Source organism: Streptomyces sp. NPDC088354 (genome assembly GCF_044753585.1).
Lineage (GTDB): Bacteria > Actinomycetota > Actinomycetes > Streptomycetales > Streptomycetaceae > Actinacidiphila.
In genome coordinates this window covers 138,554-250,483 of the sequence record NZ_JBIVNJ010000003.1, presented here as the reverse complement: position 1 = coordinate 250,483, position 111,930 = coordinate 138,554, and the positions used below count along the sequence as shown (strand labels likewise).

Genomic DNA, 111,930 nt, shown 5'->3' with positions numbered 1-111,930 from the left:
TTCACCCTCACCGGCCGGCTGATGACCTGGCAGAAGTGGCGTTTCCGCATCGACTTCAACGGCCGCGAGGGCCTGGTCCTGCACCAGATCGGCTACGAGGACGGCGACCGGGTCCGCCCCGTTCTGCACCGCGCCTCGCTCGCCGAGATGGCCGTCGCCTACGCCGAGCCGGGCGAGGACCGCAACTGGGTCGCCTTCCTCGACGCGGGCGAGTACTCGCTCGGGCGCAACGCCAACGCCCTGAAGCTGGGCTGCGACTGCCTCGGTGAGATCGCCTACCTCGACGCCGTGCTCAGCGACGACCTCGGCAACCCCGAGACGCTGCCGAACGCGATCTGCATCCACGAGGAGGACTACGGCCTCCTGTGGAAGCACACCGACATCTTCAACGGCATGACGGCCGACAGCCGCCGCTCCCGCCGCCTGGTCGTCTCCTACATCACCACCGTGGGCAACTACGACTACGGCTTCTACTGGTACTTCTACCAGGACGGCACGATCGGCTTCGAGGCCAAGTCCACCGGCATCGTGCAGACCTCCGCCGTCGAGCCCGGCACCGCCGACGCGGTCGGCACCGAGGTCGCGCCGGGCCTGCTGGCCCCGTTCCACCAGCACATGTTCTGCGTGCGGCTGGACGCGGCGGTCGACGGGCACGCCAACACCGTCGAGGAAGTGGACGTCGTCCCCGTCCCGCACGGCACCGACAACCCCAACGGCAACGTCTTCACCACCCGGGTCACCCCCCTCGCGGACAGTGCGGAGGGCGGACGCCTCGCCGACCCGCTCGCCGGGCGACGCTGGCGGATCACCAACCCCGGCTCACTCAACCGCATGGGCAAGCCGGTCGCGTACACCCTCGTCCCGCAGCCCGGTCCGGTCGTCCTGGCCCAGCCCGACTCGGCCGTGGCCCGGCGCGCGGCCTACGGCACCAAGCACCTGTGGGTGACCCGCCACCGCCCCGAACGCCGCTTCCCCGCGGGCGACTACCCCAACCAGAACGCCGGCGGCGGCGGGCTGCCCCGCTGGACCGAGCCCGGCGAGAGCCTGGAGAACACCGAGCTGACCGTCTGGCACACCTTCGGTCCCACCCACCTGCCGCGGCTGGAGGAGTGGCCCGTCATGCCGGTCGACCACAGCGGCTTCACGCTCAAGCCCACCGGTTTCTTCGACCGCAACCCCTCGCTCGACCTCCCCAAGGAGACCCCGCGGGGCGAAGGGGCGCACTGCCGCACCGAGTAGCACGGGGCGCGGCCCCGCGGTCCGTGCGGACCGCGGGGCCGCGGCGTTCCGGGACGTCGACCGGTCAGGGGCGGCGGACCGGGACGTTGTCGTGGACCCGCTTGGGGTCGGTGACGGCGACCGGCTCGAGGATCTCCTCGATGCGCGCCATCAGCTCCTTCTCCAGGACGACACCCGAGGCCTTGGCGTTCTCCGCGACCTGCTCGGGGCGGGAGGCGCCGACGATGGCCGCCGAGACGTTGGAGTTCTGCAGCACCCATGCCACCGCCAGCTGGGCCAGGGAGAGCCCGGCCTCGGCGGCCAGCGGCTCGAGCCGCGCGACGGCGTCCAGCACCTCGTCGCCCATCCAGCGCGCGATCATGTTGGCGCCGCCCTTGTCGTCGGTGGCCCGCGAGCCCTCCGGCGGCTGCTGACCGCGCTTGTACTTGCCGGTCAGCACACCCTGCGCGATCGGCGAGAAGACCACCTGGCCGATGCCCAGCTCCACGCAGGTGGGGACGACCTCGCCCTCGATGACCCGCCACAGGGCGTTGTACTGCGGCTGGTTCGACACCAGGGAGATGCGCAGCTCGCGCGCGAGCGCGTGGGCGCGGCGGATCTGCTCCGCGGGCCACTCGGAGACGCCGATGTAGAGGGCCTTGCCGGAGTGGACGACGTCGGCGAACGCCTCCATCGTCTCCTCCAGCGGGGTCTCCACGTCGTAGCGGTGCGCCTGGTAGAGGTCCACGTAGTCGGTCTGCAGGCGGCGCAGCGAGCCGGCGATCGACTCCATGATGTGCTTGCGCGACAGGCCGCGGTCGTTGCGGCCGGAACCGGTCGGCCAGTAGACCTTGGTGAGGATCTCGAGCCCTTCGCGGCGCTCGCCCTTCAGCGCCTCGCCGAGCACCGACTCGGCCCGCGTGCCGGCGTAGACGTCCGCGGTGTCGAAGGTGGTGATGCCGGTCTCCAGCGCGGCACGCACGCACGCCGTGGCGGCGTCCGCCTCCACCTGCGAACCGTGGGTGAGCCAGTTCCCGTAAGCGATCTCGCTGATGAGCAGACCGCTGCGGCCGAGATGGCGGTATTCCATGGGAGCGAAGCCTCCGTTGGCGTGTACAAGGCAGGGTGCCGGACCGGCCCGGTACGGACGCACCGCGGCCCGCCGGCGGCGCGGCGCCCGGGTGGGCGCCGGCTGCGGAATAGATGGTCAGGGCACTGTTCCCAGTGTTCTCCGATCATTACATGCCCGCTGCCGGCGCCCGGGACCGGTCCAGGCCATCGCGCTGCTTCGCCCGGGAGGGCGGCCCGGCGCCCTTCAGTGGAAGTCCGAGGTCCACAGCCGCACCGCGGAGAACTCCGCCCCGGGACGGGTGCGGGAGTACGCCGTGGTGCCGTCCGGATCCAGGAAGTCGACCGTGGGGCCGCCTCCGGCGCGTGGGCCGGACACGTGGCCGCGGGCGCGGATCCGGGTGCCGGTGGGCTGGCTGAGGTAGGCGCGGACGTCGTCGGCGCCGTCCACCTGCCGGTACTTGCGGGTCTCGGTGTCGAGCCGGTAGGCGCCGTTGGTGTCGGTGAACCACAGCGACCCCGGTTCGCCGTACACCGGTTGCAGATCGACGCCCTGCCCCTCGAAGTGGATCACGCTGTGCTCGGTCAGCATCGTGGCCGGGCCCCTGCCGGACAGCGCGTACCGCACCAGCCGCTCCTCGCCGATCGCCCACAGCGCGGCGCGCTCCGGGTCGTAGAGCACGCCGTGCGCCCTGGGCAGCGGGATGGTGAGGAACGGGCCGGACTGCTCGGTGTCGGCGTACAGCCGCAACCGGCCGGGCGCCGCGGAGGCCACCGCGATCACCCCGCCCGGGATGCGCTCGATGGCGCGCGGGGTGTCGGCCGGCGTGATCGTCTGCCAGACGATCGCCCCCGTGTCCTCGCGGACCATCGCCGCCCGGCCGCCGAGGGCGGTGACCAGCACGACCCGCCCGTACGCGTGGGTCCTGCGCAGGCGGACGTCCGACAGGTGCTGCCAGCTGGTGCCCGTCCCGCCGGGCGCCTTCCAGCGCCAGGCGACCGCGGCGTCCTGCGACCAGTCGGCGGCACCGGGGTCGAAGACGAGCACGTCGTTCCCGGTCTGCTCCGCGATGGCGATGGGATGACTCGTGCGCGCGGCGTACCGCGTCATGTCCTGCCCCCGTGTCGTTGTGAAGCCAACGAATAACCGGAGGATAGCCACGCGACGCCCTGCCACGATGGGCCCTGTGACCGTACCGCGACAGAACATCCACGCTTCGCCCGTATGGGAGATCTCGCCGCTCGCCGTTGACGACCCGCTGTCGAGGGACCTGCTGTGGCGCTACTACGACGACATCGTCAGCCGCTACTACGGCAGGCCGATGACCCGGCAGGAGATCGACGACCTGCTCACCGAGGACACCAGTGACGACCTGGCCGGCCCCACCGGCCGGTTCCTCGTCGGCCACTACGGAGGAGTCCCCTCCGGCTGCGCGGGGGTACGGCTGCTCGCCCCCGGCGTCGCCGAACTGCGCCGCGTCTGGGTCGTCCCCGCCGCCCGCCGCACCGGCGGAGCCGCGTTGCTGGTCAGTGCGGCCGAGCGCGCGGCGGTGGAACACCTGGGCGCCGGCGTCGTGCGCCTGGACACCCGGGCCGACCTGGTCGAGGCGCGGTCGCTGTACGCCAAGCTCGGCTACCGCGAGATCGACGACTACAACGGCGACCGCTACGCCGGCCACTGGTTCGAGAAGACCCTGCCCCAGGACTCCGGCGCGGCTTCGCCCCCAGGCTCGCGGCGCGGCGGCCGGGCTCCGCAATAATGCAGCGGTAGTCCAGCCAGAAAGCAGGTCGCACATCGTGACGACAACGGTCTCGGTCGAGCGCAGGATCGCCGAGGAGCTCGGCGTACGGGAAGGGCAGGTCCACGCGGCCGTCGAACTCCTCGACGGCGGTGCGACCGTGCCGTTCGTGGCCCGGTACCGCAAGGAGGCGACCGGCGCGCTCGACGACGCACAGCTGCGCACGCTCGAGGAGCGGCTGCGCTACCTGCGGGAGCTCGACGAGCGGCGGGCCGCGATCCTGGAGTCCATCGAGTCCCAGGGCAAGCTCGACGACGCGCTCAAGGCGCAGATCCTCGCCGCCGACTCCAAGGCGCGCCTGGAGGACATCTACCTGCCGTTCAAGCCCAAGCGCCGCACCAAGGCGCAGATCGCCCGCGAGGCGGGTCTCGAACCGCTCGCGGACCGGCTGCTGGAGAACCCCGCCCTCGACCCGCAGGACGAGGCGGCCGGCTTCGTCGACACCGACAAGGGCGTGGCGGACACCGCGGCGGCCCTGGAAGGCGCCCGCGCCATCCTGACCGAGCGCTTCTCCGAGGACGCCGACCTCGTCGGCGAACTGCGCACCCGGATGTGGGAGCGCGGCCGTCTGGTCTCCAAGGTGCGTGAGGGCAAGGAGGAGGCGGGCGCGAAGTTCGCCGACTACTTCGACTTCGCCGAGCCGTTCGGCAAGCTTCCCTCGCACCGCGTGCTCGCGATGTTCCGCGGCGAGAAGGAGGAAGTCCTCGACCTCACCCTGGAGCCCGAGGAGCCGGTCGAGGACGGCCCGTCCAGCTTCGAGCGCAAGATCGCCCACCACTTCGGCGTCACCGACCGCGGCCGCCCGGCCGACAAGTGGCTCGCCGACACGGTGCGCTGGGCCTGGCGCACCCGCTTCCTCGTCCGGCTCGGTCTCGACCTGCGCGTCCAGCTGCGCCAGGACGCCGAGGACGAGGCGGTGCGGGTCTTCGCCGCCAACCTGCGCGACCTGCTGCTCGCCGCCCCCGCGGGCACCCGCGCCACGATGGGTCTCGACCCCGGCTTCCGCACCGGCGTCAAGGTCGCCGTCGTGGACGCCACCGGCAAGGTCGTGGCCACCGACACGATCTACCCGCACGTGCCCCGCAACCAGTGGGACGCGTCCATCGCCACGCTCGCCCGGCTCGCGGCGGCCCATCACGTCGACCTCGTCGCGATCGGCAACGGCACCGCGTCGCGCGAGACCGACAAGCTCGCCGCCGACCTCATCAAGCGGCACCCCGAGCTGAAGCTGACCAAGGCCGTCGTCTCCGAGGCCGGCGCCTCGGTCTACTCCGCCTCGGTCTACGCCTCCGCCGAACTGCCGGACATGGACGTCTCGCTGCGCGGCGCCGTCTCCATCGCCCGCCGCCTGCAGGACCCGCTGGCGGAGCTGGTGAAGATCGACCCCAAGTCGATCGGCGTCGGCCAGTACCAGCACGACCTGTCCGAGCTGAAGCTTTCGCGCTCGCTCGACGCCGTCGTCGAGGACTGCGTGAACGGCGTCGGCGTCGACGTCAACACCGCCTCGGTGCCGCTGCTGCGCCGCGTCTCCGGCATCACCGAGGGCCTGGCCGGCAACATCGTCGCCCACCGCGACGCCAACGGCCCCTTCCGCACCCGCACGGCGCTGAAGGAAGTGGCCCGGCTCGGCCCGAAGGCGTACGAGCAGTGCGCGGGCTTCCTGCGCATCCCCGGAGGCGACGACCCGCTCGACGCCTCCAGCGTGCACCCGGAGTCGTACCCGGTGGTCCGCCGCATGAGCACCGCCGCCGGCATCGGCATCGGCGCGCTGATCGGCAACGGCTCGGTCCTGCGCGGGCTCAAGGCGGACGCTTTCGTCGACGACACCTTCGGTCTGCCGACCGTCACCGACATCCTCGCCGAACTGGAGAAGCCGGGCCGCGACCCGCGACCGGCCTTCAAGACCGCCGAGTTCAAGGAGGGCGTCGAGGAACTCAAGCACCTCGAGCCCGGGATGCTGCTGGAGGGCGTCGTCACCAATGTCGCCGCCTTCGGCGCCTTCGTGGACGTCGGCGTCCACCAGGACGGCCTGGTCCACGTCTCCGCGATGTCCAAGACCTTCGTCAGCGACCCGCGCGACGTGGTCAAGCCCGGGGACATCGTCCGGGTCAAGGTCCTCGACGTGGACATCCCGCGCAAGCGCATCTCACTGACGCTGCGCCTCGACGACGAGGCGGGCGCGGCGGCGGGTGCCGGGGCCGGGAACGCCAAGGGCAACGGCGGCGGTGGACGCCCCGAGCGGGGTCCCCGTCCCGAGCGGCGCGGCGGCGGCACGCCCCGCCAGTCGCGCGGTGGCGGCGACAACCGCCCGGCGCCCTCCGGTGCCATGGCGGACGCGCTGCGCCGGGCGGGCCTGGACAAGGGGCTGGGCGGCGGCGGAGGCGGCCGGCGCGGCTGACATCGGCCGACGACCGCGTGAACGCGCGCCGGGGAGGACGGGACGACGCCCGCCCTCCCCGGCGCGCGGCGTACGGGACACGGGTCAGCGGCAGACCGTGCCCGCCGGCGGGAGGGTGCCGTGCAGGAGGAAGCGGTCGACGGCGCTGTCGACGCAGACGTTGCCCCGGTGGTAGCCGGTGTGGCCGTCGCCGACGCGCGTGAGCAGCCGCCCGGAGTCCAACTGCCGCGCCAGCGCGACGGACTGCGGGTACGGGGTGGCCGGGTCGCGGGTGGTGCCGATCACGAGGATCGGGGCGGCACCCCGGGCGTGGACGGGGCGTGCGGGCTGCTGGGACGGGACCGGCCAGTGCGTGCACATCACCAGCGTGTCGGCGAAGGCCCGGCCGAACTGGGGGGACGCGCTCAGGAACCGGGGCAGCGCAGCCGCCGCGCGGACGGCACTGAGCCGCGGGCCGATCGTGGAGCTCAGGCAACTGACCGCGAGCTGCGCCTGGTCGCCCTCCTTGGACGTCTCCTGGCCATCGGCGATGATCTCCTGGAGGTCGTGGGCGTCGCCCGTGCGCACTCCGCGCAGGGCGTCGCGGAGCCGGTCCCACGCGGGGAAGCGGAGGCCGTCCACGACCGCGGCGGTCAGGTCGTCGCCCGTGACCTCGTCGTCCTTGCCCTGCCGGAGCGGCGACCGGTCGAGCACGGCCCGCAGGGTGTCCAGCGTGCGGGCGGCCCCCGGCAGGCTGCGGCCGACCGGGCAGTCGGGGCGGGTCGCGCAGTCGGCGGCGAACGCCTCCCACGCGACCTGGTAGCCGCGGGCCTGGTGGAGCGTGGTGTCGAGCGCGCCGAGGGAGGGGTCGAGGGCGCCGTCCAGCACCACGTGGCCCACCCGTGAGGGGAACAGTTCGGCGTAGGTCGCGCCCAGGTAGGTGCCGTAGGAGAAACCGGCGTAGTGCAGTCGCCTGTCGCCGAGGAGCGAGCGCAGCATGTCCATGTCCCGGGCGGCGTCGGGTGTCCCGACGTACGGGAGCAGCCCCGCGACGTGCCGCTCGCACTCGCCGGCGGTCTTCCGGTACATGGTGTCCCACGCGTCGATCTCCGCCTCGTCGGGCGTGGGGGGCACGGGCGACTGCATGAAGGCGACCGGCCGGCCCGTGCCGCAGTCGACCAGGGTGCTGTGGCCGACGCCCCTGGGGTCCATCGCGACGAGGTCGTAGGCGCCGCGCACCGAGGAGGAGTACGCCGTGGCGGCCTTCCACAGGTAGTCCATCGCGGAGGCGCCGGGACCGCCGGGGTTGAGCTGGAGGGAGCCGAGCCGCGCGCCGCCGGTGGACCTCTTGCGGGTGGCCGAGACCAGGATGTCGCCGGCCTCGGGATGGGCGTAGTCCAAGGGCACGCGCATGGTGGTGCACTGGAATCCGTCGGCCCGGTCGCAGGGCCGCCACGCCAGAGTCTGCCCGTAGTAGGCGCGCAACCGCGATGCCGCGGCGGCCCCGCCGTCCGTCGCCGGGGCGCTGCCGGACGGTGCGGGGCGCGGTGCGGGAGAGGCCAGCGGCGGGGCGGCGCAGGCGGTGAGCAGCAGGGCGCAGGCGCCCAGTGCGACGAGGGTGCGCCGGGGGGTGCGGCCGGACACGGCGCCGGAGGGAGGGCTGGAGGAGGGGCCGGACGTGAGGCCGGTGGTGCGGGCAGCGATCATTGCCGGCGTTCCTTTCGCGCCCCGCCGAGCCGCGGGGCCAGTCGGGATTCGGCTGCGGTCCCCGGGGCGTGTGCCACCCGTCGCGCCGTGGCCGGGTCCGCTGCGAGGGGTGGCCCTGCGGTCCACCCGTCGACCCGGCTGCGTGACCAGCTCATCACGTGGCGTGTTCGGCGGACAGTTCGGCTACGCCGAACGCGTGAACGGGGCCGTGTGCCACGGCTGTCCCGCGCGGGCTCCGCGCGCCGCCCCCGGTGGGGGAGCCCCTTGGCAAAGCCCCTGTTGCGAAACGGAGTTGGCCGGGAATCCGCTGTTGGCATGACACTGCCAAGCGTTAGCGTCCGCGAGTGCCCTCCCTGCCGTGCGTCCCCCGTGTCCGTGTCCATGCGATGTGCGTCGTCGCGGCCGTCGTCGCCGCTCTCGCCGCCGTACTCCTCCCGGCGACGTCCGCGTACGCCGCCTCGGGCGGCACCGTCCGTGACGGCCTCAGCCGGCCCGACTACTCGTACGCCGACGCCATCCGCGAGGCGGTGTGGGTCGACACGGGACGCGACAGCGACGGCGACGGCCGGACCGACCGGGTGGCCGCCGACATCGTGCGTCCGAGGGAGGCCGCCGCCGCGGGCCGCAAGGTGCCGGTGATCATGGACGCGAGCCCGTACTACTCCTGCTGCGGGCGCGGCAACGAGAGCCAGACCAAGACCTACGACGCCCAAGGGCGCATGGTCCAGGCGCCGTTGTTCTACGACAACTACTTCGTGCCGCGCGGGTACGCGGTGGTCCTGGTCGACCTCGCAGGGACGAACCGCTCCGACGGCTGCGTCGACGTCGGCGGACCCTCGGACATCGGCTCCGCCAAGGCCGTCGTCGAATGGCTGGGCGGCCGCGCCACCGCGTACACCTCGCGCACCGGCACCCGGACCGCCGCGGCGGGCTGGTCGACCGGCGACGTCGGCATGATCGGCAAGAGCTGGGACGGCACCATCGCCAACGGCGTCGCGGCGACCGGGGTGAAGGGGCTGCGGACGATCGTCCCGATCAGCGCGATCAGCTCCTGGTACGACTACTACTTCCAGCAGGGCGCGGCCCTGTACGACTCCGGCCCCGACTGGCTCTCCGACTACGTCGAGAGCACCGGCGCCCGCACCCGCTGCGCCGCCGTGCAGGAGGCGATCGTCAACGGCGCCCCCCGCAGCGGCGACTGGACCTCCTTTTGGAGCGAGCGCGACTACACCCGGCACGCCGGCAAGGTCCGCGCCAGCGTCCTCGCGGTGCACGGCATGCAGGACCTCAACGTCCGCACCAAGCACTTCGGGCAGTGGTGGCAGGCGCTCGCGGCCCACGGCGTGGAGCGGAAGGTGTGGCTGTCGCAGACCGGCCACGTCGACCCCTTCGACTACCGCCGCGACGCCTGGGTTGCGACCCTGCACCGCTGGTTCGACCACTACCTGCTGGGCGTGCGCAACGGCATCGAGATCGAGCCCGCCGCCGACATCGAACGCGCCCCGGACCAGTGGAGCACCGACCGTGCCTGGCCGCCGTCCGGCACCGAGCCCACCCGGCTGAGCCTGCGCCCCGGATCGACACCCGGCCTCGGGGTCCTCGGCCGCACGCCCGCCGCGCCCGGCAGCACCGAGGCCTTCACCGACGCCCCGCAGCGCGGCGAGGAGGACTGGGCCGCCGCCGCGGACACCGCGGGCCCGGACAAGACGGTCTTCAGCACCGGAACCCTCACCGGCGCGTTGCGCCTGTCCGGCAGCGGCACGGTCACGGTCACCGCCTCCGCGTCCACCACGAGCGCCCACCTGTCGGCGGTCGTGGTCGACCTCGGCCCCGCCACGATCCGGAACTTCCTCGGCGCCAAGGAAGGCATCACCGACCTCGCCACCCGTTCCTGCTGGGGCGCGAGCGCCCCCGGCGACAGCGCCTGCTTCCGTGACACGTCCGCGGACACCGCCGACGTGACCCGCACCGTGGTCAGCCGCGGCTGGGCCGACCTCGGGCACGCCGCCTCCGCCCGGCACGGCCGGCCCCTCGTCCCCGGGCGCGCGTACACCGCGACCATCACCCTGGCCGCCACCGACCACGTCGTCCCGGCCGGGCACCGGCTCGCGCTGATCGTCGCGGGGACCGACGCCGGCCTCCTGGAGCCGCCCGGCAGCACCCCGGCCGTGACGATCGACCTCGCCCGCTCGTCCGCCTTGCTCCCGCTGTCCGGAAGCCTGCCCGGGGCAGCGCATTCCGGGCGGTGACAGGGGCGGGTAGGGTCGGCGGGTCAGCGATAGTTGTACAAGGAAGCAAAAGGCCCCGTGGACAGCACCAAGAACACCGCCGCCACCCCGATAGAGGACGCGGCCCGCGCCGCCGACGACGAACCCTGTGAACCCGAGCGCCGCAACGGCATGCGGCGCTGGCTCATGGACACCCGGCCCCTGCGGCACCCCGCCTACCGCCGCCTGTGGACCTCGACCACCGTGACCGCCGTGGGCAGTCAGCTCACGGCGGTCGCCGTTCCCAAGCAGATCTACGACATCACCGGCTCGTCCGCGTGGGTCGGCTACTCCAGCATCGCCGGCCTCGTCCCGCTGGTCGTCTTCGCCCTGTGGGGCGGCGCCGTCGCCGACAGCGTGGACCGCCGCAAGCTGATGCTCGTCACCAACATCGGCGTCGCCGTCACCTCACTGCTGTTCTGGGTGCAGGCCTTTCTCGGCGCCGGCTCGGTGTGGCTGCTCATGGTCCTGCTCGCCGCCCAGCAGGCCTGCGCCGGCATGAACGCGCCCGCGCGCAGCGCCGCCGTCGCGCGGCTCGTACCCCCGCAGGAACTGCCCGCGGCCGTGGCCCTCGGCTCGACCGTCATGCAGACCGGACTCGTGGTGGGCCCGCTGCTCGCCGGCGCCCTCATCCCCGTCCTCGGCCTGCCGACCCTCTACCTCCTGGACGCCATCGCGCTGACCGCGACCGTCTGGGCGGTCTTCCGGCTGCCCGCCCTGCCCCCGCTGGACAAGAGCGGTGCCGCGGTGTCCCGGCGCGGCGGCTGGCGCGAGGTCGGGGCCGGCTTCCGCTACATCACCGCGCAGCGCATCCTGCTCCTGTCGTTCGTGGCCGACATCCTCGCGATGGTCTTCGGCATGCCGCGCGCCCTGTTCCCGCAGCTCGCCGCGACCACCTACGCCCCCTGGGGCGAAGGGCTCTCCCTCGGCCTGCTCTTCGCGGCGATCCCCATCGGCGCGGTCGTGGGCGGTCTGTTCTCCGGCACCTTCTCCCGGGCCAAGCGGCACGGCCTCATGGTCGTCATCGCCGTGGCGGGCTGGGGCGTGGCCATCGCGGGCCTCGGACTCAGCGGCAGCCTGTGGTGGGCGACCGCGTTCCTGGCGCTCGCCGGCTTCGCCGACATGGTCTCGATGGTGTTCCGCAGCGCGATCCTGCAGTCGGTGGCCACCGACGACATGCGCGGCCGCATGCAGGGCGTCTTCACCGTCGTCGTGGCGGGCGGGCCGCGCGTCGCGGACCTGCTGCACGGCACGGCCGGTTCGGCACTCGGGTCACGGACGGCGGTCACCGCGGGCGGGGTGCTGGTCGTGGTGGCGATGCTGGGACTCGCGGCGGCGTTCCCGGTCTTCACCCGCTACCGGGGGGCGTGAGACCCGGAGTTGCCGAGTGCCCCGGTCCCGCTGTGGCGGACCCCGGCGGCGACCCGGCGACCCGCCCCGTCCGGGTCAGGACCAAGGGGGCGGTGCACCACTGCGAGCGTGGTCGGCAGCGTGCCGAGCCCGAGGTTACCGGGTGTGCCGCGCGATCCCCGCGGCAGGGGCGGGCGCGGCACCCGGATGGCGGCGGGAACCGTCAACCGGAGAACTCCCCCCGTACGGCCTCCGTGTGAGCGCCGAGGGCCGGCACTTCCCGCATCGGGCTCTCCCGGCCCGCGACCCCGACCGGTGGCAGCAGTCCGTGCAGCGGTCCGGCGGGAGAGCCGAACCGCCGCCAGCGCGAGCGCGCCGCGAGCTGCGGATGGTCGGCGAACTCCGGGACGGTGCGCAGCCGGGCGTTGGCGATCCCGGCCCGGTCCAGCAGGGCCATCGCGCCGTCGGCGGTGTGCCCGGCCAGGCACGCCTCCAGCTCCGCGGTGAGTTCGCCGTCGTGCGCGCGGCGCAGCGGGTTGTCGGCGAAGCGCGGGTCGCGGGTCAGCTCCGGGCGGCGCAGGACCTGTTCGCACAGTGCCACCCACTCCCGGTCGCTCTGCACGCTGAGGAAGACCACCGCGCCGTCGCCGCAGCGGTAGGGCCCGTACGGCGAGATCGACGGATGCCGGGCGCCGCTGCGCGCGACCGGCTCGCCGCCGTAGGCCTGCGAGTACAAGGGGTGGCCCATCCATTCGGCGAGCGCGTCGAACAAGGAGACCTCCAGGGCCGTGCCCTCGCCCGTCCGCTCCCGTTCGTACAGGGCGGTCAGGATCCCGGCGTACGCGTACATGCCGCCCGCGATGTCGGCGACGGAGATGCCTGGCCGCGCGGGGGCCTCCGGGCCGCCGGTGATCGACAGCAGCCCTGCCTCGCACTGGACGAGCAGGTCGTACGCCTTCTTGTCGCGGTAAGGGCCGTCCGGCCCGTAGCCGGAGATGTCGCAGGTGATCAGCCGGGGGTCGCGGGCGCGCAGCGCCTCCGCGGCGAGCCCGAGCCGCCCGGCCGCGCCCGGCGCGAGGTTCTGCACGAAGACGTCGGCGCGGGCGACGATCCGGTCCAGCAGCGCGCGGTCCTCCGGCTGCTTGAGATCGAGCACCACGCTCTCCTTGCCCCGGTTGCACCACACGAAGTACGCGGACATCCCGCGGACCGTGCGGTCGTAGTCGCGCGCGAAGTCCCCGCCGGGCCGCTCCACCTTGATGACACGGGCCCCGAGGTCGGCCAATTGCCGGGTCGCGTACGGCGCGGCGACGGCCTGCTCCAGGGCGACGACCGTGATGCCCTCCAGAGGCTGCATGCGCGGTTCCTTCCGCGGGCGTTGGGTCGGCAGGGTGAACGCGTGCGTCGATCAGCCTAGTGAGCTGCGGGGTTGCGCGCCCGGCCCGGTAAGGAGGGAGGAGTACGCATCCGGAGGAGCAGCGCATGCCGCACATCGCAGGGCGACCTCCTGGCCGGTTCCGGCCCGCGGGCCGTCCGGTGCTCTTCGTGGCGCTGGCGTGCCTGCTGCACGCGCTGTGCGGCCTGTGGGGACCGGTGCCCGTGGTGCCGCCCGAGCGGACGGCGGCCGTGGCCGCCGTCACCGACGGGGCGGGCACGGAGACGCACCACCACCCGGCGCATGTCGCGCGCCGCGCCGCCCCGCACGCGGGTCCCCAGCACCGCGGTGCCGCTCCCCAGAACCACGCCTCGGCCGCCGCCAGGGGCGCGGCCGCCCCGGACCCCGTGGCCTCCGCCCTGTCGGGTCCGGCCCGGCACACCTCTCCGGCCGGACCCCCCGGCCACTTGCACGCCGTCCTGCGCTGCTGACAGCGCCCGGCCGCCGCACCGCACCGCACCGCACCGTTCCGCACTGCGCCGCGCGGCCTGCCGCCATGCCCCGCACCAGGACGAACACCGCAGGAGAAGCACCATGCCCGTGGACATCTACGCCGCCCTGGGCGCGCTCGTGCGCGCCGAGGCCACCCGCGACCAGGAACGCAGGCCCGAGGCCCCCGACTCTGCCCCGGCCCCCGCCGCCGGGGACGCGCCGGACGGCCCGCGGACGGCCGACGCGGGAGCGCCGAAGGCCCAGGAAGACCCCGGGGCGGGCGAGGACTGACCCCGCTCCGGCCGGGAACCGCCACGGCGCGCGCCGCGTTCACCCATGTGAGCGCGGCGCGCTGCCGCGGACGGAGGCGGGGAAGATGTCCAATCGCGCGAAGTACGTCGTCGGCGGCCTGGCGGTCGGCCTGGTGGCGTTCTGGGTCCTTGCGGCGTTCCTCCCCAACTGGATCGCCCTGCTGATCGTCCTCGGCGTCCCCACGGCCGCCTACCTCACCCTCGACCCCTCCCAACGCCGCCGCCTGCGCCGTGCCGGCCGCAAGCAGATTGGCCGTTAGGCAGGCGTCCTACCGGACACGCGCCCGGTGAAGGGACGGAATGCGAGCCGGAGACCACATCGGGTGGCGCAGGGACTTCCCGGTCACCCATCTACTGGTCCGCGAGGACGAGGACGGCGTCGAGCGCCTGTGGGGGCGGTGCGCCGGAGTCGACGGGTTCTTCGCCGACCGGGTGCCGCCGCCGCGGGAGATCCTGACGTTGCGGGGGTGCCGCCCCGAGGGTGCGCTGCGTGAAGCGCTCGACGATCTGGACGGCGGCGGTGGCGCCGGCCGGCTGTTCCGCGATCTGCTGGTCGAGGTCTGGGACGAGCAGCGGCCGGTGCAGTGGCTGACCCTGACCGACGCCGTGATCATCGCGCGTCTGCCCGGGCGGACCGACCCTGCGCTGGTGGATGTCGTGGTCGGGGCCTCGGTCGAACAGGACCCCGCGGAGAGCCGCGAGGTACCCAAGGCCCCGCGTTTCGAGTTGCACGCCAACGGTCCCGTGGGGACCTGCCTCAGCGCGGACGGCCTGTTCGACGACCGTGACGGTCCGCCGAGCGTGCCGATGGAACTCCTCGGTTGCGAGCCCGCCGAGCCCCTGCTCGCCGCCCTGCGTCGACCGTGTCGATCGCAGGGGACGTGGGGGGAACTGTGGGCCCTGGACCGCGTCGGCCGCAGGATGTACCACCATCCCCTGGTGCTGGACATCGCCCGGTCACGGCCGTCGGTTCTCGGCGGCACCCTCGTCGACATCACGCTGGCCGACGGCGGCCAGGACCGCCCTCCACTGCTCGCGCGTCCGGTCTGGGAGACCTGGTACCGAGGAGTGCCGGCGATCCCCAACCAATGGGCCCGCTACGGCAATGAGGGCAGGAACGCGTGGCTGCGGCTGGCCCTCGGCGGTTACGTCGGCGGGGAACCGGACCGGTCGGGCGGAGTCCATCACCTGGACGGGCGGCATGTGACCGACGTTCCGGGGCTGCACTGCGCGATGGCCGAGGCGATCGTCGGGCCGGGCGGCTACTACGGCTGGGGAGGCGATGCCCTCGACGACTGCCTGACCGGCGGGTTCGGCGTGACGCCGCCCTTCACGTTGATCTGGCACGACGCCGCCGTCGCCCGCGAGGCGCTGGCGGACGTCGTGTCCGGCCCGGCCGGAGAACTCGGCTACTTCGAGGACATCGTGCACCTCCTGAGGAAGCGCGGGGTGACCGTCGTCCTCGACTGACTCCCGCGCGTCAGGTCACGGAGCCCGCCGCGGCTCCCGTCGCGAGGTCGGGGCCCCAGCGGTCGAGGGCGGCCTGGAGGTCGAGGGGGAGGGGGCCGGCGGCTTCCTGGGCGGCGGGCCAGTCCTCGCGGGGGACGCGCCACATGATCTCGAACTCGTTGCCGTCCGGGTCCTTGGCGTACAGGGACTTGGACACCACGTGGTCGCTGGCGCCGACGAGCGCGCCGCGTCCGGTCAGCGCGCGGGCGGTGTCGGCGAGTTCGCCGAGGGTGCCCACCTCCCAGGCGAGGTGGTAGAGCCCGACCCGGCCCTGCTCGGGGCCCGGCGCGTCCGGGCCGATCGCGAACAGCCCCAGGTCGTGGTCGTTGAGGGTGTCCCGAGCGCTCAGGAAGGCGGCGCGGCCGGGGATCTCCACGTCGACCTCGAAGCCGAACACGTCGGTGTAGAACTCGACGGACCGGGCGACGTCACGGATGTAGAGCACGGCGTGGTTGAGACGGCGAACAGGCATGAAGCCAGCGTAGGTGCATTTCCTTGAAGTCTCAATAAATAAGGAGGCTAGGCTGATCCAGTAGCCCGGACGAAGGGAGCGCGTCCCGTGACCGTCACCGCCACCGGCACTGTCGTCGCCGTCAGCCGCGACGAGGGACACCACTTCAGCAAGCCGACGCGCGAGAGCATCCGCCTGCTGGCCGGGCTCGGGGTCGAGGGCGACGCGCACCTCGGGGTGACGGTGCAGCACCGCTCCAGGGTGGCCCGGGACCCGACGCAGCCGAACCTGCGTCAGGTCCACCTGATCCACGGCGAACTGCACGACGAACTGCGCGCGGCGGGGTACGAGGTCGCCCCCGGCGAGCTCGGCGAGAACGTCACGACCCGCGGCGTCGACCTGCTCGGCCTGCCCGTCGGCACCCGCCTGCGGCTGGGCGGCGAGGCGGTCGTCGAGGTCACCGGACTGCGCAACCCGTGCCTGCAGATCGACGGGTTCCGCAGCGGGCTGCTGAGCCAGGTCGTCGGCCGTGACGAGCGGGGCAGGGTCGTCCGCAAGGGCGGCATCATGGGCGTCGTGCTGACCGGCGGCGAGGTGCGGCCCGGTGACCGGGTCGGCGTCGAGCTGCCCGAGGGGCCGCACCGCCGGCTGGAGCGGGTCTGATCAGCCCAGCGCGCAGGAGTTGACCACGTCGCCGCCCGCCGGACGCGGGACCGTCCGGTCACCGGGCGGGGTGCGCCCGTGTTCCACCCAGGCCGTCAGCGCGCCCAGGGCCTCGCGGTAGCAGGGCAGGACCGGCCGCAGCCGGTCCGGATGGCTGTCGTACAGGCCGTCCACGTGGTTGCCGTCCGCCACCCGGTAGTAGCGGTGCAGACGGCCGCGTCCGGCGCCGTCGATCATGCGGTCGTACACGTCGGAGTCCGCGGCGATCGGCAGGAGCGTGTCCAGGGTGCCGTGGAGGGTGATCATCGGTTTGCCGATCCGGCCCGTGAGCGCGACCCGGGCGACGGCGCGGTGCACGGCCGCCGGCCGCGCGGCGTAGTCGTAGTCCGCGTCCGAGGCGCAGGGCGCCAGGATCTCGGGGACGGTCGCTCCGGCGCTCGCCCCCGGGCATGCGGGGTCGTAGGAGGGGTCGAACTCGGCCCGGTACGTCTTCTGCGTAATGCCCCAGTACGCCTGCTGGTGGTACGGCCACAGGAATTCCGAGCCCGGCGCGAAGCCCGCCGCGAGCAGGTCCGCGTCGCCCGCCCGGCCCTGCGCGCGGGCCACCGTCACCGGCAGCGACGTCAGCAGGTTGGGCCCGTCCGCGGTCCAGAGCGTGCCCTCCCAGTCCACGCCGCCGTCGTACAGCGCCGGATGGTTCTCCAGCTGCCAGCGGGTGAGGTAGCCGCCGTTGGAGATGCCGGTCATGTACGTGCGCCGCGGCGCGTGGCCGTACCGGCCGGCGACGGCGGCCTTGGCCGCCACGGTGAGCTGGGTCGTGCGCCGGTTCCACTCGGCGATCGCGTCGCCCGGACGACGGCCGTCGGTGTAGAAGTCCGGGCCGCTGTTGCCCTTGTCGGTCGCGGCGAATGCGTAGCCCTGCGCGACCGCCCAGTCGGAGATGAGCACGTCGAGCGAGTACTGCTTGCGGGTGCCCGGCGCGCCCGTGACGATCAGGCCGCCGTTCCAGCGGTCGGGCATCCGGAGCACGAACTGCGCGTCGTGGTTCCAGCCGTGCGTGGTGTTGAAGTGCGAGCTGTCCGGGAAGTAGCCGTCGACCTGGACGCCCGGTACGCCCGAGGGGCGCACGGTGCCCGCGGCGGACAGCCCCGCCTGGTCGGCGGTGTCGGTGTACGGGGTGCCGGCCAGGCCGGTGGTCGTCAGGTCCGGAAGGCACGCGCGCTGCGCGAGGGCGGCGCCGGGAACCACCACCCGGTCCAGCCGTGCGCAGTGGCCGGCGGTCGCGGTCCGCGCTTCCGCGGGCACCGCCGCGGTGCCCAGCAGGAGGGTCGCGGCGGCCAGCAGGGGAACGCTCTTCGGGACACCTCTGGTGAGGCCTCTCCAGGGGCGCATGGTGCCTCCAGGGCACGTCGGGGTCGGTTGCCGCCACATCGTGTCCGCCGCCGCGCGCCCGGACCATGGCGTCGCCCCACGTGCGCGGGACCCCGGTCATGGGTGCGGGTGACACGGGTCACGGAGCGTCGTCACGCGGAGCAGTACTCTTGGCCCATGCTTCTGCTCGTGCGCCGCCGACACGTGGACTTCGTCCGCGTCACGAGCATGTCCTGTCGCCGCAGCGGCTGAGCCCCGCCACCCGTCTCCCTCCCTTCCACCCGGCCCCGCGCCACCGCCCCGAAAGGGCCCCGCGCGGAGCGTTCGGCCACCGCCGTCGCTGCCGGGCCACACCCTGCGGAAAGACACATGACGCTCCAGCTCCCCGTGATCGACCTGTCGGCCGCCGACCGCGGCCCCGAGGCCCGCGCCCGGCTCCACCGCGACCTGCACGCCGCCGCCCACGACGTCGGCTTCTTCCAGCTGACCGGCCACGGCGTCACCGCCGAGGAGACAGCCGCCCTGATGCGCGTGATCCGCGCGTTCTTCGCCCTCCCCGAGGCGGACCGGCTCGCCCTCGGCAACCTCAACTCCCCGCACTTCCGCGGCTACACCCGTATCGGCGACGAGCGCACCGGCGGCAGCCGGGACTGGCGCGACCAGCTCGACGTCGGCGCCGAGCGGCCCCGGCACGTCCCCGCACCTGGCGAACCGCCGTACTGGTGGCTCGAAGGCCCCAACCAGTGGCCCGCCGGTCTTCCCGAACTGCGCGAGCGCTCCCTGCGCTGGATCGACCGGCTCAGCGGCGTCGCGCACCGCCTGCTGCGCGAACTGCTGGCCTCCATCGGTGCCCCCGAGGACTTCTACGACGACGCCTTCGCCGACGAACCGCACCTGCACCTGAAGCTGGTCCGCTACCCCGGCACCGCTCCCACCGGCGACGGCCAGGGCGTCGGCGCGCACAAGGACTACGGTTTTCTGACCCTGCTGCTGCAGGACGAGGTCGGCGGCCTCCAGGTGGAGCGTGCCGACGGCCGCTTCCACGACGTCCCGCCGTTGCCCGGCGCCTTCGTCGTCAACCTCGGCGAGCTCCTGGAAGTCGCCACCGACGGCTGGCTCAAGGCCACCAACCACCGCGTCGTCAGCCCGCCCGGAGCGCGCGAGCGCTTCTCCGTCCCCTTCTTCTACAACCCGCGGCTCGACGCGCGGATCGCCCCGCTGCCCTTCGCGCACGCCCACCACGCCCCGGGCGCCACCCAGGACCCGGCCAATCCGCTGTTCGCCGAGTACGGACGCAACGAGCTCAAGGGGTGGCTGCGCGCCCACCCGGAGGTCGCGCGGCGTCACCACCCGGACCTCGTCGCGGCCGAGGCGGCGGCCGCCCACTGACCCGGCGGGCGCGGCCGTCCGCGGTTACCGTGCCTGTATGGGGAAGGTTCCCGCGGAGGACGGCACGCCGCAGATCGCCACGCTGCAGATCACCACGCCGCCCCAGTGGTTGCGGCTGCTGCCGGTCGTCCTGCTGGCCGCGCTGATCGTGGCGCAGGGCGTCACTCCGGGCCACGTGGAACTGGACGCGTACTACGCGGCGGTCTCCCCGCTGGCCGCCCTCACCTACGGGGTGCTGGGCACGGCCGTCACCGCGGTCGCTGTGGTCGTGGTGATGGCGCTCCCGGTCGTCGGCTCGGGCACGCTCTTCGGCGCCGAACAGGGCGCCATCGTGCTGATCGGTGTCCTCAGCGTGGTGATCGCGGGGGTGGGCCGCCGCTTCCGGGGGCGGTTGGTGGAGGTGGGCTCGGTCGCCGAGGCCGCCCAGAACGCCGTACTGGCACCCGTGCCGCCCCAGGTCGGTGCGGTGCGCTGCGCGGCGCTGTACCGGGCGGCGCAGCGCGGCACCCTGGTGGGCGGCGACCTGTTCGACGTGCGGGACGGACCCCACGGTGTGCGGGCGCTGATCGCCGATGTGCAGGGCCACGGACTCGCCGCGGTGTCGACGGTCGCCTCCCTTCTCGGCGCCTTCCGCGAGGCGGCGCTCGACCAGCCGGACCTGAGGAGCGTCGCCGGGCGCCTGGAGCGGCGTCTGCTGCTGGACGCCGACGCGAACGGCGAGCTGTTCGCGACCGCGTTGCTGCTGGAGTTCCCCGCCGGCGGAGCGGCGGTGCGGCTCGCCTGCCACGGGCACCCGCCCGCCCTGCTGCTGCGCGACGGCGCGGTGGAGGAGCTGAGGGCCGATCCCGCGCCGCCCCTGGGCACCGGACTGCCGGGCCTGCCGCGGCCCGTGACGGTGGAGGTGGAACTGCGGCCGGGTGACATGATCCTGGCCTACACCGACGGTGTGACGGAGGCCAGGAACGCGTCCGGGGTCTTCTACCCGCTCGCCGGCCGGCTCGCCGCGCGCCTGGCCCTGGGAGCCCACCCCTCGCCGCGCGACGTGGTCGACGCGGTCTGGGAGGATCTGACCGGCTACGCGGGTGTGGTCGGCGACGACGTCGCGCTGCTGGCGCTCACCTCCGCGCGGCTCCAGTCGTAGTACCGGGTCAGCCCTTGCGCGCCAGCGGCCGGCCCTGCAGCCGGGCCGCCTCGGCCCGGATCGCCGGAAGGGCGGCGTACAGGGCGTTGCCGGGGCAGTCGGTCATGAAGGCGTCCCGGTGACCGGCGATGACGTGGAAGACCGCGCGCTTCCCCTTGTGGAAGCGGCTCTTGTCGTTGCTGGACACCAAGGTGACCTTGGAACGGGGGTCGATGCCGGAGATCCCGAGCTTCCAGGCCGCGAGCCGGGCGATGCCGTCGGTCAGCGCGTGCGTCACGCTGCCGGGGGCGTCGAAGGTGCCGACCGCCGCGACACCGATGGTGTCCTGGTTGAAGCCGACCGCGTGCGCGCCGGTCACCGGCTTGCCCAGGCCGCCGGCCCGGCCCTCGTAGATCGTGCCGCACTTGTCGACGAAGAAGTTGTAGGCCACGTCGTCCCAGTGCTTGCCGCGCACATGGCCGGTGTAGATGTTCCGGATGATGCGGGGCACGTCCTTGCAGGCGTAGCCGTTGCCGCTGTCCGTGTGGTGCAGGAAGACCGCTTCCACCGCGTGGCCGTAGTGGGGCGCCTCGTGGCGCAGCGACTCGTCCGCCCCCCAGGAGGCCCGGGTGACGATGCGCGGTTCCGCGGCGGGGTAGGCCGGGACCCGGTGCATCGTGACGCGGTCGGTGAGATTGGGGAACGGCTGTACCTGCGGGGTCGGGGCCGGGCGGGCGTACAGGACGGGCGGCGAGGGGGAGTGGACGACGGCACGGTGCACGCCCCACGCCGTCAGGGCGACGAAACCCATCGCTCCGGTACCGGCGACCAGGACGGTCGTCGTGCGGCGGGACCGGCGCACGGCCCGGTGCGCGCCCTTGATGTGGCGCTGCGGCCCGTCCGACCCCTGGCGCGACCCGCGGGTTCCGTGGTGCGAGCCCGTGGCCGCATGCCTTGACTGCATAAAGGAACATCAGCCCATATGCGCGAACGGGCCGGAGAGGACACGCCGCGTACCGCCGCCGCCTCACCCGGATGCCCGCCGGGAGGCCGCGGGGCGCACGGGCGCCCCCCGCCCCCGCAGTCAGTAGTAACGGCGCATCAACTCCCCGGCCCATGCCGGTTCCACGACCTCGCCCCGCGGTGCGAACCCGGTCATCCACGGCTTGATGTCGAGCACCGGCGTGCCGTCCACGGCGTCGAGCCCCCGCACGTGGACGTCCAGTCCCTCGACGCGCAGCAGCTCGCAGCGCGAGACGCCCAGCCGGTTGGGCCGGTCCTTGCCGCGCTGGGCGAAGATGCCCGTGCGGGGCCACGCGGTGTTGCCGCGGGGGTGGCGCGCCCCGGTCTGCTCCCGCTCCGGCGGCACACGGTCGAAGCGGTAGACGACCTCCAGGTGCGAGAAGGCGTCGAGCCCGAACAGCGCCTCGGGCCCGAATCGCCCGGCGTCCAGCCGGATCACCGCCTCCACCCCGCCCCAGTCGTCGTCCTCGACGGCGGCGCGCCCGCCGCTCACCCGGCCGACGGAACGGACCTCGATCACGGACATGCCCGCTCCCCTTTCGCTCACTATGCGAGACACGGGTATCACTTGGTGGACGATCCTGTCTAGTGTGAGGTCATGCCGAGGGAATGGGACGCGACCACCTACGACGCACTTCCGCTGCCGCACGAGCAGTGGGGAAAGCGGACGCTCGGCCGGCTCGCCGCGTCCGGCCCCCGCCGTGAAGCCCGCGTGCTCGACCTGGGCTGCGGGACAGGCCGCGACACCGCCGCGCTGCTGGACCTCCTCCCGGACGGGTACGTCGTGGCCGTCGACGGTTCGCTGCGCATGCTCGACCGGCTGCGGCAGCGCCTGGCCGGCCGCATGGACCGGGTCGAGGCCGTCCACGCGGACATCACGCACGGGTTGCCGCTGCGCGAGCCCGTGGACGCCGTCGTCAGCGTCGCCACCCTGCACTGGATCCCCGACCACGCCGCGCTCTTCGGTGAGATCGCCCGCGTCCTGCGCCCCGGCGGCACCTTCGTCGCCGAATGCGGTGGCCCGGGCAACATCGCCCACGTCTCCGCGGCTGTCGACGACGTCCTCGGGACGCGGCCCGCCGTCTGGCACTTCGCCGGCGTGGCCGAGACCGAACAGCGGCTGCGCGACGCCGGGTTCACCGACATCGACGTCGCCCTCGCGCCCGACCCCGCGCGCCTGGCGGCCGGGGACCAACTCCTGTCCTACCTGGCCGTCGTCGTTCTGGGCGGGCAACTGGAGCGCCTTCACGAGGACGAGCACGAGGCCTTCGTCCGGGCCGTGGCGGAGCGCCTCCCGGAACCGGTCGTGGACTACGTGCGGCTCACGATCACCGCGACACGCGGCCGTTCCGGCGCGCCGGGGGTGTAATTCGCTTGCGGTGCCGGGGGACGACGGGAACCATCGCCCCTGCGCCGCCCGGCACCGGCGCCCCCGCGACCGTGGACGACGACCGCCAGGGACGGGGACCCAGGAGAACTCCCGAGGAGAAGTCCCCGCTCTGTACACGCACTTCGACCACCTTCCTTTCCCGGCCCGGATACGGGCCGTCGCGGAACACGCCCGGTCCCTCGACGAGGACGGCTATCGCGCCGCCCGTGCCGCTCTCGCGGACGGGGACCCCGACGAGCGGCACTTCGCGCTCTTCCTGGCCGTCGTCCGGCGCGACGTCGACGCCGTGGCCGCCGCGCTCGAAGACCCCCGGCTGCGACGCCGCGCCCTGGCGGCGGCCATCCGGCTGCCCGTTCCCGACGCCGCGTTGGCGCGGATCGCGCTGAGCGACATCCGCGGTGTACGTCGGGACGCCTACCGTGTCCTGCGGCTGTCCCGGCGCCGTGAACTCGCCGCACGACTGCTCCCGGAGGTCCGCGAGCGGTACGGGGACGCCGAGGCGGCGCAACTGCTGCCGGCCTGTCCGCCGTCCACGGTGGGGGAGTGGCTGCCCCGGCTCGACGCGCCCGCCGGCGTGCTGTCGTCGCTCGCCCGCACCGCGCCCCGAGCGGTCGCAGAACACCTGGTCCGGGCAGCGGCGCAGGCCGAGGGCGCCACCCTCGCGCGGTACCGGTTCGTCCAACGCCACCTGCACCTCGCGGAGTCCGTGGCCCGACGCGACCCCGGAGCCGCGCTGATCCTCGCCGAGAAGGCGCCGCACGTCATGACCGGCGAGGCCGTGGTCGCCGCCCTGCGCCGGCCCCGGGACCTGCTCGCCGCCGTCCGCCGAGCGGGCCTCACGCACCTGCCTCTCGCCGACGGACCGTTGCCCAGGAGCGTCCGCCGCGCACTGCGCGGACTGGCTCCGGAGGACCTGGCCGCCCTCGCCGCGGTGTGCCGCATCCAGGATGACGAGCACCGGGACCTGACGGAGCCCGTCACCGCCGACCCCCTGCTGGCGCTCGTCCCATCGGACGCGCGCCTGCGGCTGGTGCGCGAACGCGTGCCCCACGGAAACCGGCACAGGGTGCCGGTCAGCGCGGTCGCCGCGCTGGACCCCGAGGATCGCGCCGAGTTCGTCCGGGACCTGCGGGTGGGTCCGGGGCGCGGGCGTGACAACCGGCTGCGCCTCGGCGTCCTCCTTCCGCCGGCCGAGGCCGAATCCCTCTACCGGGGTCTGGCCGACGACTTCGACTTCCACCAGAGGAGTTCCGCCTGGCCGGGACTCCTCGCCGCCGCGGCCCAGCACGGCGACCCCGCCGGGTACGCCCGCGTCTTCACCATGTGTGAACGCGCCTGGCACGACATGTACGTCGTACGCCAGGCGGCCCTGGAACAGGCGGCCAACGCCCCCGCCCGGCTGCTGGCGGCCGTCCCGTACGCGGCCTTGCGGGACGCGGCCCGGACCACCGTCCAGTCCCACGACTCGACGCCCTACACGCTCCGGGCCGCCGAACGGCTCCTGCGGCGGGCGGCAGTGGCGGCCGCGACGCGGCACGACCACGAACGCGCTGCGGCTGTCGCACTGCTGCTCGCCCAGATCGTCGCGGACACCCGGTTCCCGGGCCACGGGACGCCACTGGACGTCGACCGGTCCGCCGCCCGGGCGATCTGGGCCGCGGGCCACCAGAGCGGCGGCACCCGGAACGCCCTCGGCATCGCCGCCCTCCTGGAGCGCCATATCGCCGCGTTGCCCGGCTGCGACGACTTCCTCGCCCGTACGGCTCTGGAGAGCGACGATCCCGCCGTCGCCGCCCGCGCCGCCGGCGTCTGGCTCGCCGACCCCGCGACACGGGAAGCACGTGCCGCGGAACTCCTGCGATCCGGCAAGCGGTTCTCCGCGGTCCCGCGCCTGGAGGAGACGGTGACACGCCGCCGCACCGACCTGCTGGAGAGCCTGCCGGCGGCCGCCGCCGTGCCGCCGTGGCTGCCCAGGACGCCCTGGACCGCCGAAGGACGCTGGCTGCCCCCACAGCGGGCGCTGATCGCACAGCACTTGGAGCGCGTGGCCGCCGACGACGACCTGCCGCTCAGGCAACGCACCCGCGCGGCCTCCCAGTTGCGCGACGCCACAGTCCTCGGGCGGCTGGCCGAGGGGGAGGTTCCCCAGCCCGTGGCGGCCGCCGCCCTGGCCTCACTCGGCCGTATGGCCGACCGCGCCGCGCTCGCCCCGCTGCTGGAGTACGCCGGCACCGGCGGCGTGCGCGGCAGGGCCGCGATGGCGGCGCTGCGCCGGCTCCTCGACGGAATTCCCGACGCCGAGGCGGTCGAGTGGCTCGGCGGGATCGCCCGCGACCCGCGGGCACCCGTCGGCTCGCGGAAGGAGGCGGCACGGGCCCTGGGCGAACGCCCCGGTGAGCAGGCGTTCGGCGCCCTGCTGGCCGCCTGGGACGTGCCCGGCCAGCACCACGACGTGCTCGCCGTGCTGGCCGTTCCGCTCAGTGCCGCCCTGGAGCGGCCCGGGATCGCCGCCCGGCTGCGGTCCCGGATGGGGCACGCGGCGGTGCGGCAGGCCGTCATCGGCGGCCGCCGGGACGCCGTCCCGGCGGCGGAGGCCCACACGCACTTCCTGGCGGCCCTGGTGAGAGAGGGAGGCGACCCGGACGTCGTGGAGGCCGCCTGCGGCGCACTCAACACGGTCGTCCGCGAGCACCGCGCGGACGAGGTCGTCGCCGGAGCGCTCGCCGCCGCGCTGTGCGACCCGGCGCGGCTCCCTGACGAGCGGTACAACGCCGGGTACGCGCTCTCCGGGGCGGCGGCGCGTTCGGGGACGGCCGCCGCCGCGCTGCGCGACGCGCTCGGCGCTCTGGCGGGCGGCCGGGCGGAATTGCGCCTCCTCGACCGTCTCGCGGCCAATCGCCACCACCCGCGCACCGCGGTGGTGGACGGCGTGTACGCGGACGCACTGGAACGGGCGGGACTGGGCCGCGCCGCCGCCCGCGCGGCTTTCGACGCCGCGATCGCGGCGTTGCGTGAGGGGGACACCGGCCCGGATCGGTGGGACCGCTGCCTGCGACTGGTCGAGCGGCACCCGTACGCCCTGTCCCTCGACGACCGGCGTCCGATGACGCTCGGCGCCGACGACGGCTCCACCCTCCGAGCCGTCCTCGAAGTGGCCCGCGCCCTGGGTGAGCGTCCCGGCACACCGGCCGGACTGGCCGCGGTGCTCCTGGTCCGCTCGGGCGGGGAGGCCACCGGGTGGACGGGACCGTGGCGGGACCAACTTGACGCCCTCAAGGCGCACGCCGACCCGGACGTCGCGCAGGCGGCACTTGTCGCGGAGCTGAGGCGCCCGGCCGGGTGACGGGCGCCTCGGAAAGCGGGCCTAGTCCGGCGGCAGGGGCACCGCCGGCGCCTGCGGCGACTGCAGAAGCACGTTGTGCACGTAGTCCTCGACCGCGGCGTCCAGTCCGACGTCGCCCTGGGCCCGCTCCGACATGAACCAGCGGTGCTCCAGCAGCTCGTGGTAGACCTGCGCGGTGTCCATGCCGCGGCGCAGCTCGCGCGGGACGGCGCGGACGGTCGGGCGGAAGACGTCGCGGACCCAGCGGTGGGCCAGCACCTCGGGACGGGCGCCGAGCGGGTCGCCGGGGGCGTAGTCGTCCTGGGTGGCCATCCAGGTCTCCAGGTCGTTGAGGAGGCTGCGGGCCTGGTTCTCCTCGGCGTCCAGGCCGGTCAGGCGGAGCAACTGGCGCTGGTGGTGGCCGGCGTCCACGACCTTGGGCAGGAAGGTGACGTGGTCGCCGTCCGGCGACTTCTGGATCTGCATCTCGGCCACGTCGAAGCCGAGTTCGTTGAGGCGGCGGATGCGCCGGTCGATGTAGTGCCGCTTGGTCACCGGGTAGACCGACTCGCGGGTGAGCTCGTGCCACAGTTCGTCGTACCGGTCGGCGATGGCCTGGCCGAAGGTCACCGGGTCCACGGACGGGTGCAGGGAACCGCCCGCCTCCAGGTCCATCAGCTCGCCCGCGATGTTGACCCGGGCCACCTCGATGTCGTACTCGCGCTGGCCGCGCGAGAGGTTGGCCTGGATCTGGCCGGTCTCGGCGTCCACCAGGTACGCCGCGTACGCGCCCGCGTCGCGCCGGAACAGGGTGTTGGACAGCGAGCAGTCACCCCAGGCGAAGCCCGCCAGGTGCAGCCGGACCAGCAGGACGGCGAGCGCGTCGAGCAGGCGGTTGACGGTGCCCGGCCGCATCGTCGTCTCGAACATCGAGCGGTACGGCTGGGAGCCGCCCAGGTGCCGGGTGATCAGGACGGGCTCCAGCGGAGCGCCGCGGTCGTCCGTGCGGCCGGTGACCACGGCCAGCGGGTCCACCGCGGGGATCCCGATCCGGTCCAGGTCGCGCAGCAGCCCGTACTCGCGCACGGCGGCCCACTCGCCGACCTCCTTGACCGCCACCACCTCGTCCCCGGCGAGCGCGAAGCGCACCACGTGCCGGGAGATGCCGCGGGGCAGGGCCACCAGGTACTCCTCGGGCCACTCCTCCAGCGGCACGTTCCACGGCAGGTCGAGGAGGGTGGCCGGGTGCTCCGGGGAGGTCGCGGTGATCTGGAGGTCCATGACGCACAAGTGTGCGGCACAGGGGTGGCCGCGCACGATACCGGGGGCGTGCGCATACGCTGCCGTCATGACGGAACGGCTGGTGGTCATCGGGGGCGACGCGGCGGGCATGTCGGCGGCGTCCCAGGCACGCCGACGGAGGGGCCCGGGCGACCTGGAGATCATCGCCTTCGAACGCGGCCGCCGTACCTCGTACTCGGCGTGCGGCATTCCCTACTGGATCGCGGGGGACACCGACGGGCCCGACGAGCTGATCGCCCGCTCGCCCGAGGAGCACCGGGCCCGCGGCATCGACGTGCGGCTCGGCACCGAGGTGCTCGGCATCGACATGGACGCGCGCCGGGTGCGCACCCGCGACACGTCCGGCCACGAGGGCTGGACCGGTTTCGACCAGCTCGTCATCGCCACCGGGGCCGTCCCCAAGCGGCCCGACATCCCGGGGATCGACGCCGACGGAGTGCACGGGGTGCAGATCCTCGACGACGGCGAGGAGATCCTCGGCTCGCTCGACGACGCCCCTGCGCGGCACGCGGTCGTGGTCGGCGGCGGGTACATCGGCGTCGAGATGGCCGAGGCCATGCTGCGGCACGGACTGCGCGTCACCCTGCTCGAACGGGCCGAGGAGCCCATGTCCACCCTCGACCCGGACATGGGGCACCTGGTGCGCAAGGCCCTGGAGGGGCTCGGCATCACCGTGGTCACCGGCTCCGCCGTGCGCGAGGTGCTGACCGGCGCCGGAGGGCGGGTCCGGGCGGTGGCGACCGACCGGGGCGAGTACCCGGCCGACGTCGTCGTGCTCGGGCTCGGTGTGGCGCCCAACACCGCTCTCGCGCGGGAGGCCGGACTGCGCCTCGGGGAGCACGGCGGGCTGCTCACCGACCGCGCGATGCGGGTGCGGGGCGCCGACGGCGTCTGGGCGGCGGGTGACTGCGTGGAGGTGGTCAACCTGGTGTCCGGGGGGATGCAGCACATTCCGCTCGGTACCCACGCGAACAAGCAGGGCCGGGTCGTCGGCACGAACATCGGTGGCGGCTACGCCACCTTCCCCGGTGTCGTCGGCACGGCGGTCAGCAAGGTCTGCGACCTGGAGATCGCCCGCACCGGGCTCAAGGCGTCGCAGGCCGACGCGGCCGGCCTGCAGTACGTCACCGCCGTGGTGGAGTCCACCAGCAGGGCCCGCTACTACCCGGGTTCGGCGCCGATGACCGTCAAGGCCATCGCCGAGCGCGGCACCGGGCGGCTGCTGGGGCTCCAGATCGTCGGGCGCGAGGGCGCTGCCAAGCGGGTCGACATCGGCGCGGTGGCCCTGACCGCGGGCATGACGGCCGAGCAGGTGACCGCGCTCGACCTCGGCTACGCCCCGCCGTTCTCGCCGGTGTGGGACCCGGTGCTGGTGGCGGCGCGCAAGGTCGCGGGCAAGGTGCACGACGATCCGCGCGAGGGCCCGCGGGCGGGCTGAGCCGGGCCCGGGCGCCGACGGGCTCAGCTGGGGCGGACGGCCAGCTTGTCCAGGGCCTCCAGCAGCTTCGGCAGTTCCGGTCCGCGGCCGACCGGGAGCACCTCGCCCGGCTCCTCGTCGAGCAGCACGAAGGCGACGTCGTCGGTGCGTGCCACCAGGCTCCAGTCCGTCCCGTCCACGCGCAGTGTCCGGACTCCCTCCCCGGCCGCGGTCGACCGTATGCGGCCGGGCGGCGGCGGGGCGTTCACGTACTCCGCGGCGGCGGTCAGAGCCCGGCGTACGCCGGGATGGAGGCCGCCGCCCGTGGGCGGGCCCGGCTCCGCCCCCTGATCCTCTGTGGCCTGCTCGCCGCCCGTCCCACCGGTTCCGGCGGGGTCGCCCAGCTGCTCACGCCAGGTGCGCCACTGCAGCGCGATCTCGTCGGCGCCCATGCGCCGCTGCGCCGGCCCCCAGTGGTCGCTGTCCGGCGGCGAGAGGGGGCGTCCCGCCTCCTTCTCGTCGGGGTCGTGGGGTGCGGCGACCCCCGGTGCGGCGACGGCCACCGGCAGCGGCCAGCCGGGCAGGGCGGCGATCACCGAGTGCTCGTCGGGGGACAGGTCGTACTCGAGCCCGCAGTCCCATGCGGCCAGGGCGCAGGCCACGAGAGCGGTGTCGTCGACGGCCACGGTCCACCGGGCGCCGGTCCCGTCCTGCCCGAAGATCAGGCCGTAGCCGTCGGCGACCGCTTCGAGGCCGAGCTCGGCGCACGCCGCCGGGTAGTCGTCGGCCAGGACGCTCGGGAACTGCGCGGGCGTCAGCATCGCCGCCGTGAGAACGAACAGCGCGTCGTCGTCCGTCGCGGACACGGGCATCCCCTTCCGAGTGGTTCTCCGTGGTGGGCGCACCCTAACCAGCCGGTGAGACCCGCGTCGAGAGCGGGGTCGCGCCTGTGGAAAACCCTTCACCGGCCGGGACACGGGCCGCCGCCCCGCCACCGCGGCCAACTTCCGCACCCTGTACGGCGGCTGCCTGCACGGACGCGGTACCGGCGCTTCCGCTTCGCGGGTGCGCCCTGCCGTCCGGGGTTCGGGCCTAGCCTGCGCCGAGCTCCGCGAGCGTGCCGCGCAGCCACGTCAGCTCCGCCTTCGTGGTCGCCCGGGCGATGGTCAGTACGCCGCGCCGGAACGGGTCCTCGACCTCCTCTGCGCGCAGCGGCCGGTCGCCCTCGTAGAAGAACCCGGAGGGCTCCTCGAGGAACGCCATGCGGCGCCGCAGCACCGCGGCCTGGGCGGCCCGGTCGTCCAGGTGCCGGAGGAAGGCGAGCACGGTGAACCAGCGGTTCTCGTCCGAGATGTCGAGGCCGGAGGGTTCGGCGAGCCGGCGGCGGAGTTCGGCGCGGCCCTGGTCGGTGAGCGTGAGTTCGTGACGGGGGGCGGCGACCGCGCCCGGACGGGTCTCCCGTTGCAGCAGGCCGGCCTTCTCCATCCGTTTGATGGCCGGGTAGAGCGTGCTCTCCGCGACGGGTTTGACGTGCCCGGTCAGCGCGGCGATGCGCTTGCGCAGTTCGTAGCCGTGCAAGGCGTCGTCGAACAGGAATCCCAGGATCGCGAGCTCCAGCATGCGGTCATTCTCCACCATCCACGGGGTACATCGCGTTGGTAATACATCGGTGGCGATGTATGGTCTCCGTCATGCAGCAGACACGGTTCACCGAGGGCGGCGCGCACATACGCTGGACGGAGTCGGCAGGCGAGGGCCCCGCGCGGGTCTTTCTGCACGGCCTCGGAGCGGCATCCGCCGTCTACTTCGCGCACATTGCCGGGCACCCCGCGCTGGCGCGGCACCGCTCGCTCCTGGTCGACCTGCCCGGCTTCGGCATCAGCGACCGCCCGGCGGACTTCGGTTACCGGCTGGAGGACCACGCGGACGCGGTCGCCGCCGCCCTCGACGCCGCCGGTGTGACCGGTGCGGAAGTGGTCGGCCACAGCATGGGCGGGGCCGTCGCCATTGTGCTGGCCGCACGCCGGCCGGACCTGGTCGCGAGCCTGGTACTGGCGGAGGCGAATCTGGACCCCCGCCCGCCGGAGACGGCCGGCAGCAGCGGCATCGCCGCCTTCACGGAGGAGGAGTTCGTGCACGGCGGGGCCTTCGAGCGTGTCCTGGAACGCGTCGGACCGAAGTGGGGCGCCACGATGCGGCTCGCGGATCCCGTGGCGCTGCACCGCAGTGCCGCCGGTCTGATGCGGGGAACCGAACCCACGATGCGCGCGATGTTGCTCGCCCTGACCGTTCCGCGCACCTACCTGATCGGAGAGCACAGCGGGGAACTCGCCGGGCACCAGGGGCTGGTGGCGGCCGGGGTGTCGGTGGTGACCGTCCCCGGCGCCGGTCACAACATCATGTTCGACAACGCCTACGCCTTCGTCGAGGCCATCGCCAGGAATTGGTCGTCGCAGTCCGTGTAGCCGGTCATGGTCCAGCCGGACCCGTCGAGCAGGGGCCGCAGGTTGGGCTCGGCGCGCAGGTCGTCGGGTGTGAGCCGGCGGCCCTGCCGGGCGGCGAGGGCCGCCCGGCCGATGGGGTGGAAGAGGGCCAGCCGCCCTCCGGGCCGGGTGACTCGGGCCAGTTCACGCAGGCACGCACCGGGGTCCGGCAGGTGGCCGATGAGCCCGGCCGCGAAGACGGCGTCCAGGACCCCGCCGCGCAGCGGCAGGCGTGCGCAGTCGGCCTGTACGAGGGCGCCGTCCGCCCCGCGCCCCGCGCGGACCGCGGCGGTGAGCATCTCGGGGGTCAGGTCGGCGCCGACGACCGTCCCCGACGGGCCCACCGCGCGCCGCAGGAACGGCAGCGCGCGTCCCGTGCCGCATCCGGCGTCGAGCACGGTCTGCCCGGGGCGCAGACCGAGTCGCGTCACCGCCGCCTCGTACGCGGGACCGTCGTCGGGGAAGCGGGTGTCCCAGCCGGCGGCCCGGGCGGCGAAGAACTCACGCACATGGGCGGGGTCGGAATGCATGTCGGACACCTCTGGTGGGAGCCGCGGACGGGGCAGCGCAATGGGCGGGGCATCATGGTCGCATGCTCACGCTGCGTTCCGTCGTCCTCTTCATACTTGCCGCGCTCCTCGAGATCGGAGGCGCTTGGCTGGTGTGGCAGGGCCTGCGCGAACACCGCGGCTGGGCCTGGATCGGCACCGGGGTGATCGCGCTCGGCCTGTACGGATGCGTCGCGACCTTGCAGCCGGATGCCGAATTCGGCCGCATTCTGGCTGCCTATGGCGGCGTGTTCATCGTGGGCTCGCTCGCCTGGGCGATGGTCGCGGACGGTTACCGGCCGGACCGCTTCGACGTCGTCGGGGCGCTGGTGTGCCTCGTGGGCGTGGGGGTCATCATGTACGCACCGCGCGGCTCCTGAAACACCTCCCCTCTGTGCAGGTTCGGCCGCTGGGCGATCGTTCGGGACCGCGCGGGGAAAGCACCCTGTCAATTAACGCAGGGTTCCGTCATGGCCGAGGGCCGGTGCCGCCCCCGCACTAGCGTCCGGTGGCCATGGGACACATGGACCACGCCGCCTTCGGCTGGCTGACGCCGCTGCTCTCGTACGCCATGGCGTGCGTCGGCGCGGCCCTCGGACTGCGCTGCACCGGCCGCGCCCTGGCGGCGACCGGCCGCTCCCGCCGCAACTGGCTTCTCACGGCCACCAGCGCGCTCGCCACCGGCATCTGGACGATGCACTTCGTGGCCATGCTCGGCTTCCGCGTCAGCGGCACGGAGATCCGCTACAACGTGCCGCTCACTGTGCTGAGCCTGGTGGTCGCCCTCCTGGTCGTCGGCCTGGGCGTGTTCGCCGTCGGCTACGGCAAGGGGCGTCCCGTGGCCCTGGCGGTCGGCGGGCTCACCACCGGCCTGGGCGTCGCGAGCATGCACTACCTGGGGATGGCGGCGATGCGCCTGCACGGCGGGGTCTCCTACGACCCGTGGACGGTGGCCCTGTCCGTGTCCATCGCGGTGGCCGCCGCGACCGCCGCCCTGTGGGCGGTGCTCACCGTGCACCGGCCCGTGATCGTCGCGGGGGCGTCGCTCGTCATGGGCGCCGCGGTGAGCAGCATGCACTACACGGGGATGCTCGCCGTGCGGGTGGACGTGCGCCCGTCCGCCGCCGAGTTGGGCGGGGCCGGGGCAACCGCCTTCCTCTTCCCGCTCATCGTCGGTCTCGGCTCGTACCTCTTCCTCACCTCGGCCTTCGTCGCGCTCTCCCCGACCGCGAGGGAACGCGGGGCCTCTGCGGCCGCCACGCGATTCGGGGAGGGCGCCGCATGACCCCTCAGCGCGGCCGCCGTGCGCACGCCGGTCTTCCCGCCGACGAGCGGCCGCAGCGGACCTCCCTGCCGGGCCTGCGGCCCAGAACAGTCCGCGCGAAGATCGTCTGCCTCCTGATGGTGCCCGTCGTCTCCCTGATGGCGCTGTGGGCCTTCGCGGCCGTCACCACGGCGCAGGACATATCCCGTCAGTTCCGCGCACAGCGCGTTGCAGAAACGATCCGCGAACCGGTCATCGCCACCATCACCGCATTGGAGGCCGAACGTCGTGCCGCGGGGCACTACATGGCCGATCCGAGGGACGCGACCGCGGCCGAGCTGAAGCGCCGCTCCTCGGAGACCGGTCACGCCGTCGGCAGGCTACGGCTCGGCAAGGATCACACCGTGGCCGACGGGACCGGTCTGCCCGGTCAGGTCGCCGACCGCGTACGCGCCTTTGTGGGCGCCGTGGACGGGCTCGACGCGCTGCGCCCCGGCGACACCGCGCCGCGCGCCGACTGGGGCAGGGTCTACCAGGCCTACACGGACGCGATCGCGGACGCTTTCGCCATCGCCGCCGCCATCGCCGACTCGCCGCAGTCCCGCGTCGCCCTGGACATCGGCCGGGCAGCGGAACAACTGGCCTGCGAGGACGCCCTGCTGTCCACCGCCGCCCTCGACCACGACCTGCCCCTCGCGCGCTACGGGGACGTCAGCGGGTCCATCCGGGCCCGCCGGTTCCTCCTCGCCACCGCCGTTCCCGGGTTGACCGGCGAGACCCGGCGCGCCTGGGACCGGCTCAGCGGTTCGGAGGAGTACGCGGACCTGGCGGTGGTAGAGGACGCCGTCCTGGCGGCCGGCCCCGGCAAAGCGGCGGCCGACGCGGCTCCGGCCGCCGTCTGGAACCGGGCCGCCGGGCGGGTGTCCGGCGGTCTGGCGGCGATCGCGGTGGGCACGGCTCCCTCGCAGGAGCCCGTCCTGCACAGCCTCCTCAGCCGGTCGGGCGTGGCCGTGCTGCTCGGACTGATCGCCGTCGTCGCCTCGCTGCTCATCTCCGTGCGCATCGGCCGCGGCTTGGTCGTCGAACTCGTCGGACTGCGCAATACCGCCTTCGACCTGGCCAGGCGCAAACTGCCGCGTGCCATGCGGCGGCTGCGCGCAGGGGAGCCGATCGACCTGGAGGCCGAGGCCCCGCTCGGGAGCCATGGCAGTGACGAGATCGGGCAGGTCGCCGAGGCCCTGGCCACCGTGCAGCGCTCGGCGCTGCGGGCCGCCGCCGAGCGCGCGGAACTCCTGAGCGGCGTCTCCGGGGTCTTCGTCAACCTCGCCCGCCGCAGCCAGGTGCTGGTGCACCGCCAGCTCGCCCTGCTCGACACCATGGAGCGGCGCACCGAGGACCCGGCGGAACTGGAGGACCTGTTCCGGCTCGACCACCTCAGTACCCGGATGCGGCGCCACGCGGAGGGCCTGATCATCCTCTCCGGGGCGGCGCCCGGCCGCGCCTGGCGCAAGCCGGTACCGCTCGCCAATGTAGTGCGTGCCGCGGTCGCCGAGGTCGAGGACTACGCACGCGTCGAGGTCCGGCGGCTGCCCCGGACGACCGTGGTCGGGGCGGCGGTCGCCGACCTCACCCACCTGGTGGCCGAACTGGTCGAGAACGCCACCCAGTTCTCGCCGCCGCACACCAAGGTGCGCGTGTACGGCGAGCAGGTGGGCAACGGCTTCGTCCTGGAGGTGGAGGACCGCGGGCTCGGCATGGGCGCGGAGGCCATGGCCGAGGCCAACCGCCGCATCGGGCAGTCACAGGCGCTCGACCTCTTCGACAGCGACCGGCTCGGCCTGTTCGTCGTGAGCAGGCTCGCCGCCCGGCACGACGTCAAGGTCGCGCTGCGCCCCTCGCCGTACGGGGGAACCACCGCCGTCGTCCTGCTGCCCAGCGCCCTGCTGGAGACCGGCGCACAGGAAGCCGACGCCTTCAAGGCGCTGGGGACGAGGAGAGCGGCACCGACGGTCCACGGGAACGGCATCTTGGCCGAGGAGCGGGCGCCCGCGGTGGCGGCGTCGTCGCGTGGCAGCGACGACGCACCGCCGCGCGGCGTCGTGCCCCACCCGGTGCCGGAACGCGAACCGGCTCCCGAGCCGACGGCCCCGACCGCCCCTGCCCCCGTCGCGCCTGTCCCCGTCGCGGCCGCCCCCGCCCCCGCCCCCGCGTCGGCCCCCGCCACGGCCGAGTCGACGGCCGCCGGGGACGGCGCCCTCCCGCGCCGGGTGCGGCGGGCCAGCCTCGCCCCGCAACTGCTGGAGCGGCCCGCTGGGGAGGACGCCTCGGCCCCGGGGCCGAAGCGGGAGGCGCGCGAGCGCTCGCCCGAGCAGGCACGCGCGACTCTGGCGGCCTATCGCAGCGGCTGGATCCGCGGTGGGGGCACCCTGCCGCGCGAGGACGGAACCGACGCGGAGAGGGCCGAGCGGCGTCCCCTGCGGGCCGCTCCGCCGCCCGGGCACGGTCCCGACCGCGGTCGCGGCCACGGCGGCCCGCGTACGGCCCCGGAGAACGGCGACACCGACACCGGCCGTACCCCCGGCAGGGCATCCCGCGAAGGAGAACACGGATGATCGACGCATCGAACCGGTCCGGTGAGCTGGACTGGCTCCTGGACGACCTCACCGACCAGGTCACCGAGGTCCGGCATGCCGTGGTGCTGTCCGGTGACGGACTGGCGGTGGGCGCCTCACGCGGCCTCAGCCGCGAGGACGCCGAGCACCTGGCCGCCGTCGCCTCGGGCTTCCACAGCCTCGCCAAGGGCGCCGGCCGGCACTTCGACGCCGGGCAGGTCCGGCAGACCATGGTCGAATTCGACCACGGCTTCCTGTTCGTGGCCGCCGCGGGCGAGGGATCCTGCCTCGCGGTGTTCACCACGGCCGGTGCCGACGTCGGCATGATCGCCTATGAGATGGCCAGGCTCGTCAAACGCGTCGGCGAGCACCTGCACACACCGCCGCGCCTCGGTGCCGCCGGCCCGGTCGCCGGCTGACCGGGCCGACGGGTGATGAACGGCGGGTACTCACGTCGTCCCGGCGACCACTGGTACGACGACGAAGCCGGGCCCATGGTGCGGCCGTACGCCCTGACCGGCGGGCGGACCCGGCCCGGTACGGCCGGCGCGGGACTGGACCTGATCGCCCAGGTGATCGCCGAGCCCGGTGCGGCCGACGACCCGTCGCTCACCCCGGAGCACACCGCCATGCTCGCGCTGTGCCGGCGCAGCGCCCAGTCGGTCGCGGAACTCGCGGCCGAGTCCGACCTGCCGGTGGGCGTCGTGCGCGTCCTGCTCGGCGACCTGCTGGCGCTCGGCTGCGTACGGGTCCGCGGCCCGGTGCCGCCGGCGCAACTTCCTGACGTGAGCATTCTGCGAGAGGTGATCAATGGACTCCGGGCACTCTGACACGGCGCCCATGGCGCTGAAGATCCTCATCGCCGGTGGCTTCGGGGTCGGCAAGACCACACTGGTGGGGGCCGTCAGCGAGATCCGGCCGCTGCGCACCGAGGAACAGCTCACCGAGGCCGGCCGGGGTGTCGACGACACGGGTGGGGTCGAGCGCAAGACCACCACCACGGTGGCGATGGACTTCGGCCGCATCACCATCCGGGCGGGCCTGTCGCTGTACCTGTTCGGCACGCCGGGGCAGGACCGCTTCTGGTTCCTCTGGGACGAGCTCGCGCAGGGTGCGCTCGGCGCGGTCGTGCTGGCGGACACCCGCCGCCTGGAGGACTGCTTCCCCGCGGTGGACTTCTTCGAGCACCGGCGCATCCCCTTCGCGGTGGCCGTCAACCGCTTCCCCGGAACACGCGACCACGGCCCCAAGGACATCGCCCGGGCCCTCGACCTGGAGGACGGCACCCCTGTGCTGATGTGCGACGCGCGGGAGCGGGCGTCGAGCAGGGACGTGCTCGTCGCGCTCGTGGAGCACGCGGGGCGGATGCACGCCGCACGTCTGCTGGACTCCGTGAGCTGACGGCCCGTCGGCGGGCGGGCACCCTAGCAGACCGGTGCGGTGGAAAAATGGATAACGCCGTGCATTGAGAGGCTTCTGAGCGGGGTGCGTACGAGTGGGCAGGCGGGGCGCACGGCCCCCGAGCCTCTATCGCGCTAGGAGTTCAGATGCACAAGCGGATCGGTGCCGCGGTCGCCGGAACGGCCGCTGGCCTTCTCCTCGTCACCGCCTGCGGCAGCGGGTCGTCGTCCGGTTACGGCCAGGCGAGCAACGTGGCCCCCGCGGCCCAGCAGCAGAACGTGGCCCAGTCGGCCCAGCCGGGTGCCTCCACCACGGGCGGGTACGGCTACGACGACCCGTCGGCCGCGAGTCCTTCCGCGAGCTCGGACGACGGTTACGGCTACGGCGACGACAACAACGGCTCCGGGGACGACGCGGAAGAGGCCTCGGACAAGAAGTGGCCGGTTCTGTCGGTCGTCAACGACGCGAAGCTGGGCGACATCCTGGTCGACTTCAAGGGACGGACCCTCTACCGCTTCGACAAGGACACCGACTGGCCGATGGTGTCGAACTGCACGGGCGACTGCCTGAAGAAGTGGCCGCCGGCCAAGGCCGTCTCCAAGGCGGAGGCCGAGGCCGCGGGCCTCAACCCCAAGCTCGTGAGCACCTACACGCGGCCGGACGGCACCAAGCAGCTGTCGTACAACTGCTGGCCGGTGTACTGGTACAGCGGCGACACCAAGGCCGGCGACATCAACGGTCACGGTGTCGGCGGCACTTGGTGGGCGGTCGCCGCGAACGGCAAGAAGGCCAACGGCGGCAAGCCGGTCAGCTGAACCGGCGTGGCCGGCCCGCCCCTGGCGTCAGCCGGCCACGTCGGCCTCGGCGAGCACCTTGTCGATCCGCACCCGCACGAGCAGCTCGCCGGGCACACCGTTGCGCTTCCCGTACTCCACCGCCCGCTCTTCCCCCATGTAGCGGGCCGCGATCCGGGTGGCCCACTCCAGCAGCGGGCCGGGTTCCTCGCTCACCTCGGCACGACCCTCCAGAACCACGTACGAGAACGGCGGCCGGTCGTCGTCCACGCAGAGGGCGATCCGGCCGTCGCGCGTGATGTTCCGTCCTTTGGCGGTTCCCGCACCGGTGTTGAAGAACAGATCGTCTCCGTCCAGCAAGAACCAGATGGGGGCGATGTGCGGCCGCCCGTCCGCGCGAACCGTCGCCAGCTTGCCCGTCCGCGTCCCGGCGGACACGAAGGCCCGCCACTCTTCCTCGGTCATCCTGTGTCCCATGGCCCCATCCTGCCCCGGCAGGGCGCCGAAGGGGCGTTCAGGAACCGCTGGACGGGTGCGCTGCCACCGCCTCCTCGTAGAGCGGCCCGTCGGTGCGTCCCCGGCGCAGCAGGCGGCGCCAGTGCACGGGGTCGTACTCCTGGGGCGACGTCGTCGCGAGGAAGTCCTCCAGCACGGAGACGAAGCGCTCCGGCTCGTCGTGGTGCGGGAAGTGCCCGGCGTCATCGAACAGCTCCAGGCGGCTGCCGGGCATCGCCGCGTGCGCCTTGACGGCGTGACGCACCGGGATGACCCTGTCGTGCTTCCCCCACACGATGAGGGTGGGCAGCCCGGCCGTCAGGTAGCTGCGGTCCATCATGGTGATGACCTGGCCCCGCAGGTCGACTCCCGCGCGCAGGGTGCGCAGGAACGCCTGACGGGCCTCGCCGCTGTCCAGGGCGAGGCAGCGTTCCAGGACGTAGTCGAAGTCGTGCCGGCCCAGCCCGAGGCCGCCGGTGCGCCGCAGGACGGGCGCGACGAGTCGCAGGGCGCGGCGGACCGGCGGTGAGGTGGCCAGCGGCAGGGCCACTTCCGATCCGGGTCCCGCGGCGAGTCGCAGCAAGGGGTGCACCTCGGGCCCGAGGCCTCCTCCGCCGACGATCACCAGCCGCTCGCAGCGCTCGGGGAATTGATAGGCGAACTGCATGGCGACGCCCGCCCCCAGCGAGTGGCCGACGACCGAGACCCTGTCCACTTCGAGCACACCGAGCAGGTCCCGCATGCCGCAGGCGTAGGCGGCGACCGCGTAGTCCGCGCGGGGGCGCTCGCTCTCCCCGTGACCCAGGAGGTCGGGCGCGATGACCGTGTGGTGCCGGCCCAGCCGGTGCAGGATGTGCGACCACGTCTCCGAGGTGTCGCCGAGCCCGTGGATCAGCAGCAGCGGGGGCCCGCTGCCGCCCACCCGGAAGGCGCGGCGGTAGCCGTGGATGTCGCGGTGGACCAAGGGGATGTTCCCCGCACCGTCCTCCGCCTCGGGGACGGGACCGATGACGCGCCGCACCGCGTGTCCCCGTTCCATCCGTCCAGGGTGCGGCGCGGGCGTTTCCGCGGCAATGCCGGATCGTTAGCGTGGCGTGAACACGCATCCGGCCGATTCGACGGGATTCGACGGCGGGCGGCCGCCCCGGGCTGTGACATGTCACAGTCGCCGCCTGTCAGGGGGCCTCCTTCGGCGAGACTGTGCCCTTCCGTATCGAACCCATGGTCGACCGAGGACCTGACGCATGCGCCTGCGCCCCCGCACCATCCGCACGCAACTCGTGGCACTGCTCCTGGTGCCGCTCCTGTCGCTGGCGGGTCTGTGGACGTACAGCACCTACACCTCGGTACGCGGAGCCTTCGCCCTCATCGGGATCGCCGAGACCTACCGCTACTACGGCACCCCGGCCGACGATCTGGCCCGCGCGCTGCAGGTGGAACGACGCCTCGCCGTCACCTATGTCGCCTCCGACGGCGCACAGGGCGGCACGGAGCTCGCCCGGAGCGAGAGGGACACCGACCGGCTGCTCGCCGTCGTCCGCGAGCATGCGCGCGAGCACGCCCGCGGCGCGCCGCTGGACCGGGTGCAGAAGCAGCGGCTGACCGAACTCGTGACCGCCGCGGAGGATCTGCGGCCGCTGCGTGCCGAGGTGCGGCAACGCGGGTTCGGCTGGTCCATGGCACTGCACCGGTACTCGGCTGTGATCGACCCCACCTTCCGGTTGCGCGGCGCTCTGGGCGCCCTGCAGAGCGGTGAGGTGGCCCACCAGGGCGGCCTGGTCATCGAACTCGTGCGCGCGAGGGAGTTGCTGTCCCGCGAGGACGCCATGATCAGCGCCGTCCTGGCGGGGCAGCGCATGTCCGTCAGCCAGTACCGCGAGTTCATCAGCACCGTGGACGGCCGCAAGCTGCTGCATTCGATCGTCGACCCGGAACTGACCAAGGCGGCCAAGGAGCGTCTCGACCAGTTCGGCGGCGGCAGCGTCGCCTGGTCGCTCGACTCCATGGAGACCGCTGTGCGCTCCGCGGGCGCCGCGGACGTCGGGAACGTCGTCGGGCTCGACCGCTGGCGCGTCAACGCCGACCGCGCCCTTGCCGAGCTCAGCACCATCAATCTGGAGGCCGCCCGGGAGATCGGCGACCAGGCGCGCGACGACGGCATGAGCGTCCTCCTCAGGACCGGAGCGGTCAGCCTCGCCGGCCTGCTGGCGGTCGTCCTGTCGCTTGTCGTCTCCCTCCTGATCGGCCGTGGCATCGCCCGCCGGCTCACCCTGCTGCGCAACGAGGCGCTGGAGCTTTCGGGGACCCGGCTCCCCGAGGTACTGCACCGCCTGCGCTCCGGAGAGGAGCTCGACGAGGGAGCCGTGGCCCGCGCCGCCCCCGAACTGCGCCTGGGTGCCGACGAGATCGGTCAGGTGGGAAGGGCCTTCAACACCGCGCAGCGCGCCGCGGTGCAGGCGGCCGTCGACCAGGAGCGGATGCGCCGCGGGGTGTCGGCGGTCTTCACCAACCTGGCCCGTCGCAGCCAGGTGCTGCTGCACCGTCAGCTCACCCTGCTCGACAGCATGGAACGCCGCTCGCAGGACCCGGCCGAGCTCGACGACCTCTTCCGTGTCGACCACATCGCCGTCCGCATGCGGCGGCACGCCGAGGGCCTGCTGATCCTCTCCGGCAACGCCCCGGGCCGCGCCTGGCGGCGCCCGGTGCGGCTCGCGGAGGTGGCCAGGGCGGCGGTCGGCGAGGTGGAGGACTACCAGCGCGTGGTCGTACGGCGCATGCCCAGGGTGGCGCTCGTCGGCTCCGCCGTCGCGGACGTGCTCCACCTGCTCGCCGAACTCATCGACAACGCCACCGCGTTCTCCCCGCCCGAGAGCAGGGTCGAGGTGCGGGGCGAGGTGGTCGGCGGCGGCTACGTCCTGGAGATCGAGGACCGGGGCCTCGGCATGAGCGCCGAACGCCTGGCCGAGGCCAACAGTGCGATGGGCGAGGCCGCCGCAGGCACGGACCTGCCGGAGACGGACCGCCTCGGGCTGTTCACGGTCGGACGGCTCGCGGCCCGCCAAGGGGTGCGGGTCGCGTTGCGCCGCGGCCGGTACGACGGCACCGTGGCCGTGGTGATGATCCCGCAGGCCGTACTGGTCGACGGTTCGTCGGACGACGCCGAGACCGGGGAGCACGTGCTGCGGCCCCGGTCGGTGGCGGAGCCACCCGGTGGCGACCGCGCCGACAAGTCGCCGCGCACACCGCGGCCCCGCCGCGGGCCCTCGAGGCCCAAGGAGGACGGGCGCACCGGGGCGGGCTTGCCGAAGCGGGTGCGGCAGGCCAGTCTCGTAGCGCAACTCAGGGAGGACTCCGTGCACGACAGCCCGGCAGAGCCGCCGGCGGGCGGAACGCAAAGGGAACGATCTCCGGAAGAGGCTCGTTCCACCATGACGGCGTTCACGCGCGGCCTCGCCCGCGGCCGTGACGCCGCGACACCGCACGGGACTGCGGAGAACGGGGGCAACGGGGGATGACCGTGAGCAGTGGACTCACCTGGCTGATGGACGACCTGACGGAACGCGTGCCGCACGTCCGGCACGCGCTCGTGCTCTCCAGCGACGGTCTGGTGACCGGCGCGAGCACCAGCCTGGACCGCCCGACGGCCGAGCACCTGGCCGCCGTCTCGTCCGGGTTCCACAGCCTCGCCAAGGGCGCCGGCCGGCACTTCGAGGCGGGCGGCGTGCGGCAGACGATGGTCGAGTTCGACGACGGCTTCCTCTTCGTCACGGCCGCGGGCGAGGGCAGTTGCCTGTCGGTGCTGAGCGGGGTCCAGGCGGACGTCGGCCAGATCGCCTACGAGATGACCCTCATGGTTCACCGGGTCGGTGAGCACCTCGGTGTTGCACCGCGCCGGCACGACGCGGCGGCTCCCGGGGAGTGATGACGCATGACGCCGAGCCCGCCGGAGGACGAGGGCGCGCTCTGGTATGACGACGAGGCCGGTCCGATGGTGCGCGCCTACACCATCACCGGTGGCCGCACCCGGCCGGACTCGGACGGCGACGTCGACCTGATCGCCGTCATGGTCGCTGCCGGAACCACGCGTCCGGGCCATGCCGTCCATACCGCCGCTGCCACCGTGTCCGAGGACGGCCTCGACGACGAGCACCTCACGCTGCTCGACCTGTGCCGCGACGGCCCGCTCTCGGTCGCCGACCTCGCGTCGGAGGCCGATTTGGCCGTCGGCGTGGTCCGGGTGCTCCTCGGCGACCTGCTGCGCGAGGGTCACCTGCGGGCGATCCGCCCCGTGCCGCCGGCCGAACTGCCGGACGTCGGGGTGCTGCAGGACGTCATCAACGGGCTGCGGGCCCTGTGAGGCGGCCGTCCGCGGCGGGATGTCGGTGCCCGGACGTACCGTGACGTCATGTCCGAGATCACGTATGTCCGGGGCGACGCCACCGACCCGGTGGGCGAGGGCGTGAAGCTGATCGCCCATGTCTGCAACGACGTCGGTGGATGGGGGAAGGGCTTCGTGCTCGCGGTGTCGGCCCGTTGGCCGGAGCCGGAGGCGGCCTACCGCCGCTGGTACCGCGAACGCGCCGCGAACGACTTCGCGTTGGGCGCCGTCCAGTTCGTCGGCGTCGGACCACGGCTCTGGGTCGCCAACATGATCGGCCAGCACGGGGTCCGGCGGGGCGGCGAGGGCGTGCCGGTCCGGTACGAGGCGATCGACGCGGGCTTGGCGGCGGTGGCGGACCGGGCCGCCGGGCTCGCGGCGTCCGTGCACATGCCGCGGATCGGCTGCGGTCTCGCGGGCGGGAGTTGGGCCCGCGTGGAGCCGATGATCGTGGAGCGGCTGGTGCGCCGCGGGACAGCTGTGACCGTTTACGACCACGGAGCGTGACAGAGTTATCCACAGGCCCGAGCGGGCCGTCGGCCTCCTGTTCTATCGTGGTGACTGTCAGTGACGAACGGTCACGCAAGGACGGGGGATCGACATGGGTGTGCAGGAGCTTGTCGTCGCGGAAGCACTCGGCGTGCGACGCGCGCGGGAGGAACTGGGCCTGGACCCGGCCGAATTCGAGGTCGCGCTGCAGGTCGGAGGGATCCGCACGACGTCCGCGGCCGGCGGCCGGCGGCGTGTGGTGCGCAAGGACGTGGAACGGCTGCGGTCCGAGGAGGGTTTCCCGGAGACGCTCAGGGAGCGGCTGCGACTGGTCGGCAGCGTGGAGGGCGGTGAGCTCATCGGCATCACGCGCGACCGGTTCACCAGACTCGCCAAGGGCGGTCTCATCCGCCCCGTGCGGTGGTACGTGAACCGCTACCGGGCCGTCGTCTGGCTCTATCTGGCCGAAGAGGTGCGGCAATTGGCGGTCGCCCGGCCTTCCCTCCTCGCGGGCCGTCTGCCGGCCGCACTGCGGGACGCGCTGGACGAGGGTGAGGACCACCGCCCCCGCGGCTGGCGGGCACGGAGGGTGGAGGAGATGGTGCGGGATGCCACCGACGCCTGGGGCGAGGCGGCCGCCTGGGCCGCCTTGCTGGGCCCGGAGGCGGCGGCGCGGGCGGTGCCCGATCCGCACGAGCGGGCGTATCTGCGCCGCCTGCGGCCGGGCATTCCGCCAGGGAACACCGGCACCCACGTGGCGCGCGAGATGATCGACGCCATCGTCGTGGCGGACCGTCCCGACGAGGTCGCCTTCGCACAGGTCTCGCTGTCCGACGCTCTGCTCCGGGCGCGCGCCGCCCGGCCGGCACCCCGGCCGGGGAACGAACAGGAGCCCGCCCTGGCGGCCTTGGTGGCGCCGCCGGATCCGGCAGCGCCACCCGGTCCCACCGGGCCGCCTCAGCCGCCCCCGCGGGCCACTAGGAGCCGTTGGCGCCGGCTGCTGGGGCTGGGGGCGGCCTGAGCGGCTCGTCGCCGGCGGTGGGACAACCCGGCCGTCACACCTGGCGGTTCTCGGCGCTGATCATCCAGGCGTGCTCTTCGAGGGTGTCGATGATCGAGTGGAGGAGGTCCGCGGTGGACGGGTCCTCCGCGTCGATGCCGTCGTGCAGGCGCCGCATGGTCGCCGTCGCCGCGTGCAGGCGTGTCGTGATGAAGTCCACCACGGCCGCCACGCTCAGCTCCCCCTCGGGGAACCTGGGCAGGGTGGTGGTGGCCGCGACGGTGTCGGAGCGCCCGTCCGGGACGGCATGGAGGGCCCTCATCCGCTCGGCTATCGTGTCGCTGGCCTCGCGGGCGTCGTCCACGATGTCGTCCAGCTGTTTGTGCAGGTCCCGGAAGTTGTGGCCGACCAGGTTCCAGTGGGCCTGCTTGCCCTGCAGGTGCAGTTCGACCAGCTCGACGAGGATCGCCTGAAGGGCCTCCGACATCTGCCGGGACGCCGTGAACCCTACGGCCGCTTCGTGCTCGGAGAGACGCGCAGTCGGTGGGACAGTGTGCGACGTCATGTCTCTGCTCCTTGGGTAGAAATGCCTTCCCCGGACATCGAGCACAGAGGAAACGTGCGGGTGCCCTGAACGATGTGCCGGCGAGCGGGCGAGCGGCTGCTCGGCGCCGGTGCCCACACACGCGAAGTGACGGACGATCTTCCTCACTGCCCCCGGACAGGCGCCCCTGCCCTTCCTACGGCAGATGCCCCTGGGAGGAGGCAGAACTCGGCATCGCCCTCACGCCACCATGATGTGCACGGCACCCGGGGATACGCCATTCGGAGGAGGAACGGCCCCGAGGTCAGTCCGTGTGCCTCCGGAACAGCCCTTCCTGGACCACCGAGACCAGCAGCCTGCCCTCGCGGTCGTAGATGCGTCCACGGGCCAGCCCCCGGGCGCCGGTGGCGACCGGGGACTCCTGGTCGTACAGGAACCACTCGTCGGTCCTGAACGGCCGGTGGAACCACATGGCGTGGTCCAGCGAGGCCATGTCGAAGCCGCGCGGCCCCCACAACGGCTCGATCGGCACCCGTACGGCGTCCAGCAGCATCATGTCGCTGGCGTACGCGAGGGCGCAGGTGTGCACGAGCGGATCGTCGCCGAGCGGGCCCACGGCGCGCATCCAGACCGCGCTGCGCGGCTCGGCGCCCTCGATCTCCTCGGGGGTCCAGCGCAGCCGCTCCACGTAGCGGATGTCGAACGGCTGCCGGCGGGCCATGCGCTCCAACTGCTCGGGCAGGCCGCCCAGATGCTCCCGGATCTCGTCGCCGAGGGTCGGCAGGGTCTCCGGGTCCGGGACCTCCCGCATCGGCAGCTGGTGCTCGAAGCCGGGCTCCGGCAGATGGAAGGAGGCGGTCAGAGTGAAGATCGTCCTGCCCTGCTGCACCGCGACCACCCGGCGGGTGGTGAACGACTTGCCGTCGCGCACCCGCTCCACCTCGTACACGATCGGCACACCCGGGCGGCCCGGGCGCAGGAAGTACGCGTGGAGGGAGTGCACGGGCCGGGTGCCGTCCGTCGTGCGGCCGGCGGCGACCAGCGCCTGGCCCGCGACCTGCCCGCCGAAGACCCGCTGGATCCGTTCGTCGGGGCTCTGCCCGCGGAAGATGTTCTCCTCGATCTTCTCGAGGTTCAGCAGGTCCACCAGCCGCTCGGCCGGGTTGGTCATCGGGCGTGCTCCTTATGTGCCTTATGTGCCTTATGCGCCTTCGGGGTCGAGGCGCGGGTTGGCGCGGTGGTGCGTATCGCCGGTGCCGCAGGCTCCGCGGTCACAGCGTGCCCACCGCCGTCACCTTGACCACCGCGCGGCCCTCCTCGTCGGAGGCGGTCAGGTCGACGTCCGCCGAGATGCCCCAGTCGTGGTCGCCGGAGGGGTCCGCGAAGGTCTGCCGCACCTTCCACAGGGCCTCCTCGGGGCGCTCCTCGATCTGCAGCAGCTTCGGGCCGCGCGCGTCCGGCCCGGTCCCCAGATCCTCGTACTCGTCCCAGTAGGCGTCCATGGCGTCCGCCCACGCGTCCGCGTCCCAGCCGGACTCGGCGTCGAGTTCTGCCAGTTCGGTGTAGTGCTCCAGGGCGGCCAGCTCCACCCGGCGGAACATCGCGTTGCGCACCAGCACGCGGAAGGCCCGGGCGTTGGCCGTGACCGGTTTGACCTGGTCGGCGCGCTCCTGCGCCTCCTCGGCGGTCATCTCGGCGGGGTTGGCGAGCTGCTCCCACTCGTCGAGCAGGCTGGAGTCGACCTGGCGGACCAGCTCACCCAGCCAGGCGATGAGGTCCTGCAGGTCCTCGGACTTCAGGTCGTCGGGGACGGTGTGCTCCAGCGCCTTGTAGGCGCTCGCCAGGTAGCGCAGCACGATGCCCTCGGTCCGGGCCAGCTCGTAGTACGAGACGAACTCGGTGAAGGTCATGGCGCGTTCGTACATGTCGCGCACGACGGACTTCGGCGAGAGCGGGTGGTCGCCGACCCACGGGTGGCTCTTGCGGTAGACGCCGTAGGCGTGCGAGAGCACCTCCTCCAGCGGCTTGGCGTAGGAGATCTCCTGCAGACGCTCCATCCGCTCCTCGTACTCGATCCCGTCGGCCTTCATCGCGGCCACCGCCGCGCCACGTGCCTTGTTCTCCTGGGCGGCCAGGATCTGGCGGGGGTCGTCGAGGGTCGACTCGACGACCGACACCATGTCGAGCGCGTAGGAGGGCGATTCGGGTTCCAGCAGTTCGAAGGCGGCGAGCGCGAAGGTGGACAGCGGCTGGTTGAGTGCGAAGTGCTGCTGCAGGTCCACCGTCAGCCGGACGATGCGGCCCTCGTCGTCCGGCTCCTCCAGGCGCTCCACCACTCCGCCGGCCAGCAGCGAACGGTAGATCGCGATGGCCCGCCGGATGTGGCGCAACTGGGACCTGCGGTCCTCGTGGTTGTCCTCCAGGAGCCGGCGCATGGCCTCGAAGGCGTTGCCGGGGCGCGCGATCACCGACAGCAGCATCGCGTGGGTCACCCGGAAGCGGGAGGTCAGCGGCTCCGGATCGGACGCGATCAGCTTCTCGAAGGTGGTCTCGGACCAGCCGACGAAGCCCTCGGGCGCCTTCTTGCGGACGACCTTGCGGCGCTTCTTCGGGTCGTCCCCGGCCTTGGCGAGCGACTTCTCGTTCTCGATGACGTGCTCGGGGGCCTGGGCCACCACCAGCCCCGCGGTGTCGAAGCCGGCCCGGCCGGCCCGCCCGGCGATCTGGTGGAACTCGCGGGAGCGCAGCACCCGCACCCGGTTGCCGTCGTACTTGGTGAGCGCGGTGAACAGCACCGTGCGGATCGGCACGTTGACCCCGACACCGAGGGTGTCGGTGCCGCAGATGACCTTCAGCAGTCCGGCCTGGGCGAGCTTCTCCACCAGGCGCCGGTACTTGGGCAGCATGCCCGCGTGGTGCACACCGATCCCGTGCCGGACGTAACGGGAGAGATTGCGGCCGAACTTGGTGGTGAAGCGGAAGTTCCCGATGAGCTCGGCGATGGCGTCCTTCTCGGCCCTCGTGCACATGTTGATGCTCATGAGCGCCTGCGCCCGCTCCACGGCGGCCGCCTGCGTGAAGTGCACGATGTACACCGGAGCCTGCCGGGTCTCCAGCAGCTCCGTGAGCGTCTCGGTGAGCGGGGTCAGCCGGTACTCGTACGACAGGGGCACCGGACGGGTCGCCGAGCGCACGACCGACGTGGGCCGGCCGGTGCGGCGGGTGAGGTCCTTCTCGAAGCGGCTGACGTCACCGAGCGTCGCCGACATCAGCAGGAACTGTGCCTGGGGCAGCTCCAGCAGCGGGATCTGCCACGCCCAGCCGCGGTCGGGCTCGGCGTAGAAGTGGAACTCGTCCATGACGACCTGGCCGATGTCCGCGTCCTTGCCGTCGCGCAGCGCTATCGACGCCAGCACCTCGGCCGTGCAGCAGATGACGGGGGCGTCCGGGTTGACGGAGGCGTCACCCGTGAGCATGCCGACGTTCTCCGTGCCGAAGAGCTTGCAGAGGTCGAAGAACTTCTCCGACACCAGCGCCTTGATCGGCGCGGTGTAGAAGGTGACCTCGTCGCGCGCCAGGGCGGCGAAGTGCGCACCGGTCGCGACCAGGCTCTTTCCGGAGCCGGTGGGCGTCGACAGGATGACGTTCGCCCCGGAGACCACCTCGATCAGCGCCTCCTCCTGGGCGGGATAGAGCGAGATGCCCCGGCCCTCCGCCCAGGTGGCGAAAGCTTCGAAAAGGGCGTCGGGGTCGGCCTCGGCAGGGAGCTGATCGATAAGGGTCACACCCCCATCTTGCCTGCCGCGGGGTCCGGGGGATGAACCGGCGGTACGAGCGAAGATCGCCCGACGGTATGGTGTGCCGTCGATTGGACGTCAACTCCGCTTCAGGGCGGGTCGAAAGGGGCGGGACACGCCATGATGGGACCGGCACATTCTGTCTCCGGAGCGGCAGCTTGGCTGGCAGTGGGTGCGGTCGCCGCGGGGCTCAATCATCCGATGCCCTGGCCGACCCTCGTGGTCGGTGCGCTGATCTGTGCCGGTGCGGCTCTCGCTCCTGATCTGGATCACAAGGCGGCCACGATTTCCCGGGCATTCGGCCCGATCTCCCGATGGCTGTGCGAGGTCATCGACAAGCTGTCCTACGCCGCGTACCGCAAGACCCGCAAGCCCGGTGACCCGATACGGCAGGGCGGCCACCGCACCCTGACCCACACATGGCTCTGGGCGGTCGGGATGGGTGCCGCCGCCTCCGGCCTGGCATGGGTCGGCGGCCGGTGGGCCGTGGTCTTCATCCTCTTCGTGCACGCCGTCCTGGCGGTCGAAGGGCTGCTGTGGCGGCAGGCCCGGATGTCCAGCGACATCCTGGTCTGGCTGCTCGGTGCCACCAGCGCGTGGGTGCTCGCCGACACCCTGGACAGCACCCAGAGCGGCAAGGGCTGGCTGCTGACCGAGCCCGGTCAGCAGTACCTGTGGATCGGCATCCCGATCGTGCTCGGCTCCATCGTGCACTGCCTCGGCGACGCCCTGACCGTCTCGGGCTGCCCGGTCCTGTGGCCCATCCCCATTGGGCGCCGCCGCTGGTACCCGCTGGGCACCCCCAAGCCCATGCGGTTCCGTGCGGGCAGCAAGGTCGAGATCAAGGTGCTGACCCCGGTCTTCTTCGTGATCGGCGGCGTGGGCGCGGTGGGGGCACTGGTCTTCGGCGCCTGAGCACCCCCACCGTGGGAATCGGCGCGCGGCGCCGTGGCGGCCGGCTATCCGTGCCAGGACCGCCACAGCGCCGCGTAGGCGCCGTCCGCCTCCACCAGCTGCTGGTGGCTGCCCAGCTCGCTGATCCGGCCGCCCTCGACGACCGCGATCAGGTCCGCGTCGTGCGCCGTGTGCAGACGGTGCGCGATGGCCACCACCGTACGGCCGTCCAGGACACGGGCCAGCGATCGCTCCAGGTGCCGTGCCGCCCGGGGGTCGAGCAGCGAGGTGGCCTCGTCCAGCACCAGGGTGTGCGGGTCGGCCAGGACCAGGCGGGCGAGCGCCACCTGCTGCGCCTGGGCCGGGGTGAGCGCGGCCCCGCCGGAGCCCACCTCGGTGTCCAGTCCCGCTTCCAGTCCCCGTGCCCAGCCCTCGGCGTCCACCGCGGTCAGGGCCGCCCACAGCTCGGTGTCCTCCGCCCCCGCGCGCGCGAGCAGCAGATTGTCGCGCAGCGTCCCGACGAAGACGTGGTGCTCCTGGTTGACCAGGGCCACGTGCTCACGGACCCGCTCCGCGGGCATCCGGGCCAGTTGGGCGCCGCCGAGCGTGATCTCCCCGGTACGAGGGGCGTAGATCCCCGCCAGCAGCCGGCCCAGCGTCGACTTCCCGGCGCCGGAGGGGCCCACCAGGGCCACCCGGGTGCCGGGGCGCACCCGGAGGGTCACGCCGTGCAGCACGTCGCTCCCCGCGCGGTAGCCGAAGCGCACCTCGTCGGCGTGGACGTCACGGCCGTCCGGCGTCACCTCGGTGTCACCGGCGCCCGGCTCGATCTCCCGCACGCCCACCAGACGGGCCAGGGAGACCTGGGCCACCTGCAGTTCGTCGTACCAGCGCAGGATGAGATTGATCGGGTCGACCAGCATCTGCGCGTACAGCGCGCCCGTGGTCAGTTCGCCGACCGAGACCCAGCCGTGCAGGACCAGGGTCCCGCCGATGAGCAGCACGGCCGCCAGGATCAGCGTGTACGTCGCGTTGATCACCGGGAAGAGCACGCTGCGCAGCCACATCGTGTAGCGCTCCCAGGCCACCCACTGCCGGATGCGCAGCCGGGACAGCTCCTCGCGCCGCTCCTCCAGCCGGTGGGCCTCGATGGTGCGTCCGGCGTCGACCGACTCGGCGAGCACGGCCGAGACGGCCGCGTAACCGGCCGCCTCGGACCGGTAGCCCTGCGGCGCGCGGCGGAAGTACCAGCGGCAGCCCAGCAGCAGCACGGGCAGCGCGACGAGCACGGCGAGCGCCAGCGGGGGTGAGGTGACCGCCAGGGCGCCGAGCAGCAGTCCGCCCCAGACCACGGCGATCGCCAGCTGGGGCACCGCCTCGCGCATCGCGTTGGCCAGCCGGTCGATGTCCGTGGTGATCCGGGACAGCAGGTCGCCGGTGCCGGCCCGCTCCAGCACGCCCGGTGGCAGCGCGACCGACCGTACGAGGAAGTCCTCGCGCAGGTCGGCGAGCATCCGCTCGCCCAGGATCGCGCCGCGCAGCCGCACCTCGCGCACGAAGACCGTCTGGACGGCGAGGGCGGTGGCGAAGAACGCCATCGTGCGGCCGAGGTGCAGATCCCTGTCGCCCACCGACAGGCTCTCGACCAGGTGTCCCAGCAGGTAGGGGCCGACCATCGAGGCGACGACGGCCACCGCGTTCAGCGCGATGAGGGCGACGAAGGCGCGCCGGTGCCGGCCGACCAGTTCCCTGACGTAAGCGCGCACCGTGGCGGGCGAGCCGACCGGCAGGGTACTGGCCTGCTGCGGCGCGGCCGGATCGTAGTCCGGCGGTGGCACGCCGATCATGCGGGTTCCTCGGCTTTCCGTAGTGACTCGAAAGGATGGAGTCCGGGTTCGGGTTCGGGTTCGGTCTCCCGGGTGACCACGGCGCGGTAGGCGGGGTCGGCGACGAGCAGTTCGCGGTGCGTCCCCGAGCCGCGCACCGAGCCCTCCTCGACGAAGACGACCCGGTCGGCCAGGTCCAGCAGCAGCGGACTGGAGGTGAACACCACCGTGGTCCGCTCCGCGCGCAGCGACCGCAGACCGTGCGCGATCCGGGCCTCGGTGTGCGTGTCGACGGCGCTCGTCGGTTCGTCGAGCACCAGCACCTCCGGGTCGGCCGTCAGGGATCGGGCCAGCGCCAGGCGCTGCCGCTGTCCGCCCGACAGGGACCGCCCGCGCTCGGTGATCCTGGTGCGCATCGGGTCGCCCGAGTCGTCCACGGAGGCCTGGGCCAGCGCCTCCAGCACGTCGTCGCACTGGGCCGCTGCCAGGGCGTCATCGGCGGCGACGGCGCCGGAGCGGGGCACGTCCAGCAGCTCCGCGAGCGTCCCCGACAGCAGCACCGGGTCCTTGTCCTGCACGAGCACGACCGCCCGTGCCGCGGACAACGGGATCTCGTCCAGCGCCGTGTCGCCCAGCAGCACCGAGGGGTCCTCCTCGGCCCGTTCCGGGCTGTGCCCGCCGAGACGGTCGGCCAGCGCGCCCGCCGCGTCCGGATCGCCGCACACGACGGCGGTCAGCTTCCCCGCGGGCGCCAGCAGGCCCGTCGCGGGGTCGTACAGATCCCGCGACGACCCTGACGCCCCCGGGCGCGGGGCCCGGACGGTACCGGCGTCCGTCCGCCCGGCCGTGTCACGTCGCAGCGACAGCACCCGCGCCGCGCGTTTGGCCGAGGGCTTGGAGAAGGAGTACGCCATCGCGATCTCCTCGAAGCCCCGCAGCGGGAAGAGCAGGAAGACCACGGCGCCGTAGACGGTGACCAGTTCGCCGACCGAGATCCGGCCGTCCAGGGCCAGCTGTGCCCCGCGCCAGGTCACCGCGAGCAGCAGCAGTCCCGGCAGAGCCACCTGGAGCGCGCTGATCAGCGACCACATCCGGGCGCTGCGCACCGCGGCCTGCCGGACCTCCTGGGAGGCGCGCCGGTAACGGGCGAGGAACAGTTCCTCGCCGCCGATGCCGCGCAGTACGCGCAGTCCCGCCACCGTGTCGGAGGCGAGTTCGGTGGCCTTGCCGGCCTTGGTGCGCTGCTCGTCCGCCCGTCGGGCCGCGTGCGGCAGCAGCGGCAGCACCGCGAGCACCAGCACGGGGACGCAGGCCGCCACGATCAGACCCAGTTCGGGCCGGTAGACGACGAGGGCGACCGTCACGCCGACGGTCGCCAGGAGGGAGGACGCGAAGCGGGCGAGCGCTTCCACGAACCAGCCGATCTTCTCGACGTCACCGGTGCTGACGGCCACGACCTCTCCGGCCGCCACCCGCCGGGTGAGTACCGAGCCGAGTTCGGCCGTCTTGCGGGCCAGCAGCTGCTGCACGCGGGCCGCGGCGGTGATCCAATTGGTGACGGCGACGCGGTGCAGCATGGTGTCGCCCACCGCCGAGACCAGTCCCAGAGCGAGGATCAGGCCACCCGCGAGCGCGAGCCTGCCTCCCGAGCGGTCGACGACCGCCTGGACGGCCAGGCCGACCGCCGCGGGCATGCCCGCGAACGCCGCCATGTTGAGGGTGCCCCAGAACGTGGCCGTCGCCTGGGCGCGGATCTGGCACTTCTCGAGCCAGAGCAGAAATCGGAAACCGGACCGGGTGTCGGGGACACCCGGATCGGCGTGGGGGAGAGAACGAAGCGACATGGCGTCCCGGCATCGGAGATGGGGGTGAGTGAAGACGTGCCAGGGTCGCGTTGCGGACAGGGTGAATTCAACCGGTTTTTTCCCTCGGTACGGGGAACGCGTCATGGTCGTGGCCTCATTGCCGAGGGAATGCGGGAAAGGGAACCGATGCGTAGGACGTGGACGGAACGGGCGGTGCGCACGGGGGCAGCGGTGGCGGTGGCCGCGGCGTTCGTGCTGCCGGCGGGGTGCGCCGGTCATGACCGCCCGGCGCGCACCGGCGGGAACGGGCCGCCGTCGTCGGCTCCCGCGCCGGCCAGGGGGGTACCAGGTGTGGGCGGTGCGCTGAACTCCCGCGTCCCGTCCGACTCCCGTCAGGTGCTGGCCGTCTACGGGAAGGGCGCCCGGTCGGCGGAGTCCACCGCGGTCCTGTACGCACGGAGCGCCGGGGGCTGGCAGCGGGAGCGGTCCTGGGCGGCGCACAACGGCCGGCACGGCTGGACGACCGACCACCACGAGGACGACGGCAAGAGCCCGGTGGGCGTCTTCACCCTCTCCGACGCGGGCGGCGTCCTGCCCGATCCGGGGACCGGGCTGCCGTACCACCGTTCCGCCGCCTTCTCCGCGCCCCGCTCCTGGCCGCGCTCGTACCGGCGCGACTTCGACCTCGTCATCGCCATCGACTACAACCGGGTGAAGGGCAGGTCGCCTCTCGACCCGGACCGCCCGCGGGGCCGGTCCAGGGGCGGCGGCATCTGGCTCCACGTGGACCACGGGAGCGGCACCGCCGCGTGTGTCACGCAGTCCCGCGTGGACATGGAGTACCTGCTGCGCACGCTCGATCCGGCGCTGCACCCGGTGGTGGTGATGGGGGACCGGGACGCCCTGTCGGCCTGAACGCGGCGCCGCGAACAGGGCCATGGTGACATGCACGACGCCGATGACCCCTCAGCAGCCCTGTGCAGCGGCGTCATTGCGTTGTCCGGACCGCAACGCAGGTTGTTTCCGCAAGACGTCGAAAGTTTTTCCACGCGACGTATTGACGGTCTCCGCCCGCGGGGCCAATCTCCTGTCCGGAGTCCCCACGGGCGGGAACTCCGCCCCCCACCCGATGGCCCCGGCGCGTGGCTGTCTTCGGGGCACCTTTGTGCCCGACAACGAAGGAGCCGCACCATGAGATCGCGTTTCGTGCGCGCGGGACTGGCGGCGCTGCTCGCCACGGCCGGCCTCGCCGTCGTGTCGCAGGAGCCGGCGCAGGCCGCACCGCCCGGGAGCAAGGACGTCACCGCGACGCTCTTCGAATGGAAGTTCGCCTCCGTCGCCAAGGAGTGCACCAGCACCCTCGGCCCCGCGGGCTACGGCTACGTGGAGGTCTCTCCGCCCCAGGAGCACATCCAGGGCGCGCAGTGGTGGACCTCGTACCAGCCCGTCAGCTACCGCATCGCCGGCCGGCTGGGGGACAGCACGGCCTTCAGGAACATGGTGGACACCTGCCACGCGGCGGGCGTCAAGGTGATCGCGGACGCGGTTGTCAACCACATGAGCGCGGGTTCGGGAACGGGCACCGGCGGGACGTCCTACTCGAAGTACAACTACCCGGGCTACTACCAGGACCAGGACTTCCACTCGTGCCGGTCCAGCATCGGCGACTACACCAACCGCGACAATGTGCAGAACTGCGAACTCGTCGGGCTCGCGGACCTGAACACCGGCAGCGACTACGTGCGCTCCACCATCGCGGCCTACCTGAACAGCCTGATCTCCCTGGGCGTCGACGGATTCCGGATCGACGCGGCCAAGCACATCGCCTCGGGCGATCTGGCGGCGATCAAGGCCAAGCTCGGCAATCCCTCGGTCTTCTGGGCGCAGGAGGTCATCTACGGCGCCGGTGAGGCCGTCCAGCCGGGCGAGTACACGGGCACGGGCGACGTCGACGCCTTCCAGGGCGCCTACGACCTCAAGCGCATCTTCGGCAGCGAGAAGCTGGCCTACCTGAGCGACTGGGGTGCCTCCTGGGGTGCCGGGTACCTGCCGAGCGGCCAGGCGCGCACCTTTGTCGACAACTGGGACACCGAGCGGAACGGATCGACCCTCAACTACAAGGCGGGCGCGACCTACACGCTGGCCAACGTCTACATGCTCGCATGGCCCTACGGCTCGCCCAATGTGTACTCGGGCTACGAGTTCTCCGACAACGACTCGGGCCCGCCCAACGGCGGCACCGTCAACGCCTGCTACAGCGACGGCTGGAAGTGCCAGCACGCCTGGCCGCAGATCGCGGGCATGGTCGGCTTCCGCAACGCGGTCGCCGGGACGGCCGTGACCAACTGGTGGTCCAACGGCGGCAACGCCATCGCCTTCGGGCGCGGCAGCAAGGGCTTCGTGGCGATCAACCACGAGAGCGGATCCCTCAGCCGGACCTTCACCACCTCGCTGCCCGCCGGCACCTACTGCGACGTCCAGCACAGCGGCGCGACCTACACCGTCGCCGCGAACGGCACCTTCACCGCCACCATCGGCGCCAACGACGCGGTCGCGCTCTATACGGGCGCTCCCTGCGGCGGCGGTGGCACGGCCCCGGCGAGCGGCGCCTCCTTCTCGGTGAACGCCACCACGGTGTGGGGCCAGAACGTCTACGTCGTCGGCAGCAACGCGGCGCTCGGCAACTGGAACACCGCGGCGGCGCCGCTGCTGTCCTCGGCCGCCTACCCGGTGTGGAAGCTGGACGTCTCCATGGGGGCGGGCACGTCCTTCGAGTACAAGTACATCAAGAAGGACGCGAACGGGACTGTCACCTGGGAGTCCGGCGCCAACCGCACGGCGACGGTCCCCGCCGGTGGCAAGGTGACGCTCGGCGACACCTGGCGCGCCTGATCGCCGGACTGCGCAGCCCCGCGCCGTGCGGGCGCGCACGGCCCTGACAGGACCGGCGACTCAGCAGTGGCCCGGCGCGGTGTCCAGGACGGTGAGCAACGCCGTCAGGGCGTCGCGCTGGGCCGCGTCCAGTGGCGCGAGCATCTCCTCCGCGGCCGCCCGCCGGGCCTGCCGCAGCCGCCTCAGGGCGCCCTCGCCCTCCGCCGTCATCTCGATGCGCACCACACGGCGGTTGGCGGGGTCCGGCACGCGGCGCACGAAACCCCGTTCCTCCAGGGCGTCGGTGAGCGTGGTCACCGCGCGCGGCACGACCTCCAGACGCTGTGCCAGATCGGCCATCCGCGGCGCCTCCTCGCTGTGCGCGACGCTGCGCAGCATGCGGGACTGGGCCGGAGTGATGCCGAGCGGCTCCAGGTGACGTTTTTGGACGCGGTGCAGCCGGCGGGTCAGCCGCAGCAACTGCTCCGCGAGGCTGCTCGACCCGTCGGTGTCCGCGGCGGAGGTACGCGATTCCATGCCCCGAGGCTATCAGGATGCAATTCATTGTGAGTATAGGTAACAATGAACTACACTCTCATCGTCCTGCCGTACCCCCGCCCTCGGAGGCCCTTTGCACCCCGATGACTCCCCGCAGTGGACCCCACCGCCCAAGAAACCCGCCCAGCGCACCGAAGTACGACGCGTCCTGGGCCTGTTCCGCCCCTACCGCGGCCGCCTCGCCCTCGTCGGGCTTCTCGTCGGCGCCGCCTCCCTCGTCTCGGTCGCCTCGCCCTTCCTGTTGCGCGCGATCCTCGACACCGCGATCCCGCAGGGCCGCACCGGGCTGCTGAGCCTGCTGGCCCTCGGCATGATCGCCACCGCTGTCCTCAACAGCGTCTTCGGCGTCCTGCAGACACTCATATCCACCACCGTCGGTCAGCGCGTCATGCACGACCTGCGCACCGCCGTCTACGAGCGGCTGCAGCGCATGTCGCTCGCCTTCTTCACCCGGACCCGCACGGGTGAGGTGCAGTCCCGCATCGCCAACGACATCGGCGGCATGCAGGCGACCGTCACCTCCACGGCGACCTCGCTGGTCTCCAACCTCACCAGCGTCGTCGCGAGCGTCGTCGCCATGCTCGCCCTGGACTGGCGTCTCACGCTCGTCTCCCTGGTGATGCTCCCGGTCTTCGTCTGGATCAGCCGCCGGGTGGGCACGGAACGCAAGAAGATCACCACCCAGCGGCAGCGGCAGATGGCCGCGATGTCCGCCATCGTGACCGAGTCCCTGTCGGTCAGTGGCATCCTGCTCGGCCGTACCATGGGGCGCTCCGCGTCGCTGACCCGCTCCTTCGCGGAGGAGTCCGACCGCCTGGTCGACCTCGAGGTGCGCTCCAACATGGCCGGACGGTGGCGCATGTCCACCATCGGTATCGTCATGGCCGCCATGCCCGCCCTGATCTACTGGGCCGCCGGCGTCCTCGTCCACGGCGCGGGCACCCTGGTGTCCATCGGCACCCTGGTCGCCTTCGTCTCGCTGCAACAGGGCCTGTTCCGGCCCACGGTGAGCCTGCTGGCGACCGGCGTGCAGGTGCAGACCTCGCTCGCGCTCTTCCAGCGCATCTTCGAGTACCTCGACCTGCCGGTCGACATCACCGAGCGGCCCGACCCGGTCCGGCTCGAACGCGCCCGCGGCGACGTGCGGTTCGAGGGCGTGGGCTTCTCCTACGACCCCGCCGCGCCCGAGCGCACCCTGGACGGCATCGACCTGGAGGTTCCGGCCGGCACGAGCCTCGCGGTCGTCGGCGCCACCGGCTCCGGCAAGAGCACGCTGAGCTACCTCGTGCCCCGCCTGTACGACGTCACCGAGGGCCGCGTCACGCTCGACGGCACCGACGTGCGCGACCTCGCCTTCGACACTCTCGCCGCGTCCGTCGGCGTGGTCTCGCAGGAGACCTACCTCTTCCACGCCTCCGTCGCGGAGAACCTGCGCTTCGCCAAGCCGGACGCCACCGACGAGGAGATCGTCGGCGCCGCGCGCGCCGCCCAGATCCACGACCACATCGCCGGGTTGCCCGACGGGTACGACACCGTCGTCGGCGAACGCGGCTACCGCTTCTCCGGCGGCGAGAAGCAGCGCCTTGCCATAGCCCGCACCATTCTGCGCGATCCGCCGGTCCTCATCCTCGACGAGGCCACCAGCGCACTGGACACCCGCACCGAGCACGCCGTCCAGGAGGCCATCGACGCCCTCTCGGCGGGCCGGACGACCATCACCATCGCCCACCGCCTGTCCACGGTCCGCGACGCCGACCAGATCGTCGTGCTCGACCACGGGCGGATCACCGAACGCGGCACGCACGACCAACTGCTCGCTCTCGACGGCCGGTACGCGGCCCTGGTGCGCCGCGACGCGCAACTCGCCCCTACGGCATGATCATGCCCATGGGACCCCTCGACGGCGCGGACCTGCCGGGATACCGGCAGGTCGCCGAGCACGCCTGGACCGATGACCACGGCGACGTGATCAGCCTGCACTTCTTCGACCTGCCGCCGGACATACCGGCGCCCCTGGAGGAGCCCGTCCCGCTGCGACAGGCGCTCGCCCAGGTCACGGCCGACGCGGGCGGCGGCCTCATCGAGGCCGACGTCGTCCAGGTGGCCGGCCTGCCGTCGCTGCGCCAGGTGCTCAAGGTGCCGCTGCCGGACCGGCCGAGCGGTCAGGCCTTCCTCGGCAGCTACACCCTGCCGCGCGCGGCCTGCAGCGCGGTGGCCAAGGTGCAGGCCTTCGAAGCAGGACCCACCGGGATGCGCGAGGCCCTGGTGCTCGCCGAACTCGGGCCCGAACAGTACTTCCTGGCGCATCCCTACGCGCCCGGGCTGCGCGGTGGGCTGCCCTTCCACCGGGCCGACGCCCCGGAGTACGACGCGCGCTTCCCCGGCCACCCGCTCACCCGGGTACGGACGGTGCTCGCCCACCTGTCCCGGAGCCTGCGTGCCGACCCGGACTTCGCGCAGCTCCCGCCCTTCACGGGCCCGGCCGGCCGCCGGACCCGACTCCTGGGACGGGTGAGCAAGCGCACACGCCGGCAGAGGTGATCCGCCGCGCGGACCCGGCGGCCGCCGCTAACGTGAGCCGCGGCGCCGGCATCCGCAGCAGGAGGGTCCGATGGCAGAACACCTTCCCGGTCGTTCCGACCGTTCCGCCGGGCTGCTCGCCCGGCTGCTGGCCACCGCGGGCACCGCGCACTTCGTGGTGCCCGGACCCTTCGACGCGATCGTGCCGAAGATCCTGCCCGGCAACCCCCGCGCCTGGACGTACGCCAGCGGTGCCGTGGAGCTCGCGCTCGCCGCCGGCATCGCGCTGCCGCGCACCCGACGTGCCGGGGCGCTGCTGGCGGCGGGCTTCTTCGCCGGGGTGTTCCCGGCGAACGTGAAAATGGCCCGCGACTGGCGCGACCGTCCCGCGCCGCTGCGCAAGGCCGCCTGCGCGCGGCTGCCGCTGCAGGTGCCGCTCGTGCTGTGGGCGCTGAAGGTGAGCCGCGACGCCGACCGCTGAGGGCCGTCCCGGCGCGTTGTCGCGTTGTCAGTCCCCCGCCCTACGCTCGGAGTGTGACCTCGCCGAGGAGCCTGTCCGTCGCCGTCGTCGCCGATCCACTGGGGACCGGCGGACGGCTCCAGGCGCTGCGCGAGGACGGAACCCCGGCGGGCCCGCAGGAGAGCGTCCCCGACCTCGCCGCGGCCGTCGCCGACCGCGAGAGGCACCAGGCGCCCCGCTGGGTCTGGGCCGCTACGGACGACATCTATCCCGCACTGCTCGAACGGCTGCCGCTGCGTCCGGCACGCTGCCACGACCTCAAGCTCGTCGAGGCCCTGCTGCTCGGCTCGGAGGAACGCTTCGGGCTGCCACGCTCCCTGGGTGCGGCCTGGGCCCGACTGCGCGGGCTGCCCGTGCCCGCGGACGCTCCCGAGGGCGGGCCCGACGACCAGCCGGTGCTCTTCGCCGCCGACCGCCACCACCTGCCGCCGGGCACCGACCCGCTGGAGGCCGTGGTCGCCGTCCACGCCGAACAGCAGCGGCGCATCGCCCTGTCGGAACACCCCGACCGCATGCGCCTGCTGTGCGCCGCCGAGTCCGCCGGGGCGCTCGCCGCGGCGGAGATGACCCACGACGGGGTGCCCTGGAGCGCCGCCGCGCACGACGAGGTGCTGATCGGGCTGCTGGGCCCGCGCCCGGCCGGGGGAGTCCGGCCGAAGGTGCTCAGTGAACTGGCCACCGCCCTCCAGGAGGCGCTGGGCCGCCCGGTCAACCCGGACTCGCCCGCCCAGCTGCTGCCCGCCTTCGAGCGGGTCGGCGTGCACATCACCTCCACGCGCTCCCACGTCCTGCGCGAGCTGGCGCACCCCGCCGCCGCCCTTCTGCTGCGCTACAAGGAGCTGTCCCGCATCCACAGCGCCCACGGCTGGGCCTGGCGTGAACAGTGGGCGCCCGCCGGGAGGTTCCGCCCCGAGTACGTCGTCGGCGGTGTCGTCTCCGGACGCTGGGCCACCCGCGGCGGCGGCGCGCTGCAGATCCCCCGGCAGCTGCGGGCCGCCGTGGTCGCCGACCCCGGGCACCGTCTTGTCGTCGCCGACGCCGGGCAGCTGGAGCCGCGGGTGCTGGCCGCCCTGTCCGGTGATCCCGGGCTGGCGGCCGCCGCGGCCGAGGGCGACCTCTACGCTGCCCTGGCCCGCACCGCCTTCGGCGGCGACCGCGCACGGGCAAAACTCGGCCTGCTGGGCGCCATGTACGGGCAGACCACCGGCGAGGTGGGACCCCTGCTGGAGGTCCTGCGGCGCCGCTTCCCGGACGCCATGCGGCTGGTGGAGTCCGCCGCGCGGACCGGGGAGGCGGGGGGCGTCGTCCGCTCCCACCTGGGCCGCACGTCGCCGCCCGCGGCCGACCGTCAGGACCTCAGCGACGCCCAGGCGCGCGCCTGGGGCCGCTTCACCCGCAACTTCGTCATCCAGGCCACCGCCGCCGAATGGGCGCTGGCCGTGCTGGCGTCGCTGCGCCGGCGCCTGGCCGCGCTCGACGGCCCCCGGCTGGTGTTCTTCCTGCACGACGAGGTCATCGTGCACACCCCCGAGGAACTGGCCGCCGAGGCCGGCAAGGCCGTCGCTGAGGCGGCCGACGAGGCCCGCCGCCTGCTGTTCGGGCCGACGCCGGTGTCCTTCCCGCTGGAGACCCATGTCGTACGTTCCTACGCGGAGGCCAAGTGAGCCCGCGCGCGGGACCGCAGGACGGTCAGGCCGTGACGAGCACGACCTCCAGGGTGCGCGGGCCGTGCACGCCCTCCACCCGGTCCAGCTCGATGTCGCTCGTCGCCGAGGGCCCCGAGATCCAGGTCAGCGGACGCGCCGGGTCCAGCCGCTCCAGGGCCTGCGGCACCGAGTCGACGACCTGCTCCGGTACGCGCACGACCACCACGTGGTGGTCGGGCACGAGCGTGATCCTGCGCCGCCCCTGGTCCGGCCCGGCGTCCAGCACGATGGTTCCCGTCTCGGCGATCGCCACGGCGCAGCCGGTGACGACGCTGTCGACGGCGTCGAGCTCGTAGGGCGTCGACGTCGCGGTGTCCGCGACCCGTTCGACGTCCTTCGCCTCGGCGAGCCAGCCCTCGGGCAGCCCGGCCGGCACGACCACGCTGCGCGTGCCCCGGGCGGCCAGCAGCGCCGCGAGACGCAGCGGGAGCTCTTCTGCGGTCGTGCGGTGCACGATCGCGCGGTAGTCGGCGAGGTTCCCGGCGAGCAGATCCGCGCTCTGCCCGGGGTTCCGTTCGCCGTGCACGCGCAGATAGCCGTGTCCGGCGGGCCCGCCGCCCGGCGCCTCCTCGCGAGGGACGTCGGCCAGCGCGCGGCGGATGCGGCCCAGAATCTGTTCGCGGGTGCTCACTTGGTGCCCTCCGAGCCCTCGGTGCCCCGGGTGCGCCGCCACCAGTCGCGGAAGGACTCCGCCGGGACGGCCGGGATGTCACGTGTGTCCGTCCATGCGCGGCCGGGACCGGGCAGCCTGCGCGGGTGCAGACCGCGGGTGCGCGAGGCCAGCCGCTGTCCGGCGCGCAGCGCCCCGGGGTGGTCGAGGGTCCATCGCGCGGCGCGCATCGCGGCGCGCTCGGCCGCGTGCCCCTTCGCGGGCTTCAGCACGGCCCTGCTGCCGCCGCGCGTCACTTCGCCGCCCTGGACGACCCGCTCGCGCAGATGGACCAGCACCTCGGGGATGTCGATGGCGACCGGGCACACCTCGTAGCAGGCACCGCAGAGGGACGAGGCGTAGGGGAGCGAGGCGTCCAGGGCGGTGTCCGTGCCGCGCAACTGCGGGGTGAGGATGGCCCCGATCGGGCCGGGATAGGCCGAGCCGTAGGCGTGGCCGCCGGCCCGCTCGTACACCGGGCACACATTGAGGCAGGCCGAGCAGCGGATGCAGCGCAGCGCCTGGCGGCCCACCTCGTCGGCCAGGGTGTCGGTGCGCCCGTTGTCCACCAGCACCAGGTGGAAGGTGCGGGGGCCGTCCTCGTCCGTCGTACCCGTCCAAGTGCTGGTGTACGGGTTCATGCGCTCCGCCGTGGAGGAGCGGGGCAGCAGCTGGAGGAAGACCTCCAGGTCCTGCCAGGCCGGCAGCACTTTCTCGATGCCGACCACCGAGATCAGTGTCTCGGGCAGCGTCAGGCACATCCGGCCGTTGCCCTCGGACTCCACCACGACCAGCGTCCCGGTCTCGGCGATCATGAAGTTGGCGCCCGAGATGCCGACCTTGGCGCGCAGGAACTTCTCCCTGAGGTGCAGCCGCGCCGCCTCGGCAAGTTCGGCCGGGGTGTCGGTCAGGCCCTCGGGCGCGGGGCGGCCCCACTCCGCCATCGCGCCGTTGAAGATGTCGCGGATCTCGGTGCGGTTGCGGTGGATCGCCGGCACCAGGATGTGGCTGGGCCGGTCGTCGCCGAGCTGCACGATGAGTTCGGCCAGATCCGTCTCGTAGGCGGCGATCCCGGCCTCGGCGAGCGCCTCGTTGAGCCCGATTTCCTGCGTGGCCATGGACTTGACCTTGACGACCTCGGTCTCTCCGGTGGCCCTGACCAGCTCCGTCACGATCCGGTTGGCCTCGTCGGCGTCGGCGGCCCAGTGCACGACGCCCCCGGCGGCGGTGACCGTCTCCTCCAGGCGCTCCAGGTAGTGGTCGAGGTGGCGCAGGACGTCGTCCTTGATGCGCTTGCCCGCCGTGCGCAGCTGCTGCCAGTCGGACAGCTCGGCCACCGCCTTGGCGCGTTTGTCGCGGATCGTGTGCGTGGCGTGCCGCAGGTTGCCGCGCAGCGTCTCGTTGCGCACGGCTTCCTCGGCGGCCACGGGGAAGGCGGGCATGCCCAGATAGGTGCCGCTCATCGGATGCCTCCGTAGGGACGGTCCTCGGTGGAGGCGAGGATCTCGGCGAGGTGGACCGGCCGCACCTCGGAGCCGAGCCGCGCCAGGGTGCCGCCGATGTGCATCAGGCACGAGTTGTCGACGGTGCACACGGCCGAGGCGCCGGTGCCGGTGATGTTCCGTGCCTTGTCGGCGCCCATGGCGGCGGAGACGGCGGCGTTCTTCACGGCGAAGGTGCCGCCGAAGCCGCAGCACTCGTCGGCGCCCGGGAGTTCGGCGAGTTCCAGGCCCTTGACGTGGCTCAGCAGCTCAAGCGGCCGACGGCCGAGGCCGAGCATGCGCAGGCCGTGACAGGTCGGATGATAGGTGACCTTGTGCGGGAAGTAGGCCCCCACATCGGTCACCTTGAGCACATCGGTGAGGAATTCGGTGAGTTCGTACGTGCGCGGCACGACCGACTCGGCGAGGGCGGCCAGTTCGCCGCCGCGTCCCTCGGCGCGGGCCCGGTCGCCCATGCGCGGGTAGTTGTCCCGCACCATGGCCGCGCAGGAGCCGGAGGGGGTGACGATGTGGTCGTACCCTTCGAAGGTGCGTGCGTAGCGCCTCATCAGCGGCTCGGTCTCGTGCCGGTAGCCGGTGTTGAACTGCGGCTGGCCGCAGCAGGTCTGGGCGGCGGGGAAGTCCACGGTCACCCCCAGCCGCTCCAGCAGCGTGACGACCGCCTTGCCCGTCTCCGGGTACAGCGTGTCGTTCACACAGGTCACGAAGAGCGCTACGCGCATCTGGCCTCCTCCCGGTACGTGCGGCGGCCCGCAGGCCCCTCATACTGCCGCAGCCGTCGAGCGCTGTGAAGCAGAGATCGGATGTCTGCGCACGGTGGCACAGCGCATTGACGAGCCATGTCGGGGTGTCCTAACGTCCCTGGCATCTCATTGAAACCTTTCATATCAGATTCGGGAAGGCCGGGACCGAGCGTGGAGCGCGTCTGTTTTCTCTTGAGGGTCCGGGCGGACCGGCTGGCGGAGTACAAGGAGCGGCACGCCTCCGTGTGGCCCGAGATGCGCGCGGCGCTGTCCGCCTCCGGCTGGCACAACTACTCCCTCTTCCTCCGGGAGGACGGCCTGCTCGTGGGCTACCTGGAGACGGAGGACTTCGCGGCCGCGCAGGCGGCCATGGCCCGGACGGACGTCAACGCCCGCTGGCAGGCCGAGATGGGGGACTTCTTCGAGGCGCTGGACGGTGCCCGGCCCGACGAGGTGATGCGGCCCCTGACGGAGATCTTCCACCTGGTGTGAGGCGGCGGCGGGGCACCGGTCCGCAGGCCCCCGGGAACAGCGTCCGGACACGGCCGGGTCGGCGGCGCGTAACCCGCGCGACAGGTGTGCGACCACGGTGGGCGCCGATGTCGTCACCTATGCGTAGCATGAACCCGCGACCCGTGGCGGGTCGCGGAAGGCGGTAGGGCGGAACCCGTGACACGCATGGTGGGGATCAAGGATGTCGCTCGGCAGGCGGGCGTCTCGGTCGGCACGGTGTCGAACGTCATCAACCGGCCCGACATGGTCTCCGAGGACACGCGGGCACGGGTGCTGTCGGTCATCGAGCAACTCGGCTACGTCCGCAGTGAGTCCGCCCGCCAGCTGCGGGCCGGCCACAGCCGCATCATCGCCCTGCTCGTGCTGGACATGGCCAACCCCTTCTTCGTGGACGTCGCCTCGGGCGCGGAGCGCGCCGCGCGGGAGACAGGGCTCGGGGTGATGCTCTGCAACAGCGCGGAGAGCCCGGCGGAGGAATCCGAGTACCTGGGGCTGTTCGCGGAACAGCGGGTCCGCGGGGTGCTCGTGACGCCCGCGGACACCAGCGGCCGCAACATCGAGTCGTTCCGGCGGCACGGCATCCCCTTCGTGTTCGTGGACCGCGTGGTGCCGAGCGCGGAGGCGTGCTCGGTGTCCGTCGACGACATCGAGGGCGGCCGGCTGGCCGTCGACCACCTCATCGAGCGCGGCCACCAGCGCATCGTCTACGTGAGCGGCCCGATGCACCTGGCCCAGTGCCAGGACCGGCGCACGGGCGCCCTGGCGGCGCTCACCGCGGCGGGACTGCCGGCGGACGCGCTCGCGCACATCGAGGCCGACCGGCTCGACGTCGCCTCCGGGCGGGACGCGGGCGCGCGGCTGCTGGGCATGGCCAAGCGGCCCACGGCCGTCTTCTGCGCCAACGACCTGCTGGCGCTCGGCGTCCTCCAGTCGCTGTACGCGGCCGGGATCAGCGTGCCCGAGGAGATCGCGCTCGTCGGGTACGACGACATCGAGTTCGCCGCGGCGGCCGCGGTGCCCCTGACCTCCGTGCGGCAGCCCGCCTACCGGATGGGCCGGGCCGCCGCCGATCTGCTCATAGAGGAGACCGGCGACCTCGCGGAAGAGCACGAGCACCGGCGCATCGTCTTCCAGCCGGAGCTGGTCGTCCGGGGCTCCACGCTCGGCAAGGGGCGCGCGGGGCGCTGACCCGGCAGGGGTCAGCCGGCGACGGCCACCCCGGTCGCGGCGCCGGCGCGCAGAAACGTCCGGATCTCCCGGACGGCGCTGCGGCCCGCGCGATTGGCACCGATGGTGCTGGCGGAGGGGCCGTAGCCGATGAGGTGGACGCGGGGGTCGAGCGCCGCCTGGGTGAGCCCCTGGAGGCGGATGCCGCCGCCCGGCTCGCGCAGCCTCAGGGGCGCCAGGTGGTCGAGGGCCGCCCGGAAGCCGGTGGCCCACAAGATGGCGTCGGCCCGCACATGGTGTCCGTCGGCCCAGGTGACGCCGTCCGGGGTGACCCGCTCGAACATGGGGTGCCGCACGAGGATGCCGCGCTCCTCGGCGCGTTGCATGGCCTCCGTCATGGGCAGCCCGGTGACGCTGACGACGCTCTGCGGCGGCAGGCCCTTCTTGACGCGCTCCTCGACGAGCGCGACGGCCGCGCGGCCGTGCTCCTCGCCGAAGGGGCCGGTGCGGTAGACCGGCGGCCGCCGGGTCACCCAGGTCGTGGCGGCCGCGCCGCCCGGCTCGTGCAGTTCCATCAGCAGTTGCACCGCCGAGGTGCCGCCGCCGACCACGATCACGTGCTGTCCGGCGAACTCCTCGCGGCCGCGGTAGCCGGCGGTGTGCAGCTGGCGCCCGCGGAAGGTGTCCTGGCCCGGGTAGTGGGGCACGAAGGGCCGGTCCCAGGTGCCGGTGGCGTTGATCAGGGCGCGGGTGGACCAGGTGCCGGCGTCGGTCTCGACCAGCAGTCGCCCGTCGCCCGCCTCCCGCACCGCCGAGACGTCGACCGGGCGGTGGACTCGCAGGCCGAAGGTGCGCTCGTAGCGGTCGAAGTACTCCGCGACGACCTCCGATGAGGGCCGCTGGGGATCGGCGCCCTCCAGTTCCATCCCGGGCAGCGAGTGCACGCCGTGCGCCCTGCCGTAGGTGAGGGTCGGCCAGCGGAACTGCCAGGCGCCGCCCGGTCCGGGGGAGTGGTCCAGGACCACGAAGTCCTCGTCCGGGCGCATGCCGGAGCGGTGCAGGAAGTACGCCCCCGAGAGCCCGGCCTGCCCCGCTCCGATGACGACAACCTCTGCGGCGGTGGTGCCGGCGACGTCCGTGTGGTTCACGTTTCCACCAACTACGAGGGCGCCGGGAAGCTTCCCGGCGCCGTCTCGCGCCGCAGCCGCGCGATCCGCGCCGCCGCCTCCTCCAGCCGGGACAGCGGCAGGTCCCCGTCGGCCACGGCCCGTGCCGCGGCGGTGCGGATGGCGTCCTGGACGCCCGCGTCGCAGCCCGGGCCGAGCTGGAGCAGGTCGACCCCGGAGAGCCAGGCCAGTACGGCGGCGCCCGGCACGCCCCAGCCCTCGACGACCTCGGCGGTGTCCAGCTGCTCGCTGATCACGACGGCGCCGTGCCCGGTCTCGTCGCGGAGCAGCTCCGTCACGGCGGGCCCGCCGCTCAGCGCCGCCGGGACGCCGATGGTGACCGCGCCCGCGCGCTCCAGGCCGCGCCGGAGCCACTCCGGCGGTCGCCGGGTGCGTGGGACAGGCAGCAGGCAGGCGTCGACGAGGGCGGCGACGCGGCGCGGTGCGTACACGTGGGTTCCCCTTCGGCGCACGGATGGGCAACGGGACACTATCCCGGTTCGGGGAAGTGGTCCAGACCAATAGGTTACGGCCGGCCGGCGGGGAGCCGTACCCGGGCACCTCCGCCGGCGCTCCCGCCCGGGGGATTCGCGGGCGGTTCCACCGGCGGCCCGGGTACGGCGAGTTCGGACATCACGCCCTCCCCGAGCCGCCGCGGCCCTTGCGGGTGCGGGTGGCCGGGCGAGCGGGGCGAGTGCAGGATCTCGCCGATCGCCCGCACCGTCCCGGCGAAGGCGGTCGGCCCGGAGCCCGGCTCACCAGCACGGTGCCCGCGGTGAGCAGCGCCGCCCGGCTGCGGCCCTCGGCCATGCGGGTCGGCGGGATCTGCGGCGGCGCGACGAGCAGGACGAGCAGCCGGTCGAGGCCGATGAGCAGGCGGCCGCCCACGGATACGGCGAGATCTCGAGCCCGTCGTGCGGGCCGCCGTGCACAAAGGGCGCGGAAACGCGGCGAACGGCGAAGAAGGACGTCGATGCCCCGGCTTCGGCCCGACCGGCGTCGGAGGCCGCCTGCGACGGATCGTCGTGACCGCTTGGGTGAAGTGGAACGGGGCGCGGCGGCACCGCGGCCCACCGGAACGCACATCCGTGGTGCCTGCGTCACCATGGACGCATGGCCGACGCTTTTACCACCCGCCTCGTCGACGTGACCACCGGTGGCACCGAGACCGTCCACGATCTGACCGCCGCCTGCGCCCACTTCCTCCGCGACGTGGCACGCGGCCGGGACGGACTGCTCAACGTCTTCGTCCCGCACGCGACCGCCGGTGTCGCCGTCATCGAGACCGGCTCCGGCAGCGACGACGACCTGCTCGCCGTACTCCACGACCTCCTTCCGGCCGACGACCGCTGGCGGCACCGCCACGGCAGCCCGGGCCACGGCCGCGACCATGTGCTGCCCGCCCTCGTCCCGCCGCACGCGACCCTCCCGGTGATCGGCGGCTCGCTGGAACTCGGCACCTGGCAGTCCGTCGTCCTGGTGGACACCAACAGGGACAACCCCTACCGCCAGGTGCGGCTGAGCTTCCTGGGCTGAGCGGGACGTCCTGGGGGCAGGGCCCGAAGCGCCGTGCGCCCCTTGCGCATCGCCGACACCGCCCGGGCGCGGGTGCGTTGACGTGCTCCCGGCCGTCGCCGCACCGTCAGCCGGGCACGCCGAACGGGGTGATCGTGACGTGCCCCCGGCAGGGGGAGATGTCGAGTGGTGTGACGGTCAGCGGCGAGGAATCGCCGGGAACGAAGACGTGGGCGCCGCGGGGGGATGTAGAAGTCCTCGCCGGTGCAGACCGTATCGGTGGCCGACTTCCAGACGGGGCCGAACATCGTGCTCTGCCCGGGTCCGAGGTCGACCGCGGTGGGCCGGGCGGGCCCGTAGCGTGTCACCGACAGCGGGCGCGGTGACACCGGGTGACGGTTCCGCGGCAGCATGTCGATCGCCACTTCACCGGGTTTGCCCAGGACGGCCTTGCGCGTCGTGTTCTCGGAGAGCGCCAGATCACCCGCGGCACAGTCCGGTCCGGTGTGCGCTCCGCTGCCACCGCTCCGGGCTCGCACGGGCGAAGCGAGCGCGCGCGGCCGTGCGGGCACGGGAGGGGGCGCGTGTCGCGCCTGCCTGCTCGGGGACGTGCCCGCGGTGGCGGCGTACGGCCGGGGCGCCGACACGGGGTCGGTGTCGGGCGGGGTGACCGTGCAGCCGACGGCGACCACCGCGAGCAGCAAGCCGGCGACGAGGGCCGCGGTGCCGCCCCTGGGATCTCTCACCGCGATCACGACAGGGCCGCAGGCCTGCGATTCGCCCCGTCACGGGACGCGAGCGGACGATCTTCACCGAGCGTTCACCGTCCCGCTCAGGCGCGCACCCCGTCGCACTCGATCCGCAGATGGCGCGGCCCGCGCAGGACCGGGCTGGGCCGGTACGGCGGCGGGTCCTCGGCCAGGCGCGGGTTGTCCAGCCGGCGGATCATCGCACTGAGCGCGATCTGCGTCTCCAGACGGGCCAGCGGCGCGCCGAAGCAGCTGTGGATGCCGCTGCCGAAACCGAAGTGCTGGTTGTCGGCGCGGGCCGGGTCGAAGTGGTCGGGGTCGGCGAAACGGCCCGGGTCCCGGCTGCCCGCGGCGAGGACGAGGATCAGCGGCGAGCCCTTGGGCACGGTGACTCCGGCGATCTCGATGTCGGTGAGGGGGGTGCGCTGCGGCAGCATGTGCACCGGCGGCTCGAAGCGCAGCAGCTCCTCGACGGCCGAGGGCATCAACTCCGGCTCCCGGCGCAGCCGTTCCATCGCCTCCGGGTAGCGCAGCAGGGTGAGCATCCCGTTGGTGATGAGGTTGACGGTGGTCTCGTGTCCGGCGATGAACAGCAGCACCATGCTGCCGATCAGTTCCATCGGCGCCATCTGCCCGTCCGGGCCGTTGCCGTGGACCAGGCCGGACATCAGGTCCTCGGTGGGGCTCGCGCGGCGCTCCTCCAGCAACCCCGCCATGTAGACGCCCATCTCGGTGATGGCTTCCTTGCGGGCCTGTTCGTCGTCCTCGCTGAAGGTGCTGCCGCGGGTGCGCACACCGGTGGAGGACACGATGCGGTCCGCCCAGGCGCGGAACCGGTGCTCGTCCTCGCGCGGCACGCCCAGCAGACGGCAGATGACGCTCACGGGCAGCGGGTAGGCGAAGTCCTCGACGACGTCGATGCGGCTCTGCCCCTCCATGGAGTTGACCAGCCCCTCGGTGACCCGCGCGATCTCGTCGTGCAGGCGCGCGATCCGGTCCGGGGTGTGCGGCGGCCCGAACGGCCGCATGGCCTGGCGGCGCACCCGGTCGTGGTCCGGCGGGTCCATCCGGATGAAGGACGGCGGCTGCCCCTCGGCCTGGGCGGCCTGCGGGTCGCCCGGCAGACGGTGGCTCAGGTCGGAGCTGATCCGCGGGTCGTGCAGCAGGGCCTTGATCTCGCGGTACGTGCTGACCAGGTACGCGCCGTCCTCCTGGCGTGCCACGGGGGTGCTCCGCAGCTCTGCGTAGAGCGGGTACGGATCGTGACGGTTGGCGAAGTCGTTGATCCGCTGCAGCATCGTCTCGTTGGTCATGCGCGGGCCTCCAGGACGGTCGGGGGGACGCGGACCACGCGGCGCTCGTCGGGCAGGTGCCCGGTGACCGCGACCGTGGGGCCGTGCGAGAGCTGGGACGGGTCGGGCACGTCGGCGGCCTGCACCAGGACCTCCGCCGGCCGGTCGAAGGTGCCGGGGTCGGGCGGGAAGGGGGCTGCGGCCTCGATCAGCGTGCGGTAGTAGTCCAGCCAGCGGCTCTGGTTGAAGGAGACCGCGGCGGTGAGACGGCCCCGGTAGCCGTAGACGGCGACAAAGGAGCGCTGGTCCACCGACCCCTGGACGATCGCGACCTCGTCGGAGAACGACGGCACCCCGACCGACTTGATGTTCACCCCGAACTGGCTGGACCAGAAGGCGGGGACCGCCAGGTGCGGACGCCGCCGCGGGCCGCAGTTCACCATGTTGTGCGCCGCCACCTCGGCCTGGGCCACCGCGTTGCCCCAGTGCTCCAGGGCCAGCAACTGGTACTCGTACAGCGGGTGCGGGGTCCGCGCCACGTCGCCGGCCACGAACACGTCGTCGGTCACGACCCCGTTGAGGTCGAACGCCCGGCAGCCCGCGTCGCTCGCGAGCCCCTTCGGCCCGGCGCCGAGACCGGAGTCGTGCAGCCACTCGGTGTTGCGGACCGCGCCGAGCGCCACGACCGCCACGTCGCAGTCGAGGGTGGAGCCGTCCGACAGGCGCGCCGACCGCAGCCGGCCGTCCCCGTCGCCCACCAGTTCGGTGACGGTGATCCCGCAGCGCAGGTCGACGCCGTGCTCGCGCTGAAGGTCCGCGGCGACGGCGGCGATCACCCCGCCGAGCGCGCCGACCAGGGGCGCGGGCCCGCGCTCGGCCACCGTCACCTGGAGCCCGCGCTCCCGGCACACCGAGGCGATCTCCGAGCCGGTGAAGCCGGCGCCGATCACCAGCACCCGGCGCGGCCCGGCGTCCAGGCGCCCCACCAGCTGCCGGGCGTCCTCCATGGTGCGCAGGGTGAACACCCCCTCCAGGGCCGCCTGCGCGGCGTCCGGCCAGGGCCTGGCCCGGACGCCCGTCGCGATCAGCACGCGGTCGTACTCCACATGGCTGCCGTCGCGCAGCAGCACCCGCCGCGCGGCCAGGTCCAGGCCGGTGGCCGGAACGCCGAGGCGCCAGGTGGCGTCCACCTCGCGCCGGGCGGGCAGTGCGGCGTGCTCGGGGGGCATGCGGCCGAGGAGCACGGCCTTGGACATCGGCGGGCGGTCGTAGGGCCGTTCTGTCTCCTCGCCGATGATGGTCAGCGAGCCGGTGAAGCCCTCGTCGCGCAGGACCTCGGCGGCCCGGAGCCCGGCGAGCGAGGCGCCGACGATCACGATGCGCTCCGGCGGCGGGAGCCGGTCCGTGCGCTGGTCCGTCCTTCGGTCCGTCAGCTGGTCAGTCACGGGAACCCACCCCCGCGGCCACCCGGGCAGGGCCTTCGACGAGGATCGCCTGAACGGGGCACGCGGCCGCGGCGCGGGACACCCGGTCGTACTCCTCGTCCGAGGGGCCGGCGTCGTACAGCAGCGCCTCCTCGCCGTGGAGCTCGAACACGTCGGGCGCGAGGAACGCGCACTGCGCGTATCCCTGGCACCGGTTGAGGTCGACGACAATCTTCACCGTTCCGCCTCCTCCTGCTGCGGGCCGTGGCGGGCGGGAACGGCGGCGAGCGCGGTCCCCACACCACCAATAAGGCCGGCGGACCGCGCGCGCCATTCGAGCGGCGGCGCGGGCGACGTCCCCGGTTACGCGCTCACGCGGTCACCCAGGCGTGCACAACGCGCGCGTCGAAGGCGTGCTGCCCGCCCCGGACCAGTAGCCCCGCCGTCGCGAAGGCGGGGTCGTCCGCCTGCGCCGGCAGGTACGGGACCGCCACGCACCGCATGCCCGCGCGGTGCGCTGCCTCCGCGCCGGGCGGTGCGTCCTCGACGACGACGCAGTCCTCGGGGTCGACCCCGAGGCGCGCGGCCGCCTCCAGCAAGACGTCGGGCTCCGGCTTGCCGCGCGCCACCTCCTCCGCCGAGACGACGGTGGTCAGCACCGAGCCCAGCCCGGTGCCGGCCAGCACCGCCGCGATCGCCTCCCGCGAGGACCCCGAGGCGACCGCCATCGGATGCCCCTCGGCGTGCAGGAGTTCGACGAACGCGCGCATCCCGGGGAAGACATGGGTCGCCTCGCGCGCCAGCCGCAGGTAGAGCCGGTTCTTCGCGTCGAGCAACTCCTGGACGGAGGCGGTGAGCCCGTACTCGGCGCGCAGGGTCTCCAGCGTCTCGCGGGTGCCGATGCCGATGAAGCGCGCGTGCTGCTCCCAGGTGAAGTCGTCGACGCCGTGGGAGGCCAGCAGGCGGCGGCCGGCCTCGAAGTAGTTCGGCTCGCTGTCGACCAGCGTGCCGTCCAGGTCGAAGATCACCGCGGGGAGTGTCATGCCCTCCAGCATGCCAAGCCGGCGATCACGGCGTACGGGCGGCCGCCGCTCTGCCGACCTCCTCCACCAGGGGCAGCATGCGCTGCGGCACCCGTTCCCGCAGCGCCACCTCGGTGCGGGTGCGGACGACGCCGGGCAGCTGGATCAGCCGCTGGATGACGTCCTCCAGGTGCGCGGCGTCGCGCGCCACGACACGGGTCAGCAGGTCGCCGCCGCCGGTGATGGAGAAGGCCTCGATGATCTCGGGCACGGCGGCCAGCGCCTTGCCGGTGTCGTCCAGATGCCCCTGGGTGACCTCCAGGTGCACGAAGGCGAGCACCGGGTAGCCGAGCGCCTCGGGCGACACCCGGGGCCGGTAGTCCGTGATCACCCTGTCCCGCTCCATCCGGTCCAGGCGGGCCTGCAGGGTCCCGCGTGCGACCCCCAGGATGCGGGCGCACTCGCGCACGCTGGTACGCGGCCGCTCCAGCAGCAGCACCAGGATGCGGGCGTCCAGCTCGTCGGCGGGCACGGGCCGGCTCAGAGCAGGGCGTCGAGTGTGATCGGCAGGTGGTAGAGGCGCTTTCCGGTCGCGTGGTAAACGGCGTTGGCGATCGCGGCCGGGATGCCGACCAGGCCCACCTCGCCCACACCCTTGGTGCCGGTCGGCGAGCCGCGGTCCGGTTCGCCGACGAAGACCACGTCCAGCTCCGGGATGTCGGCGTTCACGGCCACCAGGTAGTCGGCGAACGTGGCGTTGGCGATCCGCCCGGTGCGCGGGTCGGTGACGGTGTCCTCGAACAGCGCCATGCCGATGCCGCCGACCGTTCCTCCGATGATCTGGCTCCTGGCCGTCTTCGCGTTGAGGATGCGGCCGCCGTCGATCGCCGACACCACCCGCGTGACCCGGACGAGGCCGAGGTCGGCGTCGACCCTGACCTCCACGAACTTCGCGCCGTAGGCGCCGGCGGAGGACATGCCGACGTCCTCGGCGACCGGCGGGGTACTGCTCCCCGTCGCCGTGAGCTGGGGCATCCCGTGCCGGGCGAGGATGTCGGCGTACGACTCCCCGCGCTCCGGCCGGCCGGCGACGAACACCCGGCCGTCGCCGCACTCCACGTCGTCCGGGTTCACCCCCCGCAGGGGCGAGTCGGCGTCCTGGCGGGCGAGTTCGGCGAACGAGCGCAGCAGCCGGCGGCACGCGTCGTGCACCGCGTTGCCGAGTGCCCCGGTCAGGCCGGAGCCGCCCGCCATCATCGAGTCCGGCATGTCGGAGTCGCCGAGGTCGAAGCGGACCTTCTCCAGGGGCAGTCCGAGTTCCTGCGCGGACAGCTGGGCCATCACGGTGTACGTTCCGGTGCCGATGTCGGTCGCCGCGCTGCGCACGAAGGCGCTGCCGTCGCGGTTGACGGTCGCCTCGGCCATGCACGGCGTCGCGAAGTACGGGAACATCGCGCTGGCCATGCCGTAGCCGATGAGCCAGTTCCCGTCACGCATGGAGCGCGGCTCAGGATTCCGGTCGGACCAGCCGAAGCGCAGTGCGCCCGCCTCGTAGCACTCCAGGATCGCCTTGCCGGACCAGGGCAGCCCGTTGCGCGGGTCGACGGCGGTGTGGTTGCGCACCCGCAGCTCCAGCGGGTCCATGCCCAGGGTGTACGACAGTTCGTCGAGGGCCGACTCCAGCGCGAAGTTGCCCTGCGCCTCGGCAGGGGCGCGCATGGACGTCGGCATGGCGACGTTGATCCGGGCCTGCCGGTCCCGGGTGGTCACATTGGGGCACGCGTAGGCGAAGGCGGTACCCGAGGCGAACGGCTCGAAGTCGCCGTCCTCCATGCCCAGGGAGCTGAGGCTGCGGTGGTCGATGGCGACCAGTTCGCCCTCGCGCGTGGCGCCGAGTTGCAGCCACTGCACGCCGTGCGGCCGGTGCCCGACGGAGGTGAACATCTGCGGGCGGGTCAGCACCAGTTTGACCGGGCGTCCCAGCATCCGGGCGGCCATGGCGGTGAGGACCACGTGCGGCCACGCGCGCAGTCCGGCGCCGAACCCCCCGCCGACGTACGGCACCAGGACCCGTACCGAGCTTTCGGGGATACCGAAGGCCATGGCGAGCGTGGTGCGCACCATGGAGGGCCACTGGCTGGTGTCGTGGACCGTGAGGGTGTTGCCCTCCCACACGGCCAGCGTGGCGAACAGCCCGAGCGGGTTGTTGGTGTTGTCCGGGGTGGTGTACGTGGCCCGCAGCGTCACCTCGGCGGACTCCAGTGCGGCGGTGGCGTCGCCGCGGGCGTGGTCCATCCCCCACGGGTCGGTCAGTTGCTCGGCACGGGGGTCCTGGAGGTCCAGCAGCGGTTCGGCGGCCTCGTAGTCGGCCCGTACCAGGCGTGCCGCGGCGGCGGCCTGTTCCGCCGTCTCGGCTACCACGAAGCCGATGTGCTGCCCCTGGTGGATGATCCGGTCGTTCCGCAGCGGTGGCGGCGGCGACGCCCCGAGCACCGTCATCGGTCCCGTCCCGACCTCGGGGGCGTTCTCGTGCGTGAGCACACCGATCACCCCGGGGGAGCCCTCGGCCTCCTCGGTGTGCATGCGGACGATCCGGCCCGCCGCGATCGTGCTCTGCACCAGGGCGCCGTAGACCTGCCCGGGCACGCTGAAGTCCATCGGGTAGGGGGCGGTGCCGGTGACCTTGCGTGGGCCGTCGACCCGGCTGATGCCCTCGCCGACCAGCGGCCTGCTCTCGACCGTGCTCATGGCGTCACTCCTGACACTGTCTGCAGCTCGCGGACGAGGGTGCGGCGGGCGAGCGGCACCTTGAACGCCGTGCCCGGGAGGGTCCAGGCGTCGCGCATCGTCGCCTCGGCCGCGTCCAGGAAGGTGGCCGTCGTGACGGGCGCGCCGGTCAGCACGTGCTCGGCCTCGTAGGCCCGCCAGGGCTTCGACCCCACTCCGCCCAGCCCGACCCGGGCCTGGCGGATCGCGCCGCCGTCCAGGACGAGCAGCACCGCGGCCGAGGTGAGGGCGAACTCGTAACTCATACGGTCGCGCACCTTGAGGTAGCCAGACAGGGCGGCCGGTGGCGGCAGCGGGATCTCGACCTCGGTGATCAACTCGGCGTGCTCCAGGACGTTCTCGCGCTCCGGGCTCTCGTCGGCGGTGAAGTAGAACTCCGTCAGCGGCACGCTGCGACGCTCCGTCGGCCCCTGGATGTGCACGACCGCGTCGAGCGCCACCAGTGCGACGGCCAGGTCGGAGGCGTGCAGCGCGACGCACCGCTCGCTCGCCCCGAGCACGGCGTGCATGCGCGCCGCGCCCTGCACCGCGGCGCAACCCGTGCCGGGCGAGCGTTTGTTGCACTCGACGACCGCGGGGTCGCGGAAGTAGCGGCACCGTGTGCGCTGCAGCAGGTTGCCGCCGATGGTGGCCATGTTCCGCAACTGCACCGACGCGCCCCGCAGCAGGGCCTCGCGCACCATCGGCAGCCGTTCGGCCACCGTGGCGTCGGCGGCCAGTTCTTCCATGGTGGCCAGCGCCCCGACGTGGAGGGCTTCGCCGCGGCGCTCGATGCCGTGCAGCGGGAGCCGGGTGATGTCGATCAGCCGTGGCGGCTCCAGGACGCCGTCCTTCATCAGGTCGAACTGCGTCGTGCCGCCGGCCAGACAGGACGCCCCCGGGTCGTCGGCCAGCATCCGCACCGCCTCCTGGGTGGCCGTGGCCCGCACGTACTCGAAGCTGCGCATCACGACCTCCCCCGGGCCGCCGCCTCGCGTATCGCGGCCACGATGTTGGGATAGGCGCCGCAGCGGCACAGGTTGCCGCTCATGAACTCGCGGATCTCCTCGTCGGAGCCGGTCCGGCCCTCGGCCGTCAGCGCCACTGCGGACATGATCTGACCAGGGGTGCAGAAGCCGCACTGGAAGCCGTCGTGCTCCATGAACGCCTGCTGCACCGGGTGCGCGCCGTCGGCCCCGGAGATGCCCTCGATGGTGGTGACGGCCCGGCCCTCGGCCTGGGCGGCCAGGGTCAGGCAGGACAGCACTCTCCTGCCGTCCACGTGCACCGTGCAGGCTCCGCAGGCGCCCTGGTCGCAGCCCTTCTTCGTGCCGACCAGGCCCAGCCGGTCCCGCAGGGCGTCCAGCAGCGTCACCCGGGTGTCCAGGCGCAGGGTGTACGACCGGCCGTTCACGTCGAGCGTCACGACCCGCTCGATGATCGCGGGACGGTCGTCCACGTCCCGCTCGCTCGCCACGTCCCTCATCGCGTCCTCCTCCGGAAGGGCCGGAAACGACTCGAGCCCCTCGCGGGGCGGATCCGGTGAGTTGGTTCGCCAGGCGCCGGGGAACGGCAGGAACCAACCGTTGTGTCTCGGTATGCCCGTATTTGGCAGCAATATACGCCGAATGGGTGTTCCGATCTGGGCCACTGGCCCGGCCCCGGACCGGCAGGGGACGGGGGCCGCTGTGCCAATGGCCCATCGCCCAGGGAGCCGTTTGAGCCATGGGCCCGGGACATGCTTCCCTGGGACGGACGATGGCGTTGCGGAGACGGTGTCCCCGCGGCGCCTTTGCCATGTACGGACGGCCGCACGGCACGGACAGGGGCAGGACGGCACCCGTGGTGAAGCGCATGTTCCACGCACCGGACCCGGGACGGGTGCGGCTGCGCGCCGCCTCCCGGGCGGTCCTCGGCGTCGGCTCGGCCGTCGCCTCGGTCGCGGCGGCGGGGCTGCCGCTGCCCGCCGTCGTCGCGGGCGGTCTCGCGGCGCTGCTGGCGCTGTTCGTCGTGGCGGACCCGGGCCCGGCCCGCCAGGCGGTGACGACCGCGCTCATGCCGGTCGCCGGCTTCCCCGTGCTCGCGCTGGCCGTCTGGCTGCACGCCGTTCCCGCCGCCCGGGACGCGGCTTTCCTGGCCGTCGTCTTCGCCGGGGTCTACGCGCGCCGCTGGGGGCCGCGTGGCCACGCGCTGGGCGTCTTCGCCTTCATGATGTTCTTTGTCGCCCAGTTCCTCCGTGCCGGCCCGGCGCTGCTGCCGGCGCTGTGCGGGGCCGTGGGGCTCGGACTGGGCAGCGCCGCCCTCGTCCGCTTCGGCGTGTGGTGCTACGAGCGGGGCGCCGCCCGCGCCCCCGGCCCGGTGCCCGTCCTGCCCCAGGGGCGCGGGCTGCGCCGTCCGACCACGCGGCAGGCCTTCCAGGCGCTGCTCGCTGCGGGGATCGCCGTAGCGGCGGGGCAGGCGCTGTCGCAGGACCGCTGGTACTGGGCCGTCGGCACCGTTTGGTGGATCTTCGTCAACACCGCCTCGCGCGGCGAGACGCTGATCCGGGGGTTCCGCCGGATGCTCGGCACCGTCGCGGGCATCTTGGGCGGCCTCGCGGTCGCGCTGCCCCTGCACGGGGCGCCCGCGCCGACCGCCGCGCTGCTCGCCGTGTGCGTCTTCGGGATCTTCTGGACCGCCCCGGTCTCGTACAGCTGGATGATGTTCTTTGTCACGGTGATGGCGGGGCTGCTCTACGGACTGCTCGGCATCCTCCGGCCCGGGCTGCTCGTGCTCCGCCTGGGGGAGACCGCCGTCGGCGCCCTGGGGGCGGCCGTGGCGGTCCTGGCGGTGCTGCCGGTGACGACGCACGCGGCCACGGACGCGTGGATCCGGCGCACGCTGCGCGCCGTGCGCGACTTCACCGGCGAGGCCGCGCGACACCTGGCCGGTGACCCGGCCGGCGACCTCGCCCGCCACGTCACCGAACTGGACGCCCTGCTCGCGCGGGTGCGGCAGTCCGTGGCACCGCTCGTGCATCCGCTGAACCCCCTGCGGTCCCGCAAGGCGCGCGCCCGGGTCGTTCTCGCGCTCCTGGACGAGTGCGCCCGTCAGGTCCGCGGCCTCGCCGCGGTTGTGGCCGATCCCCATGCCTGCCACGACGAACGCCTCACCACCGCCTGCGGGCGCGTCGAGACCGCCGTCCGGCGTCTCGTCCCACCGGCTCCCGCGGCCCCGCTCCGGCTCCCGGCCGCGCCCGGCGCCGGCGGCACCCATCCGCACGCCGAAACCGCCCTTGCGCACCTCCACGGCCTCGAAGCGGCCCTGACCGGTCTGGCCGTTCCGCTGGGCGCCGGGCCGCGCACCACCGTCCCGGTCGACCCGCCGGGCGCAGACGCATCGACACGCACTGCAGTCGCGGGATGACACAAGGCAATCACCGGTAGGCCCCCGTGTAGACGCTCCGCGCGGTTTTGCGTCGTATTCACCCCGGAAAAACACGATGGATCGTTCCGCCTCCGCAGTAGACCGGTTCCATCTCACGTCCGATACGCGGGCCGTCACGGGACACGGCCCGCGCGGGAACCGTCTTGGGGGTACGTGGCGTGCTGAGGTTTCTGCGCCGTGCAGGAGGAACGAATCAGCGGACGTCGGCGGGGGCTGGCCGCGCCCCCGCCGCCGACGTCCAGCACCTACGAATGGAGGAACCGGAACCGGTGTCCGGGTGCCCGGCCGGGCACCCCGCCCTGCAGGAGGACCGGCCGGCGGGCGGGGATGACAAGGACGGCCAGGCGGGCAAGGACACCGACATACGGGCCCTGGCGGCGGACTTCGTACGGCTGTTCCACGCGGAGTTCCCCGCCGCGGGGGACCCCGGGCGCAGGCTGGCAGCGGTCCTCGCCGAGATCGAGGCGACCGGCACGTACCGGCACACGCGCGAGGAACTGGTCTTTGGAGCGCGGGTGGCGTGGCGCAACAACACCCGGTGCATCGGCCGGCTGTACTGGAACTCCCTGCAGGTGCGCGACCGCCGGCACGTCACGACCGCCGAGGGCGTCGCCCTGGAGGCGGTGGCCCACCTGCGGGCCGCCACCAACGGGGGCCGCATCCGCCCCGTCATCACGGTCCTCGCCCCGGACACCCCGGAGCGGCAGGGCCCGCGGATCTGGAACGAGCAGCTGATCCGCTACGCGGGCCACCGCGCCCCGGACGGCACCGTCGTCGGCGATCCGGTCAACACCGGCATCACCGAGGCGGCCGTGCGCCTCGGCTGGTCGGGCGGCGCCGGGACGCCCTTCGACATACTGCCGCTCATCGTCCAGGGCGCCGGCGGCGGGCCGCCGCGCTGCTTTCGGTTGCCGGACGAGGCAGTGCTCGAAGTCCCCATTGTCCACCCGGAGTTCGACTGGCTCGCGGAGTGGGGCCTGCGCTGGCACGCCGTCCCGGCGATCTCCTGCATGTGCCTGGAGATCGGCGGGGTCTGCTATCCCGCCGCGCCCTTCAACGGCTGGTACATGGGCACCGAGATCGGTGCCCGCAACCTCGCCGACACCGACCGCTACGACCTGCTCCCGCGCGTCGCCGAGGCGCTCGGCCTGGACACCGCCGAGGACCGGACGCTGTGGCGCGACCGCGCCCTGGTCGAGCTGAACCGCGCGGTGCTGCACTCCTTCGACCTCGTGGGCGCCACCGTCACCGACCACCACACCGAGTCCCGCCGCTTCCTCGCCCACATCGACCGCGAGGAGCGCAGGGGCCGTACCGTGCCCGCCGACTGGTCGTGGATCGTGCCGCCCATGTCGGGGTCGGCCACCGGCGTGTTCCACCGCTACTACGAGACCGGGGAACGGACCCCGGCGTACGTCCACCACCCGCAGGCGCTCGCCCTGGCCCGCGGCGAAACGTTGGTGTGACGGGGGCAGCGGGAGCGGATTCCGGCCACTGCGTTACTCTCAGCCGCCGTACGTACAACCAGTGGAAGAGGTACGGCAGTGGCCGGGCACGTTTACATCGGGTCGTTCACCTCGGCGGGCGGCAAAGGGCTGACCACCGCGGCCGTCGACCCCGACTCGGGGGCGCTCACGGCGCTGCATGCCGACGCCGCGGTGGACGACCCGTCCTTCCTTGTCCTCTCGGAGGACCGCACGCGCCTCTACACGGTCGTCGAGCACCCGCGGAACGGCGCCGCCGCCGCGTTCTCGCTGAACGATCCCTCGCGCCCCGAACTGCTCGGCGCGGCCGTCCCGGTGGGCGGCGGCTCGCCGACCCACCTGTGCCTGCACCAAGGCCACCTGCTGACCGCCAACTACGGCACCGGCACGATCAGCGTGCTGCCCGTCGAGGGCGAGGGGACGCTCGGCGCGACCCGGCACGTGATGGAGCACGAGGGCGACGGCCCCGACCCGGACCGGCAGACCGGCCCGCACGCCCACATGGTGCTGCCGGACCCGGCCGGCCGCTGGGTGCTCACCGTGGACCTCGGCACCGACTCGGTGCGGGTGTGCGAACTCGACGCCGCCACGGGCGAGCTGGAGATCGAGCGGGAGATGGGCCTGCGGTCCGGCAGCGGCCCGCGCCACCTGACGTTCCACCCGCGCGGGGACCGCGCCTACATCATGAACGAGCTGGCCTCGGTCGTGACCGTCTGTCACTGGGACGCGGAGGTGGGACGGCTGAAGCCGGTCGCCGAGGTCTCCGTGCTGCCCGAGGGCGCGACCGGCCCCAACTACCCCTCCGAACTGGTCGTCTCGCCCGACGGGCGCTTCGCCTGGGCCGCCAACCGGGGTCACAACAGCATCGCCGTGCTCTCCCTCGACGCCGACGGCGACACGCTCGAACTGCTGGAGACGGTGGACTGCGGCGGCGACTGGCCCCGCCACCTGACCCTCGACCCGGCCGGCACGAGGCTGTACGCCGCCAACGAGCGCTCGGGCGACGTCAGCTGGTTCGACGTGGACCCGTCCACCGGCACGCCCAGGCTCGCCGGCTCGCTGCCCGTTCCGGCCGCCTCCTGCGTCGTCTTCGGCTGACGCACGCCAGGCGCCGGACGGACCGGCCGCACCACGAACAACGGCGTGGTGGTGCCGCCCCGGAGCCCGGGGCCGCACCACCACGCCGTCGTCGTACGGGGTGTGCCGTCAGGGCATCGGGGCGCCCTCCGGCGACTGGGGGATGCCCAGCGCGGTCGTGTACTTGGCGACCACGAGCTTGCCGATCGCCGGGTAGGGGCCGAGCGCGTCGGCGGCCGAGCAGCCGGCCTCCTTGCCCGCGTCGTGCAGCACCTCGGGGGCGACCTCCGGGCCGACCACGTACGGCGCCAGGGCCAGGGTCAGCGAACCGGAGGAACGCAGCTGGTCGGCGGCCTCGGCGATCGAGCCCTCGATGTCCAGCGCGGCGGGCAGCACCGGCACGGCGAGCCGCGCGGCGAGCAGCAGACCGGTCACGCCGGCGGCCTGGACCGCCTCCTCGCCGCCCACGGTGGCCAGGATGATGCCGTCGGCAGCCGTGGCGACCGTGAACAGCCGGGCACGGTCGGCACGTGCCAGACCGGCCTCCGACAGCCGCACGTGCAGTGCCTCCGCGAGCAGCGGGTGCGGGCCGAGCACATCGGTGACCTCGGCCGCGGAGCGGCTGTCCATCACGGCCTGCCGCAGCCGGCGCATCACCGAAGGCTCGGGCCCCGCCAGCAGCGGCACCACGATCGCCGCGGGGGAGTCCTCACCGCGCTCGGCGGCGGCCTGGGTCAGCACGGACTCCAGCGAGGGGTACTCCTCGCCGTCACCGTCGACGTAGCCGACGCGGGGGTCGAGACCGGCCAGCTCGATACGCGCGATGCTGACGATCTCCTCGGCCAGGCTGCGTATCGCGGGGGAAGGCGTACCGGGCACGGCAAGGACCAGCGCGGGGGCGCCCTCGGGCGTGGTCAGCGTTTCCGGTCGCCGGTGCCGCCCGGGCTGGCGGGGGCGCGGCATTCGAACGGGCAGGCCGGGTGCGGGGCCTTCGGCAGTGCTCATGGCGAGGCATGCTAGTGCCTTTGCGCGCGCTGTTGTTCGGGCGGGTCCTTCGCAGGGGTTACCTGTCCGGTTCTGTCCCGATACGGCGCCGGGTCCGCGCGGCCCCGGCGCCCTACCGCGGGCCTGTCTCAGCCCAGTCCGCGCGAGTCCTGCTTCAGGGCGGTGTCGACGGTGAGCGCCGAGGCTACGACCATGCTGAGCAGCGGTTCCTCCAGCGGGCGGTGGATCTGCAGCACGTAGTTGTCGGCCGTGGTGAACATCGTCTTGGCCAGGCCCTCCCACGTCTTGGTGATGCGGGCCACCTCGGTCCCGGTGTGGTCGACGATCGCGAAGTTCCAGGCCCGCCAGTTCTCCGCCTTGATGGCGCCGATCTGCTGACCGTTCACCTCGAACGCGAAGTTGATCTTGCCGATCGCGTTCTGCTGGACGATCTCGCCGAGCGTCGTGCCGTCCGGGCGTTGTACGACGACCTTCGACTTGATGAACTTCGCCGGGCGGGTCAGCAGCAACTGCGGCTGCCCGTGCGCGTCCCGCACCTCCAGGCGGACCGACAGGAACTGGTCGACGCTGGAGACGAAGCGCAGCACCTTGCGTGCGGTGCTCCGGCCGACCTCGATCACCGAGCCGAGTTGGCCGCCGTTCTGGTCGAAGACGCTGTACTCGTTGTTCGGCTCGATGAGTTAGGCCTTCTGCTTGACCACGAGGACCGGCTCGCCGAACAGCGTGCCACCGCCCGCGGCGCCCGGGGCCAGGCCCGCCTGCCGCTGCACCTGGCGCTGGATGCGCGAGGGGTCGTGGCTGCCGTCGACGCCCAGCTCCCAGGGGTTCTCCTTGGTGGACGGCGGGGGCGTTTGGCCCGCGTGGGTGTGCTCCGTCCACTGGGACCCGTCCCAGTGGCGCAGCAGGTTCTGAGTGCCGTGCGGGTCCGTGTATCAGCCCGCCGGGGTGTTCGATTGCGTCGTCACCCGGGCAGGGTAACGGCTGCCACCGACAGTGCAGGTTGCCGGTCCACCGGATCGATGACGCCCGTGCCCGGAGGCGGTGGCCGCGATTCTGGCGAGGCGTCAGTTGTGGAGCCCTGCACGCAAGGTCACAGCCAGGGTTCACTGGCCGATGGTGAAGACGTCATGTGCGCTCTTCACTGGATCTCTCTAATCGGGTGCGCACCCGTGATCGACATGGGTGCAGCGGAGGCGCTGCCTCCGTGTCCTCTCCCGACCCGAGGTTTCCATGAATCTGATGGTCACGAACCATCGGCGTGCAAGGTCACTGCTCGTGGTGCTCGCCACGGCGACCGCGCTGGCGGCCGCTCCGGCCGTGGCGTACGCGGACAGCAGCCGGCCGGCGCCCGTCACCGGCGGTATCCCGCTGGTCAACACGTCAGAGAAGATCGGTCCGGGGATCGGCCTGCAGCACGTCAAGGCGGTCGACCAGAAGGGTTGGTACGACGCGCAGTTCCTGACCGTGGACCTGTCCAACAGCGCGGTCGGCACGGACCTGCTGAGCTCCGGACCGGTCGCGTCCGGCGGGCCGCTCAGCGAGGCCGTCAACAAGGCCGGCGCCGTCGCGGGCGTCAACGGCGACTTCTTCGACATCGGCAACTCCAACGCGGCGCTCGGCGGCGAGATCCAGAACGGGCAGCTCGTCAAGACCGCCGACATCTCCGGCGGCCGCAAGCACGTCGGCGTCAGCAAGGACGGCGTCGCCCAGCTGGTGGACCTCACGGTCGACACGACGGCGAAGTTCGCGGGCGCGGACCACAAGGTCTCGTCGATCAACGCCGCGAACGTCGGCGGCATCCCCGCCGACGGCATGGTCGCGTTCACGCCCGCGTGGGGCACCTACAGCCGCAACAGCGGCCTGACGGGCGTCGCCAACGACCAGATCGCCGAGGTCCTGGTGAAGGACGGCGCGGTCGTGTCGGTCACCCCCAGCGGTCCCGCGGGCTCCGGCGCGATCCCGGACGGCGGCTTCGTGCTCGTCGGGCGCGGCGCCGCGGCGTCCGCGATCCGCGCGCTCCAGCCCGGCGACCCGGCGACGCTCAGCCACTCGCTCGCCGACAACGTTGCCAAGACGATGCAGTTCGCGATCGGCCACGGCGGCACCATCGTCTCCGGCGGCCAGCCCGTCAAGGGCCTCGACACCTCGATCGCCCCGCGCACCGCGCTCGGCTTCAAGGACGGCGGCAAGACGCTCGTCCTGGCCACCTGGGACGGCCCCGGCGGCACCGGCAAGGGCGGCATCGGGATCGACAAGGAAGCGCGCGACCTCGCCGCGATGGGCGTGGAGACCGCGGTCAACCTCGACGGCGGCGGCTCGTCCACCATGGTCGCCCGCGGCCTCGGCGACGACGACGCCACCGTCCGCAACGTCCCGTCCGACGGCCACGAGCGCAACGACCCGAACGGTGTCGGCGTGTTCGTCTCCAAGGGCGACGGCCGGTTGCACCAGCTCCTCGTCAAGCCCGCTCCCGGCGCGGCGTCGGCCGACGGTGACGTGAAGGTCTTCCCCGGTCTGCACCGCGCTCTGGCCGCGGAGGGCATCGACAACCACCAGACGCCGGTGACGGTCGACCCCGACTCCGTGCGGTGGTCCTCGCGTGAGGCGACCGTCGACGGCGCCGTGCTCACGGCCCCGCAGGCGCACGGTCCGGTCACGGTGGACGCCGAGGCGGACGGCGTGCAGGGACACGGGACGGTCTCCGTCCTGGGCCCGCTGACCAGCGTGGAGCCGTCCTCCCAGCTGCTGTCGATCGCCGGCGTGACGCCGGACGACGCGACCACCGTCGCCGTGACCGGCCGCGACGCCGAGGGCTACACGGCCCCGATCGAGCCGCAGGACCTGTCGCTGGACTACGACCACGACGTGGTCGGCATCAAGGCCGTGGACGGCAGGCTGCGGATCACCCCGCTCGCCAACGCCAGCACGATCCTGAAGATCACGGCCGGCGGTGTGACCGCGCGGCTGCCGATCACGATCGGTGTGCAGACCAGGACCGTCTACGACTTCGACGACGACGTGCTGGCCCGCTGGCGCAACAACAGCACGGCGGCCACGACGTTCTCCACCGCCCCCGAGGGCCTGCGGATCGACTTCAACGCCATGCGCAACGTCGGCATCACCTCGGCGTCGTCGGCCCAGCGCGTGTCCGTGCCCGGCCAGCCGCTGCGCCTGCGCGTGCGGCTCAAGTCCAGCATCAGCGTGCCCGGCGGCCTGACCTACATCGCCTACACCGACTCCGCCGGCAAGGGCAACGGCAGCTACGGGACGGGCCTGAACGCGAGCAGCGACTGGCAGTACGCCACCTTCCAGGTCCCGGCGGACACGAAGTTCCCGATCGCGATCTCGGGTTTCCAGGGCATCAACACCAGCGTCGCCCAGCAGAAGGCGGGCACGTTCGTCCTGGACCGCATCGAGGCCGACGTCCCCACCTCGATCGACCTTCCCGCGCAGCCGGACCTGCGGCCCGACGCGCTGGTCTCGGACGACGGGTCGCTGCTCAAGGGCAGCAGCACCTGGCAGTTCGCGACGCTCTCGGACGTGCAGTTCACCGCCGACAACCCGGCGCTGACCCAGGTCGCCACGGCCGCCATCCAGCGGATCCGGACGACCCACCCCGACCTGCTGGTCCTCAACGGTGACATCACCGACCGCGGCCTGCCGCAGGACCTCACCCTGGCCCGGCAGGTGCTCACCGACGCCGGCTGCGACCTGATCCCGGTCGGCCAGGAGCCCGCCCCCGACAGCACCCCGGACCCGAACGCCGGCTCCATCCCCTGCTACTACGTGCCCGGCAACCACGAGTCCTACGGCCTGAACAACGTCCAGCAGGACTTGACCAACTTCACCGCCGAGTTCGGCAGGCCCTACCGCACCTTCGACCACAAGGGCACCCGCTTCATCCTGCTCGCCAGCTCCGTCGGCTCGCTGCGCGGCACCGCCTGGGACCAGCTCCCGATGCTCCGGCAGGCCCTGGCCGACGCCAAGGACGACACGTCCGTCGACAACGTCGCGGTCTTCGCCCACCACCCGGTGGACGACCCGGCCGAGACCAAGTCCAGCCAGCTCGGCGACCGTGACGAGGCGGCGCTCATCGAGCACCTGCTGACCGACTTCCGCGACGACTCCGGCAAGGGCGCCGTCATGGTCGGCTCGCACGCCCAGATCGCCGACGTCCACCACCTGGAGGGCGTCCCCTACATGGTGCTGCCCTCCTCGGGCAAGGACCCCTACGGCACCCCCGACCGCGGCGGCTTCACCGGCTGGGTCGACTGGTCCGTCGACTCCCACCGCAACGCCCGCCAGCAGTGGCTCCAGGCCGATGTGCGGGCCTTCGCCCAGTCCATCACCCTGAACACCCCCGAGTCGGTCGAGGCGGGCCGGACCGCGCAGCTCTCCGGCAGCATCGTGCAGCCGCAGGGTGTGGGCAACGGCTCGCGGGTGGTCCCGCTGCGGTACCCGATGTCGGTCCACTGGAGCGGCTCGTCGAACCTGGCGATCGGCACCGGCAAGGACGCCGTCGACGACGCCCGCCGCAAGGGCAAGGTCGCGATCCTCGACCCGCGGACCCGGGTGCTGACCGCGCTGAAGGCCGGCTCGGTGACCGTCACCGTGACGAACGACTCGATGCGTGCCTACACCGACGGCGCCTCACTCGCGCCGGTCACGACCTCCAAGACCGTCCAGGTCGTGCCCGCGCAGGGCTGAACGGCCGACTGACACGCCGTCCGGCGTGACCGAGGGCGAGCACGCACCCCGTGCTCGCCCTCAGTGCCGCCCGGCCACGCGGATCCGGTCGCCGTTGCCCGCGGGGGTCTTGCCGCTGGTGGGAGGGAGGGTCTGTGGGCCGGTAGGGTGACGGCCGTGGCAGCACGACCATTGAGTGAACTTGTCGAGCCCAGGTGGGCCGAAGCCCTCGCGCCCGTGGCCGAACGCATCGCGGCGATGGGCGACTTCCTGCGGGCGGAGATCGCGGCGGGCAGGACCTACCTGCCGGCGGGACAGCATGTCCTGCGGGCGTTCCAGCAGCCCTTCGACGAGGTGCGGGTGCTGATCGTCGGGCAGGACCCCTATCCCACGCCGGGGATGGCGATCGGGCACAGCTTCGCCGTGGCCGCGGAGGTGCGTTCACTGCCCGGAAGCCTGGAGAACATCTACCGGGAACTGCAGTCCGACCTCGGCCTGCCCCGGCCGTCGAACGGCGATCTGACGCCGTGGACCCGGCAGGGAGTGCTGCTGCTCAACAGGGCGTTGACCACGGCACCCCGCAGCCCCGGTGCGCATCGCGGCAAGGGCTGGGAGGAAGTGACCGAACAGGCCATTCGCGCCCTGGCCGCGCGAGGCAAGCCCCTGGTGTCGATCCTCTGGGGCCGGGACGCCCGGAACGCCCGCCCTCTGCTGGGGAATCTGCCGGCCGTCGAGTCGGCGCATCCCTCCCCGATGTCGGCGGATCGCGGGTTCTTCGGCTCGCGGCCCTTCAGCCGGGCCAATGACCTGCTGCTCCAGCAGGGCGCGCAGCCGGTCGACTGGCAGCTCCCCTAGAAGCGGCGACCCGGCCGCGGAGCCCGCGTCCGGCGGCCTACGCGCCGTGTTCCCCGGGCTCCCCGGCCGCGCGCCCGCTGCCGCCGGCCGGCAGGTGGTTGAAGAGCAGGTTGAGCGCGATCGCGGTGACGCAGCCCGCGCTGATGCCGCTGTCCATGACCGTCCGGAACCAGTCGGGGAACCTCTCGTACACCGTGGGCACGCCCACCGGCAGCAGCCCGACCCCCAGCGACACCGCGACGACCATCAGGTTGGCGGTGCCGTGGAAGTCCACACCGGCCAGCGTGCGCAGTCCGCTCGCGGCCACCGTGCCGAACATGACCAGTCCGGCGCCGCCCAGCACCGGTGCCGGGATCGCGGCGACCACCGCGCCCAGCTTCGGCAGCAGCCCGAGCAGGACCAGGATGCCGCCCGCCGTGGCCACCACCCATCGGCTGCGCACCCGGGTCAGTCCCACCAGGCCCACGTTCTGCGCGTAGGCGGTGTACGGGAAGGTGTTGAAGATCCCGCCCAGCACGGTGGAGACGCCGTCCGCGCGCAGTCCGTCCGCGAGCCGGCCGGGCTCGGCCCTGCGGCCGGTGAGTTCGCCGACGGCGATGATGTCCCCGGTCGTCTCGGTCATCGTCACGAGCGCGACCACGAGCATGGAGACCACGGCGGCGCCCTGGAAGGTCGGGGTGCCGAAGTGGAACGGGGTGCTGATCCCGAGCCAGTCCGCGTCGCGGACCGCGCCGAAGTCGGTGAAGCCGAGCGGCACGGCCGCCGCCGTGCCGGCGGCGATGCCGGCGAGCACGGCGACCCGCGCGAGCACATCCGGTGCGAAACGCTGGATCAGCAGGATCGCGAGCAGCACGGCGGCCGCCAGGGCGATGTTGCGCGGCGCGCCGAAGTCGGCCGAACCGGCCCCGCCCGCCACCCAGTTGCCCGCCACCGGCAGCAGGCTCAGCCCGATGACCAGGATCACGGTGCCGGTCACCACGGGCGGGAAGAAGCGCAGCAGCCGTCCGAAGACGGGGGCCAGCAGGACCATCGCCAGCCCCGCGACGATCACCGAGCCGTAGATGGCGGGCAGTCCGCCGTCCTGGCCGATCAGCACCATGGGGGAGACCGCGGCGAAGGTGCAGCCCTGCATGATCGGCAGCCGTACGCCGAAGCGCCACCAGCCGACGCACTGCAGCAGCGTGGCGATGCCGCAGATCAGCAGGTCCGCCGTGATCAGGTACGCGAGGTCGGCCGGCGACAGCTTCAGCGCGCCGCCCACGATCAGCGGCACCGCGACCGCGCCCGCGTACATCGCCAGCACGTGCTGCAGGCCGAACGCCGCGAGCCGGGCGGGCGGCAGGACCTCGTCGACGGGGTGGACCGGCGGGCGTGACGTCGTCGCCATGGGGGACTCCTCGAACGCGGCGCGAATGAGCGGCTGTGCCGGGTGAACGGCTGCCCGAGACCCTAGGGACCGTAAACAGTTTGTTGATGTCCGGTGTGTTGCGGGGCTGTCACCCGGGGCTCCCGGCCGCGGCCGCCAACAGGCCCGCCCAGTCGGGGATCTTGACGGTCGCCCGGTCAAGTGAGCGGCCGAGCGCCGCCTCCGCGGCCTCGATCGCCTCCCAGCCCGTCCACTCGACCGGATGCTGTCCCGCCGCGCGGAGTCCCTCCAGCGGATCCGCCGGCAGCTCGCCGCGCGCCAGCAGCGCCCCGGCGTCCGCGAGCAGGGCCGTGGCCGTCTCCTTGGCGCACGGCCGGTTGGTGCCGATCACGCCGGTCGGCCCGCGCTTGATCCACCCGGCCACGTACTCGCCCGGCGACCGCCTGCCGTCCCGCAGCACCCGGCCCTCCTCGTTGGGCACGATGCCCAGCGCCTCGTCGAAGGGCAGCCCCTCCATGGCCACCCCCCGGTAGCCGACCGAGCGCAGCACCAGCTGCGCGTCGATGTCCTCGAACGCGCCGCTGCCCCGCACTCCGCCCTGCCCGTCCGGCAGCGTCCGCTCGAAGCGCACGCCCGCCACCTTGTCCTCGCCCAGCAGGGCGGCAGGCCTCAGGAAGAAGCGCAGATGGATGCGGCGCCGGTTCCCGGCGGGCGCGCGCCCGGCCCAGCCGCGCAGCACCTCGACATTGCGCCGGGCCACCGCAGGCAGGGCGTGCGGATCGGCGTACGCGGGATCGAGCGCGAGCTCGTCCTCCCGCACGAGCACGTCCGCGTCGGCCAGGGCGCCCAGTTCGCGCAGCTCCTTGGTGGTGAACTTCGCCTGCGACGGGCCGCGCCTGCCGACCATGTGGACGTCCGTGACCCGGCTCTTCTCCAGCGCGTGCAGCGCCTCCTCCGGGACGTCGGTGCGGCGCAGCTCGGCCGCGCCGCGCGCCAGGATGCGGGCGACGTCCACGGCGACGTTGCCGACGCCGACGACGACGGCGGACCGGGCGCTGAGCAGGAACTCGTCCGGGGCCTCGTCCGGGTGCGCGCTGTACCAGGACACGAAACGCGTCGCGGAGAAGCTGCCGGGCAGGTCCTCGCCGGGGACGCCGAGCCGGCGGTCGGTGGCTGCGCCCACGCAGTAGACCACCGCGTGGTACAGCTCCAGCATGCGTTCGGGGGGCAGACCGGGGGCGCCGGCCGTCACGTTGCCCAGGAAGCGGATCCGCGGGTCCTCCAGGACCCGCCGCAGATTGCCCTGCAGGGACTTGATCTTCTCGTGGTCGGGTGCGACACCGTACCTGACCAGGCCGTACGGGCAGGGGAGCCGGTCCAGGACGTCCACCGCGACCTGGGGCACCGCCTCCTGGCGGGCCAGGGCCTCCGCCGTGTACACCCCGCTGGGACCAGATCCGACGACGGCGATGCGAAGCACAGGCGCCTCCTCCTCGTCGAGGCGACGGCCGGAGCGGCCGGGCACTTCCCAGCATCGCACCGGGCGCCGGCCGGGGCAGGCCGGCGCAGCCGTGTCGCGGCGCGCGATGTCAGGTCAAGGACCTCATCCGGCCGATCTCCGCGCTCTGCTGCGCGATCACCTCGCTCGCCCACTCGCCCACCTGGACGTTGCGTCCCTTGGACAGCACCTCCGTCGCCATGGTCACCGCCCCCTCGTGGTGGGCGATCATCAGCCGGAGGAAGAGCCGGTCGAAGGCCGCGCCCCGGGCGGCGCGCAATTCGGCCAACTGCGCGGGGGTCGCCATGCCCGGCATCGACGCGTGGTGGTGGTCGTGGCCGGCGGCCGGTGACGCGCCGCCGTTCTCCTTGAGCCAGGCGGTCATGGCCTTGATCTCCGGGCCCTGGGCGGCGTCGATCCGGGCGGCCAGGGCGCGCACCTTGGTGCCGGACGCGCGGGTGTCCGCGTACGCGGTCATGACCAGCGCCTGCTCATGGTGGGCGATCATGTTCGCCGTGTAGGACAGGTCCGCTGTGTTGGGGGTGTCGTCCGGTCTGGCCTTGGCTGCCTCGTCCGCGGACAGGGTGGCCGCGTCCTCGCCCGGCCGGCCCGGGGCGATGACCGACGGAGCGGCGGCCTTGGCGTCGTCACCACCCCCGTCGCACCCGCTCAGCGCGAGCGTCGAGGCGGCCAGGGACAACGGAAGCAGCACTAATACTGCACGGCGGGTAGCGAGCACTGCCTCATTGTGCATCTTTTGACGCGGCCATGAAAAGTGCATACTTCGGCTTGGTCGTTTCATCGTTTCATCTTGACCGAACACTTTTGGAGGACGCGGTGACGCGTTTAGGTACTTCCCCCGCCCGCCCCAGACGCCTGGCGGCCCTCGCGGCCGCGGCGGTCATGCTGTTCGGCCTCGCGGCCGCGGCGCCGGCGACCGCCGACGGCGCGATACCCGGCGTCGACGAGGTCGTCACCAGCGCCAACGTCGACCACCTGGTGAACATCCCCAAGCAGTCCCTGGCCGGCTTCAACTCCGACCTCGCCTTCCAGGGCAAGTACGCCTTCGCCGGCAACTACGACGGCTTCGTCGTCTACGACATCAGCCGCCCCAGCAGCCCCAAGGTCGTCAGCCAGGTCCTGTGCCCCGGCTCGCAGAACGACATCTCGGTGTCGGGGAACCTGCTGGTGCTGTCCACGGACTCCTCGCGCTCGGACGACTCCTGCGCGAGTGCGAGCCAGCCCGCCAGCGAGAAGTCCTCCTGGGAGGGCATCAAGGTCTTCGACATCAGCGACAAGGCCAACCCGCGCTACGTCGCCGCCGTCGAGACCAACTGCGGCTCCCACACCCACACGCTGGTGCCGAGCAAGCGCGACCTGTTCGTGTACGTCTCCTCGTACTCGCCCAGCGCGTCCTTCCCGGACTGCCAGCCCCCGCACGACGGCATCTCCGTCGTGAAGATCCCCCGCTCGCACCCCGAGGACGCCGCTCTCGCCGGCTTCCCCGTCCTGTTCCCGGACGGCGGCAACCCCGGCGTCCCGGCCACCGACACCCAGGCGCGGGTGAGCGAGACGACCGGCTGCCACGACATCACGGCCTTCCCCAAGCTGCGGCTCGCCGCGGGCGCCTGCATGGGTGACGGCATCCTGATGGACATCTCCGACCCCGTGCGCCCGAAGGTGATCGACCGGGTCCAGGACAACGTCAACTTCTCGTTCTGGCACTCGGCGACCTTCAACGAGCGCGGCACCAAGGTCGTCTTCACCGACGAGCTCGGCGGTGGCGGCGGCGCCGAGTGCAACGCGCTGATCGGTCCGAAGCGCGGCGCCGACGGCATCTACGACATCGTCCGCAAGCACGGCCATCTGAAGTTCGTCTTCCGCGGCTACTACAAGATCCCGCGCCAGCAGGCGGACACCGAGAACTGCGTCGCCCACAACGGCTCGCTCATCCCGGCCAAGGGCCGCGACATCATGGTCCAGGCCTGGTACCAGGGCGGCGTCTCCGTCTGGGACTTCACCGACTCCTCGCACCCCCGCGAGATCGGCTTCTTCGAGCGCGGCCCGCTGTCCGCCGACACGCTCGCGGTCGGCGGCTCGTGGAGTGCGTACTACTACAACGGCTACATCTACTCGAACGACATCGCCAAGGGCTTCGACGTCCTGCGGATCTCCGACCGGCGCACCGACAGCGCCCGCGGCATCCGGCTCGCCGAGCTCAACGCGCAGTCCCAGCCCGACTACCGCTGAGCGGCGTCAGGCAGTGGCGTGCCGCCGGGTGGCAGCCCTTCGGGGCCACCCGGCGGCACGCCGAGCTCCCAGTCCAGCCCGTAACGACGGAAGAGGTCGCCCCGCAGATGGGGCAGCGGCATCGCCGCACCCGGGATCAGCTGGGCGAAGACCGCGCCCATCAACTGCGCTCGCAGCATGCGGTAGTCGTGCTCGGGGTCGGCGGAGCCCCACGCCTCGACGGTGCCGCGCAGCAGTTCGGCCAGGCGCTGCCGCTCGGTGCACTCGCTGAAACCCGCCGTCTGCAGGATGCCGGCCATGTGAGTGCGCATCAGCACGGGGAACCGCCCCGGCAGTCCCAGCACGCTGTCGATCGCCCGGGCCAGCAGCTCGCGTCCGTCGGCGGAGGCCGGTTGCCGTTCCAGCGCCGCGGACAGCTCGGTGTGCATCAGGCGGTGGGCGGCCGACTGCAGCAACTGGCGCTTGCCCGGAAAGTAGTAGGAGACCAGCCCGCGCGCCGTACCGGCCCGGTCGGCGATGTCGCCGAGGGTGGTGGCCTCGTAGCCGCGCTCCTCGACCAGCTCGACGGTCGCCCGCAGCAGCCGCTCCCGCGAACGGCGCCGCATCTCTTCGTTGACCGACGGTCGCCGAGGGGACATGCTTTACTCCTGCGTTGACTGGCTCCGGGCCAATGTACTCGGAGCCCGGCTCGTGCGGGCGTCGTGCCCCTGCGAGGACGCGGGATCGGGCCGTGACCCGACGGCGCGGGGGACCGCCGGGTCACGGCTCGACCAGGTCACTCGGTGAGCTCCAGCACCGGCAGCAGACCGGCCGGGCGCTGCCGCGCCGGCAGATGGTCGACCAGACGCACCGTGCACCCCAGTGCCGCGGCGCCGCCGTCCGCCCGCCGGTCGTCGCCCACCATGGCGACGCGCTCCGGCGGCAGCCCCAGCGCCTCGCAGGCGATCTCGAACAACCTCGGGTCCGGCTTCTGCACCCCGTGCTCGTAACTCAGCACGAACACGTCCACCAGGCCGTCCAGTCCATGCGCGCGGAAGACCGGGCGCAGGTCCCACCCGATGTTGCTCACCACGGCCACCGGCACCCCGCGCCGCCGCAGCTCACCGAGCACCTCCGCGGTGTCCGGGTAGGGCGTCCAGGCCTCCGGCCGCATGTGCCGCTCGTACAGCGCGTCATAGATGCCGTGGGCGCCGTCCCACGGCAGCCCCGCCTCCCGCGCGAGGCCCGTGTACGCGGCCCTGTGGTGATCGGCCGACAGGTCGCGCTCGCCCCAGGCCTCGGCAAGGTGCGCGGGCACGTGCGCCGGTGCCACACCGCCCGGCAGCGCCCCGACCCGCTCCAGGCGCTCCGCGTACGCCGCCAACTCGCCCTCTTCGAGCGGGATGCCGCGCTCCGCCACGACCGCGCGCAGCCAGCTCTCCGTGGGCTCCACGCGCAGCAGCGTGCCGGAGAAGTCGAACATGAATCCCTTGATGGTCATGCCCGACATCCTCTCCGACCCTGCTCGCGGAGACGTCACGGGGCGGCTGCGCGGGGCCGAACCGCGGCCTGCCGGGCGGTTGCCGTCCCGCGGCGGTCAGTCGACGAGGCCGAGCTGCCGCAGCATGCCGAGTTCGTCGCTGCTGCCCCAGCGTTCGACGAGCTTGCCGTCCTCGACGCGGCTGATCTGCATGCCCCGGTAGCTCACCGTGCGGCCGGTCGGCGGATGCCCCATCAGCTCGCCGAGGTGGGTCCCCGTGACGGTGTAGGCGAAGGCGATCTCGTTGTCGGTGGCGAGTACGTGCTCGACGTCGATGTGCAGATCGGGGAAGGCCGTCCGCATCGCCGCGAACATCTCCTCGTAGCCCTCGGGACCCGGGACCTGCCCCGGCGCCGGGTCGTGGTCGACCGAGGCGGGCGCCACATAGGAGTCGATCTCGTCCAGCCGGCCGTCGTTCACCGCCGAGCCGAAGTGCTCCAGGATGGAGAGGTTGGATTCGCGCGACATGTCGTGCTCCCTGACGTGGGGACCGCGGGCGCCCTCCGACCGAGGCCGTGTGCCCGCCCCTTCCACTCTCCACGGTAGGCGCGAAGGACGCCGCGTGCCGCGTCAGGCGTCCCGTCGTCCCCGAGGTGTCCGCGGCGCCGACGTGCGCCAGGGTTCGCAGAGCGCCGCGGTCCCCGTGAGCACGGCCGCCCCCAGAAGCCAGCCGCCGAGGACGTCGCTGGGCCAGTGGACGCCCAGGTAGATCCGGGTGAGGCCGACCCCGACGACCGAGACCGCGGCCAGGGCCCAGGCGGCGGCCCGCCACGGGGTCCCGGCCCGGGGACAGCGCAGGAGGAACAGCCAGAGCAGGGCGCCGCAGCCGATGGCGGCCGTCATGGCGTGCCCCGACGGGAACGCCGCGTAGGACGCCGTGGCGAGGGGATCGGGCCAGTGGGGCCGGGGGCGCCCCACGGCGGCCTTGACGGCATGCTGGAGGGCCCAGCCCAGGATGCCGCAGACGCCGAGCCACAGCGCCTGCCGCCCGGCCCGCCGCCACACCAGCCACAGCAGGCAGACGGCGAGCAGGGCGCGCATGGTCGCGGGGTCCCAGACGGCGTCCGACAGCACGCGGTTGACCCGCGTCCAGCCGGGGTGAAGGACCCCGAAGGAGTGGAACGCGACGACGATGCGCCGGTCGGCGTCCGTCAGCGGGCCCCACCGACCCGCGGCGAGCGCCAGGAGCAGCAGGAAGACGGCAGCCGTCGCGGCGCAGTACCGCAGGCACACGGCGCGCGGGCCACCGCCCCGGGTGGCGGTGGGGGCGGGTGGGGCGTCCATGCGCCCGAGATTACGTCAGGGCGCCGATCCCGGGGCCGAACGCGACGAGCAGCGGCACGAAGGGGATGAGCAGGGCGCACGCGGAGGCCTGGGCACGGCCGAGCCGGGTCAGCCGCGGCGCCGGGTCGAGCAGCCGGCTGACACGGCCGGGCAGATGGCCGTGCGGGGCGGAACCGGGGCCGAACACCCCGCGGTCCTCGTTGAGTTCGACCAGGGCGAGGGCTGTCGTGAGCCCTCCGAAGCGGCGCGAGGCGATGTCGTCGGCGGCCAGTTCGATCAGGTGGTGCACCTGGTGGCGGAAGCCCGCGAAGACCGGGATCTGCGGGAAGCCGGCCGCAAGCGCGCCCGCGCAGTGCAGGAGTACGTCGTGCCGGGCCCGGGCGTGGCCCTGCTCGTGCGCGAGGACCGCATCGAGCTGACGGCCCTTCAGGCGGCGCAGCGCGCCCGTGGTGATGACCAGTTGGGGCCGCTGCCCGGCCAGCCACCACGCCTCCGGCCGCTCGTCCTCCAGGACGACCAGCCGCTCGCCGGAGGCCGCCGCCTCGCCGGGCAGCCGCGGCGAACGCACGCGCAGTTCGGCGCGCCGCCGACGCTGCCGGGAGCGCGCGGTACGGATCTCGCGGGCCAGCATGGCGCCCGTCCAGGCGCCGCCACAGGCCAGCAGAACGGCCAGGTACCCCGCCCAGGGGCCGTAGTCGGAGAGCCCGTAGGCCTCCACGACCCCGTTCGGCGCGAACGCGAACAGTCCGCCGCGCAGCCAGCCCCACGCGGCGGACGCGCTCAGCGCCATCGCCAGGAAGCAGCACAGGAGCACGGCGCCGACCACGCACTGCCACACCCACAGGGCCAGGACGGGTTCACGCTCAGGCCATCCGGCCCGGGTCAGCAGTCGGGGCGCCGTGGCCGCCGCCGTCACACCGAGCAGCAGCAGCACCAACGGGACCGTCATGGCGCCACACTATGAGGGCCCCACGGCCCCCCGGTACGCCGCCGCGCCCTAAAGTGACGTACGCCTCACGGGCGTCACAGCGTCAGGAGCATGGCGAACATCCCGATCGCCATCGACACCCGGCACGCCGACGCGAGCTCGGGCGCGTGCCGCACCGCGACGGGCCCCGCCGGCCCTGCCGCTCCCGTCCCCGACGCGACCGGAACGGACACCAGGCGCACGCCCCCGGCCAGCACATAGACCGCGAAGTACACCAGCAGCAGTCCGGTCAGCAGGGGCGCGCCCACCGCGCCGTGCCCCGCGTGCGCCGACCCACCGGCGCCCTCCATCGCCGCGGTCATGTAGACCATCGCGACCGCGCCCACCGCGTGGTGCAGATGATGCGCGCTCCGCCGTGCCGGCAGCAGCGATCGCACCGCGGCCGCGCCGAAGACCAGCGCGAGAACGGCGGCCGCCCACGGCGGCTGCTCCAGGACCGACACCGGTACCGCCATCACCGCCATGCCGACGCCCATCAGCGCCTCGGCACGCGCCACGCTCTGTTCCTCACGTTCTTCCCGTGTCGTCCCCGGCCAGCCCGGCCGTGCGCGCACCAGACAGTAGGCGGCGGTGGCCGCTCCCAGCGCCACGAGCAGCCAGGCCACCAGCGGTGGTCCGTGCATGACCCGACCCCCTTCGGCTCCTCACCGGAGGATGCCCCTGCCCGGCGGCGCGAACCCCCGCGCATGGGGGCATAGGGGGGCGCGGCACGGGATCAGCTGCGGGCGCGCTGCGTCACGGCGACGCACACGAGCACCGCCACCGCCGCGGGCGCGGTCAGCGTGCCCAGGTCCTCGCCCAGCAGCGCGGCCGCCCACACCAGCGTCAGCAGCGGCTGCGCCAACTGCAGTTGGCTCGCGCGGGCCACACCGATCGCGGCCATCCCGCGGTACCAGACCATCAGCCCGAGGAACTGCGACACCAGCGACACCCAGACCAGCCCGACCACGGCCCGGGCGTCCGCGTGCGCCGGTTCCGCGGTCAGCGACACCGCGGCCGCGGGCACGGTCAGCGGGAGCGCCCCGACGAGCGCCCAGCCGATCACCTGCCAGCCGGGCATCACGGAGGCCAGCCGGCCGCCCTCCACGTAGCCCGCCGCGCAGACCACCAGCGACGCGAACAGGAAGAGGTCGCCGGTCGTCGGGGCGCCACCGCCCTGCCACAGCGCGAACCCCACCACGACCGCCCCGCCCGCGACGGCCGCGGTCCAGAACAGCGACGAGGGCCGCGCCCCCATGCGCACGGCGGCGAGCGCGGCGGTGACCAGCGGCAGCGCGCCGACCACGACGGCGGCGTGCGAGGTACCGGTGGTGCGCAGCGCCAGCGTCGTCAGCAGCGGGAAGCCGAGCACGACCCCGGCCGCCACGACCGCGAGCCCCGCCCAGTACCGCCGCTCCGGCACCGGCACGCGCGCGACAGCCAGGCACGCACCGGCGACGGCGGCCGCGAGGACGCCCCGGACCGTCGCCGCCGTCCAGGGGCCGAAGCCGGTCAGCGCCCAGTGCGTGGCCGGGAAGGTGAGGGAGAAGGCGGCGACGCCGAGGCCGGCCAGGGCCGTGCCGCCGAGAGCCGTGCGCGCGCCCGGTCCACCCCGCGTTCCGGGTCCGTCGACCGCTATCGGCGTGGGTTCGGTAGCGCTATTGTGTGCTGTCATGAACGACGGTAGCAGTTCGGGGAATCTCGCAGAATCCCTCCGAAGTGAGCTGATCCGCTACTCTCCGGGGGAGAAGCTGCCGTCGAGTCGCGTCCTGGTCGAACGCTTCGGCGTCTCCCCGGTCACGGTCTCCCGCGCCCTCGCCGCCCTCGCCGCGGAAGGACTCGTGGTCACCCGGCCCGGCGCCGGCGCCTACCGCTCGCCCGGACGCACCGGGGACGCCCCGGCCGTCGACACCTCCTGGCAGCAGGTGGCCCTCACGGCCGAGGAGCAGCACGGCGAACCCGCGCCGCGGGTCGTCGACGCCTCCGGGGTCACCACGAGCCTCGCGGTGCCGCCGCCCGGCGTCATCGCCTTCAACGGCGGCTATCTGCACCCCTCGCTCCAGCCCGAGCAGGCACTCGGCGCCGCCCTCGCCCGCGCCGGCCGCCGCCCCGGTGCCTGGGAGCGGCCCCCGCTGGAGGGACTGACCGCGCTGCGCACCTGGTTCGCCCGCGAGACCGGCGGCCCCGGCGGCGACTTCGGCCCCGCCCACGTCCTGGTCACCGCGGGCGGACAGGCCGCGATCACCACCGCCCTGCGGGCCCTCGCACCGCCCGGCGCCCCGGTGCTCGTGGAGTCACCGACCTACCCGGGCGCCCTGGCGGTAGCCCGCGCCGCGGGACTGCGTCCGGTACCGGTGCCCATGGACGACGACGGGGTGCGGCCCGACCTGCTGGCCGAGGCCTTCGCCGCGACCGGCGCCCGGGCCTTCTTCTGCCAGCCGCTGTTCCAGAACCCGACCGGCACCGTGCTCGCCCCCGGCCGGCGCCGCCGCGTCATCGAGATCGCGCACGCCGCCGGAGCCTTCGTCATCGAGGACGACTTCGCGCGCCGCCTCAGCCACGGCGGGCCGCTGCCGCCCCCGCTCGTCGCCGAGGACCCGTACGGCGCGGTCGTCCACGTGACCTCGCTGACCAAGCCGACCGCGCCCAGCCTGCGGGTCGGCGCGCTCGTCGCCCGGGGGCCGGTCATGGAACGCCTGCGCGCGATCCAGGTCGTCGACAGCTTCTTCGTGCCCCGGCCTCTGCAGGAGGCCACCCTCGAACTCGTCGGCGCCCCCGCCTGGCCCCGCCACCTGCGCGCGGTCTCCGCGGGGCTGCGCGAGCGGCGCGACGCGATGCTCGGCGCACTCCACCGCCACCTGCCCGCCCTCGCCGCCGGCGTCCGGGCGCCCAGCGGCGGCTACCAGTTCTGGCTGCGCCTTCCCGACGGCACCGACGAGACCGTGCTGGCCGCCGCCGCGCTCCGCGCGGGCACGGCCGTCGCCCCCGGCCGCCCCTATTTCGCCGCCGAGGCACCGGCCCCGTACGTCCGCCTCAGCTTCGCCGACACCACCGGCACCGACGAGATCGCCGACGGCGTCCGCCGCCTTGCCGCGGCCTGCGCGGAGACCGGCGTCACAACAGGTACCTGAGCCGGTCGCGGGGCGTCAGCTCAGCGCGACCTCGCCCGCGTGGACGGCCCGCAGGGCGCGCTCGACGGTCTCCTGGCTCTCGCCGACCGGGGCCACGTAGCCGATCACCTCGCGTACGGCGTCCTCCCCGAGCGTCCGGTGCATCACCCAGGTGGCGAGGTACTGCGACGCCAGGCAGGCGCCGGCCGTGGCGATGTTCCCCTCGGCGTGGAACGGGGCGTCCAGCACGGTGACATCGAGGGCTTCGACAAAGGGCCGGGTCTTGGGGTCCGTGCACACTGGCATGTCCCCCAGCAGGCCGAGCCGCGCGAGCACCAGCGCACCCGAGCACTGCGCGCCGACCAACTGCCGTGAGGGGTCGAGCGGCAGCAGGGAGAGCAGCCTTTCGTCGGCGGCGACCTCGCGCGCCTTCACGCCGCTGCCGATCAGCACGACGTCGGCCTCGGCCACGAAGTCCATGGGCCGCTGGCCGCTCACCTCGACGCCGTTCATCGACGTGACGACCGGCGTCGGGGTGGTGATGAAGGCTTCCAGACCGTCCTTGCGGCATCGGTTGATCAACGAAGAGGCGATGAAACTGTCGAGTTCGTTGAACCCGTCGAAGGTGACCACGGCTACCTGCATCACAACTCCTCCAGTAGGGCAGATGTCCAGTCTCCCCGGCGCGCTGTCCCCGGGTCGAGGGCCAATCGGCGGTCCGCGGCCCCGTGCGCCCCGGGCAGAATTCCGGCTGCGCGAAGCATTCACGCGGGGCCGGGAATTGTCGCGCGAAAGGGCGCGAGTCAATTCAAGGAAGGTGTCGCCGGGGAAATTCCGGGACGGTGTGACCGCTGCGGTCACGGTGTCGTTTCCGGTTCGATAATTCCGTCCGGCGTTGCCCGCCTTTAGCGTCGGGTGTGAAATGAGAGAGCGCGCAGTGGAGACGGAGAGGGTGGCGGAATCCCGCCGGCCCGGTGTCCGCCCCGGCGCGCCGGCCCTCGACTCCGCGAAGGAGGACGGGCGATGACACGCCCCTTCCGCACCGCCGCCGTGATCGGCGCAGGCACCATCGGACTGTCCTGGACAGCCCTGTTCGCGGCACACGGACTGACCGTCCAGGTCAGCGATCCCCGCCCCGATCTGGAGGACGCGACCGACGAGGCGCTCGCCGAGTTCGCCCCGCACCTGGCTGCCCAGGGCCTGGACACCGACGGTCTCGCCGGCCGCGTGCACCTCGCGGCCGACGTCGCCGAAGCGGTCCGCGACGCGGACGTCGTGCAGGAGAACGGGCCCGAGCGCGTCGGATTCAAAAAGGAATTGTTCGCCCAGCTGATCCGGGAGGCCCCCGGACACGCGCTGTTGCTGAGCTCCTCTTCGGCGATCCCGGCGACCGCGTTCAGCGCGGGGCTGGAGGACGCCGGCCGCGTACTCGTCGGACACCCCTTCAACCCGCCCCATCTGATGCCGCTCGTCGAGGTCGTACCCGGCGAGCGGACCACCGAGGAGGCCGTGCACGCGGCCGTCGACTTCTACACCGCGGTCGGCCGCACCCCCGTCGTCGAACGCCAGGAGATGCCCGGCTTCGTGGGCAACCGGCTGCAGAGCGCGCTCAGCCGCGAGGCCGTCTACCTCGTCCAGCAGGGAGTGATCTCGCCCGAGGACCTGGACACCGTCGTCACCCACTCACTCGGCATCCGCTGGTCCGCGGTGGGGCCGTTCCTCGGCTCTCACCTGGGCGGCGGCCCCGGCGGCTACCGCCACATGAGCGCGCACATCGGCCAATCCATGCAGCAACTGGACCTCGGGCAGCCCTCGCAGGACCCGCAGGACCGGGAGCGCGTCATCGAAGCGGTGGAGAAGGCCTACGCCGCCACGCCGTACACCGAGCTCGCCGAAGCCCGCGACCGCAAGCAACTCGCCGTCCTGGCCGCCCTGGACGACGTCCGCCGCACACAGCACGACAAGGAGAACTGACATGACCACCAACGCCACGCCCCTCACCCAGGTGGACGACCAGTTGGAGGCCGACTTCTACATGTACCAGTCGCTGCTGTCCGGCGAGGAGCTCGAGATCCTGCTCGGGGCCCGCGCGTTCCTGAGCAAGGAGATCAAGCCGCTGGTCAACGAGTACTGGGCCAAGGCCGAGTTCCCCGTCGAGTACATCGAGAAGTTCCGGAGCAGCGGACTGGCCGCGCTGCCCTACGAGGGCTACGGCGAGCACAAGCAGGCCGTCAGCCACCTGCTCAGCGGGATGCTCGCGGTGGAACTCGGCCGCGTCGACGCCTCGACCGCCACCTTCTTCGGCGTCCACAACGGCCTCGGCTTCTACTCCATCTACTACGGCGGCGACCAGGAGCAGCGCGACCGGTTCCTGCCCGCCATGGCCACGATGGAGAAGATCGGCGCGTTCGCGCTGACCGAGCCGCTCGGCGGCTCCGACGTCTCCGGCGGCATGCGCACCACCGCCAGCCGCGAGGGCGACACCTGGGTCATCAACGGGGCCAAGAAGTGGATCGGCAACGCCACCTTCGCCGACTACACCGTGGTCTTCGCCCGTGACGTCGACGACAACAAGGTCAAGGCCTTCGTCGTCGAGAAGGGCACCCCCGGCTTCTCGCCGGCGAAGATCGAGGGCAAGATCGCGCTGCGGATCGTGCAGAACGCGGAGATCACCCTGACCGACTGCCGGGTGCCGGAGGCGAACCGGCTGCACAACATGAAGGGCTTCCGGGACGTCGGCGAGGTCCTGCGCCGGACCCGCGGCGGCGTCGCCTGGCAGTCGCTGGGCGTCATGATCGGCGCCTATGAGCTCGCACTCGAGTACGCCAAGCAGCGCGTCGCCTTCGGCCGCCCGATCGCCGGGTTCCAGCTGATGCAGGACCTCCTGGTCAAGAGCCTGGGCAACATCACCGCCTGCTGGGGCATGCTGGTGCAGCTCGCCCGGCTCCAGGACGGGGGCGTGTACCGCGACGAGCAGTCCGCACTCGCCAAGGAGTACGTCGCGGCCCGTATGCGTGAGGTCGTCTCCTGGTGCCGCGAGCTCTTCGGCGGCAACGGCATCCTCCTCGACTACGACATCGCCCGGTTCTTCACCGACGCCGAGGCCCTCTACTCCTACGAGGGCACCCACCAGATGCAGACCCTCATCGTCGGCAAGTCCATCACCGGCCACAGCGCCTTCGTGGGGTGACCGACATGACCACCGAATCCGTCTTCACCGGCCTGAAGGTCCTCGACGTGGCGACCTACATCGCGGGACCGGCAGCGGCCACCATGCTCTCCGACTTCGGAGCGGACGTCATCAAGATCGAACCCCCGGGAAGGGGCGACCCGCAGCGGCTGCTGAGTTCCGTGCCGCCCAGCCCCGTGGCGCAGGCCAACTACGGCTGGCACCTCGCCAACCGCAACAAGCGCGGCATGGTGGTCGACCTGAAGTCCCCCGCGACCGTGGAGGTGCTCAAGCGCCTCGTCCGGTGGGCCGACGTGGTGATCACCAACTTCCCGCACGGCACACGCGAGAAACTGCACCTCGGTTACGACGAGGTGGCGGGCTGGAACCCGAGGGTCGTCTACGCCGACCTCACCGGCTTCGGGGACGCCGGCCCCGACGCCAGGCAGCCGGGCTTCGACCTGACCGCCTTCTGGTCGCGCAGCGGACTGCTGGCCTCCACCCGGGACGCGGGAGCCCCGCCGACGGTGCCGGTCTGGGGCAGCGGCGACTACACGTCGGCGACGGCGGTCTACGCGGCGATCGCGACCGCCCTGTACCGCCGCGAGCGGACGGGGCAAGGGGCCGACGTCGGGACGTCGCTGCTCGCCACGGGCGTCTGGGCCACCGGAACACTCGTGGCCGGGGCCCTCGCCGCGGGCACGCCGTTCGAGCTGCACGACCGCACCATGCCGGCGAACGCGCTGACCAACCCCTATCGGACGGCCGACGGCCGCTGGTTCATGCTGGCGACCTCGTCCGTGCACTGGCCGGCACTCGCGCGGGCCATCGACCGCCCCGAACTGGCAGAGGACCCCCGTTTCACCGACCTCGAGGGCTTCGCCAAGAACGCCGCCGCGCTGGCCGAACTGCTCGACGACGCGTTCCGCGCACGGCCCTTCGCCGACTGGAAGGAGGCTCTGGCCCGCGAACGCGTCAACTACAGCCTCATCCAGACTCCGGAAGAGGCCGCGCAGGACCCGCAACTGCGCGCGAACGACATCGTCGTGCCGATCGAAGGTGTCACCGGGCTGGACCACACCGTCAACAGCCCCGTCACCCTCCGAGGGGTGCCGAAGGTGCCGGCGAAGCGGGCGCCCGACCTGGGCGAGCACAACGACGAGATCCTCGCGGAGCTGGGCTTCGACACCGCCGAGATCGACGAACTGCGGGCGCGGGGAGCGATCCCCGCCACGGCCGAGGCGCAGCGGGTGCGCTGAGCACGGCGCCGCGGAACACGGCGGCCCCGGGGGGCCGCCGCGCAGCGTTTCCCCGGCTCAGACGTGCAGCGGTTCGGCGAAGACCTTCCGGGCCATGGCGACGAGTTCGTCCAGGTCCCCGTCGCGGGCCCGGTCGCGGCGCCAGACCAGGACGGTCTCCAGGCGGCGCTCGAAGTCCGTGAACGGCAGGACCCGTGTGTTCTTCCTGGCGTAGCCGTGCAGGGGGCTGTCCGGATCGAGCAGGGAGAAGGAGAAGGCCATCCCGCTGGACACTATTTCGGCGATACCGGAATAGTCGGTGTCGGTCAGGTCGATGCGTTTCCTGATCCCCCGCTCGAAGATTTCCCGGTCGAGTTCGTCGAAGTACGCGGGTCTGCCTTCCTTGGGGGCGACGACGAAGCTGAGGTCGGCCAGCTCGGCCAGCGCCACGCGGTCCCGCCCCGCGAACCGGTCGGCGGGCACCACCGCTCCCAGCCTCTCCGTCATGACGGGCAGCAGGTCGAGTGCCGGATCGCCCACCGGCAGCCGCACCAGCGCGAGGGCGAGCCTGCCCTCGCTCACGCCGCCGATCAGGGCCCTGGACGTGCCCGGCCAGCACATCAGCTCGTACCTCTCGCCGACCCGCTCGCGGAGCGTCTCGGCGAGGTCGCGCACTCGGGGGTGCACCCCCAGAGGGATGCCCAGGAACAGGGTGCCGCGCCCTGACGAGGTGGCCTCGCGCAGCCGCCACGGAACGGAGTTGATCTGCTCCAGTACGTCGCGCGCGATCGGCAGCAGCGCCTCGCCGGCCCGGGTGAGCGTGACGCTGTGGGTGTCACGGTCGAACAACCGGTGGTCGAGCTCGTGCTCGAGGTCCTTGATCCGCTGGCTGAGCGGTGACGTGGCCATGTGCAGCCGCCGCGCCGCCGCCGAGAAGTTCAGCTCCTCCGCGACGGCGACGAAATAGCGCAGATGGAATATCTCCACGCACTCACGTTAACCCCCGCCGGGCCGGCCGGGCCGGGTCCCGGCCGGCGGCCGGTCCTGCGGCGCGGGGGTGGGGGCGACCGGTGCGGGGCAGGCACAGGGTGTAGGACTCCTGCAAACGGCTCCGGCGCGAAGGGCTGCCGCAAGGCCCCGCCCTCGGCCATGGGAGGTGCCCCGCGTGCACTCGGTCCGGGACGACAGAAGCTTCGCCGTTCTCCTTCTGAGCGTTGTGCTGATCTCAGGCGTGAGAGTGGGATTCGCCGCTGCCGGCCTGCAGATCATGGGCGTAGCGGAGTACGCCGTGCTGATCCCCGTGGTGGCGAGCGCACTGCTGTCGGTGCGCCGGACGCTGATCGTGGGGCTGTTCAACATGGCCGCCGCCGTCGCCGTCTACGGGATGGTCCTCCACGACGTCATGGGGCTCATCAGCCAGGTCACCACCATCACGGCGCTGGCCGTCGCACTGGGCGTCAGCCTGGTCGTCTGCCGCATCCGTGTGGCGGGGGAGAGGCGCTTCGGACGCCTGATGATCGCCCGCGAGCGCCTCGCGCTGCTCAGCGAGGCCAGCGCGTACGTCGGCAGCACCCTCGACGCGGCGCGGACCGCCGAGGAACTGGCCGACGTCGCGGTGCGCGGCTTCGCGGACCACGCCGCGGTGGACCTCTTCGACTGCGTGCTCAAGGGCGAGGAGCCGGTTCTCGGACCCGGCACGGACAGGATCACCCTGCGCCGCACCGCGCAGTCGGGCTCGGCCCTGCCCCTGGGGGGTGTACGGACCGGCGGCGTCGTCGCCCAGTGCCAGGGATCGGCGCCGGCCCCCGACGTGATGACCGCCGGCCCCGTGATGACGGAGATCGCCGACGCGGCCGACACCAACGCGCCGCACTCCGCGCTGGTGGTACCCCTTCGCGCACGGGGGGTCACCCTCGGCGCCGCGCTGTTCACCCGCTCCCGCAGCCGCGCCCCCTTCGACGCCGACGACCTGCTCCTGGCGGCGGAGATCGGGGCGCGGGCCGCGGTGTGCGTGGACAACGCCCGGCGCTACACCCGCGAGCGCAACACGTCCCTCGCCCTCCAGCGGAGCCTCCTGCCACAGGTGGTGGCCGAGCAGCCGGCGGTGGAGGCGGCGACACGCTACGTGCCCGCGGGAGTGCGCGCGGGCGTGGGCGGCGACTGGTACGACGTCATCCCGCTCTCGGGGGCCCGGGTCGCCCTGGTGGTGGGGGACGTGGTCGGGCACGGCGTACAGGCCTCGGCGACGATGGGGCGGCTGCGTGCCGCGGTCCGCACGCTCGCCGACGTGGACCTGCCGCCCGACGAACTGCTCACCCACCTCGACGACGTCGTCACACGGTTCCGCGAGGAGATGGGAGGGACCCCGGACGGGAGCCGCGATCCCCGGTCGGACACCGGAGGCATCGTCGCGACCTGCCTGTACATGATCTACGACCCGGTCTCGCGCCACTGCGTGGCCGCTCGCGCCGGCCACCCGCCACCGGCCGTGGTCGGTCCGGGATCGAACGCCGAGTACCTCGACATCCCCGCGGGACCCCCGCTGGGCGTCGGCGGACTCCCCTTCGAGACCGCCGAGCTCGACCTGCCGGCGGGCACTCTGCTCGCCCTCTACACCGACGGACTCATCGAGTCCCCCGGACGCAGCCTCGACGAGGGACTGGGGCGCCTGAGGAAAGCCCTGTCCGAGCCGATGTCCTCCCTGGAGGACATGTGCGACCACGTCCTGAACACGCAGATCGGCGGGGGCTCGCGGGACGATGTCGCCCTCGTCATCGCCCGTACCCGGGAGTTCGACACGACGCACGCCGCCGCGTGGGACCTGACGGACGACCTCGCCGAGGTCGCCCGCGCCCGCGACCTCGCCTCGTCCCGGCTGGCCGGCTGGGACCTCGAAGAGCTCGCGTTCACCACGGAGATGGTCGTCAGCGAGCTGGTCACCAACGCCATCCGCTACGGCACGGGTCCCGTGCAGCTGCGCCTCATCCGCCAGTCCACGTTGATCTGCGAGGTGTCCGACAGCAGCAACACCGCCCCCCACCTGCGCCGGGCCCGGATGCTCGACGAGGGCGGGCGCGGGCTGTTCATCGTGTCGCAGCTCGCCGAGCGCTGGGGCACCAGGCAGCGGCCCGACGGAAAGACCATCTGGGCCGAGGTGGCCCTCCCGCCTGTGGTCACGGCCGGTACCTGAGCGGATGGTCCTCCGGCACCTCCACGACGCAGACGCGCACCCCGTCGGGATCCTCGATCCACATCTCCAGGAGCCCCCACGGCTCCTGCCGCGGCTCCCGCACCACGCGCACGCCGCGCTCCGCCAGCTCGGCATGGGCCGCGCTCACGTCCGGTACCTGGAGCCAGAGTTGCAGACCCGGCGCCGGTGGGCCTCCGGCGTGCCCGGAGACCTCCAGGAACCCTCCGCCCAGGAAGAAGACCGTGCCGCGCGTCTCGCGGGGCCCGAACTCCCGGTAGACCGCGAGCCCGAGGTCGTCCCGGTAGAAGGCCCGCGAGCGCTCCGGATCGGTGGGCCGCAGCAGGATCCTGCTGCTCAGTACGTTCACCATGCGCGCGAAGCTACCCACGAGCCCCCGGGAAAACCGCCTGACACGTCGGGCCGCCGTCCGGCACCCTGACCGCATGGCTCACGGACCGGGCGCGATCGCCCCGCTGTACAGGACGTGTCCGGGGTGCGGTGCGGAAGCCCGCTGCGAGAGCGGGGCGATCGTCATCGACGGGGATCTGCACTGGAGCGTGGAGGGCACGTGCGCGGCGTGCGGGAAGCACGCGGGGTTGGAGTGCGGTCGCGGTGAGATCCCCTGGTACGTGCGGGACGCGCTGATCGCCGGGCACGGCGAGGCGGTGCTGCGCGCGGAGCCGCGGCCCGGCGGCTCGGTGGCCGCCGCGCTCAAGACCGTCCGTGAGCTGTTCGGCGTGCCGCTCTCCGAGGCCCGCGCCCGCCTGCGCGCCCTCGCCGAGGACGGCGTGCGGGGCGCCGAGGTGGAGCTGGGACTGCCGGCCGCCCGTCTGGAGGAGGCCGGTTTCAGCGTCTCCGTGCGGGTGGCGGAACCGCTCGCCAGGAAGCGCCGCGACGCGCCGGACGAGCACCGGCGCTTCGACGCCCGCCGGCCCGCCAACCCTGCCGCGCAGGGCAGGCCGGCATTCGCCCGTGCCCCGTTCCGGGCGGGCGGGGCCGAGGTGGAGGAGGCCGGTGAGATACCGGACGCGCCAGAGGTCGAGCTGGTGCCGGGGAGCCTCGCCGAGGAACTGCGCGCCCCCCTGGCCGTCCACCTCGCCGGGGGCAGCGTCGTCGTCATCGCGACGGGCGTGGCACCGGACCCGCTGGCGCAGGACCCGAACGACCACGTCCCGGTCGGCCTGGCCACCGACGGTACGTGGACCTGGGACCTGGCGTGGCGGCACTGGGTGCACGAGCACGGCTGCGCGCCGCCCGCGGAGTTCGTCGCGCACGCACGGGCCAGGGGTTTCGCGCCGCCGCCCGCCGTGACCGGCTAGCCTCGGGACGACCCGCCGCACCCGAGAGGACCCCCGTCATGGAGAGCGCACAGCCCCTCGTCACCCCCGACTTCCGCACCGCGACCACCGCCGACGTGCCCGCGCTCGTCGCGCTCGTCGAGTCGGCGTACCGCGGCGACGCGAGCCGGGCCGGATGGACCACCGAGGCGGATCTCCTGGAGGGGCAGCGGACCGACCCCGCGGGCGTCGCGGCCGTCGTCGACGGGGAGCGGAGCCGGATGATCGTGGTCGAGTCGGACGGTGAGATCGTGGCCTGCTGCCAGCTGGAGAACCGGGACGGGCACGCCTACTTCGGCATGTTCGCCGTCCGCCCGGGCCGGCAGGGCGGCGGCCTCGGCAGGATCGTGCTGGCCGAGGCGGAGCGTTTCGCGCGTGAGGAGTGGGGCGCCGACGCGATGCACATGACCGTGATCACCCAGCGCGAGGAGCTGATCGCCTGGTACGTGCGCCGTGGCTACGAGCGCACCGGCACGATCAGCCCCTTCCCGTACGGCGACGCCCGCTTCGGCCTGCCCACCCGTGACGACCTGGCCTTCGAGCTGCTGGTGAAGAAGCTCGGCTGAGCCGGCCCGCGGACGCTCAGAGCCGCCCGGCCTCGACGATCCGCGACAGGAAGCGCCGGGTCCGCTCCTGCTCGGGGGCGCCGAAGACCTGCTCGGGCGTGCCGCGCTCCAGGACGACGCCGCCGTCCAGGAAGCACACCTGGTCGGCGACGTCGCGGGCGAAGCCCATTTCGTGCGTGGCGATCACCATGGTCATCCCCTCCTCCTTCAGGTCGCGGACGACGCCGAGCACCTCGCCGACGAGTTCGGGGTCGAGCGCGGCGGTGATCTCGTCGAGGAGCAGCAGCCGGGGCCTGCCCGCCAGGGCCCTGACGATCGCCACGCGCTGCTGCTGTCCGCCGCTGAGCCGGTCCGGGTACTCGCGCGCCTTCCCGTCCAGCCCGAGGCGGCCGAGCAGTTCGTGCGCCCGCGCCTCCGCCTCCGCGCGGGCCACGCCGTGCACCCGGCGCGGTGCGAGGGTGACGTTGTCCAGCACGGTCATGTGCGGGAAGAGGTTGTATGCCTGGAAGACCACGCCGACGCGACGCCGCACCGTGTCCGGGTTCACGCGGGGGTGGGTGATCTCCTCGCCGTCCAGGAAGATCGCCCCGTCATCGATCTCCTCCAGGAGGTTGGCGCAGCGCAGCAGCGTGGACTTGCCGGAGCCGGACGCGCCGATGAGGACGGTGACGCTGTGCGGCGCCACCTCCAGGTCGACGTCCCGCAGCACGGGTGCGCCGCCGAAGGTCTTGCGTACGGACTCCAGCCGCAGCACGGGTGCGTCGGTCATACGGTCCCTCCTTGCGACTCACGGCGATTCATCCGCGCGGTGACCCAGTCGGTGAAGCGGGTCATCGGGATGGTGAGGGCGACGAACACGAGCCCCGCGACGATGTAGGGGGTGTAGTTGAAGCTCTGGCCGGCGATGATCTGCGCCGCGTAGACGGCGTCGACGGCCCCGGCGATGGAGACCAGGCCGGTGTCCTTCTGCAGCGACACGAGGTCGTTCAGGAGTGCGGGCACGACGCGCCGTACGGCCTGTGGGAGCACGACGAACCGGAGGGTCTGCGCGCCGCTCAGCCCGAGCGAGCGCGCCGCCGCCCGCTGGCTGGGGTGGACGCTCTCGATACCGGCCCGGAACACCTCGGCCACGTACGCGGAGTAGGTGAGCACCAGCCCGGTGCCGCCGAGCACCACCGGGTCGGTGGGCACACCTTGGAGGCGGAGGGCCGGGACGCCGTAGATCACCGTCAGCAGGCAGATGATCAGCGGCAGGCCCCGGAAGAAGTCGACGTACACGACGGCCAGCGCCCGCAGCGGGAAGAGCACCGGTCCGCGCAGGGTGCGCGCGATCGCCAGCAGCAGGCCCACGACGAGCACGACGGCCCCGCACACGACCAGCAGCCGCAGGTTGAGCAGCAGCCCTTCGAGGACCTTGGGCAGCGCCTCGCGCGCGTAGTGGCCGCTGAGAAACGTCTCCCGCACGCGGGGCCAGCCGGGGGAGCGGGTGATGCCGAGGTACAGCAGCACGGCCGTGAGGAGGGTGCTGGCCGCGGCGATGCCCGCGGAACGGCGGGTCCGGACACGGCGGTGGCGCTCGCGGGCGATCCGCCGCTCCGACGGCGTGTACGGGTGCGGGTCCTTGCGGACGTCCTCGCCGAGGGTCACTTGAGCACCGGCGCGTCGACGGCGTCGGACAGCCACTGCTGTTCGAGCTTCGCCAGGGTGCCGTCGGAGCGCAGGGCGTCGACGGCCCGGGTGACGCAGGCGGTGAGCGGGCTGCCCTTGTCCAGGACGAGGCCGAACTGTTCCTGCGCGCCGCCGCCGGTAGCGAACTGGCCGACGATCCGGGCGTCCTCCAGCTCGGCGGAGGTGATGTAGAAGGCGGTGGGCAGGTCGAGCACGATGGCGTCGACCTGGCCGTTCTTGAGCGCGGCGACCGCGAGGTCGTTCTTCTGGTAGACGGCCGCGGTCGCGGTGGGCCTGATCT

Annotated in this window: 102 protein-coding genes and 1 pseudogene (2 of these 103 only partly in view); 51 read left to right on the top strand and 52 right to left on the bottom strand. The window is 73.1% G+C overall.

Translation table 11 applies throughout. From position 1 onward, the window contains the following. A protein-coding gene (locus tag ACIP98_RS07355; protein ID WP_319658116.1) for a primary-amine oxidase crosses the window boundary here: on the top strand, positions 1–1,239 show its 3' portion. It extends 723 nt beyond the left edge of the window; the window shows 1,239 of its 1,962 coding nt (coding positions 724–1,962); the start codon falls outside the window, past its left edge; the stop codon is at positions 1,237–1,239. Positions 1,240–1,303: 64 nt separating this feature from the next. Here the strand turns inward: ACIP98_RS07355 and ACIP98_RS07350 are convergent, their stop codons facing one another. Continuing rightward, positions 1,304–2,308, bottom strand: coding sequence for an aldo/keto reductase family protein (locus ACIP98_RS07350; protein ID WP_319658117.1), 1,005 nt, complete (start codon positions 2,306–2,308; stop codon positions 1,304–1,306). A 225-nt stretch (positions 2,309–2,533) separates the two neighbouring features. Continuing rightward, positions 2,534–3,397 carry a DUF6528 family protein gene (locus tag ACIP98_RS07345; RefSeq protein WP_401974206.1) on the bottom strand — a complete coding sequence of 288 codons (864 nt, stop codon included), beginning with the start codon at positions 3,395–3,397 and terminating at the stop codon, positions 2,534–2,536. Between the two features lie 76 nt (positions 3,398–3,473). On the opposite strand from ACIP98_RS07345, the gene ACIP98_RS07340 reads away from it, so the two are divergent. Beyond that, positions 3,474–4,046, top strand: coding sequence for a GNAT family N-acetyltransferase (locus ACIP98_RS07340; RefSeq protein ID WP_401974205.1), 573 nt, complete (start codon positions 3,474–3,476; stop codon positions 4,044–4,046). Positions 4,047–4,083: 37 nt separating this feature from the next. Further along, entirely contained in the window at positions 4,084–6,483 is a 2,400-nt protein-coding gene (locus ACIP98_RS07335; RefSeq protein WP_401974203.1) for a Tex family protein, read from the top strand. A gap of 84 nt (positions 6,484–6,567) precedes the next feature. On the opposite strand, the gene ACIP98_RS07330 is transcribed toward ACIP98_RS07335, so the two are convergent. Further along, positions 6,568–8,169: an alpha/beta hydrolase gene (locus ACIP98_RS07330; RefSeq protein WP_401974201.1), complete on the bottom strand. Its 1,602-nt coding sequence runs from the start codon at positions 8,167–8,169 to the stop codon at positions 6,568–6,570. Positions 8,170–8,555: 386 nt separating this feature from the next. Between ACIP98_RS07330 and ACIP98_RS07325 the strand changes: the two genes are divergently transcribed. Further along, positions 8,556–10,418: a Xaa-Pro dipeptidyl-peptidase gene (locus ACIP98_RS07325; protein WP_401974420.1), complete on the top strand. Its 1,863-nt coding sequence runs from the start codon at positions 8,556–8,558 to the stop codon at positions 10,416–10,418. Positions 10,419–10,508: 90 nt separating this feature from the next. Further along, positions 10,509–11,807, top strand: a complete 1,299-nt coding sequence (locus ACIP98_RS07320) for an MFS transporter (RefSeq protein WP_401974418.1) — start codon at positions 10,509–10,511, stop codon at positions 11,805–11,807. A gap of 202 nt (positions 11,808–12,009) precedes the next feature. On the opposite strand, the gene ACIP98_RS07315 is transcribed toward ACIP98_RS07320, so the two are convergent. Then, positions 12,010–13,143 carry a CaiB/BaiF CoA transferase family protein gene (locus ACIP98_RS07315; RefSeq protein ID WP_401974199.1) on the bottom strand — a complete coding sequence of 378 codons (1,134 nt, stop codon included), beginning with the start codon at positions 13,141–13,143 and terminating at the stop codon, positions 12,010–12,012. Positions 13,144–13,268: 125 nt separating this feature from the next. On the opposite strand from ACIP98_RS07315, the gene ACIP98_RS07310 reads away from it, so the two are divergent. The 4 genes from ACIP98_RS07310 to ACIP98_RS07295 all read left to right on the top strand — a co-directional run bounded on the left by ACIP98_RS07310 (position 13,269) and on the right by ACIP98_RS07295 (position 15,434). Continuing rightward, a complete protein-coding gene (locus ACIP98_RS07310; RefSeq protein WP_319658124.1) occupies positions 13,269–13,652 on the top strand; it encodes a hypothetical protein in 384 nt (127 codons plus the stop codon). Between the two features lie 103 nt (positions 13,653–13,755). Then, entirely contained in the window at positions 13,756–13,944 is a 189-nt protein-coding gene (locus ACIP98_RS07305; protein WP_401974198.1) for a hypothetical protein, read from the top strand. Positions 13,945–14,029: 85 nt separating this feature from the next. Then, on the top strand, positions 14,030–14,224 hold the full coding sequence (locus ACIP98_RS07300) for a hypothetical protein (RefSeq protein WP_319658126.1): 195 nt from the start codon (positions 14,030–14,032) through the stop codon (positions 14,222–14,224). 40 nt (positions 14,225–14,264) lie between these two features. Further along, positions 14,265–15,434, top strand: coding sequence for a barstar family protein (locus tag ACIP98_RS07295; protein WP_401974196.1), 1,170 nt, complete (start codon positions 14,265–14,267; stop codon positions 15,432–15,434). Between the two features lie 10 nt (positions 15,435–15,444). Here the strand turns inward: ACIP98_RS07295 and ACIP98_RS07290 are convergent, their stop codons facing one another. Then, positions 15,445–15,945 (bottom strand): VOC family protein, encoded by a 501-nt coding sequence (locus ACIP98_RS07290; RefSeq protein ID WP_319658128.1) that lies wholly within the window; start codon positions 15,943–15,945, stop codon positions 15,445–15,447. A gap of 87 nt (positions 15,946–16,032) precedes the next feature. Between ACIP98_RS07290 and ACIP98_RS07285 the strand changes: the two genes are divergently transcribed. Then, positions 16,033–16,587, top strand: coding sequence for an MOSC domain-containing protein (locus ACIP98_RS07285; RefSeq protein ID WP_401974194.1), 555 nt, complete (start codon positions 16,033–16,035; stop codon positions 16,585–16,587). Here the strand turns inward: ACIP98_RS07285 and ACIP98_RS07280 are convergent, their stop codons facing one another. Continuing rightward, positions 16,588–17,979, bottom strand: coding sequence for a tannase/feruloyl esterase family alpha/beta hydrolase (locus ACIP98_RS07280; protein ID WP_319658130.1), 1,392 nt, complete (start codon positions 17,977–17,979; stop codon positions 16,588–16,590). It lies immediately after the preceding gene. A gap of 348 nt (positions 17,980–18,327) precedes the next feature. On the opposite strand from ACIP98_RS07280, the gene ACIP98_RS07275 reads away from it, so the two are divergent. After that, entirely contained in the window at positions 18,328–19,347 is a 1,020-nt protein-coding gene (locus tag ACIP98_RS07275; protein ID WP_319658132.1) for a 2-oxoglutarate and iron-dependent oxygenase domain-containing protein, read from the top strand. 37 nt (positions 19,348–19,384) lie between these two features. After that, the gene (locus tag ACIP98_RS07270) at positions 19,385–20,488 is read left to right on the top strand and encodes a PP2C family protein-serine/threonine phosphatase (RefSeq protein WP_319658133.1); all 1,104 of its coding nucleotides are present in this window, start codon (positions 19,385–19,387) and stop codon (positions 20,486–20,488) included. Positions 20,489–20,495: 7 nt separating this feature from the next. On the opposite strand, the gene ACIP98_RS07265 is transcribed toward ACIP98_RS07270, so the two are convergent. Continuing rightward, positions 20,496–21,431: a peptidoglycan recognition protein gene (locus ACIP98_RS07265; protein ID WP_401974192.1), complete on the bottom strand. Its 936-nt coding sequence runs from the start codon at positions 21,429–21,431 to the stop codon at positions 20,496–20,498. Positions 21,432–21,551: 120 nt separating this feature from the next. Beyond that, positions 21,552–22,016 (bottom strand): SAM-dependent methyltransferase, encoded by a 465-nt coding sequence (locus ACIP98_RS07260; protein WP_319658135.1) that lies wholly within the window; start codon positions 22,014–22,016, stop codon positions 21,552–21,554. A gap of 72 nt (positions 22,017–22,088) precedes the next feature. On the opposite strand from ACIP98_RS07260, the gene ACIP98_RS07255 reads away from it, so the two are divergent. Further along, entirely contained in the window at positions 22,089–22,859 is a 771-nt protein-coding gene (locus ACIP98_RS07255) for a methyltransferase domain-containing protein (protein WP_319658136.1), read from the top strand. Between the two features lie 10 nt (positions 22,860–22,869). Next, entirely contained in the window at positions 22,870–26,223 is a 3,354-nt protein-coding gene (locus tag ACIP98_RS07250) for a hypothetical protein (protein ID WP_401974190.1), read from the top strand. 21 nt (positions 26,224–26,244) lie between these two features. Here ACIP98_RS07250 and ACIP98_RS07245 read toward each other — a convergent pair whose 3' ends face one another. Next, the gene (locus ACIP98_RS07245) at positions 26,245–27,483 is read right to left on the bottom strand and encodes a DUF4032 domain-containing protein (protein ID WP_319658138.1); all 1,239 of its coding nucleotides are present in this window, start codon (positions 27,481–27,483) and stop codon (positions 26,245–26,247) included. A gap of 67 nt (positions 27,484–27,550) precedes the next feature. Here ACIP98_RS07245 and ACIP98_RS07240 point away from each other — a divergent pair, with 67 nt between their 5' ends. Continuing rightward, on the top strand, positions 27,551–28,942 hold the full coding sequence (locus tag ACIP98_RS07240) for an FAD-dependent oxidoreductase (RefSeq protein WP_319658139.1): 1,392 nt from the start codon (positions 27,551–27,553) through the stop codon (positions 28,940–28,942). Between the two features lie 23 nt (positions 28,943–28,965). Here ACIP98_RS07240 and ACIP98_RS07235 read toward each other — a convergent pair whose 3' ends face one another. Beyond that, the gene (locus tag ACIP98_RS07235) at positions 28,966–29,793 is read right to left on the bottom strand and encodes a hypothetical protein (protein WP_319658140.1); all 828 of its coding nucleotides are present in this window, start codon (positions 29,791–29,793) and stop codon (positions 28,966–28,968) included. 220 nt (positions 29,794–30,013) lie between these two features. Further along, on the bottom strand, positions 30,014–30,541 hold the full coding sequence (locus tag ACIP98_RS07230; RefSeq protein WP_401974189.1) for a PadR family transcriptional regulator: 528 nt from the start codon (positions 30,539–30,541) through the stop codon (positions 30,014–30,016). A gap of 71 nt (positions 30,542–30,612) precedes the next feature. Between ACIP98_RS07230 and ACIP98_RS07225 the strand changes: the two genes are divergently transcribed. Continuing rightward, positions 30,613–31,386: an alpha/beta fold hydrolase gene (locus ACIP98_RS07225; RefSeq protein WP_401974188.1), complete on the top strand. Its 774-nt coding sequence runs from the start codon at positions 30,613–30,615 to the stop codon at positions 31,384–31,386. On the opposite strand, the gene ACIP98_RS07220 is transcribed toward ACIP98_RS07225, so the two are convergent. Continuing rightward, a complete protein-coding gene (locus ACIP98_RS07220; protein WP_401974186.1) occupies positions 31,335–31,934 on the bottom strand; it encodes a class I SAM-dependent methyltransferase in 600 nt (199 codons plus the stop codon). The genes ACIP98_RS07225 and ACIP98_RS07220 overlap by 52 nt on opposite strands. A gap of 62 nt (positions 31,935–31,996) precedes the next feature. On the opposite strand from ACIP98_RS07220, the gene ACIP98_RS07215 reads away from it, so the two are divergent. The 7 genes from ACIP98_RS07215 (at position 31,997) to ACIP98_RS07185 (ending at position 38,044) form a co-directional block, all read left to right on the top strand. After that, on the top strand, positions 31,997–32,332 hold the full coding sequence (locus ACIP98_RS07215) for a YnfA family protein (RefSeq protein WP_319658144.1): 336 nt from the start codon (positions 31,997–31,999) through the stop codon (positions 32,330–32,332). A 134-nt stretch (positions 32,333–32,466) separates the two neighbouring features. Then, the gene (locus ACIP98_RS07210) at positions 32,467–33,237 is read left to right on the top strand and encodes an MHYT domain-containing protein (RefSeq protein WP_319658145.1); all 771 of its coding nucleotides are present in this window, start codon (positions 32,467–32,469) and stop codon (positions 33,235–33,237) included. Continuing rightward, positions 33,234–35,828 (top strand): nitrate- and nitrite sensing domain-containing protein, encoded by a 2,595-nt coding sequence (locus ACIP98_RS07205; RefSeq protein WP_401974184.1) that lies wholly within the window; start codon positions 33,234–33,236, stop codon positions 35,826–35,828. Before ACIP98_RS07210 ends, ACIP98_RS07205 begins: the two co-directional genes overlap by 4 nt. Continuing rightward, positions 35,825–36,247 (top strand): roadblock/LC7 domain-containing protein, encoded by a 423-nt coding sequence (locus ACIP98_RS07200; RefSeq protein WP_319658147.1) that lies wholly within the window; start codon positions 35,825–35,827, stop codon positions 36,245–36,247. The genes ACIP98_RS07205 and ACIP98_RS07200 overlap by 4 nt, the downstream gene beginning before the upstream one ends. 15 nt (positions 36,248–36,262) lie before the next feature. Beyond that, positions 36,263–36,658 carry a DUF742 domain-containing protein gene (locus ACIP98_RS07195; RefSeq protein ID WP_319658148.1) on the top strand — a complete coding sequence of 132 codons (396 nt, stop codon included), beginning with the start codon at positions 36,263–36,265 and terminating at the stop codon, positions 36,656–36,658. Then, positions 36,639–37,229, top strand: coding sequence for an ATP/GTP-binding protein (locus ACIP98_RS07190; RefSeq protein ID WP_319658149.1), 591 nt, complete (start codon positions 36,639–36,641; stop codon positions 37,227–37,229). The genes ACIP98_RS07195 and ACIP98_RS07190 overlap by 20 nt, the downstream gene beginning before the upstream one ends. 146 nt (positions 37,230–37,375) lie before the next feature. Beyond that, positions 37,376–38,044, top strand: coding sequence for a hypothetical protein (locus ACIP98_RS07185; RefSeq protein WP_401974182.1), 669 nt, complete (start codon positions 37,376–37,378; stop codon positions 38,042–38,044). Positions 38,045–38,071: 27 nt separating this feature from the next. Here ACIP98_RS07185 and ACIP98_RS07180 read toward each other — a convergent pair whose 3' ends face one another. Next, on the bottom strand, positions 38,072–38,500 hold the full coding sequence (locus tag ACIP98_RS07180; protein ID WP_319658152.1) for a PPOX class F420-dependent oxidoreductase: 429 nt from the start codon (positions 38,498–38,500) through the stop codon (positions 38,072–38,074). Between the two features lie 37 nt (positions 38,501–38,537). After that, complete coding sequence (locus ACIP98_RS07175) at positions 38,538–39,557, bottom strand: alpha/beta fold hydrolase (protein ID WP_401974180.1); 1,020 nt, start codon at positions 39,555–39,557, stop codon at positions 38,538–38,540. 205 nt (positions 39,558–39,762) lie between these two features. On the opposite strand from ACIP98_RS07175, the gene ACIP98_RS07170 reads away from it, so the two are divergent. From ACIP98_RS07170 to ACIP98_RS07150, 5 genes are all read left to right on the top strand, one after another. Then, the gene (locus tag ACIP98_RS07170) at positions 39,763–42,033 is read left to right on the top strand and encodes a nitrate- and nitrite sensing domain-containing protein (protein WP_401974178.1); all 2,271 of its coding nucleotides are present in this window, start codon (positions 39,763–39,765) and stop codon (positions 42,031–42,033) included. Next, positions 42,030–42,440: a roadblock/LC7 domain-containing protein gene (locus ACIP98_RS07165; protein WP_319658155.1), complete on the top strand. Its 411-nt coding sequence runs from the start codon at positions 42,030–42,032 to the stop codon at positions 42,438–42,440. The genes ACIP98_RS07170 and ACIP98_RS07165 overlap by 4 nt, the downstream gene beginning before the upstream one ends. Before the next feature lie 6 nt (positions 42,441–42,446). Then, positions 42,447–42,875: a DUF742 domain-containing protein gene (locus tag ACIP98_RS07160; protein ID WP_319658156.1), complete on the top strand. Its 429-nt coding sequence runs from the start codon at positions 42,447–42,449 to the stop codon at positions 42,873–42,875. Positions 42,876–42,923: 48 nt separating this feature from the next. Next, positions 42,924–43,403 carry a macro domain-containing protein gene (locus tag ACIP98_RS07155; RefSeq protein WP_319658157.1) on the top strand — a complete coding sequence of 160 codons (480 nt, stop codon included), beginning with the start codon at positions 42,924–42,926 and terminating at the stop codon, positions 43,401–43,403. A 94-nt stretch (positions 43,404–43,497) separates the two neighbouring features. Beyond that, positions 43,498–44,406 (top strand): DUF6397 family protein, encoded by a 909-nt coding sequence (locus ACIP98_RS07150; RefSeq protein ID WP_401974176.1) that lies wholly within the window; start codon positions 43,498–43,500, stop codon positions 44,404–44,406. Positions 44,407–44,440: 34 nt separating this feature from the next. Here the strand turns inward: ACIP98_RS07150 and ACIP98_RS07145 are convergent, their stop codons facing one another. The 3 genes from ACIP98_RS07145 to ACIP98_RS07135 all read right to left on the bottom strand — a co-directional run bounded on the left by ACIP98_RS07145 (position 44,441) and on the right by ACIP98_RS07135 (position 48,714). Further along, positions 44,441–44,950 carry a DNA starvation/stationary phase protection protein gene (locus tag ACIP98_RS07145; RefSeq protein ID WP_319658159.1) on the bottom strand — a complete coding sequence of 170 codons (510 nt, stop codon included), beginning with the start codon at positions 44,948–44,950 and terminating at the stop codon, positions 44,441–44,443. A 283-nt stretch (positions 44,951–45,233) separates the two neighbouring features. Further along, positions 45,234–46,100, bottom strand: coding sequence for an acyl-CoA thioesterase II (locus tag ACIP98_RS07140; RefSeq protein WP_319658160.1), 867 nt, complete (start codon positions 46,098–46,100; stop codon positions 45,234–45,236). 100 nt (positions 46,101–46,200) lie between these two features. Then, a complete protein-coding gene (locus ACIP98_RS07135) occupies positions 46,201–48,714 on the bottom strand; it encodes a DEAD/DEAH box helicase (RefSeq protein WP_401974174.1) in 2,514 nt (837 codons plus the stop codon). 132 nt (positions 48,715–48,846) lie between these two features. Here ACIP98_RS07135 and ACIP98_RS07130 point away from each other — a divergent pair, with 132 nt between their 5' ends. Then, positions 48,847–49,641: a metal-dependent hydrolase gene (locus tag ACIP98_RS07130; RefSeq protein WP_319658162.1), complete on the top strand. Its 795-nt coding sequence runs from the start codon at positions 48,847–48,849 to the stop codon at positions 49,639–49,641. 44 nt (positions 49,642–49,685) lie between these two features. Here the strand turns inward: ACIP98_RS07130 and ACIP98_RS07125 are convergent, their stop codons facing one another. Both ACIP98_RS07125 and ACIP98_RS07120 read right to left on the bottom strand, forming a co-directional pair. Further along, a complete protein-coding gene (locus ACIP98_RS07125; protein ID WP_319658163.1) occupies positions 49,686–51,467 on the bottom strand; it encodes an ABC transporter ATP-binding protein in 1,782 nt (593 codons plus the stop codon). Then, a complete protein-coding gene (locus ACIP98_RS07120; RefSeq protein WP_401974171.1) occupies positions 51,464–53,290 on the bottom strand; it encodes an ABC transporter transmembrane domain-containing protein in 1,827 nt (608 codons plus the stop codon). The genes ACIP98_RS07125 and ACIP98_RS07120 overlap by 4 nt, the downstream gene beginning before the upstream one ends. 147 nt (positions 53,291–53,437) lie before the next feature. On the opposite strand from ACIP98_RS07120, the gene ACIP98_RS07115 reads away from it, so the two are divergent. Both ACIP98_RS07115 and ACIP98_RS07110 read left to right on the top strand, forming a co-directional pair. After that, positions 53,438–54,166, top strand: a complete 729-nt coding sequence (locus ACIP98_RS07115; protein WP_401974169.1) for a hypothetical protein — start codon at positions 53,438–53,440, stop codon at positions 54,164–54,166. A 276-nt stretch (positions 54,167–54,442) separates the two neighbouring features. Continuing rightward, the gene (locus tag ACIP98_RS07110; protein WP_401974168.1) at positions 54,443–56,143 is read left to right on the top strand and encodes a carbohydrate-binding module family 20 domain-containing protein; all 1,701 of its coding nucleotides are present in this window, start codon (positions 54,443–54,445) and stop codon (positions 56,141–56,143) included. Between the two features lie 60 nt (positions 56,144–56,203). On the opposite strand, the gene ACIP98_RS07105 is transcribed toward ACIP98_RS07110, so the two are convergent. Next, the gene (locus tag ACIP98_RS07105; protein ID WP_319658167.1) at positions 56,204–56,659 is read right to left on the bottom strand and encodes a MarR family transcriptional regulator; all 456 of its coding nucleotides are present in this window, start codon (positions 56,657–56,659) and stop codon (positions 56,204–56,206) included. A gap of 94 nt (positions 56,660–56,753) precedes the next feature. On the opposite strand from ACIP98_RS07105, the gene ACIP98_RS07100 reads away from it, so the two are divergent. From ACIP98_RS07100 to ACIP98_RS07085, 4 genes are all read left to right on the top strand, one after another. After that, complete coding sequence (locus tag ACIP98_RS07100) at positions 56,754–58,559, top strand: ABC transporter ATP-binding protein (RefSeq protein WP_319658168.1); 1,806 nt, start codon at positions 56,754–56,756, stop codon at positions 58,557–58,559. Between the two features lie 8 nt (positions 58,560–58,567). Then, positions 58,568–59,221 carry a hypothetical protein gene (locus ACIP98_RS07095; RefSeq protein WP_319658169.1) on the top strand — a complete coding sequence of 218 codons (654 nt, stop codon included), beginning with the start codon at positions 58,568–58,570 and terminating at the stop codon, positions 59,219–59,221. A gap of 70 nt (positions 59,222–59,291) precedes the next feature. Beyond that, a complete protein-coding gene (locus ACIP98_RS07090; RefSeq protein ID WP_401974166.1) occupies positions 59,292–59,681 on the top strand; it encodes a DoxX family protein in 390 nt (129 codons plus the stop codon). Between the two features lie 53 nt (positions 59,682–59,734). Further along, positions 59,735–61,384: a bifunctional 3'-5' exonuclease/DNA polymerase gene (locus tag ACIP98_RS07085; RefSeq protein WP_401974165.1), complete on the top strand. Its 1,650-nt coding sequence runs from the start codon at positions 59,735–59,737 to the stop codon at positions 61,382–61,384. Between the two features lie 25 nt (positions 61,385–61,409). Here ACIP98_RS07085 and ACIP98_RS07080 read toward each other — a convergent pair whose 3' ends face one another. From ACIP98_RS07080 to ACIP98_RS07070, 3 genes are read right to left on the bottom strand one after another with little or no spacing between them, the layout of a single operon-like run. After that, positions 61,410–62,057, bottom strand: coding sequence for a lactate utilization protein C (locus ACIP98_RS07080; protein WP_401974164.1), 648 nt, complete (start codon positions 62,055–62,057; stop codon positions 61,410–61,412). Beyond that, the gene (locus ACIP98_RS07075; RefSeq protein ID WP_319658173.1) at positions 62,054–63,538 is read right to left on the bottom strand and encodes a LutB/LldF family L-lactate oxidation iron-sulfur protein; all 1,485 of its coding nucleotides are present in this window, start codon (positions 63,536–63,538) and stop codon (positions 62,054–62,056) included. The genes ACIP98_RS07080 and ACIP98_RS07075 overlap by 4 nt, the downstream gene beginning before the upstream one ends. Beyond that, complete coding sequence (locus tag ACIP98_RS07070; protein WP_401974162.1) at positions 63,535–64,299, bottom strand: (Fe-S)-binding protein; 765 nt, start codon at positions 64,297–64,299, stop codon at positions 63,535–63,537. The genes ACIP98_RS07075 and ACIP98_RS07070 overlap by 4 nt, the downstream gene beginning before the upstream one ends. A gap of 192 nt (positions 64,300–64,491) precedes the next feature. On the opposite strand from ACIP98_RS07070, the gene ACIP98_RS07065 reads away from it, so the two are divergent. Both ACIP98_RS07065 and ACIP98_RS07060 read left to right on the top strand, forming a co-directional pair. Next, a complete protein-coding gene (locus ACIP98_RS07065) occupies positions 64,492–64,812 on the top strand; it encodes an L-rhamnose mutarotase (RefSeq protein WP_401974160.1) in 321 nt (106 codons plus the stop codon). A gap of 186 nt (positions 64,813–64,998) precedes the next feature. Next, positions 64,999–66,021: a LacI family DNA-binding transcriptional regulator gene (locus tag ACIP98_RS07060; RefSeq protein WP_319658350.1), complete on the top strand. Its 1,023-nt coding sequence runs from the start codon at positions 64,999–65,001 to the stop codon at positions 66,019–66,021. An 11-nt stretch (positions 66,022–66,032) separates the two neighbouring features. Here ACIP98_RS07060 and ACIP98_RS07055 read toward each other — a convergent pair whose 3' ends face one another. From ACIP98_RS07055 to ACIP98_RS07045, 3 genes are all read right to left on the bottom strand, one after another. Continuing rightward, positions 66,033–67,148 (bottom strand): NAD(P)-binding domain-containing protein, encoded by a 1,116-nt coding sequence (locus ACIP98_RS07055; RefSeq protein WP_401974158.1) that lies wholly within the window; start codon positions 67,146–67,148, stop codon positions 66,033–66,035. Positions 67,149–67,159: 11 nt separating this feature from the next. After that, positions 67,160–67,618, bottom strand: coding sequence for a hypothetical protein (locus ACIP98_RS07050; protein WP_401974156.1), 459 nt, complete (start codon positions 67,616–67,618; stop codon positions 67,160–67,162). Positions 67,619–67,799: 181 nt separating this feature from the next. After that, complete coding sequence (locus ACIP98_RS07045; RefSeq protein ID WP_401974155.1) at positions 67,800–68,054, bottom strand: hypothetical protein; 255 nt, start codon at positions 68,052–68,054, stop codon at positions 67,800–67,802. 225 nt (positions 68,055–68,279) lie between these two features. Here ACIP98_RS07045 and ACIP98_RS07040 point away from each other — a divergent pair, with 225 nt between their 5' ends. Continuing rightward, positions 68,280–68,702, top strand: a complete 423-nt coding sequence (locus tag ACIP98_RS07040; protein WP_401974153.1) for a YjbQ family protein — start codon at positions 68,280–68,282, stop codon at positions 68,700–68,702. An 811-nt stretch (positions 68,703–69,513) separates the two neighbouring features. Here ACIP98_RS07040 and ACIP98_RS07035 read toward each other — a convergent pair. From ACIP98_RS07035 to ACIP98_RS07000, 8 genes are all read right to left on the bottom strand, one after another. Further along, positions 69,514–70,743 carry a cytochrome P450 gene (locus tag ACIP98_RS07035; RefSeq protein ID WP_401974152.1) on the bottom strand — a complete coding sequence of 410 codons (1,230 nt, stop codon included), beginning with the start codon at positions 70,741–70,743 and terminating at the stop codon, positions 69,514–69,516. Continuing rightward, positions 70,740–72,155, bottom strand: coding sequence for an FAD-dependent oxidoreductase (locus tag ACIP98_RS07030; RefSeq protein WP_319658351.1), 1,416 nt, complete (start codon positions 72,153–72,155; stop codon positions 70,740–70,742). The genes ACIP98_RS07035 and ACIP98_RS07030 overlap by 4 nt, the downstream gene beginning before the upstream one ends. A gap of 4 nt (positions 72,156–72,159) precedes the next feature. After that, positions 72,160–72,384: a ferredoxin gene (locus tag ACIP98_RS07025; RefSeq protein ID WP_319658186.1), complete on the bottom strand. Its 225-nt coding sequence runs from the start codon at positions 72,382–72,384 to the stop codon at positions 72,160–72,162. A 133-nt stretch (positions 72,385–72,517) separates the two neighbouring features. After that, complete coding sequence (locus ACIP98_RS07020) at positions 72,518–73,189, bottom strand: HAD family phosphatase (RefSeq protein ID WP_319658187.1); 672 nt, start codon at positions 73,187–73,189, stop codon at positions 72,518–72,520. Positions 73,190–73,214: 25 nt separating this feature from the next. Further along, positions 73,215–73,700, bottom strand: coding sequence for an Lrp/AsnC family transcriptional regulator (locus ACIP98_RS07015; RefSeq protein WP_401974149.1), 486 nt, complete (start codon positions 73,698–73,700; stop codon positions 73,215–73,217). Positions 73,701–73,708: 8 nt separating this feature from the next. Next, on the bottom strand, positions 73,709–75,916 hold the full coding sequence (locus tag ACIP98_RS07010) for a xanthine dehydrogenase family protein molybdopterin-binding subunit (protein ID WP_401974147.1): 2,208 nt from the start codon (positions 75,914–75,916) through the stop codon (positions 73,709–73,711). Next, entirely contained in the window at positions 75,913–76,902 is a 990-nt protein-coding gene (locus ACIP98_RS07005; protein ID WP_319658190.1) for a xanthine dehydrogenase family protein subunit M, read from the bottom strand. The genes ACIP98_RS07010 and ACIP98_RS07005 overlap by 4 nt, the downstream gene beginning before the upstream one ends. After that, positions 76,902–77,420 carry a (2Fe-2S)-binding protein gene (locus ACIP98_RS07000; RefSeq protein ID WP_319658191.1) on the bottom strand — a complete coding sequence of 173 codons (519 nt, stop codon included), beginning with the start codon at positions 77,418–77,420 and terminating at the stop codon, positions 76,902–76,904. Before ACIP98_RS07000 ends, ACIP98_RS07005 begins: the two co-directional genes overlap by 1 nt. A 368-nt stretch (positions 77,421–77,788) precedes the next feature. Here ACIP98_RS07000 and ACIP98_RS06995 point away from each other — a divergent pair, with 368 nt between their 5' ends. The 3 genes from ACIP98_RS06995 (at position 77,789) to ACIP98_RS06985 (ending at position 81,942) form a co-directional block, all read left to right on the top strand. Next, complete coding sequence (locus ACIP98_RS06995) at positions 77,789–79,339, top strand: FUSC family protein (protein ID WP_319658192.1); 1,551 nt, start codon at positions 77,789–77,791, stop codon at positions 79,337–79,339. A gap of 272 nt (positions 79,340–79,611) precedes the next feature. Further along, positions 79,612–80,826, top strand: a complete 1,215-nt coding sequence (locus tag ACIP98_RS06990) for a nitric oxide synthase oxygenase (RefSeq protein WP_401974145.1) — start codon at positions 79,612–79,614, stop codon at positions 80,824–80,826. Positions 80,827–80,904: 78 nt separating this feature from the next. Further along, entirely contained in the window at positions 80,905–81,942 is a 1,038-nt protein-coding gene (locus ACIP98_RS06985; protein WP_401974143.1) for a lactonase family protein, read from the top strand. Positions 81,943–82,050: 108 nt separating this feature from the next. Here ACIP98_RS06985 and ACIP98_RS06980 read toward each other — a convergent pair whose 3' ends face one another. Together ACIP98_RS06980 and ACIP98_RS06975 are read right to left on the bottom strand one after the other, a co-directional pair. Further along, entirely contained in the window at positions 82,051–82,926 is an 876-nt protein-coding gene (locus ACIP98_RS06980; RefSeq protein WP_319658195.1) for a hypothetical protein, read from the bottom strand. 128 nt (positions 82,927–83,054) lie between these two features. After that, positions 83,055–83,831 (bottom strand): annotated as a pseudogene (locus ACIP98_RS06975) (phospholipid scramblase-related protein). A gap of 334 nt (positions 83,832–84,165) precedes the next feature. Between ACIP98_RS06975 and ACIP98_RS06970 the strand changes: the two are divergent. After that, positions 84,166–87,633 carry a phosphodiester glycosidase family protein gene (locus tag ACIP98_RS06970; RefSeq protein ID WP_401974141.1) on the top strand — a complete coding sequence of 1,156 codons (3,468 nt, stop codon included), beginning with the start codon at positions 84,166–84,168 and terminating at the stop codon, positions 87,631–87,633. 156 nt (positions 87,634–87,789) lie between these two features. Continuing rightward, on the top strand, positions 87,790–88,467 hold the full coding sequence (locus tag ACIP98_RS06965; protein WP_319658198.1) for a uracil-DNA glycosylase: 678 nt from the start codon (positions 87,790–87,792) through the stop codon (positions 88,465–88,467). Positions 88,468–88,504: 37 nt separating this feature from the next. On the opposite strand, the gene ACIP98_RS06960 is transcribed toward ACIP98_RS06965, so the two are convergent. From ACIP98_RS06960 to ACIP98_RS06950, 3 genes are all read right to left on the bottom strand, one after another. Next, on the bottom strand, positions 88,505–89,854 hold the full coding sequence (locus ACIP98_RS06960) for a nucleobase:cation symporter-2 family protein (protein ID WP_319658199.1): 1,350 nt from the start codon (positions 89,852–89,854) through the stop codon (positions 88,505–88,507). Positions 89,855–89,963: 109 nt separating this feature from the next. Next, complete coding sequence (locus ACIP98_RS06955; RefSeq protein WP_319658200.1) at positions 89,964–91,313, bottom strand: FAD-dependent oxidoreductase; 1,350 nt, start codon at positions 91,311–91,313, stop codon at positions 89,964–89,966. A 109-nt stretch (positions 91,314–91,422) separates the two neighbouring features. Beyond that, positions 91,423–92,085, bottom strand: a complete 663-nt coding sequence (locus ACIP98_RS06950; RefSeq protein WP_319658201.1) for a DUF305 domain-containing protein — start codon at positions 92,083–92,085, stop codon at positions 91,423–91,425. An 83-nt stretch (positions 92,086–92,168) separates the two neighbouring features. Between ACIP98_RS06950 and ACIP98_RS06945 the strand changes: the two genes are divergently transcribed. Beyond that, on the top strand, positions 92,169–93,581 hold the full coding sequence (locus ACIP98_RS06945; protein WP_401974138.1) for an LVIVD repeat-containing protein: 1,413 nt from the start codon (positions 92,169–92,171) through the stop codon (positions 93,579–93,581). Here the strand turns inward: ACIP98_RS06945 and ACIP98_RS06940 are convergent. From ACIP98_RS06940 to ACIP98_RS06910, 7 genes are all read right to left on the bottom strand, one after another. Next, entirely contained in the window at positions 93,572–94,219 is a 648-nt protein-coding gene (locus ACIP98_RS06940; RefSeq protein ID WP_319658202.1) for a helix-turn-helix domain-containing protein, read from the bottom strand. The two genes, ACIP98_RS06945 and ACIP98_RS06940, sit on opposite strands and share 10 nt — an antisense overlap. Positions 94,220–94,356: 137 nt before the next feature. Continuing rightward, positions 94,357–95,061, bottom strand: a complete 705-nt coding sequence (locus ACIP98_RS06935; protein ID WP_319658203.1) for an HAD-IA family hydrolase — start codon at positions 95,059–95,061, stop codon at positions 94,357–94,359. 96 nt (positions 95,062–95,157) lie between these two features. Next, positions 95,158–95,568: an ester cyclase gene (locus ACIP98_RS06930; RefSeq protein WP_319658204.1), complete on the bottom strand. Its 411-nt coding sequence runs from the start codon at positions 95,566–95,568 to the stop codon at positions 95,158–95,160. A 102-nt stretch (positions 95,569–95,670) separates the two neighbouring features. Next, positions 95,671–96,384, bottom strand: coding sequence for a phosphatase PAP2 family protein (locus ACIP98_RS06925; RefSeq protein WP_401974135.1), 714 nt, complete (start codon positions 96,382–96,384; stop codon positions 95,671–95,673). A gap of 10 nt (positions 96,385–96,394) precedes the next feature. Beyond that, entirely contained in the window at positions 96,395–97,333 is a 939-nt protein-coding gene (locus ACIP98_RS06920; protein WP_319658206.1) for a M56 family metallopeptidase, read from the bottom strand. Between the two features lie 74 nt (positions 97,334–97,407). Continuing rightward, the gene (locus ACIP98_RS06915) at positions 97,408–97,995 is read right to left on the bottom strand and encodes a DUF5134 domain-containing protein (RefSeq protein WP_401974133.1); all 588 of its coding nucleotides are present in this window, start codon (positions 97,993–97,995) and stop codon (positions 97,408–97,410) included. Between the two features lie 92 nt (positions 97,996–98,087). Next, a complete protein-coding gene (locus ACIP98_RS06910; RefSeq protein WP_401974131.1) occupies positions 98,088–99,026 on the bottom strand; it encodes a DMT family transporter in 939 nt (312 codons plus the stop codon). On the opposite strand from ACIP98_RS06910, the gene ACIP98_RS06905 reads away from it, so the two are divergent. Further along, positions 99,025–100,482, top strand: coding sequence for a PLP-dependent aminotransferase family protein (locus ACIP98_RS06905; RefSeq protein WP_401974129.1), 1,458 nt, complete (start codon positions 99,025–99,027; stop codon positions 100,480–100,482). The two genes, ACIP98_RS06910 and ACIP98_RS06905, sit on opposite strands and share 2 nt — an antisense overlap. 15 nt (positions 100,483–100,497) lie before the next feature. On the opposite strand, the gene ACIP98_RS06900 is transcribed toward ACIP98_RS06905, so the two are convergent. Beyond that, entirely contained in the window at positions 100,498–101,106 is a 609-nt protein-coding gene (locus tag ACIP98_RS06900) for a DJ-1/PfpI family protein (protein WP_319658210.1), read from the bottom strand. A gap of 378 nt (positions 101,107–101,484) precedes the next feature. On the opposite strand from ACIP98_RS06900, the gene ACIP98_RS06895 reads away from it, so the two are divergent. The 3 genes from ACIP98_RS06895 to ACIP98_RS06885 are packed head-to-tail and all read left to right on the top strand — an operon-like array spanning position 101,485 to position 104,889. Further along, positions 101,485–102,435 carry a 3-hydroxyacyl-CoA dehydrogenase NAD-binding domain-containing protein gene (locus tag ACIP98_RS06895; RefSeq protein WP_401974127.1) on the top strand — a complete coding sequence of 317 codons (951 nt, stop codon included), beginning with the start codon at positions 101,485–101,487 and terminating at the stop codon, positions 102,433–102,435. Between the two features lies 1 nt (position 102,436). After that, on the top strand, positions 102,437–103,651 hold the full coding sequence (locus tag ACIP98_RS06890; RefSeq protein WP_319658212.1) for an acyl-CoA dehydrogenase family protein: 1,215 nt from the start codon (positions 102,437–102,439) through the stop codon (positions 103,649–103,651). A gap of 5 nt (positions 103,652–103,656) precedes the next feature. Then, positions 103,657–104,889 carry a CaiB/BaiF CoA transferase family protein gene (locus ACIP98_RS06885; RefSeq protein ID WP_401974125.1) on the top strand — a complete coding sequence of 411 codons (1,233 nt, stop codon included), beginning with the start codon at positions 103,657–103,659 and terminating at the stop codon, positions 104,887–104,889. Positions 104,890–104,946: 57 nt separating this feature from the next. Here ACIP98_RS06885 and ACIP98_RS06880 read toward each other — a convergent pair whose 3' ends face one another. Continuing rightward, positions 104,947–105,855 carry a LysR family transcriptional regulator gene (locus ACIP98_RS06880; protein ID WP_401974123.1) on the bottom strand — a complete coding sequence of 303 codons (909 nt, stop codon included), beginning with the start codon at positions 105,853–105,855 and terminating at the stop codon, positions 104,947–104,949. A 250-nt stretch (positions 105,856–106,105) separates the two neighbouring features. On the opposite strand from ACIP98_RS06880, the gene ACIP98_RS06875 reads away from it, so the two are divergent. Further along, entirely contained in the window at positions 106,106–108,058 is a 1,953-nt protein-coding gene (locus tag ACIP98_RS06875; protein WP_401974122.1) for a SpoIIE family protein phosphatase, read from the top strand. Here ACIP98_RS06875 and ACIP98_RS06870 read toward each other — a convergent pair. Beyond that, positions 108,042–108,428 carry a VOC family protein gene (locus ACIP98_RS06870; RefSeq protein ID WP_319658216.1) on the bottom strand — a complete coding sequence of 129 codons (387 nt, stop codon included), beginning with the start codon at positions 108,426–108,428 and terminating at the stop codon, positions 108,042–108,044. The genes ACIP98_RS06875 and ACIP98_RS06870 overlap by 17 nt on opposite strands. A 73-nt stretch (positions 108,429–108,501) precedes the next feature. Between ACIP98_RS06870 and ACIP98_RS06865 the strand changes: the two genes are divergently transcribed. Both ACIP98_RS06865 and ACIP98_RS06860 read left to right on the top strand, forming a co-directional pair. Beyond that, positions 108,502–109,377 (top strand): hypothetical protein, encoded by an 876-nt coding sequence (locus ACIP98_RS06865; protein ID WP_401974120.1) that lies wholly within the window; start codon positions 108,502–108,504, stop codon positions 109,375–109,377. A gap of 38 nt (positions 109,378–109,415) precedes the next feature. Continuing rightward, on the top strand, positions 109,416–109,961 hold the full coding sequence (locus ACIP98_RS06860) for a GNAT family N-acetyltransferase (RefSeq protein WP_401974118.1): 546 nt from the start codon (positions 109,416–109,418) through the stop codon (positions 109,959–109,961). A gap of 16 nt (positions 109,962–109,977) precedes the next feature. Here the strand turns inward: ACIP98_RS06860 and ACIP98_RS06855 are convergent, their stop codons facing one another. The 3 genes in view from ACIP98_RS06855 to ACIP98_RS06845 are tightly spaced (each overlapping or abutting the next) and all read right to left on the bottom strand, a layout consistent with a single transcriptional unit that may run on beyond the window. Then, positions 109,978–110,730: an amino acid ABC transporter ATP-binding protein gene (locus ACIP98_RS06855; RefSeq protein WP_401974117.1), complete on the bottom strand. Its 753-nt coding sequence runs from the start codon at positions 110,728–110,730 to the stop codon at positions 109,978–109,980. Further along, entirely contained in the window at positions 110,727–111,608 is an 882-nt protein-coding gene (locus ACIP98_RS06850) for an amino acid ABC transporter permease (protein WP_401974115.1), read from the bottom strand. Before ACIP98_RS06850 ends, ACIP98_RS06855 begins: the two co-directional genes overlap by 4 nt. Next, positions 111,605–111,930 carry the end of an ABC transporter substrate-binding protein gene (locus ACIP98_RS06845; protein WP_401974113.1) on the bottom strand. The gene runs 589 nt beyond the window's last position, so 326 of the gene's 915 nt are visible here — the last part of the coding sequence; its start codon lies off the right edge, out of view; its stop codon occupies positions 111,605–111,607. The genes ACIP98_RS06850 and ACIP98_RS06845 overlap by 4 nt, the downstream gene beginning before the upstream one ends.

What these genes read in the sequence shown, in the direction of transcription:
- ACIP98_RS07110 (WP_401974168.1), top strand. Translation starts at nt 54,443, where the DNA reads ATGAGATCGCGTTTCGTGCGCGCGGGACTGGCGGCGCTGCTCGCCACG.
- ACIP98_RS07315 (WP_401974199.1), bottom strand. Translation starts at nt 13,143, where the DNA reads ATGCAGCCTCTGGAGGGCATCACGGTCGTCGCCCTGGAGCAGGCCGTC.
- ACIP98_RS07325 (WP_401974420.1), top strand. Translation starts at nt 8,556, where the DNA reads ATGTGCGTCGTCGCGGCCGTCGTCGCCGCTCTCGCCGCCGTACTCCTC.
- ACIP98_RS06930 (WP_319658204.1), bottom strand. Translation starts at nt 95,568, where the DNA reads ATGTCGCGCGAATCCAACCTCTCCATCCTGGAGCACTTCGGCTCGGCG.
- ACIP98_RS06970 (WP_401974141.1), top strand. Translation starts at nt 84,166, where the DNA reads ATGGTCACGAACCATCGGCGTGCAAGGTCACTGCTCGTGGTGCTCGCC.
- ACIP98_RS07070 (WP_401974162.1), bottom strand. Translation starts at nt 64,299, where the DNA reads ATGCGCGTAGCGCTCTTCGTGACCTGTGTGAACGACACGCTGTACCCG.
- ACIP98_RS07115 (WP_401974169.1), top strand. Translation starts at nt 53,438, where the DNA reads ATGCGTAGGACGTGGACGGAACGGGCGGTGCGCACGGGGGCAGCGGTG.
- ACIP98_RS07000 (WP_319658191.1), bottom strand. Translation starts at nt 77,420, where the DNA reads ATGAGGGACGTGGCGAGCGAGCGGGACGTGGACGACCGTCCCGCGATC.
- ACIP98_RS06995 (WP_319658192.1), top strand. Translation starts at nt 77,789, where the DNA reads ATGTTCCACGCACCGGACCCGGGACGGGTGCGGCTGCGCGCCGCCTCC.
- ACIP98_RS07200 (WP_319658147.1), top strand. Translation starts at nt 35,825, where the DNA reads ATGATCGACGCATCGAACCGGTCCGGTGAGCTGGACTGGCTCCTGGAC.
- ACIP98_RS06905 (WP_401974129.1), top strand. Translation starts at nt 99,025, where the DNA reads ATGAACGACGGTAGCAGTTCGGGGAATCTCGCAGAATCCCTCCGAAGT.
- ACIP98_RS07125 (WP_319658163.1), bottom strand. Translation starts at nt 51,467, where the DNA reads ATGATCGGCGTGCCACCGCCGGACTACGATCCGGCCGCGCCGCAGCAG.
- ACIP98_RS07155 (WP_319658157.1), top strand. Translation starts at nt 42,924, where the DNA reads ATGTCCGAGATCACGTATGTCCGGGGCGACGCCACCGACCCGGTGGGC.
- ACIP98_RS07345 (WP_401974206.1), bottom strand. Translation starts at nt 3,397, where the DNA reads ATGACGCGGTACGCCGCGCGCACGAGTCATCCCATCGCCATCGCGGAG.
- ACIP98_RS07060 (WP_319658350.1), top strand. Translation starts at nt 64,999, where the DNA reads ATGGTGGGGATCAAGGATGTCGCTCGGCAGGCGGGCGTCTCGGTCGGC.
- ACIP98_RS07230 (WP_401974189.1), bottom strand. Translation starts at nt 30,541, where the DNA reads ATGCTGGAGCTCGCGATCCTGGGATTCCTGTTCGACGACGCCTTGCAC.
- ACIP98_RS06920 (WP_319658206.1), bottom strand. Translation starts at nt 97,333, where the DNA reads ATGACGGTCCCGTTGGTGCTGCTGCTGCTCGGTGTGACGGCGGCGGCC.
- ACIP98_RS07255 (WP_319658136.1), top strand. Translation starts at nt 22,089, where the DNA reads ATGCCGAGGGAATGGGACGCGACCACCTACGACGCACTTCCGCTGCCG.
- ACIP98_RS07095 (WP_319658169.1), top strand. Translation starts at nt 58,568, where the DNA reads ATGGGACCCCTCGACGGCGCGGACCTGCCGGGATACCGGCAGGTCGCC.
- ACIP98_RS07075 (WP_319658173.1), bottom strand. Translation starts at nt 63,538, where the DNA reads ATGAGCGGCACCTATCTGGGCATGCCCGCCTTCCCCGTGGCCGCCGAG.
- ACIP98_RS07170 (WP_401974178.1), top strand. Translation starts at nt 39,763, where the DNA reads ATGCGCCTGCGCCCCCGCACCATCCGCACGCAACTCGTGGCACTGCTC.
- ACIP98_RS07195 (WP_319658148.1), top strand. Translation starts at nt 36,263, where the DNA reads ATGAACGGCGGGTACTCACGTCGTCCCGGCGACCACTGGTACGACGAC.
- ACIP98_RS06980 (WP_319658195.1), bottom strand. Translation starts at nt 82,926, where the DNA reads ATGAGCACTGCCGAAGGCCCCGCACCCGGCCTGCCCGTTCGAATGCCG.
- ACIP98_RS07245 (WP_319658138.1), bottom strand. Translation starts at nt 27,483, where the DNA reads ATGGACCTCCAGATCACCGCGACCTCCCCGGAGCACCCGGCCACCCTC.
- ACIP98_RS06890 (WP_319658212.1), top strand. Translation starts at nt 102,437, where the DNA reads ATGACCACCAACGCCACGCCCCTCACCCAGGTGGACGACCAGTTGGAG.
- ACIP98_RS07020 (WP_319658187.1), bottom strand. Translation starts at nt 73,189, where the DNA reads ATGACACTCCCCGCGGTGATCTTCGACCTGGACGGCACGCTGGTCGAC.
- ACIP98_RS06940 (WP_319658202.1), bottom strand. Translation starts at nt 94,219, where the DNA reads ATGTCCCCTCGGCGACCGTCGGTCAACGAAGAGATGCGGCGCCGTTCG.
- ACIP98_RS06895 (WP_401974127.1), top strand. Translation starts at nt 101,485, where the DNA reads ATGACACGCCCCTTCCGCACCGCCGCCGTGATCGGCGCAGGCACCATC.
- ACIP98_RS07210 (WP_319658145.1), top strand. Translation starts at nt 32,467, where the DNA reads ATGGGACACATGGACCACGCCGCCTTCGGCTGGCTGACGCCGCTGCTC.
- ACIP98_RS07290 (WP_319658128.1), bottom strand. Translation starts at nt 15,945, where the DNA reads ATGCCTGTTCGCCGTCTCAACCACGCCGTGCTCTACATCCGTGACGTC.
- ACIP98_RS06935 (WP_319658203.1), bottom strand. Translation starts at nt 95,061, where the DNA reads ATGACCATCAAGGGATTCATGTTCGACTTCTCCGGCACGCTGCTGCGC.
- ACIP98_RS07130 (WP_319658162.1), top strand. Translation starts at nt 48,847, where the DNA reads ATGATGGGACCGGCACATTCTGTCTCCGGAGCGGCAGCTTGGCTGGCA.
- ACIP98_RS07140 (WP_319658160.1), bottom strand. Translation starts at nt 46,100, where the DNA reads ATGACCAACCCGGCCGAGCGGCTGGTGGACCTGCTGAACCTCGAGAAG.
- ACIP98_RS07310 (WP_319658124.1), top strand. Translation starts at nt 13,269, where the DNA reads ATGCCGCACATCGCAGGGCGACCTCCTGGCCGGTTCCGGCCCGCGGGC.
- ACIP98_RS06925 (WP_401974135.1), bottom strand. Translation starts at nt 96,384, where the DNA reads ATGGACGCCCCACCCGCCCCCACCGCCACCCGGGGCGGTGGCCCGCGC.
- ACIP98_RS07190 (WP_319658149.1), top strand. Translation starts at nt 36,639, where the DNA reads ATGGACTCCGGGCACTCTGACACGGCGCCCATGGCGCTGAAGATCCTC.
- ACIP98_RS07220 (WP_401974186.1), bottom strand. Translation starts at nt 31,934, where the DNA reads ATGCATTCCGACCCCGCCCATGTGCGTGAGTTCTTCGCCGCCCGGGCC.
- ACIP98_RS07090 (WP_401974166.1), top strand. Translation starts at nt 59,292, where the DNA reads ATGGCAGAACACCTTCCCGGTCGTTCCGACCGTTCCGCCGGGCTGCTC.
- ACIP98_RS07005 (WP_319658190.1), bottom strand. Translation starts at nt 76,902, where the DNA reads ATGCGCAGCTTCGAGTACGTGCGGGCCACGGCCACCCAGGAGGCGGTG.
- ACIP98_RS07105 (WP_319658167.1), bottom strand. Translation starts at nt 56,659, where the DNA reads ATGGAATCGCGTACCTCCGCCGCGGACACCGACGGGTCGAGCAGCCTC.
- ACIP98_RS07165 (WP_319658155.1), top strand. Translation starts at nt 42,030, where the DNA reads ATGACCGTGAGCAGTGGACTCACCTGGCTGATGGACGACCTGACGGAA.
- ACIP98_RS07275 (WP_319658132.1), top strand. Translation starts at nt 18,328, where the DNA reads ATGACGCTCCAGCTCCCCGTGATCGACCTGTCGGCCGCCGACCGCGGC.
- ACIP98_RS06860 (WP_401974118.1), top strand. Translation starts at nt 109,416, where the DNA reads ATGGAGAGCGCACAGCCCCTCGTCACCCCCGACTTCCGCACCGCGACC.
- ACIP98_RS07295 (WP_401974196.1), top strand. Translation starts at nt 14,265, where the DNA reads ATGCGAGCCGGAGACCACATCGGGTGGCGCAGGGACTTCCCGGTCACC.
- ACIP98_RS07240 (WP_319658139.1), top strand. Translation starts at nt 27,551, where the DNA reads ATGACGGAACGGCTGGTGGTCATCGGGGGCGACGCGGCGGGCATGTCG.
- ACIP98_RS06915 (WP_401974133.1), bottom strand. Translation starts at nt 97,995, where the DNA reads ATGCACGGACCACCGCTGGTGGCCTGGCTGCTCGTGGCGCTGGGAGCG.
- ACIP98_RS07175 (WP_401974180.1), bottom strand. Translation starts at nt 39,557, where the DNA reads ATGGAACGGGGACACGCGGTGCGGCGCGTCATCGGTCCCGTCCCCGAG.
- ACIP98_RS07300 (WP_319658126.1), top strand. Translation starts at nt 14,030, where the DNA reads ATGTCCAATCGCGCGAAGTACGTCGTCGGCGGCCTGGCGGTCGGCCTG.
- ACIP98_RS07330 (WP_401974201.1), bottom strand. Translation starts at nt 8,169, where the DNA reads ATGATCGCTGCCCGCACCACCGGCCTCACGTCCGGCCCCTCCTCCAGC.
- ACIP98_RS07185 (WP_401974182.1), top strand. Translation starts at nt 37,376, where the DNA reads ATGCACAAGCGGATCGGTGCCGCGGTCGCCGGAACGGCCGCTGGCCTT.
- ACIP98_RS07280 (WP_319658130.1), bottom strand. Translation starts at nt 17,979, where the DNA reads ATGCGCCCCTGGAGAGGCCTCACCAGAGGTGTCCCGAAGAGCGTTCCC.
- ACIP98_RS07225 (WP_401974188.1), top strand. Translation starts at nt 30,613, where the DNA reads ATGCAGCAGACACGGTTCACCGAGGGCGGCGCGCACATACGCTGGACG.
- ACIP98_RS07270 (WP_319658133.1), top strand. Translation starts at nt 19,385, where the DNA reads ATGGGGAAGGTTCCCGCGGAGGACGGCACGCCGCAGATCGCCACGCTG.
- ACIP98_RS07010 (WP_401974147.1), bottom strand. Translation starts at nt 75,916, where the DNA reads ATGAGCACGGTCGAGAGCAGGCCGCTGGTCGGCGAGGGCATCAGCCGG.
- ACIP98_RS07265 (WP_401974192.1), bottom strand. Translation starts at nt 21,431, where the DNA reads ATGCAGTCAAGGCATGCGGCCACGGGCTCGCACCACGGAACCCGCGGG.
- ACIP98_RS07305 (WP_401974198.1), top strand. Translation starts at nt 13,756, where the DNA reads ATGCCCGTGGACATCTACGCCGCCCTGGGCGCGCTCGTGCGCGCCGAG.
- ACIP98_RS06950 (WP_319658201.1), bottom strand. Translation starts at nt 92,085, where the DNA reads ATGCACAATGAGGCAGTGCTCGCTACCCGCCGTGCAGTATTAGTGCTG.
- ACIP98_RS07215 (WP_319658144.1), top strand. Translation starts at nt 31,997, where the DNA reads ATGCTCACGCTGCGTTCCGTCGTCCTCTTCATACTTGCCGCGCTCCTC.
- ACIP98_RS07150 (WP_401974176.1), top strand. Translation starts at nt 43,498, where the DNA reads ATGGGTGTGCAGGAGCTTGTCGTCGCGGAAGCACTCGGCGTGCGACGC.
- ACIP98_RS07180 (WP_319658152.1), bottom strand. Translation starts at nt 38,500, where the DNA reads ATGGGACACAGGATGACCGAGGAAGAGTGGCGGGCCTTCGTGTCCGCC.
- ACIP98_RS07040 (WP_401974153.1), top strand. Translation starts at nt 68,280, where the DNA reads ATGGCCGACGCTTTTACCACCCGCCTCGTCGACGTGACCACCGGTGGC.
- ACIP98_RS07235 (WP_319658140.1), bottom strand. Translation starts at nt 29,793, where the DNA reads ATGCCCGTGTCCGCGACGGACGACGACGCGCTGTTCGTTCTCACGGCG.
- ACIP98_RS06870 (WP_319658216.1), bottom strand. Translation starts at nt 108,428, where the DNA reads ATGGTGAACGTACTGAGCAGCAGGATCCTGCTGCGGCCCACCGATCCG.
- ACIP98_RS07205 (WP_401974184.1), top strand. Translation starts at nt 33,234, where the DNA reads ATGACCCCTCAGCGCGGCCGCCGTGCGCACGCCGGTCTTCCCGCCGAC.
- ACIP98_RS06885 (WP_401974125.1), top strand. Translation starts at nt 103,657, where the DNA reads ATGACCACCGAATCCGTCTTCACCGGCCTGAAGGTCCTCGACGTGGCG.
- ACIP98_RS07035 (WP_401974152.1), bottom strand. Translation starts at nt 70,743, where the DNA reads ATGACCAACGAGACGATGCTGCAGCGGATCAACGACTTCGCCAACCGT.
- ACIP98_RS07120 (WP_401974171.1), bottom strand. Translation starts at nt 53,290, where the DNA reads ATGTCGCTTCGTTCTCTCCCCCACGCCGATCCGGGTGTCCCCGACACC.
- ACIP98_RS06910 (WP_401974131.1), bottom strand. Translation starts at nt 99,026, where the DNA reads ATGACAGCACACAATAGCGCTACCGAACCCACGCCGATAGCGGTCGAC.
- ACIP98_RS06855 (WP_401974117.1), bottom strand. Translation starts at nt 110,730, where the DNA reads ATGACCGACGCACCCGTGCTGCGGCTGGAGTCCGTACGCAAGACCTTC.
- ACIP98_RS07350 (WP_319658117.1), bottom strand. Translation starts at nt 2,308, where the DNA reads ATGGAATACCGCCATCTCGGCCGCAGCGGTCTGCTCATCAGCGAGATC.
- ACIP98_RS06960 (WP_319658199.1), bottom strand. Translation starts at nt 89,854, where the DNA reads ATGGCGACGACGTCACGCCCGCCGGTCCACCCCGTCGACGAGGTCCTG.
- ACIP98_RS07160 (WP_319658156.1), top strand. Translation starts at nt 42,447, where the DNA reads ATGACGCCGAGCCCGCCGGAGGACGAGGGCGCGCTCTGGTATGACGAC.
- ACIP98_RS06900 (WP_319658210.1), bottom strand. Translation starts at nt 101,106, where the DNA reads ATGCAGGTAGCCGTGGTCACCTTCGACGGGTTCAACGAACTCGACAGT.
- ACIP98_RS06990 (WP_401974145.1), top strand. Translation starts at nt 79,612, where the DNA reads ATGGAGGAACCGGAACCGGTGTCCGGGTGCCCGGCCGGGCACCCCGCC.
- ACIP98_RS06865 (WP_401974120.1), top strand. Translation starts at nt 108,502, where the DNA reads ATGGCTCACGGACCGGGCGCGATCGCCCCGCTGTACAGGACGTGTCCG.
- ACIP98_RS07260 (WP_319658135.1), bottom strand. Translation starts at nt 22,016, where the DNA reads ATGTCCGTGATCGAGGTCCGTTCCGTCGGCCGGGTGAGCGGCGGGCGC.
- ACIP98_RS07145 (WP_319658159.1), bottom strand. Translation starts at nt 44,950, where the DNA reads ATGACGTCGCACACTGTCCCACCGACTGCGCGTCTCTCCGAGCACGAA.